This window comes from Streptomyces europaeiscabiei, from assembly GCF_036346855.1.
In the GTDB taxonomy this organism is placed as follows: Bacteria; Actinomycetota; Actinomycetes; order Streptomycetales; family Streptomycetaceae; genus Streptomyces; species Streptomyces europaeiscabiei.
On the sequence record NZ_CP107841.1, the window covers coordinates 9,706,242 to 9,821,584 of the forward strand.

The window sequence follows — 115,343 nt, forward strand, 5'->3', positions numbered from 1 at the left end:
TGGTAGACGGGGTCGAAACGCACCAGCGTGGTGAAGAGCCGGATGTCCGCCTCCGTGATCGTCTCCCCGACGAGGTAGCGCTGCCGCGCCAGCCGCTGCGACAGCGCCTCCAGCCGCCGGAACACACCGGCGCAGGCCTTCTCGTACTCCTCCTGGCCCGTGGCGAATCCAGCCCGGTACACCCCGTTGTTCACGTCCTTGTAGACCTCGGCCATCACCGTGTCGATCTCGTCGCGCAGGGCCGCCGGGTACAGGTCGGGCGCGCCCTTGCGGTGCAGGTCGGTCCACTCGGTGGCGAGGTCGAGGGTGAGTCGCTGGTAGTCGTTGGTGACCAGCTCGCCGCTCGGCACGTCGACGATCGCAGGGACGCTGACACCGCCGGGATAGTCGCTCTCCCGCGCGTCGTACGCCTCCTTCAGGAACCGGATGCCGAGGACCGGGTCGCGGCCGTCGGGGTCGAGTGTGAACCGCCAGCTACGGTCGTCCTGGATCGGGTCGGCGACGGCCATCGACAGGGCGTCCTCCAGGCCCAGCAGCCGCCGGGAGATCACCGCCCGGCTCGCCCAGGGGCAGGCCCGGCTGACCACCAGCCGGTAGCGGCCCGCCGCCACGGGCCAGCCGTCCCGGCCGTCGGCCGTGATCCGGTCCGCGAAGTGGCTCCTGGACCGCTCGAACGCCTTCCTCCCGTACGCCTCGTTCCCCTCGCCGACACTCATGCCGTCCGTCCTTCCGGTCCGTCCGGATACGTATGCCCTGATGGAGTTCCCCGATTTCCGCGACACCCACGGTGTGAGCGCGACGGGCCGGGGCAGTCGGCGGAAGTGACGCGGACATCAGCAGGCACGGAGACGACGGACGACCGGGGCGGGGCGGTTCTCGAAGGACCGGGAAGCCATGAGGAGAGCAAGGCGCGGGAGGACCACAGGACCCGGATCACCGTCCTCGTCGCCCTCGGCGCCAACCTCGTGATCGCCGTGGCCAAGACCGTCGGTGGACTCCTCGCCGGATCGCCCGCCCTCCTCTCGGAGGCCGCCCACTCGGTAGCCGACAGCCTGAACGAGGTCTTCCTCCTCGCCGCGCTGCGCCGCAGCCGCCGCCCCGCCGACAGCCGGCACCCCTTCGGCTATGGCAAGGAGCGCTTCTTCTGGTCCCTGCTCGCCGCCGTCGGCATCTTCGTGATGGGCGGGTGCTTCTCCTTCTATCAGGCGGTCCACGCCCTGACGGCCGATGGCGTGGAGTCCTACGACGGCTATGTCGTCGGCATCGCCGTCCTCGGGGTGGCACTCCTGTCCGAGGGCGCCTCACTGCTGCGCGCCCTGCACCAGGTGCGGGGGCAGGGCGGCGTCGACGGACTCCGGGACCCGGCGCTGCGTACGGTCGTCGCCGAGGACGGCACGGCGGTGCTCGGCGTGACCCTCGCGATCGCCGGGATGGCCCTGCACATGGTGACCGGCCAGGTGATCTGGGAGGCGTCCGCCTCGTTCGCGATCGGGGCGCTGCTCGTGTACGTCGCCTACTGGCTCGGGCGGGACGCCCGTGAACAGCTCATCGGGGTCGCCGCCGACCCCGAACCCAGCCGGAAGATCCGTTCCCTGCTGGAGGCGCAGCCCGAGATCGACAGCGTGGAGGCCCTGCTCACCATGCAACTCGGCCTGGACTCCACCCTTGTGGCGGCCCGGGTCGACCTCGTCCCCGGCCTCGACAGCGAGGAGGTGGAGGAGGTCGCCGTCCGTATCAAGGGCTCCATCGCCCACGTCGTCCCCGAGGCCGACCAGATCTTCCTCGACGTGACGGAGAAGACGGGCTGGGGGGAGCGGGCAGGGGAAAGCCCCGCCGCGACGGGGGAACGCGGCGGGGCCTGAGACTCGGGTGCCCGGTGCGCGGGGGATCATTCGCGACGTGTCGAAAGTTCTTTCTCCACGCTTTCCGGCACCCGCGACACGCTCTCCGTCACCGTCGGTGAGTTGCCCGGTGCCGCGGCCGGTGGGCCGTCACCCTTTCGCCGGCTCCAGCACGAAGACGGGGATCTCCCGGTCGGTCTGCTTCTGGTAGTCCGCGTACGGCGGGTACGCGGCGACCGCCCGGTCCCACCACTCGGCCTTCTCGTCCCCGGTGACCTCGCGCGCGGTCAGTTCCTGGAGGGCGGGCCCGTCCTGGAGCTCGACCTGGGGGTCGGACTTGAGGTTGTGGTACCAGACCGGGTGCTTGGGCGCCCCGCCCTGCGAGGCCACGACCGCGTACCGCCCGTCGTGCTCCACCCGCATCAGCGGGGTCTTGCGCAGCTTCCCGCTCTTCGCGCCGCGCGTGGTGAGCACGATGACCGGCAGGCCCGTGTCCAGCAACGTCGTCCCCTGCGTGCCGCCCGAGCTCTCGTACAACTCGACCTGCTCGCGCACCCACTGCGTCGGGCTGGGCACGTATTCGCCCTCAAGTGGCATGAGTACCGTCCCTTGTTGTCGTGTACGGACTGTCCCCGCATTCAACACCCGCCCCTTCCGGATTCATCCTCGTCCGGCCACCCGCACACGGGACTTGCCCGCCTTCACGGACCGCTTCAGGCATTGGGCGACGGCCCCAGCATGAGTACCGCCAGCACAGCGATCACGGCACTCGACAGGAGCCCCGTCACCAGCCGTCCCCGGTGTCCGGTCAGTGCCCGGCCGAGCAGCGCTCCGCCGCCCGCCAGCAGCAGTTGCCAGCTCGCGGAGGCGAGGAACGCGGCGAGGACGAACACCGCCTGTTCCAGTGGGCCGACGGCGTCGGTGGCGCGGCTGCCGAGCACGAGCGCGGCGAAGTAGACGACCGTGGTGGGGTTGAGGAGGGTGATCCCCAGGAGGGCGACGTAGGCGCGGGCCGGGCTCACCGGGTCCCGCTGCGGGCGAGTGGTGAGCCGCCGGGCGCGGTACTGGCGCAGGGTCGTGACCGTGCCGCGTATCGCCAGGGCGAGGAGTACCAGGGCGGAGGCCCAGCGCAGGGGCACCAGCACCGGTTGCAGGGCGGCCGCGAGGGCCGTACCGCCCAGGGCGGCGAGCAGGGCGTACAGTCCGTCGGCCGTGGCGACGCCGAGTGCGGCGCAGGCTCCGGTCCGCAGGGACGTACGGGCGGTGAGGGAGACGAGGTAGGTCGCGACGGCTCCGACGGGGATGGCGATGCCATAGCCGGCGAGGAGCCCCGCGAGGAGCGCGGCCGTCATGACCGGGGCGGTGTCGGTCCCCACGGTCGGCCGGTCTGCTGCTGCGCCCGCACCGGCGAGGCGGTGGCGAGGGGCAGCAGCAGGAAGGCGTCGTTGATGAGCATGGGCAGATCCTGGGGTCGCGTGCTCCGCCCCCGCAAACGAATTACCGCCGGCTCTTGACCGTGGTTCCCCGTCTGCCTACCTTGTTTGAATCCAAACGACATGAAAGGCGCAGACGTGGAAGGACTCGTGCGCCATGTGCGGCGGCCTCAGGCCTTCGGGCGCCGACCGCTGCGACGGGGCGCGGGCTCGGCGCCGTTCAGCAGGGTGAGCCGGCGCTCCTCGCCGTGCTCCTCCACCTGCAGCACGACACTGCGCAGCCCCTCCGCGAGGCTTCGGCACTCCGCGTCGCTGAGCTGCCCGGTGACGAAGGTCTCCTCCTCGTTGAACGCCGGGAACACCCGCCGCATCAGCTCCTCGCCCGCGTCGGTGAGGCTCAGCAGCACCAGCCGGCCGTCCGTCGGATGGGCCGCCCGACGCACCAGCCCACGCGACTCCAGCGTGCGGGCCACCCCCGTGAGCGTGCCCTTGGAGATGCCCGCCTCCTCCGCCACGTGCCGGGTCTCGGACTCGCCCCACACCCACACGACCCACAGCACCACGAACGCCGTCCAGGTCAGGTCCGAGCCGCGCAGCACGGAGTTCTCCAGGTGCTGCCGCACGGCCGAGGCGGCCCGGTAGATGTTCGCCACCGCCGCCATCTGGTCCCGGCGGATGGGGAAGTCCCCCAGTTTCGCCGCGGCGAGCTTCTCGGCTTCGGTGATGGATCGCTGGCCGGGCACGGGTGCTCCTTGGATCGATGGTTCGGTCATTCGGTGTCAAATTGTACGGAGAAGAGGGAATACCCCATGAGCACCGCCCCCCGCATGCTGCTGGTCCTCAGCGAGAACTGGACCCTCACCGGCGGCCGCGCCGACCTGCCCGCCGCCGTACGGTGGGCGCGCGAGGCCGAGGACGCCGGGTTCGACTCCGTCATGGTCAGCGAACACATTGTGCTCGGCCCCGACGCCGCCGCCGACGGCATCATGGGCAACCCCCGCGACTACGCCCTCCCCGGCAATCAGGACCCGTACACCCCCTGGCCCAACTCACTGCTCCTCCTCGCGTCCATCGCCTCCGTCACCGAGCGCCTGCGCCTGGCCGCCGCGGCCGTCCTCGCCCCGCTGCGCCACCCCCTGCTGATGGCCCGGGAACTCGGCACCCTGGACCTGCTCAGCGAGGGACGGCTGCTGGTGCAGCCCACGGTCAGCTGGAGCAAGGACGAGTACGACGCGCTCGGCGTGCCCTTCGCCAGGCGCGGACGGCTGCTCGACGAGCACCTGGAGGTCTGGGCGAAGGCCTGGGGGCCGTCCCCGATCTCCCACGACAGCGAGCACTACCCGTTCCGGGACGTCTACTTCGAGCCCAAGGCGTACCGCCCCGAGGGTCCGAGGCTGTGGTTCGGCGGACAGCGCCTGCACGGTCCCGTACTGCGCCGGCTGGTCCGCCACGGCCACGGCTTCCACCCGCTCGGGCGGCCCACCCCGGACGACCTGAAGGCGCTCGACGAGGCGATGGCCGCCGCCGGACGGGACGCCGCCGACCTGGAGATGATCGGCGGCACCCAGGCGGTCTTCCCCGACGACCACGCCCCGGCGGACCTCGGCGCCGCCCTCGCCTCGATACCGGAGCAGTTGGAGCAGGGCTTCACGACCTTCTGCGTCAAGCCGAACCAGTTCATCGACGACCCCGACGGGGTGGGCGCCTTCTGCAAGGAGGTCATGCGGCGGGTGACGGCGCTGACGGGCTGACAGCACAGCGGGGCCGGCGCCGCACTCGCGGCGCCGGCCCCTCGCACCGAGCGGCTCAGCGTTCGAAGACGACTCCGCCGTCGAACACCGTCATGTCCACCCGGACCCCGGTGATGTCACGCGGGTCGATGTCCAGCAGAGGCCGGTCCAGGACGCACAGGTCGGCCACCTTGCCCACCTCCACGGACCCCTTCCACTCCTCGGCGAAGTCCTGCCGCGCGGGGTTGATCGTGTACGCCCGCAGCGCCTCGGCGAGTTCCACGCGCTGTTCGGGTCCGCTGACCTTGCCGCTGGCCTTCGACTCGCGCAGCAGCATCCCGGCGACACCCTGCCGCCAGTCGGGTTCGGTGATCGGCGCGTCCGAGCTGGCGCACACGGCGACCCCCGCGTCGAAGGCCGAGCGCGCGGGCCACTGGTACGCCGACCGTTCCGCGCCCACGACCTCCGCCATCAGGTCGGAGATCGTCCACTTGATGGCCGGGTTCATGTTGACGCCGTAGCCGTGCGCGGCCAGCCGGGCGATGCTGTCCGCACCGATGAAGTCGCCGTGGATGACGTAGTGCCGGGCGTCCGGGCGCGGCACGGCCTCCTGCGCTGCCACGAACGCGTCCACGACGAGGTCGATGGCCCGGTCGCCGGTGACATGGACGCCCAGCTGGTATCCGGCCTCGTGGGCGACGCGGATCATGTCGAACAGCTCGTCGACCTGGAGCTCGGGCGTGCGCCCGTGCACACAGAGGGAGCCGTGGCCGCCGTCGAGGTAGGGCTCGTTCATCCAGGCCGTACGGTTCGGGGGCACCCCGTCGGCGAAGATCTTCACGCCGATGGCGTTGAGCAGCCGGGGGTCGGCGGACTCGGGGCGGTGGAGTTCGCCGAGGCCCTTGCGGACGTCGTCGGCGGAGCCGCCCATCGGCGCGGGCAGGAGGAGGACGCTGACGCGGGCGTGCAGACCGCCGGTGGCGGCCAGGTCGGCGTACGCGGTCCAGTTGTCGGTGCTCAGCCCGCCGAACAGGGTCTCGGAGCCGCCGGGGCCGAGGCCCGGCTCGGTGTAGCTGGTGATGCCGCGGGAGTGGAGTTCGGCGACGACCCTCCGGATGGCCTCGCGGCGCTGGGCGACGGTGGGGGAGGGCAGGGCGGCCTGCAGCAGGACGGCGGCGGCCTCGCGCAGGATGCCGGTGGGCCGGCCGTCGGCGTCCCGGTCGATGATCCCGCCGTCGGGGGCTTCGGTGTCGGCGTCGATCCCGCAGCGGCGCAGCGCCTCGCTGTTGGCCCACACCATGTGCTGCGAGAAGTCCGTCAGACAGACGGGGTGGTCGGGCGCCACCGTGTCCAGATCACCGCGGTGCGGGAGGCGGCCCGGATCGGCGAGGCACTCGGCGAGGTAGCCGGGGTCCCAGCCCAGGCCGACAATCCACTCGCCGGGCGCCGCAGCCCGCGCCGCCGCGCCCACGACCCCGGCGATGTCGGTGATCGAGCCGACCGCCGGATGGCCGACGTAGAGGGAGAACGGCGGCTTGGACAGGCCGTACGCGGCGCCGTGCAGATGCGAGTCGTTGATACCCGGCAGCACGGTCCGCCCGGCCAGCTCGACGATCCTCGTCGCCGGTCCGGCCAGGGCGCGCATCTCGGCGTCCGTGCCGACCGCGATGATCTCCCGGCCGCGCACGGCCACGCCCTCGGCGACCGAGAAGGCGGTGTCGACGGTGATGACCTGACCGCCGGTCAGGACGAGGGTGGGGGAAGTGTCGCTCACGAGGACCTCTCCGGGATGTCTGAGAAGGGGGATGGCGAGGGGGAGGGCGGGGCGTCGGTCGTCGGGTCGGTCGTCGGGTCGGTCATCGGGTCGCGCGTGGGCCGAAGTAGGCGAGCGCGGCGCCCGCCACCAGGGCCACGCCCTGGGCCATCTGCTGCCAGAACGTCGGCACGCTCAGCAGTGTCAGCCCGTTCTGCAGGCAACCCAGGAACAGCACGCCGAGCAGCACCCCGAGAACGGAACCGGAGCCGCCGCTCAGCGCGACCCCGCCCAGCAGCACGGCGGTGAGCACGGTCAGCTCGAAGCCCGTGCCCGAGGTGCCCGCGACCACACTGTCCAGCACGGACGCCTTGATCGCTCCGGCCAGCGCGGCGGCCGTACCGGTGACGACGAACAGCGTGAACGGCGTACGGCGGACGTCGATGCCGGAGAGGTAGGCGGCTTCCCGGTTGACGCCGATCGCGAACACGTGCCGTCCGGTCGGCGTGTACGCCAGGAACAGTGCCCCGGCGACGAGGACGGCGGCGGCGATGACCACGGGCGCCGCGATCCCGGCGATCCGCGCCCCGCCCAGCCATGCGAAACCGTCGCCGAAACCGCTCAGCGGCAACGGGAACAGCTGTTGTGCCAGCCCGCGCACGGCCGCCAGCATGCCCAGCGTCACGATGAACGGCGACAGCCCCAGATAGCAGCAGAGCACCCCGTTCACGGCACCGACCGCCGCGCCGACGGCCAGCGCCCCGAGGACGGCGACCACGGGCGACTGGGCCTGCTCACCCGCGAGCCAGCCCGCCGTCAGGGCGCCGAGCGCCAGCGTCGAGCCGACCGACAGATCCAGATAGCCGCTGATGACCAGCAGCGCCAGGGGGACGGCGACGATCGCGAGGGCCGCCGCGTCGGTGGCGATCCCGCGCAGGTTGCCGGGGTCGAGGAAGCTGCCGGTGGACAGCTGGAACACCAGCACCAGCAGGGTGAGGACGACGAGCAGAGGATGGCGCCGAACCGTCGTCAGCCCGTGCGCGACCAGCGCGCGCGGGCCGGGGACGACGCGCTCGGCGGCGGTCACGGTGGTCATGCTGCTCCTTCGTGGGACGGGGTGAAAGGTGCGGTCGGCCCCGCGTCGTGGACGGCGGCCAGCAGGGACTCTTCGGTGAGTTCGGCGCCGGAGAGTTCGGCGACGATCCGGCCCCGGTCGACGATCAGACAGCGGTGGGCGAGCCCGGCCGCCTCCTCCGGGTCGCTGGACGCGAACAGCACGGCCGTACCGCGCTGTTCGGCGAGCGAGGACACGACGTCGTAGATCTCCTGACGGGCGCCGACGTCGACGCCCTGGGTCGGCTCGTCGAGGAGCAGGACGTCCACGGCTCGCGCTTCGTTGATCCAGCGGCCGAGCAGCAGCTTCTGCTGGTTGCCGCCGGAGAACGCCGAGGCCGGCAGCCCCGGCCGCGCGGGCCGCAGCCCGACCGCCTCGGCGAGCGAGCCGAACACCCGCCGCTCTGCCCCGAGCGCCCGCACCCCGCGCCGGGCCAGTGCCCGCACGCTCGGCAGCAACACGTTGTCCTGCGCGCTCAGCCCCGGGAACAGCCCCTGCGCCCGCCGGTCGGCCGGCACGAGCGCGATCCCGGCGGCCAGCGCCTCGGCGGGCCGGGCGGGCGAGACGGCCCGCTCACCGACGCGCACGGCACCCTCCAGGGCCCGCCGCCTGCCGAACAGGGTCTCCAGCACCCGCGTCCGCCCGGACCCGATGAGCCCGTACAGCCCCACGATCTCGCCCTCCTCGACGGTCAGGTCGACCGGACCGAAGCCGGGGCCGCGCAGGCCGCGGACGGTGAGGCGGGCGGGGGAGTGGGTGCCGGGTGAGGCGGGGGCCGGAGCTTCACCACCGGATGCGGTGGTCCGACGCGCCGCCGTCCCGCCCGCGCTCGGCGACGCGCCGCCGGACCGGCGGTGGCGGTCGTCTGTCTCCGCCGAGGAGCAGCCCTCGCGGCCGCGGGGCCCGGCGGGCCCCGGCTCGCCGGGCGGGGCGGCGTCGCGGTCCGGGACGACCGCGACCTCGATGCCAGAGCCGTCCGCGGTACCGCTCGCCGGGCCACGGCCCGCGCTCGGCCCGTTCCCGGCGGGTACCGCCGACCCGGTTCCCCGGCTGCCCGTGATCGCCTCCACCAGGTCCCGGCGGTTGTGGCCCCCCGTCGCCGTCTGATGGGCGACCCGGCCGTCGCGGAGTACGGTCACCGCGTCCGCCAGCCGTTCGACCTCCGCCAGGAGGTGGGTGACGTAGACGATGGCGAGGCCCTGGGTGCGGAGGTCCTCCACGCGGGTGGCGAGGGCATCGCTCTCGGTGCCGGAGAGGGCAGCCGTGGGCTCGTCCAGGACCAGGACCGAGGCGCTGCGACTCAGGGCCTTGGCGATCTCGACCAACTGCTTCTGACCCATGGGCAGTTCACCCACCCGGTCGCGGGGTGAGCAGCTCGCGGCGACCCGGTCGAGGAGTTCGGCGGCCACTTTCTCCTGGGCCCGGCGGTCGATGCGGCCGTACCGGGTCCACTCCTGGCCGAGGAAGATGTTCTCCGCCACGGTCAGCGAGTCCACGACGCTCAGCGTCTGGAAGATGATCGCCACCCCGGCCGCGATCGACTCGCGCGGGCTGAGCCGGGTGTACGGGACGCCGCCCACCTCGATCGTCCCCGCGTCCGGCGGGAACGCGCCGCCGAGACACTTGATCAGCGTGGACTTGCCGGCGCCGTTGTGCCCGAGCAGGGCATGGACCTGCCCCGCGGGCACGGTGAGGTCCACCCCGTCCAGTGCCCGCACACCACCGAAGGACTTGCTCAGCGAGGTGATCCGCAGATTGGGCGGATTGGCTGTCCCGTCGATGTCGCTCGTGTCGGCCATCGCGCGGCCCTATCCGTTCTGGGCGAGCAGCGCGTCGATCTCCGCCGTGTCGCCGCGCTCTAGCAGCTTCACCGGCACCTGGACGCTCGGGTTCGCCTTCCCGGCGGCGACCGCGAGAGGCACGTCGACGATGGCGTTGGAGATGTCCAGCGGGGCGAGGGCGGCGGAGGCCCGGTAGAACGTGCCCTGCTTGATGGCGAGGAGGGAGGGGGCGGAGCCGTCCTGGCCGCCGACGAACGTCTTCTTGTCGCCGTTCTTCCGCCCGGCCTGCTGCAACGCCTTGAACCCGCCGTACGCCGCAGCGTCCGTGATGCCGAGGATGATGTTCAGGTCGCGGTGCTTGGCGAGGAGCGCGTTGGACTTCGACAGACCCGTGTCGGGGTCGATGGCCTGCTCCTGCGCCACCACGTCGACACCGGGCGCGAGTTTGGTGAACGCGTCGATCATGCCCTTCGTGCGCTCCCGGCCCAGCTCGATCGTGTTGTCGACCAGGAACGCGATCTTCCCCTTCCCGTTCAGTTCTTCGTTGGCCCACTTCGCGGCCGACTCGCCGAGCAGCGTGCCGCTCTCGCGGAAGCTGAACTGGATGTCGGCGCTCTGGTTCTCCAGTGTTCCGCCGTACGTCACCCAGATCAGGCCCGCGTCGAGCGCGGCCTTGGCGATCGACTCGGTGGCCTCGAAGACCATCGGGAACGACACGATCGCCTGCATCTTCTGCGTGACCCAGGTGTTGAGGTTGCTGGCCTGGGTGTCGGGGTTGCTCGCGTCGCTCGTCGTCAGCAGCTTGACGTCGTGCTTCTTCGCGGCGGCCGTCGAGAGCTTCACCAGGGTGCTGTAGAGCGGGATCTGGGTGAACGGGTAGTCGAGGCCGATCTGCGTGAGCTTCTTCACGGAGGGGGACGCGCCCGCCGAGTTCGCCGAACCGGAACCGCTCTCCGGGGCGCTGCAGCCCGTGGCGGCCAGTCCGGTCGTGGCGAGGGCTCCGGCGGACCACGCGAGGAACTGCCTGCGTGAGGCCGGGGCGACGGAAAGGGGGCGTCTGGTCATGGCGGGGATCTCCAAGGGGAACGGGGCCGTCAGCGGCGGGCGTCGTGCTGTGCCGAACAGGAAAGACCCCGGAGCCCCGCCCCACCATCCGTACAAATACCGAGTGCGTTCGACGGGCGGACATCGAGGGCGGGTGGAGGGAGGTGCCGAACGCGTAAGGCAGGGAGGCGCCGAACGTGTGCGGCGGGTGGGCGGGAGTGCGTACGGCGGTGAGGCATGAACGTGTGCGGCGGGTGGGCCGGGAGTGCGTACGGCGGTGAGGCACGAACGTGTGCGGCGCGTCCGGTGGGAGGACGCCGAAGGTGTCCGGCGGGCGAGCGGCGGAGGGCGTTCGGGTCACGGATCGGTGAATGCCTTGTCCACCTGTCCGCACACCCCTATCGTTAGGGTCCAAAAGACCTGACCGGTCTCGGGGCGGCCCCGGGAGGCTCGCATGCTCACCCACCACCAGATCGCCGCCGCCACCCGCATCGGCATGCTCACCCGCGAACGCGACACCGCCTCCGCCTGCGCGGAGGCCCTCCACGAACTGGGCCGCGCCCTGCCCCTCGACGCCGCCACCCTCCTGGAGATCGACCCGATCACCGGCACCTACGCCCAGGTCGCGGGCGTCGGCTACGACGCCGACGTCTCCGCCTCCCTGGCCGCCGAGTTCGTCGCGACCCCCTGGTACACCAACGTCCTGCGCAGCGAGATACCGCCCTCCATCTGCGAGGACGTCGAGGACCCGGGCGAGCGCTACCGCGACGGCTGGTTCTACGCCGAGCGCATGCACCCGGCGGGCGTGCGCGACGCGGTCACCGGAGCCCTGCGCCACCACGGCCGCCTCGTCGGCCTGATCACCCTCTCCACCGCGACCCCCGACGCCTACGACACCGGGACCCGCCGGCTGCTCGCCTCCCTCCTGCCCGCCCTGGGCGTCCTGGCCGACCCCACCGCGCACGCGGGCGACCTCCCCGACCTCCCGGCGGACGGCCGAGCCAGCCTGGTCGTCGCCGACGACATTCTCGGACTCCCCGGCCGGGACCCTGCCCTGGTCCTGCAGGACACTGAGTTCCACCGTCTCCTGCGCGCGTTCGCCGACTCGCACGGCACCCGGTTGCGCCTCCTGTGGCCCGTCGGGTCCGACTGGTACCGGGTCACCGTCCGCCGCCACACCCTCGGCTCGGCGGTCGTGCGCCGGGCGGTCCTCGTGCACGAGACGCCCGCCCCGCTGCCGTACGGGCTCAGCCCGCGCGAGCTGGAGGTCCTCACCCGGGCGGCCACCGGTCAGACGAACCAGGCCATCGCCCAGGCGCTGTTCCTGTCGCCGCGCACCGTGCACACCCACGTCGAGCATCTGCTGCGCAAGACCGGCGCCGCCTCCCGCGCCGAGGCCACGGCCCTCGCCGTACGCGACGGACTGCTCCGGCCGACCGCCGACGACGTCGAACGCTTCGTCGAGAGGTGACCCGGAGGCCGAGCCCGGTTCTATAGGGTTCGACGGTGACTGCGACTGGGAACGCGACCGGAGCCGGGCCCGGACAGGGCGGGAAACCCTTCCTCTACGTCGTCGTCTGCGCCGCCGGGATCGCCGTGGAGGTCAGCAAGCTGATCACCGCCGCACAGGAGCGCGACTGGGAGGTCGGGGTCATCGCGACGCCCGTCGCCATGGGTGGCTTCTTCGACACGGCGGAGGTCGAGGCACGGACCGGCCGTCCGATCCGTTCCGCCTGGCGGCGGCCGGGCGACCCGCGCCCCTTCCCGCCGCCGGACGCCGTCGTGGTCGCCCCCGCCACCTTCAACACCGTCAACAAGTGGGCCGCGGGCCTGGCCGACACCCTCGCGGTCGGCACCCTGTGCGAGGCGTACGGGCTCGGGGTGCCCGTCGCCGTCCTGCCCTGCGTGGCCGACGCGCTCGCCGCGCACCCGGCGTACCGCGCGAGCCTGGAGCGGCTGCGCGGCATGGGTGTCCGGTTCGGCGATCCGTACGCCGGCGGGGTCGAGGCGGACGGCGGGCGCGGGGAGTTCCACTGGGAACGGGCGCTGGACCTGCTGGAGCCGGGCGACGACGAAGGCACGGCGGTCAGACGCTGAGCTCCGTCGCCGTCCCCATCGGCAGCCAGCGGAAGGCGTCGCGCACCTCGGCCGGAGCCTCGGAGAGCGTCCGCTCGGCCGCCGCGCGGGCTTCGCGGAAGTGACTCCACCCCTCGTAGTGCACCGGCACGACGGTACGGGGACGCAGCAGCCGACAGACGCTCACGGCCTCCGCGGCGGTCATCGTGTAGCGGAGCGGGCCGGTGACCGGGAAGCCGACGCCGCCGAGATGGAGCAGCGCGGTGCCCACGGTCAGGCGGCGGCCCACCTCCCGTACGCCCGCGAAGAGGACCGTGTCGCCGGAGATCCACAGCACCCCGTGCCGCTGGCCGGGCCAACCGAGGGCGAACCCGGTGACCTCGCCGACGATGGGGCGGGACAGGGGCGGGCCGTGCCGGGCGGGAGTGGCGGTCACCTCTACGGTCGTGCCGTCGGGGGTGGAGAGCTTCCAGGTGTCCCAGGGACCGAGTCCGCGTGCGTTGCCGCCGAGCCGCCGGGCCCCGGACGGGGTGGTGAGCACGGTCTCCGTGCCGGGGAGCAGGGCGCGGCCGGCGTCGTCGAGGTTGTCACCGTGGTGGTCGTGGGTGAGCAGCACCGCGTCCACCGGGGGCAGTTCGGCGGCGGACAGCGCGGGTCCGGCGGTCTTGCGGGACGACGTGCCCCAGCCGAAGGCGTAGCGGCGGCCCGGCGGGTCGAACGTCGGGTCGGTGAGCAGGCGCAGCCCGCCGATCTCGATCAGGGTGGTCGGGCCGCCGATGTGCGTGACGCGGACGCCGGTCATACGGAGATCCCTTCCGAAAACGGGCCCGGGGCGGCCGAGAAGCCGCCCCGGGTGTGGCGAGGACTACCGCGCGTGCGAGACCGCCCAGTCGAGGGCCTGGTCCGCGATCGCCTCCCAGCCGGGCGCGGCGGGCAGCAGATGCGGCATCCCGGGGTACTCCTTGACCTCGGTGACCGTGTGCGACTTGTAGTGCTTGGCGTTGGACTGCTGCACCTTGGGCGGCATCAGATGGTCCTTCTCGCCCGAGACGAACAGCAGGGGCGCCCGGTCGTCGTTGTGGTAGTTCACATAGGTGCTCTGGTGGCCGGGGCGCAGGGTGGCCAGGGCGCTGTCCCAGAAGATGCTGCCGGACGCCGGGACGGCGTACCGCTCGTACAGCGCCTTCGACTCCTCCTCCGGGAAGGTGTTGGTGAAGGCGTAGTGCCACTGCTCGAAGGTGAGACCGACCGCGCGGTGCCGGTTGGCGGGGTTCTTCAGCACAGGGAACGCCGACTTGATCTGTGTCAGCGGCAGCACGGCGACGCCCTCGGTGGGCGCCGAGTTGATCGCCACGCCCGCCGCGCCGAGGCCCCGGTCCAGCAGGAGCTGTACGAAGACGCCGCCCGCGGAGTGGCCGATGAGGATCGGCGGCCTGTCGAGGCCCTGGACGAGGGTCACCAGGGTGTCGACGATCTGGGAGACCGTCACCTTCTCGATCGGGGTGGTGTCGGCGTTCAGCGACTCGACCTCCACCTCGAAGCCCGGGTAGGCCGGCGCGAGGACCCGGTAGCCGCGCTTCTCGTAGTGGGCGATCCAGTGCTCCCAGCTCCGGGGTGTCACCCAGAAACCGTGGATCAGGACGATCGTGTCGGGACTGCTCATCGTTTTCCTTCCAGGAACTGGAACGAGGTGAACAGGGAACGGGACGAACGAGGGGAACGGGGCGAACAGGGCCTGTGCGCTCAGGAGTTGAGGAACTCCAGGAGATCCGCGCCGAGTTGGTCCTTGTGTGTGTCCGTGATGCCGTGCGGGGCGCCCGGATAGACCTTCAGCGTCGCGTTCTTGATGCGGGCCGCCGACGCCTTGCCGCCCACCTCGAACGGCACGACCTGGTCGTCGTCGCCGTGGATGACGAGGGCGGGCACGTCGACGGCGTCGAGATCGGTGCGGAAGTCGGTGGCGGAGAAGGCGGCGACGCTTTCGTACGCGTTCCGGTGTCCGGCCTGCAGGCCCTGGAGCCAGAACGCGTCCCGCACTCCCTGCGACACATTGGCCCCGGGCCGGTTGTTGCCGAAGAACGGGCCGTCGGCGAGGTCCCGGTACAGCTGCGACCGGTCGGCGAGCGACCCGGCGCGGATCGCGTCGAACACCTCGACAGGCACGCCGCCGGGGTTGTCGTCGGTTTTGAGCATGAACGGCGGCACGGCGGAGACCAGCACCAGCTGCGCGATGCGGCCGGTGCCGTGCCGGCCGATGTAGCGGGTCACCTCGCCACCGCCGGTGGAGAACCCGACGAGCGTGACGTCCCGCAGGTCGAGGGTGTCGATCAGGGTGGCCAGGTCGTCGGCGTAGGTGTTCATCTCGTTGCCGTGCCAGGTCTGGGTGGACCTGCCGTGACCGCGCCGGTCGTGCGCGACGGCACGGAAACCGTGCGTGGCCAGGAACAGCTGCTGGGCCTCCCAGCTGTCGGAGTTCAGTGGCCAGCCGTGGCTCAGGACGACCGGGCGGCCCTGACCCCAGTCCTTGTAGTAGATCTGCGCTCCGTCGGCTGCGGTGACGTACGGCATGGGGTGCTCCCGTCTGCGGGCGTGTCCGACCCGTGCATCCTCCGGCGGGCCGGGGCCGCGCCGAATCCTGTGGAACGCGTAGTCGTGAGGCGTAGTCGTGACGCGTGGTCGTGGCGCGTGGTCGTGCCCCGGGCCGTCGGTCGACGCCAGGCCGAGGCTCGCCACTCCGCCACCGCGGCCTCAGAGCTCCGGGACCCGCGACAGCTGCCGCCGCGAGGTGACGTCGAGCTTCCGGAAGATCTTCCGCAGGTGGTAGTCGACCGTGCTCGCGCTGATGAACAGCCGGGCGGCGATCTCGGCGTTGGTCGCGCCGTCCTTGGCGAGCCGCGCGATGGTCAGCTCCTGCGGGGTGAGCGCGCTGCCCGCCCCCGCCGGCCCGCGCCGCGGATGCTCCCCGGTCGCCGCCAACTCCTGTGCGGCGCGCGCCGCGTAGCCCCTGGCCCGCATGGTGTCGAACATCGCCAGGGCCGTACGCAGCTGCTCACGGGCGTCCTTGCGGCGCTTGCGGCGGCGCAGCCACTCGCCGTACAGCAGATGGGCGACGGCGAGGTCGGCCCGCGCGCCGCTGCCGGAGAGCAGGGAGATCGCCTCGCGGTACAGCGGGTCGGCGTCGCCCGCGGGCGCGAGCAGCGCCCGGCAGCGGGCCAGCAGGCCGAGCGCCCACGGGGTGCCGGTGGCCGTCGCCCGCGCCGCGAGGGTGCGCAGGGCCGCCGTGGCGAGGACGCGGTCGCCGCAGCGGACGGCGGCCTCGACCAGGTGCGGGAGGAGCCGGGAGTGATAGGCGAAGGTGTCGTGGTCGGTCAGCTCCTGGGTGATCGCGCGGGCTCGCGCGTAGTCGCCGGAGCCGAGGGCGAGCACCGCCATGCCGATGCGGGCGATGGACTCCACCGCGCCGTTGCCCAGCCACGTACCGGCTTCCATGGAGCCGCGCAGGACCGCCTCCAGCTCCTCGGTGTCCGCGTGCCAGGCGAGCAGTTCGGGGTGCCGGTAGATGGCCCACGTGTCGTCGGTGGCACCGATCGCGGCCCGTATCTGGTGGCCCTGGGCGTGCAGGTCGTCCGCGAGGGCCAGTTCGCCGAGGTTGGTCTCGTGCATCACCGAGCAGTACAGGGCGGTGTCCAGCTGCGGCAGGGCGCCGGTGCCGCGGGCGACATCGGCGGCCCGCAGCATGACCGCGCGCTGGGCCTCCTCGTCCCACAGCATCATCGTCAGGGTGGTGGTGGGCAGATAGGCGCGGAGCACGTCCTCGTCCGAGGTCCGAGGGTCCCGCAGCATCTCGTGGGCCCGCCGCATATGGGGCACGGCCTGCTCGTAGCCGTCGGTGACGAGCACGGCGAAGGCGCGCAGCACCAGGTCGACGCCGGTCGCGGGCGCCGTGCGGGGCAGCAGGTCGTCCACGGCGCCCGCGATGTCGGCGACCGTCGCGTCCCGCATGAGGTGCTCGGAGGTGATCGCGCCCTGGACCGCCCACAGCAACGCCTCCCGGGCCAGCTCCGGAGCCCCGTCGGCGAGGGTCCGCGCGGCGCGCAGACACAGTGCCGGCGCCGCCGCGAACGAGCCCGCGTCGCCGAGCAGCGTCACCGAGTGGGAGCGCACCAGCAGGGCCCGGCCCCGGCCCACGTCGCCCAGGAGACCGACGTCGACGGCGTCCAGCAGCGACTCCGCCTGGAGCGGCGCCCCCGCCGACATCGCGGCCTCGGCCGCCGCCAGCAGCCGGCCGGCCCGAGCGACACCGCCCGGGGTCAGCTCGGCGGCCCGGCTGAGGAAGGTGGCGCGAGCCGCGTGGCCGCCCCGCGAGCCCGCCCGGTCGGCCGAACGCTCCACCTCGGCGGCCACCGTCTCGTCCGGTCCGAGGGCGGCCGCCGCCAGATGCCAGGCCCGCCGGTCGCGGTCGGCCGGCCGGTCCGTCACCTCGGCCAGCGCCCGGTGGGCCCGCCGCCGCTCCACGCTGGTGGCACCGCCGTACACCGCCGACCGCACCAGCGGATGCCGGAACTCGACGGCCGTGCGCAGCACCACCAGGCGCGCCGCCTCGGCCGGACCCGAGTCCTCGGGCCCGATCCCGAGCCGCCGCGCCGCACTCGTGACGTACCCGAGGTCGCCGCCGAGCGCGGCGGCAGCCAGCAGCAGCCAGGTCTGTGCCGCCACCGGAAGCTCGCGCACCCGCCGGAGATAGTGCGCCTCCAACCGGCCGCCCAGGGGCAGCGGTTCGGGCAGGGCGAGGGAGCCGGAGAGCTGGTCGGCGGTCAGCTCCTGCCCCAGGTCGGCCAGCGCCAGCGGGTTCCCGGCGGTCGCGGCCACGATCCGCGCGCCCACCCGGGCGTCCAGCGGCCCGGCGACCGCCTCCCGCAGCAGCTCAAGGGCGAACGGCTCCTCAAGACCGGCCACTTCGGTGACCGGCAGGCCCGCGGGCGCCTCGAACCCGGTCCGGGCCGCGAACAGCAGCCCGACCCCCTCCGCGTGCACCCGCCGCCCCACGAAGGCGAGGACGCCCAGCGACTCCTCGTCGAGCCACTGCGCGTCGTCCACGCAGGCCAGCACCGGCCGCCGTTTTGCGGCCTCCGCGAGCATCGTCAGCGTCGCGAGCCCCACCAGGAACCGGTCGGCGGGCGGCCCGTCGGCCAGCCCGCACGCCACCCGGAGCGCCTCGGCCTGCGACGGCGGCAGCACACCGGGCTCCTTCAGCCCGTCCAGGAACGGCAGCAGGAGCCGCTGCAACGCGGCGAACGGGAAGCCCGACTCCGACTCCACGCCCGCCACCCGTAACACCCGCAGATCGGCGGCCTCCCGGCCCGCGTGATCGAGCAGTACCGTCTTGCCGATCCCGGCGTCGCCCCGCAGCAGCACGACCCCGCTCAGCCCCTGCCGCACCTCCGCCACCAGCCGGTCGAGCCGCTCACGTTCCCTGACCCGCCCCTTGAGAACCACGCCGACGCCCTTCAACGGGGGCCTTCCGTGAAGGCCGTATGAGGTTTTGGTGGAGCCGTCTCATTCAAGCAGCGCGCGGACCCGCGCACCGGGGCATCGGGCGAGAGCGGTACGAGGTGATCGACCTGTGACGGATGAGGTCCGTTCAACCGAACGATTGAACGCGTCAGCGGCCTACGGGCGACGCGCGGCGGACGCCGTCGATCACAGACTTGCGGTGCCGCCGCAGCGGCACCGCCGTACGTACGAGTCAGCCCTGAAAGGACCTTCCCCCACATGGCCAGCAGTTTCAGCAGGCGACGCATTCTCACCACCGGAGCGGGCGCCGCGCTCGGCGGCTTCGTCGCGACCGGCGCAGCGCAGGCCGCCGCCGGGTCGGCGTCGGGCTCCCGTACGGCGGCCCCGGGGTCCGAGGAGACCCGCACTCTCGACGAGCTGTACCGCGACGCGGTCTCCGAGGGTGGCAGGCTCGTCATCTACGCGGGCGGCGACACCGCCACCCAGCAGGACTTCACGGCCCAGGCGTTCCGCACCCGCTTCCCGGACATCGACCTGAAGATGGTCGTGGACTACAGCAAGTACCACGACGTCCGCGTCGACAACCAGCTCGCGACCGACACCCTGGTCCCCGACGTCGTCCAGCTCCAGACGCTGCAGGACTTCACCCGCTGGAAGAGCCAGGGCAAGCTGCTGCCGTACAGGCCCGCCGGTTTCTCCAAGCTGTACAAGGACTTCCGCGACCCGCAGGGCGCCTGGACGGCCGTCGCGGTCATCGCCTTCAGCTACATGTACGGCGTCGACGCCGTCGCCGGCAACGCCCCCAAGTCGCCGTACGAGCTGGTCGACCCGCGCTGGAAGGACGCCATCGCCTCCTCCTACCCGCACGACGACGACGCGGTGCTGTACCTCTACTCCCTCTACCAGGAGGCGTACGGCTGGGACTGGATCGCGAAGTTCGCCGCGCAGAAGCCGCAGTTCAACCGTGGTTCCCACACCCCGGGTGTCGCGGTCAACGGCAGGCAGAAGGCCATCGGCGTCGGCGGGGCCGGCTCGCTGACCGCGCCCCCGACCGCCGCGACCCGCTTCGCCGTGGCCGAGGGGCATCCCTTCATGGCCTGGGGCCAGCGCGCCGCGATCCTCAAGAAGGCCGCCAACCCGACCGCTGCCAAGCTGTACCTCAACTGGGCGCTGTCCACCGAACGCCAGCAGGGCTCCTTCAACGGCTGGTCCGTCCGCACGGACGTCACCCCCGCCGGCGGCCTGAAGCCCATCTGGACCTACCGCAACGCGCACCTCGACGGCTTCCCCCGGTTCATGGAGGACCGCGCCCAGGTCGAGCGCTGGAAGCAGACCTTCGCCCTCTACTTCGGCGAGGTCAAGGGCGACCCGACGCCGGGAGTCCTGGGCCTGCACCCCGGGCGGTAACCACCCCGCCGGTCACGGCGGGCACGGCGCATTCCTTTACTCCGGTCACACGGGTCACTGTCTACACTCGGCTGGCCCCGCCAGCCCCGTGCCCGTCCGGACCGTCGCAGAGGGAATCGCCGCCGTGCCCGCCTTCGCCGCCCCCGCCTTCGTCCACCGAGGTCCGCTGTCGCCACGGCGGCTGCCGGACCTGCTGTTCCTGACCGTCGTCGTCGGCGGAGTCGTCCGCCTCGTCGACCTCAACGCGTCGCTGTGCTGGGAACTGGTCCCCCTCATCACGCTGTTGGCGGTCGGGTACGTGGGCGGGCTCGCCCTCTGGGACCGGCTGGGGCGGTGGGGCCGCCCCCTCTGGCTCGGCACACTGCTGACGCTGTGGTGCTGGCTCTCCTGGGAGATGCCCGCACAGGTCGCCACCGCCTACATCTGGCTGGCGCTCCCCCTGGCGATCCTCGCCCTGCGCATGTTCGCGGGCCGCGCGGCGGTCGCCGTCGTCGGCGTGATCACCGCGCTGCTCGTCCTCCTGATCGCCCGTACCTCCGGCACCCTCCACCCCGAAATGCTCCTTCCGCCGGCCGCCGCCCTCTGGGCGACGGTCGCCCTCTACCGCACGCAACAGCGGCTCCTCGGTGAACTGCGCAGCACCCGAGCCGAGTTGGCGCGGGGCCAGCGCGAGGCCGGCCGTCTCGCCGAGCGCGCCCGGATCGCCCGCGACCTGCACGACACGCTCGCCCAGGAACTCGCCGGCAGCCGCATGCTCCTGCAGGCCGCCGACCGCGACTGGGACCGCCGCCCCGACCTCGCCAGGACCCAGGTCCGCACGGTCGTGGACGCGCTCGGCGCCAACCTCGCCGAGACCCGCACCATCATCAGCGACCTCACCCCGCCCGCCCTGGAGAACGACGACCTCGCCACCGCGCTGCGCACCCTCTGCGCCCGCACCACGGCCACGCCCTCACGGGTGGTGTTCCGCACCGAGGGCGAGCCGGGCGACCTGAGCGCCGACCGGGCCGCCGCTCTGCTCCGCGTCGCCCAGGGCCTGCTGGCCAACGCCTGTGAGCACGCCCGCGCCCGGCACGTCTGGGTCACCCTCGACCACCGTGACGACACGACCGTCACCGTCGAAGTACGGGACGACGGCGTGGGCTTCGACACGAGGGCGACGACGGCGAAGCCGCGCGACCGGGGCCTCGGCCTGACCGCCGGCCGGGAGCGCCTGGGCGCCCTCGGCGGCTCGCTCACCGTCCGCAGCGCACCCGGCCACGGCACCCTGGCCCGCGCCAGCCTCCCCGCGGGCGCCCTCGCCCTGGCGGGCCCGGCGGGCAACCGGTGAACGACCCGAACGGCACCCCGCTGCGCGTCCTGATCGTGGACGACCACGTCGTCGTACGGGCCGGGCTGCGCGCCCTCCTCACCGGCGAACCCGGCTTCGACGTCGTGGGCGAGACCGGTGACGGCGAGGAGGCCGTGCGGCTCGCCGCGCGGCTCCGCCCCGACGTCGTGCTCATGGACCTCCGGCTGACCGACGACACGGCCCCCGGCACCCGGGTCAACGGCCTCGACGCGACCCGGCGGATCACCGCCGAGGTCCCTGGCAGCCGGGTCGTCGTCCTCACCAGCTCCGGCACCCAGGGCGATGTCGTACGGGCGATGGAGGCCGGGGCCCGCGGCTACATCCTCAAGGCCGGCCCGCCCGAGGAACTGTTCCGGGCCGTGCGTGCCGCGGCGGCCGGCGGGATGGGGCTCGCCCCGGAGGCCGCCGGACACCTCGCCGGTCACCTGGCTGATCCGGGGACCGTTCTCAGCGGCCGGGAGATCGAGGTCGTACGGTTGCTGGCACTGGGTCACAGCAACCGCGCCATCGCCGCCTCCCTCCATCTCACCGAGGCCACGATCAAGACACACCTGGTCCGCGTCTACCGCAAGCTCGGCACCGAGAACCGGGCGAGCACCGTGTCCGAGGCGGTCCGGCGGGGACTGCTCGAACTGGGCTGAGCCGGCACCGGGGCCCGGGTCAATGGGCGCCCATCGGTTCGAACTCCGTGCCGCAGGGGCCCGCCCCCTCGCTCTCCGCCAGGGGCACGGGGGTGCCGCTCATCGTCAGCACGTCGTAGTAGCGGCCGATGCGTTCGGTGGAGCGGCCCACATAGTGGCCGATGAAGGAGCGTCGGAAGCGGTCGGTGGTGCGGTTGGGCTGGGAGCCGTGCACGAGGCTGCCGTTGAAGAAGAGGACATCGCCCGGGGCCATGTCGACGGGTACGGGGTCCAGGCCGGGCGGCGGCGGGACGTACTCGCGGACGAAGGACACCTCCTCGTCCGCCTCCTCCGGGCAGAAGAGGTCCATGCGATGCGTCCCCGGCACGACCTCCAGACCGCCGTTGTCGCGGTCGATCACGTCGCAGGCGATCCACGCCGCCACACAGGTGCCCGGCTCGACCCGCAGATAGAAGTTGTCCTGGTGCAGCGCCTGCCCCCGGGCGCCCGGCGGCTTGAAGTAGAACATGCTCTGCGCGGCCAGGACCTCCTCACCCAGAAGCCCTTCGAGGATGTCCCGCAGCCGTGCGTCGAGGAGCACCCGCAGCGACAGTTCGTCGATGCGGTGCGGGTGCATCACCCGGGGGTGGACGTGCAGCGGGTCGGCCGGCCCGTCCGCCGAGGGCGGGCGGGGCTGGAAGTGCCCGGGGATCGGGCCGCCCTCCCGCAGGGCCGTGAACCGGTCGCACAGCTCCTCGATCTCGGCGGGCGGGAACAGCCCCCGCACCACCAGATAGCCGTTCTCCTCGAACTCCGTCTTGCCTGTGACTGTCATCCGCGCGTCCCTTCTCACCGTCGTCCGCCGTGCCCCACGCTAGGTCCGAGCGCCTTTCGGGAGGATGCCTGTGCGTGCTGACGACCTGCCTGGAACTGCTGCGCCCGCCGATCCGTCGCCACCGCCCGGACAGGTGATCATCGGACGCTTCGACCAGCTGCCGCCCTACGCCGTGCACCGGCCGCGCGGCGCGGACAGCTGGCTGTTCACCTGGACCACGGGCGGCGGGGGACTGCTGCGGCAGGGCGCGGCCGGGACGTCGGCGGCGCCGGGCGACCTGGTGGTCCTCGGCCCCGGAGTGCCGCAGCACTACACGGTCCGGCCCGGCGCCGGGCGCTGGGCGTTCTGGTGGGTGCACTGCCAGCCACGGGCCTCCTGGACGGCCTGGCTGCGCCCTTACGAGGCCGGAGACCTGCTGTACGCCGTGCCGTCGGCCCCCGGCGGCATCCGCGAACGCGTCGACGCGGCCTTCCGGCGGATGCTCGCCGACGCCCGCTGGACCGGCGAGGGCACCCCGCCGGCCCCCGATGCCTCCTCGCCGGGCGGTGAGCACACAGGGTCGGCGTCCGGCGCCGCCACGCCGGGCGGGGGCGGTACACCGCCGACACCCAGGGCTGCCCCTCTCGGCGGTGAGGTCGCCGTGGCGCACGGCACGGCGGCCCGCGAACTCGCCCTGTGCTCCTTGGAGGAGGTCGTGCTGCTCACCGCCGCCCGGTCCGAGCCGCGCGAGTCGGGGGTGGACCCGAGGATCCGCCGGGCCGAGGACCTGATCGCCGCCGACCCCGGAGCCCCGCACACCGTCCGCTCCCTCGCCCAGCGTCTCCCTCTCCCCGTCCCGGTTCGCGCACCTCTTCACGGAGCAACTCGGCCACTCCCCGATGCGTGCCCTCCGCCACGCCCGCCTCCACCACGCCGCCCGGCTCCTGGAGGCCACCGAACTGCCCGTGGAGCGCGTGGCAGCCGCCTCCGGGTTCGGCAGCCCGTTCCACTTCAGCCGGGTGTTCCGGCAGCGCTACGGGGTGCCGCCGGGGGAGTACCGGCAGGGGTTGCGCGACGGCCGCTGACGGTCACCTCCCCCGGGAACCCCTTGGCAGGGTGGTCGGCTCAGCCCCCGAAGGCGAGCAGCGACAGCCACAGCGCCACCACCGAGGAGAGCAGCGCGGCCGGGACGGTGAGCAGGCCGAGGCGGGTGAACTCGCCCAGGTCCACGTCGTGCTCGTGCTGGTGGACGATGCGGCGCCAGAGCAGTGTGGCCAGGGAACCGGCGTAGGTGAGGTTCGGGCCGATGTTGACGCCGAGGAGCACGGCGATGACGGCGCCCGTGCCGAGCGGGGCGGCCAGCGGGACCAGGACCAGGACCGCGGGCAGGTTGTTGATGACGTTGGAGAGAAGGGCGGCCAGGGCGGCGACACCGAGGAGGGCGAGCAGGCCCGTGCCGGACGGCATCACGCGGCCCAGCGCTTCGGCGAGGCCGTTGTCGACCACCGCGCGCACCACGATGCCCAGTGCCAGCACGAACGCGAGGAACGGCAGGGAGACGGAGTGGAAGAGCGCGACCGGGCCGGTGGTGCGCCTCAGGAGCGCGCGGACCGACAGGACCAGGGCCCCGGCCAGCGCCGCCCACACGGGCTCGACACCGAGCGCGGACGTCACCACGAACCCGGCGAGCGTGCACAGGACCGTGACCAGCGCGAACATCGGCAGCTCGGGCGCCTCGACCGACTCTTCGGCGGGTGGCGTCCAGGCGTCCAGGTCGGAGGCGAAGAAGCGGCGGAACACCACGTACTCGGCGGCGACGGCCACCGCCCACGGCGCCGCCATCAGCAGCGCGAACCGCGTGAAGGTCAGCCCGCTCGCGGTGAACGCCAGCAGGTTGGTGAGGTTGGACACGGGCAGCAGCAGCGAGGCCGTGTTCGACAGATGCGCGGTGGCGTACACATGCGGCTTGGGGCGGGCGCCCAGCCGGGCCACGGTCGCGAACACCACCGGTGTGAGCAGTACGACCGTCGCGTCCAGGCTGAGCACCGCCGTGATGCCGGAGGCCAGCGCGAACGTCGAGCCCAGCAGCCGCCGGGGCCGCCCCGCCGAGGCGCGCGCCATCCACGCCCCACAGGCCTGGAAGAGCCCCTCGTCGTCGCAGAGCTTGGCCAGCACGAGCACGGCGGCCAGGAAGCCGAGTACGGGGCCCAGCAGTTCGGCCTCGGCGCGGGCGTGGTCGAGGGAGACGGCACCGGCGGCGACCGCGATCCCGGCGGCCGGGACCGCGACCACCGCCTCCGGCAGTCCGAACGGGCGGGCGACCGCGCAGCCGAGGACGACGACGAGCAGGACGACGGACAGGATTTCGGCGAGGGCGGTGTTCACGGAAGAGCTTTCGGGCAGTTCGGCGGCGCGGAGACCGGTGAACCCTACAGCTGCCCGGCAACGCCCGACGAACGCCTGTGCGGCCCTGTGGTGAGGCCTTCCTCACTCCTCCGACAACGTCAGCTCGGCCCAGATCGTCTTGCCGTCCTCGGTGTGCCGGCTGCCCCACCGCTGGGTCAGCTGGGCCACCAGCAGCAGGCCGCGCCCGCCCTCGTCGAAGGTCTTGGCCCGACGCAGGTGCGGGGCGGTGCCGCTGCCGTCGGACACCTCGCAGATCAGGGTGGTGTCGTCGTGGATCAGGCGCAGCTGGATCGGCGGGGCGCCGTGCCGGATGGCGTTGGTGACCAGCTCGCTCACCACCAGCTCCGCGGTGAACGCCGACTCACTGATGCCCCAGAGCGCCATCTGCGTCAGCACGTACTGGCGGGTGCGGGCGACGAACGCGGGGTCGGCCGGTATCGACCAGGTCGCGACCTGTGCGGCCTGCAGCCCGCGCGTACGGGCGAGCAGCAGGGCCACGTCGTCGGGGGCGCCGTTCGCGGGCAGCAGGGACTGGACGACGTCCTCGCAGATGTCGTCCAGTGAGCCCTTGCGGCCGGACAGCGCCTCGGCCAGCAGCTCCTGCCCGGCGTCGATGTCCCGGTCCCGGGTCTCGATCAGACCGTCGGTGTAGAGGGCGATGACGGTGCCCTCGGGCAGTTCGAGTTCGGCGGACTCGAAGGGCAGTCCGCCGAGGCCCAGGGGCTGTCCCGACGGCACGTGCACCTCCATGGGCTGTCCGTCCGGGTCCAGTACGACCGGTGGCGGATGCCCGGCACGGGCGAAGGTGCAGCGGCGGGTCACCGGGTCGTAGACGGCGTACAGGCAGGTGGCCCCCACCTCGCCGGTCACGCCGTCGCTGCCGGCCTCCGCGGACAGCCGTACGACGAGGTCGTCGAGGTGGGTGAGCAGCTCGTCGGGGGCGAGGTCGACGTCGGCGAGGGTGCGGACGGCGGTCCGCAGGCGGCCCATGGTGGCGGAGGCCTGGATGCCGTGGCCCACGACGTCGCCGACGACCATGGCGACCCGCATCCCGGAGAGCGGGATGACGTCGAACCAGTCGCCGCCGACCCCGGCCTGCGCCGCCGGAAGGTACCGGGAGGCGGCCTCCAGGGCGGGCATGCGGGGGAGGGTCTGGGGGAGCAGGCTGCGCTGCAGGGCGAGGGCGGTCTCGCGTTCGCGGGAGTAGCGGCGGGCGTTGTCGATGCAGACGGCGGCGCGGGCCGTGACCTCCTCGGCCAGCAGCTCGTCGTCGGCGGTGTACGGGTCGAGTCGCTTGAAGCGGGTCAGGACGGCCACCCCGAGGGTCGTGCCACGGGCCCGGATCGGCACCGACATGGTGGTGTGGACGCCCAGCTCCTTGACCCGTGCGCCGCGTATCGGGTCCCAGGCGAGCCAGTCCGACAGCGTGTTCGCCGGGTCGGTCGCCACGATCGTGTGTCCGACCGACAGGGAGGCCGCCTGCGGGGAGGTGGCCGGGTAGACGTCCGTGCGGCCCACCTCGACCACCGCCTCGGGGCAGCCGGGGGTGACCGACTGATGGGCGGTGCGGCGCAGGGTGAACGGAGGGGAGAGCGGGCCCTCGTGCGGTTCGTCGCCGTGGTCGATCGACTGCATCAGGTCGACGCTGACGAAGTCGGCGAGGACCGGGACGCACACGTCGGCCAGCTCCTGGGCGGTGCGCTGGACGTCGAGCGTGGTCCCGATGCGGATGCTCGCCTCGTTCACCAGTTGCAGCCGCTGCCGGGCGAGGTACTGCTCGGTGATGTCGTGGCCGGTGACACACACCCCGATCGGCGCCCCGGAGTCGTCGGTCAGCGGGGCGATCGCCGCCGACCAGGCGTGGGCCCGGTTCTCGTCGGCGGCCCGCAGGAAGGTCTGCACGTCCTTGCGGCGGCCATGGGCGAGCACCTCGCGCAGATGCTGCTCCAGCTTCTCGCCCTGGCGGCCGCCCACGACCTCGGACATGTGGAGCCCCCGGAGGTTCTCCTCCGGCATCCCCACGGCTTCGGCCATCACGTCGTTGATACCGCGCAGTCTCAGCCGGTCGTCGAAGACCGCCATGGCGCACGGCGACTGGACCATGACCGCCGCCGCCAGCGGATCCTCCCGCCCCAGCGGACCGGGATCGTCCAACGGACACAGAACCAGCCAGCCGCCGCTGCCGTCGCCGTCCTTCGGGTTTCGGCGGTGGGCGAGCAGCCACGCGGTCACCGTCCGGCCGTCGTGGTGACGCAGCGCGAGCGTGCCGCTCCAGTTGAGGCTGCCCTGCGGGGGCGGCAGGAGAGAGCCCCCCGGGGCCAGCAGCTCCTCGGCGGGGCGTCCCACGACCTCGGCCGCGGGCCAGCCCAGCAGGCGTCTCGCGCCTTCGTTCCACTCGACGACCGTGCCGTCGCCGTCCATGGCCGCCCGCGCCGTGGCGGCACCGTCCAGGGCATACGCAGGTGTGTCACCGTGCGTTACCTTGCGGCTCCTCATCGTCGCGAGTTCCATTTCGCCGGACCGAACGGGCTTACGGGTGAAAACCAGCCTATGCGTTCCGCCGGGAAAGCGGACCGGAAACCGCACCCCCGCGGATTTTGTCGCACCGGTGTTCGCCGAGTGATGCGAGGGGCTCTTGACGTCCCTGGGGTGCGTCGTCAGATTCTGTTTGGTCGCGCTCACTTGTGATTGCTTGTGGGGCCTTGTGCTTCGCGGGCTCCCCGGAACGTCCACCCGCACGTTCGACGAAGGGAACACCCATGACCGTCACACGCAGATCCTTACTCGTCGCGGGCACCTCCGCCCCGGTGGTGGGAGCGCTGGCGGGCACCGCGGCCGCCGCGCCCCGGGCGAGACCCTCGTCCGCCGGCCGGGCCGTCCCGCTCCGGGACGGCTGGCGCTTCGCCCTCGTCGACCCGGGCGGCATCACCGACCCGACCGGCGAGTTCGCCGACGCCGCGGAACCCGGCTTCGACGACTCCGCCTGGCGTCAGGTCGCCGTCCCCCACGACTGGAGCATCGAGCTCGCCCCGACCACCCGGTACGGCACGACCAGCGGCACCGGCTTCTTCCCCGGCGGGCTCGGCTGGTACCGCAACACCTTCACGCTGCCACCCGCCCTCGCCGACAAGCGGATCTCCGTCGAGTTCGACGGTGTCTACATGGACTCCCAGGTCCATTGCAACGGCACCGAGGTCGGCCGTCACCCCTACGGCTACACCGGCTTCGCCTTCGACCTCACCGACCTGCTCCACACCGACGGCACCACCGAGAACGTCATCGCGGTCAAGGTCCAGAACCGGCTGCCCAGCAGCCGCTGGTACTCCGGCAGCGGTATCTACCGCGAGGCCCGCCTGATCGTCACCGACCCGGTGCACGTGGCCCGCTGGGGCACCTACGTCACCACACCGGACATCACCGAGGAGCGCGCCCTCGTCCGCGTACGCACCTCTGTCGTGAACGCCTCCGGCGCGGGCACGGACGTCGAGGTCGTCTCCCGCGTCGTCGACCCGCGTGGCCGCACGGTCGCCCGTACCTCCTCCACGGTAGCCGTCACCGGCACGGCGACCACGACCCACGAACTGACCGTCCGCGAGCCGAGGCTGTGGGACCTCGCGGACCCCCACCGCTACACCCTCAGGACCGAGCTGCGCGTCGGCGGCAGAGTCACCGACACCCACCGCACACCCTTCGGCATCCGCACCTTCCGCTTCGACCCGGACGACGGCTTCCACCTCAACGGCGCCCACCACAAGATCAAGGGCGTCGACCTCCACCACGACCTCGGCGCGCTGGGCGCCGCCGTCAGCGCCGACGCGATCCGCCGACAGATGACGATCATGAAGTCGATGGGCGTGAACGCCTTCCGGACCTCGCACAACCCGCCCTCGCCGGAGATGATCGAGGTCTGCGAGGAACTCGGCATCGTCATGATGGTCGAGGCCTTCGACTGCTGGAGGAGCCCCAAGACCCGCTACGACTACGGCCGTTTCTTCGACGAGTGGGCCGACCGCGACGTCACCGAGATGGTGCTCGCGGCCCGCAATTCACCCGCCGTCCTCATGTGGTCGATCGGCAACGAGGTCTCCGAGTTCACCTCCACCTCCGGCCTCGCCATGGCGGACCGGCTGATCGCCGCCGTCAAGGCCTCCGACGACACCCGCCCGATCGTCATCGGCTCCCACCGCCACCGCAGCGTCCCCGCTCCCGGTACCCCGGGCGACCTGATCCTGGCCAAGCTCGACGGCCTGGGCCTCAACTACAACACCGCCAAGTCGGTGGACGCCCTGCACGCCCGCTACCCGAACCTGTTCCTCTTCGAGTCGGAGTCGTCCTCGGAGACCTCGACGAGAGGCGTCTACCAGGAGCCGGAGCACCTCAACACCGGCGAGAACCACACCCCCGGCAAGCGGGGCGTCTCGTCCTACGACAACAACCTCGCCTCCTGGACCATGAGCGGCGAGTACGGCCACAAGAAGGACCGCGACCGGAAGTGGTTCGCCGGGCAGTTCCTCTGGTCGGGCATCGACTACATCGGCGAGCCCACGCCGTACGACGTCTTCCCGGTGAAGGCATCCTTCTTCGGCGCGGTCGACACGGCCGGCTTCCCGAAGGACATGTACTACCTGTTCCAGAGCCAGTGGACCAGCCGGCCCATGGTCCATCTGCTGCCGATGACCTGGAACCACGCGAAGGGCGACACCGTCGAGGTGTGGGCCTACTCCAACGTGGACACCGTCGAGCTGTTCCTGAACGGAAAGTCCCTGGGGACAAGGACGTTCGACGAGAAGAGGACCGTCGACGGCCGCTCCTACCTGGAGACCACCGAGGCGACCGGTGACGACAAGACCTTCACCGGCGGCCCGTACCCCGGCAGCTACACCAGCCCCAACGGCAGCGCGGGCAAGCTCCACCTCACCTGGCAGGTGCCGTACGCGGCCGGCGAGCTGAAGGCCGTGGCGCGCCGGAACGGCAGGACCGTCGCCACGGACGTCCTGCGCACGGCCGGTGCCCCGCACGGCGTGCGCCTGACCGCCGACCGCAAGTCCCTCGCGGCGGACGGGCGTTCACTGGCCTTCGTGACCGCCGAGATCGTCGACGCCCGGGGCGTGGTGGTCCCCGACGCCGAGCACCTGATCTCCTTCGACGTACGGGGAGGCTCCCTCGCCGGGCTCGACAACGGCCGCGAGGAGAGCGCCGAGCGCTACCAGGCCTCCACCCGGACCGCGTTCGGCGGCAAGGCGCTCGCGATCGTCCGGGCCGGGGTCGAGCCGGGCCCGGTCAGGGTGACGGCGCGGGCGGAGGGGCTGCGGACCGGGAAAGTGAGCGTCCGGGCCACCTGGGCGCGCGGCAGGGCGACGACCCCGGCAGCCGAGTTCGAGCCGGACCACCCGGACGTCCCGGACCACCCCCGTGCCGACGCCAGTTACTCCGGCCGCCCCGACACCCTGCCCGCCGCCATGCTCGACGGCGACCCCGCCACCGGCTGGTCCAACGAGTTCCTCAAGGCGGCCACCGCCCTGTTGCCCGCGTTCTCCGGGGCGCGGCCCGTGGACTGGGTGTCGGTGGACTGGGGGCGGCCCGGGACGGTCGACCGGGTCGAGGTCTCGTTCACCGTCGACGCGGGGCACACGTTGCCCGAGGCCGTCGCAGTCGAGGTGTGGGACGGCAGCCGGTACGTTCCCGCCGAGGGCGCGAAGGCCGACTGGGCCACCACCTCCGACGCCCCCACGGCGATCACGTTCGCCCCGCTGCGCGGCACCCGTGTCCGGCTCACGCTGACGAGCCGCCATCCGGGTGAGGCGCGCGGCGCGGTGCGGATCAGCCGGCTGGACGTTCTCGCGGTCTGACCGCGTCGGGAGAGCCGCTTCGGTCCGGACGGGAACGCAGGAGGGAAACGAGTCCCGTCCGGACCGTTGACGGGCTGTCATGTCTCTAACAGCATGGCCAACGACCACATTTGGGAGCGCTCCCACATCCGTCCCTCCGTCGCGCGTGCCGTTCCGTACATGCGCCATCCGCCACCATCCGTCACCGCTGTGCGCCCCCACCTCCCCCGAGGAGCACCAGACGTGAAACGACGCAGAACCACCCTGCTCGCCCTGACGGCCCTCCTTGCGGCGGCGCTCACCGCGCTGCCCACCGGCCCGGCCCAGGCCGAGGAGGTCGAACAGGTCAAGAACGGAGCCTTCGACTCCACCACCGCCCCCTGGTGGACGACCGGCAATGTCACCGCCGGCCTCACCGACGGCCGCCTCTGCGCCGACATCCCCGGCGGCACCGCCAACCGCTGGGACGCCGCCGTCGGCCAGAACGACATCACCCTCGTCAAGGGCGAGTCGTACCGGTTCGGTTTCTCCGCGTCCGGCACGCCCCAGGGCAACGTCCTGCGGGCGATCGTCGGCCTGTCGGTGGCACCGTACGACACGTACTTCGAGGTGAGCCCGCAGCTGAACGTCTCGGGCGACTCCTACTCGTACACCTTCACCTCGCCCGTCGACACCGCGCAGGGCCAGGTCGGCTTCCAAGTGGGCGGCAACGCCGCCCCGTTCACCTTCTGCATGGACGACGTGTCGTTGCTCGGCGGGGTGCCGCCGGAGGTGTACGAGCCCGACACCGGGCCCCGCGTGCGCGTCAACCAGGTCGCCTATCTGCCCGCCGGGCCCAAGAACGCCACCCTGGTCACCGACGCCACGGCCAAGCTGCCCTGGAAGCTGAAGAACGCGTCGGGTGCCGTGGTCGCCCACGGGCGGAGCGTCCCGCGCGGGCTCGACGCCTCCTCGGGGCAGCACGTCCACTCGATCGACTTCGGCGCCTACCGCAAGCGCGGCACCGGCTTCACGCTGGTCGTCGACGGCGAGACCAGCCGGCCCTTCGACATCGACCCGAGCGCCTACGAACGCCTCCGGCTCGACTCGCTGAAGTACTACTACACCCAGCGCAGCGGCACCCCGATCAGCGACGAACTGCGCCCCGGCTACGGCCGCGCCGCCGGTCACCTGGACGTGGCGCCCAACCGGGGCGACCGTGACGTGCCCTGCCAGCCCGGAGTGTGCGACTACACGCTCGACGTCACCGGCGGCTGGTACGACGCCGGCGACCACGGCAAGTACGTCGTCAACGGCGGCATCTCCACCTGGGAGGTGCTGAGCACGTACGAGCGCTCCCTGTACGCCCGCACCGGGGAGTCCGAGGAGCTCGGCGACGGGTCGCTGAACATCCCGGAGAGCGGCAACAAGGTCCCGGACCTGCTGGACGAAGCCCGCTGGCAGCTGGACTTCATGCTCAAGATGCAGGTGCCGAAGGGGCAGCCGCTCGCCGGCATGGCCCACCACAAGATCCACGACGAGCAGTGGACCGGCCTGCCCCTGATGCCCGCCGCCGACCCGCAGAAGCGCGAACTGCACCCGCCGAGCACCGCGGCCACCCTGAACCTGGCCGCCACCGCCGCACAGGCTGCCCGCCTCTACCGCCCCTACGACCGCGCCTTCGCCGCGAAGGCGCTCGCCGCGGCCCGCACGGCCTGGGCCGCTGCCCGGGAACACCCGACGGTCTATGCCTCCGAGAGCGACGGCATCGGCGGTGGCACCTATTCCGACAACAACGTCACCGACGAGTTCTACTGGGCGGCCGCCCAGCTGTACCTGACCACCGGTGAGAAGGCGTTCAAGGAGTACGTCCTTGCCTCGCCCGTGCACACCGCCGACATCTTCGGTCCCATCGGCTTCGACTGGGCCCGCACGGCCGCCGCGGGCCGCCTCGACCTGGCGACCGTGCCTAACAAGCTGCCCGGCCGTGACAAGGTCCGCCGCTCCGTGATCAAGGGCGCCGACCGGTACCTGGCCACGCTCAAGGCGCACCCGTACGGCATGCCGTACGCGCCCGACGGCAACCTCTACGACTGGGGGTCCAACCACCAGATCCTCAACAACGCGGTCGTCGTCGCCACGGCGTACGACATCAGCGGCGCGGCCGAGTACCGCGAGGGCGCGCTGCAGAGCATGGACTACCTCTTCGGCCGCAACGCCCTCAACATCTCCTACGTCACCGGCTACGGCGAGGTCGACGCCCGCAACCAGCACAGCCGCTGGTACGCCCACCAACTCGACCCGGACCAGCCCAACCCACCGGCCGGCACCCTCGCGGGCGGCCCGAACTCGGGTATCCAGGACCCCTACGCGCAGAGCAAACTGCAGGGCTGCGTCGGTCAGTTCTGCTACATCGACGACATCCAGTCCTGGTCGACCAACGAACACACGATCAACTGGAACGCGGCACTGGCCCGCATGGCGTCGTTCGTCGCGGACCAGATCTGAATCCTCCGCGTGACTGCGTGACTGCGTGACTGCGTGAGCGCGTGAGCGCGTGAGCGCGTGCGGCCGACGCCTCGACGGGCGTCGGCCGCACGGCTTCGGTACCGCAGGTCGTACGGTGTGACCTGCGACTATTTACGGGTAAGTACCCGCGAGGTACCGTTGGCGCATGCCAGCTCTGAATGTGGAGTTCAGCGACCGCGAGCTAGAGGACCTGCGGCAGATCGCCAAGGAGCGCGGTACGTCGATGAAGGCGCTCGTGCGCGAGGCGGCCGCGGCCGACATAGTGCGACACCGGGCGCTCAAGGAGGGCGCGGAGGCATTCCGTCAGTTCTTCACCGCGCACGCCGACGAGTTCGCCGCCGCCTTCCCGGACGACGAACCCGCCGACAGGATGAAGGGGCGGGCCGTCTGACCGATGACTTCCGTCATCCACATCGACGTGCCCTGGCTGCTCCAGCGGCACGAAGAGGTCATGCCCGAGCAGCCCAGCATCAACGACTTCTCCGCGCTCGTCGCGGCTGTGGCCCGGCACCGCGTCGACCCGCCGCGCCTCGGTGTCGACTCCGACCCGGCCTGGCGGGCCGCCGCGCTGCTGCACACCCTCGCGGTACTCAAGCCCCTGCCGGCCGGCAACGCCCGCTTCGCCTGCGCGACAGCCGTGGCGTACATGTTCGTCAGCGGTGTCGGCATCGCCCCGCCGTACGGGGCCCTCGTGGATCTCGCGCGCGATCTGATCTCCGGGACGACGGACATCTACGGGGCGGCGGACCGGCTGCGGTCCTGGCAGATCTGAGCGGAGCGGAACCGACACTTCCCCCGGGGCCGCCGACCGAGGGCGGGAGGATCAAGGTCGGCGGCCGTTTCGCGCGGGAGAGCCGCCGTTCCGCGCGGGGCCTTCCGAGTGGCCGTCCCGATTGAACAACGAACCATCAGTGTGCCGGGAGCGTGCGAGGGCCGCCGGGGTGTGCGTACCGTTCACACGGGGTGCTTGAAGCCTTGAGTATTTAGGAACCGGAAGGCTTCGTTCTGCGAAGCGGAAGCTTAGGTACCGGTCATCTGACCTGCTTTTAGTGATGCGGATGTTGCTCAGGTGCCTTGTTAGCCATGAGTAACTTGTGCAAGGGTGAACTTCCTGCGCAAGGGCAATGGCCCGGCCGGAAAGGCCATTTGGCTTTTCTGGTCACCGAAGGGCCCAAAAGGCTCAAGGGAGACGGTCATCGTGCGGCTCCGTCCCCGGCCGCTTCCCGGCGCCCGCCAAAAAGGTACGCACCAATCCAGGGCCCTTTTCGGCGGCCACAACTCCGTGTGCCATCTTGTGCCTTGGAAGGAACCGTCTCTGTGCACACCCCCCACCCTCCGCGCCCCACTTATCCGCCCGCTCCCGGCCCGGTTCCCGGAGAGTCCGACGAGACTCTCGCAGCCCGGCTGAGGGGCTGGCCGGAAGGTGGCACCGGCGACCCCGTCGCCCTGCTGATGGCACGGCACTGGCAGCCCACGTACGACTATGCGGTGATCTGTCTCGCCACTCAGTCCGGCGTCGCCTCGATGGTGACCGCGACCGCCTTCCACCGGGTGCTCGACGGGCTGATGCGGGGCGAGTCGGGCGTCGCCCTGCGGCCCCGGCTGCTGGTGGCCGCGCGCGACACCGTCAAGGAGTGGTCCGCGGAAGGCGGTGTCTCCCATGTCCTGTCGGACCTGAGGAAGCCCGCGGGCGGGCGCGGCATGCGGGCGGCGAAGTCCATGACGCCCGAGAATCGCAAGCTCATCGAGCGCTCTTTCCGAGCTCTACCGGCGGTCGCCCAGTGCCTGTTGTGGCACACCGAGGTAGAAGCAGAAATGATAACCATACCCACTGGTCTGCTGGGTCTGGACGCCGACAGCGCGGTGGCCACGCTGGAACAGGCGCGCGACAAATTCCGCGAGGGCTGCGTCCGCGCCCACCGGGAACTCGCGCCGTCCAAGGATTGCCGCTTCTACAACCGGCTGCTGGACGTGCCGATTCGCCGCGGCGGAGCCCTGCTGCCGGATGTCCAGCAGCATCTGCTGGAGTGCCGCTACTGCCGTTACGCCGCCGAGCAACTCAGCCATTTCGAGGGCGGGCTGGGCGGGGTCATCGCCGAGGCCGTGCTGGGCTGGGGCGCCCGGCGCTATCTCGACTCCCGGCCCGGCCGCATGCCGGACAAGGGGAACTCAAGACGTCCGGGGAGCGGCGGTCGGCATCGCCTGCTCTCCCAGATCCCCGCACAGCGCCGCCGGATCATCTCCGGGGCGCGCAACCCGAGGGCTCTGATCACCGTCGGTGTCTCCTCGGGCGCGCTGATCGCGGCCATCCTGGGCGCCGCGTTCCTCTCGGACGACGGCAGCGGGGCAGATCCCGCCGCATCCACCAGTGCCACCGGGGGCGTCGCCACGGCGCCGGACACCGGCAACGACACCACCACCGACACCGGCTCGGCGACCCCGCCCGCCATGTCCGGACGGTCCGCGGCACCCCAGCAGACCCGGCTGCGCAACCAGGCCGCCGACCTGTGCCTCGACATCCACGGCGGCAAGGCCGAGCAGGGCGCCTCGACGGAACTCGCGGTGTGCGACTCCGGCTGGACCCAGAAGTGGTCCTACGAGGCGGACGGCCTGCTGCGCAGTGTCGCCAACCCCGAGCTGTGCCTGGACTCCCAGGTCGACGCCGGAGTGGTCGTCCTCGGCAGGTGCGCCGACGAGGACTCCAAGCGCGGTGACGACGTGCGCTACGACTTCACCGTGCAGGGCGAGTTGCTGCCCCGCTGGGGCGAAGGTCTCGCCGTCGCCCCCGTAGCCAGGGACGCCGATGCCGACGTCGTCGTCAAGGTCCGGGACAACTCCGGCCAGCAGCGCTGGCTCACCGACGGTGTGACCGCCAGCCCGGAGTCCCTCTCCGTCTCCGGCTCCGAGGCGTCCACACCCGAGACCGAGCCGGTCTCCCGGAAGCCGGAGGCGGACGACGCCTCCCCGGCCCCGGGGCCGGAGAAGTCCGGCTCCCCGGAGCCGAGCGTCTCCCCGGAGGCCGAACAGGGCGGTTCGATCCTGTCCGTGGGCGACGACACGACGACGGACGCGGACGCCGGCTCCGGGACGGGCTCCGGCTCCGCTCCGGTGCTGCCCCTGACGTCCGTCGACCTCCCGAACCTCCTCACGGGCCTCGGCCTGTGAGGGGGTTCGGTCGTCGGGCGAGAGGGCTGCGAGGGGCGTGTGGTTGCTCGTGCGGTTCCCCACGCCCTTAGGAGACGAAGGGCACGGGGCGCGGCCAACCTGCTTTTCAGGAGTGCGAGCAGTCCCACTCGCCCGGCACACGGAGAACCCGGCCCCCGAGCCGGGTCGAAAGGGCGCAGCCCCTGGGAACGGGGCGTTCAGGGGCGGCGGGAGCGCTGACCGGATCTCACCCCTCCCCGCCGACGAGACTGTCACCGTCGACCGTGGCCGGTGTGCGATGCCCGGACAACGCGAGCGTGAGGTCGAACTCGGCGAGCAGACACCGGATCACGTGTTCCACACCGGGCTGCCCGTCGAGGGCGAGGCCGTAGACGTAGGGGCGCCCGAGAAGCACGGCTCGCGCCCCGAGCGCCAGCGCTTTGAAGACGTCGTCACCGGTGCGCACGCCGCTGTCGAAGAGCACGGTCGTCCGGTCGCCGACCGCCCGGGCCACACGCGGTAGCGCGTCGGCCGCCGCGACCCCGCCGGCCACCTGCCGGCCGCCGTGGTTGGACACGATCACCCCGTCCATTCCGGCGTCCGTGGCGAGCCGGGCGTCGTCCGGGTGCAGGACGCCCTTCAGTACGATCGGCCCCTGCCAGTGCTCGCGCAGGAACGCCAGGTCGGGCCACGTCTTGCCGGGATCTCCGAACATGCCCGCGAAGTGCAGCACGGCCGCGTTCGGGTCCTCGTGGACCGGCTTGGCCAAGCCCGCCCGGAACGCCGGGTCGGAGAAGTAGTTGGCGGTCCCGACGCCATGAAGGAACGGCAGGTACGCCCGCTCCAGATCGCGCGGTCGCCAGCCGAGCAACGGTGTGTCCAGGGTGACGACGAGCACGGAGTACCCCGAGGCCTTCGCCCGTTCCAGGAAGCTCCGGGTGACCTCACGGTCCTTCGCCCAGTACAGCTGGAACCAGCGCTCCGCGTCGCCCATCACCTCCGCGACCTGCTCCATGGGTGTGCTGGACGCCGAGGACAGGATGTACGGCACCCCCTGTGCGGCGGCGGCCCGTGCGGCCGCCGACTCCGCCTCAGGGTGCACGATCGACAGCACGCCCACCGGGGCGAGGGCCAACGGCGCGGGCAGCGCACGGCCCAGCACCTCGACGGAGAGATCGCGTTCGCTCACGTCCCGCAGCAGCCGCGGCACGATCCGGTGCCGCTGCAGCGCCGCCCGGTTGGCGCGCGCCGTGCTGCCGTCCCCCGCGCTGCCCGCGACATACCCGACCGGACCCGCACCGAGGCGGTGCTCGGCCAGCTCCTCCAGCCGGGTCGGATCGGTGGGCAGCCGTGGCACGGCCCCGCCCATCCCGCCCAGGTAGATCTCGTACTGGAAGTCCGCCCAGTGCTTGGCCATCCGTCTGTCCCGCCCCTCGCCGTCGAGAACGCCCCGCGTCGCCGACGATCCTGACGAGCCCGGAGGGCGCCGTCCAGAGCCGCGTACACGGACACGCACACGGTCGGCCGGAACAACCGGCGGGCGCGGGGGCCGTCGGCGGTGTGTCCGTCGGCGCCTTCGGCCCGGTGTGCGGCGGTACCGGGACGTCGTCCGTACGGGCCGGTCGGGCACCCTCGGGGCCGTACGCGGCGTGTGGTTCGGGGTAGCAGGTGAGGAACAGGACCGCCGACACGGCCGGACCGAGGAACGCTGCCGGCGACGCCGTCCGTGAGGCATCGAGCCGGCCCGGGATGGGTGTGACAGCACGCAGAGCACCGCCGCGACCCACCGTGCGGTCCCGCGGAGGCGGTTCGGGCCGTGCGAGAACCCGTGCCGCCCGCCGCGCTGACGAGGGCAGAGGTCCGAAATGCCGCGGGGGCGTACCGGCCGCGCCGGGGTGTGACGTCAAGGATGCGCGTCAAGCAGAGACAGAGGGTGCTTCATCCATTCTGCGGAATCGAAATGGATGAATCATCCACCATTCCGGGTCGCGTGGGGGCCGTTCGGGCGGTTGTCGCGAGCGGAAGCGGAATGTTTCAGGCCGATTGCTCAGCCGTGGAGATCCGGCCATTCATGATCATGGGGCGATCGGAAACCGCTCAGAATCGGGGTTCGCATGGTCGGACTCCGTGACTTCGAGCCACTGATTCAATACTCAAAGTTACTGAAACCGGTGGGGTCGATGTGTGTTCCGGGCCCGGACCCGGCAGACTCGCGCTCGCCGATCCGGCACCGTCCGGGCAGGCTTCGTACACGCGACAGATGTGGCGGGGTCGTCCGGGCACTCCTGCAGAGCGGAAGGATGCACACCATGCCGAAGACCGCGCGTTGGGCAGCGACTCTCACCCTGACGGCCACCGCCGTCTGCGGTCCCCTCACGGGCTCCGCGCTCGCTGCCCCCGAGCCCGCCGCGTCGGGGCTCTACGCCCCCTCGGCCCTGGTCCTGACCATGGGCCACGGCGAGACCGCGGCCGCCGTCACCCCCGAGCGCGCGGTCACCCTGACCTGTGCGCCGAACGCCTCCGGCACGCACCCGGCCCCCGCAGACGCCTGCGCCGAACTGCGCCGCAGCGGCGGCGACTTCGGCGCCCTGACCGGCCGGGCCGGGGTGAAGTGCAACAAGCAGTACGACCCGGTCGTCGTCACCGTGCACGGTGTCTGGCAGGGCAAGCGCGTCGCGCACGAGCGCGTCTTCGCCAACCAGTGCCTGAAGGACTCCGCCACGAGCGTCCTGTACGCCTTCTGAGCGCTTCCGCGGACGAGGCCGCTTCGGGCGGCCGACAGACCGGGGTTGCGTGACCCCGTGAGTGATGAGCGAGGGCCCGTGGCTGGGGAGCGCGAGCCCTGTCGCGGTGTGTCACGCGATCCCGTCCGGGGGCCGGCCGAAGCGGAGTGGGGCCGCGGCCGGCCCCCGGCATCATCTGCCGGGAACTCTCACCCGGTCACTCGGGGGTGACGGTCCACCGGCCGACCTCCTGGTGACCGGAGTCGTACAGAGGCTGGCCGTCCCCGGGTTCGATCTCGCAGTGCCGGAGGTTGCCGCCCCAGTAGCGCAGGATGCGCTCCAGTTCCTGGACGGTGGTGCCCTCGTCCCAGTCCGTGCTGTCCAGGTCGACTTCGAGAAGGAACTTCACTTCACGCGTCTCCACTTCTGTGTCGCTCGGATTCCGTGCCGGCGTCGGCCGGAACGGAGTGTGCCTGCCGCAGGTCCTTCAATCGTTTCATTGAACTGCTACTTGAGACTTGGCCGTTGCGGTGGCGGGGGCGACGGAGGGGGAACGGGAGGAAGGTCCGGGAGCGGAGGGAAGCGGCCCAGCAGTCGGGCCGCGCGCAGGAGCCGGTGCATCCGGGGCTGGTCGGAGACGAGACGGAGCCGGCCGCCGCTTGCCGCGGCCGCGGCCTCCGCCCGGCACAGCACCCGCAGGCCCGAGCAGTCGAAGAAGGAGACGTGGCGCAGGTCGACGAGCACGTCCGGCTCGGCGGACCCGGTGGTGGCGGCCGTCAGGTGCTCGGCCACGAGGCCCGCCGACGCCACGTCGATCTCGCCCGAGACCTCGATCACGACGAACGGCCCGATGCGGCGGGTGCGGGCGTACGGGTTCGCTGCTGCTGCTGCCGCCGCCTCCGGCCCGGGGCCGGGCCCGGTGGCCACGTCCTCGGGCCGCGGTGCGGCACGGTCATGGGCATCCGGAGTCATGGCGGCTCCACCTTGTCAGGGGTAGGGCGCATTCGATCCCGTTAGCTACCCCGGCGCGGAGCCGGCCATCCCTTTCGTGCCTGACGCAAGATCTATAGCACTCGAAAAGGTGAATTCCCCTTTCATGTCTTGACATTGCTTGAGGGTGTTGCCAGGGGGTGCTGTCCCGTCGGTGTCGGGCCCGTCAGTCGTGCCGGGACTCCTCCTCCGCCTCGTGCAGGACCTCGTCGAGGGCGGTGCCGGGCCTGCCGTGCGGGATTTCCCTGTCGTGGTGGGTCATGGGGCGCTCCATCCGTGGGGTGGGTCAGCGGGCGGGCGCGGCGATGCGCAGGGGCACGGCGCCCGCCGCGCTCGAAACGGCCGGCCCGTTGCCTTCGATGTCCCGCGTCACCTCCGACCACCACGCCGGGCCGTCCTCGATGCTCCGCAGCAGTACGCCTTCGCGGATCGCCCAGGGGCAGAGCGTCACGGACTTGAGGCCGGTGAGCTTCATCACGGTGTGCCCGACCAGTGCCCCGGCCAGGCTCTGCGTCGCCCGAGGCGCGGAGATGCCTGGGAGGGCGGACCGCTCGGCCGCGGGGAGGGCGGCGAGGCGGGAGACGGCGGTCCCCAGGTCCGCGCACCGCAACTCCCTTTCTACGAAGGGCCCGTGGCGGCCCGGCGCGGATCCGCACAGCCGGGAGAGCTGCTGGAAGGTGCGCGAGGTGGCCACGGCGGTACGCGGCCCCTCCCAGCGGATGCGTGCGGAGACGTCCCGGAGCTGATGGCGGACCCTGCGCCGCAGCGCCTTGATGCTCTCCGGCGACGGCGGGTCCTGCCCGTGGAAGAACTCATGGGTCAGCCGGTTCGCGCCCAGCGGCAGCGAGGCCACGAAGTCCGGCAGCCGGCCCCGCCCGAAGGCCACCTCCAGTGAACCGCCCCCGATGTCCAGCAGCGCGAGCGGCCCCGACCGCCAGCCCATCCACCGCCGCGCCCCGAGGAAGGTGAGCTCGGCCTCCACCTCGCCGGGCAGGGTGCAGATCGGTACCCCGGTCGCCGCGCGCACGGCCCGCAGCACGTCCCGGCAGTTCGGCGCGGAACGCACCACGGCGGTCGCGAAGGCCAGTGGTGTCGACGCCCCCCATCTCTCCGCCGTGCGTGCGGCGGAGGTGACCGCGTCGCACAACTGCCGTACGGCCTCGTCGGGTACGTCGCCCCCGGGCTCCACCTGCTCGGACAGCCGCAGGCGCCACTTGGCGGTGTGCACCGGCAGCGGCACACCGCCCTCGGCGTCCGCCACCACGAGTCTCACGGTTTTCGATCCCACATCCACCACGCTCATCCGCATGACCGACGAAGTACCCGGTAGCAGCCTCGACACGCGTGTCCCGTACGGCGGTTGGGGGCTAAGAGACGTATACAGGCCGACCGGGCGCCGTCGCTCACGCCCGGCGGAGAGCCGGCCGCTCGCACGTGGCGGGGTCGGCCGCTCGCCCCCGAGCGGAATGATCAGCCTTATTGCATATGATGTGCAGGTGCAGAACTATGACATCAGGGTGGCAGGGCCCGACGACCTCGACAGTGCCCGTGCGGTCATGCTCGACACCGTCTACCGCGACTTCGGCACGGGCTATGTGCCGCGCTGGCACGGGGACATCGTCGATCTGCGCGGCGCGTACGTCGCCCCCGACCGGCATGTGCTCATGGTGGCGGTCGACGAGCGGGACGGTGCGGTCGTCGCCACCGGCGCGCTGGACTCCCGGGGGCCCGCCCATCCGCCCAACCCCCGTCGGCTGGCCGAGCGTTACCCGTCCGGCGAGACCGCCCAGCTGCGCCGTGTGTACGTGCGCGCCGAGCATCGGCGGCGCGGGCTGGCCCGGCGGCTGGTCGCCGCGCTGCTGGACTTCGCGGCGGCCGACGGGGGTTACCGCTCCGTCTATCTGCACACCGACCCCGGGGTGCCCGGCGCCGAGGACTTCTGGCGCTCGCAGGGTGTGGCCGTGTGCGACGAGCGTGAGGTGACGGGGGAGCGGGTCGTGCACTTCGAGATCCCGGTGCCCGAGGTGGCCGCACCCTCGCCAGTTAAATGAAAATCATTCTCATGTAAGCTGCGTCGCGTTCCACCGCCACCTCCGTCCCCCGAAGAGAACCAAGGACCATGCGCTCTCCCCGCCGCCGTCGCGTCGTCGCCGGCCTGCTCCTCGCCCCCGTGCTGACCGGCTGCTTCGCCTCGGGCGGTGACACGTCCGACGACGACTCCGCCGACGGCTCCCGGCTGCGTGTGGCCCTGGCCTTCCCGCCTGCCGAGAACTTCTCCCCGTACGGCGCCGACGCCACCCTCCTCAGCCGACTGGGCGTGACCGAGGGCCTGACCAAGCTGGACGCCAACGGCGCCGCGGCCCCGGCGCTCGCCGAGTCCTGGACCCGTGAGAACGACCGGAACTGGCTTTTCACCTTGCGTGAGGCCACCTTCCAGGACGGCACCGAAGTCACCCCGGCCACCGTCGCCGCCGCCCTCACCCGCGCCACCGAGGCCGAGCCGGTCACCGCCGCGCTCTCCGGCATCGAGCTCACCGCGAAGGCGAGCGGCGACCGGCAGGTACGCGTCACCACCGGGGACCCGGACCCCGCCCTGCCGCTCCGGCTCACCAGCCCCGGCCTCGCGATCCTGTCCGCCGGGGCATACGGCGGCAAGCGGGTCGACCCGGTCGGCACGGCCACCGGCCCGTTCGAGGTCACCAAGGTCACCGGCACCACCGCGGCGACCCTGGACCGCTACGACGCGTACTGGGGTGGCCGCGCCCAGGCGAGCGGCATCGACGCCAGGTTCATAGCCGACGGCTCCGCCCGCACCAACGCCCTGCGCACCGGCCAGGTCGACATGGCCGAGGCCGTTCCCGTGTCGCAGGCGGCCACACTCGACCAGGGCACCCGCCGCGAGACGGCCACCACCCGCACCACCAGCCTCCTCCTCAACACCAGGACCGGTGCCTTCAAGGACCCGAAGCTCCGGGCCGCCGCCCGCGAGGCCGTCGACGGCTCCGTCCTCGCCAAGGACGTCTACGAGGGCTACGCCGACGCAGGCGCCGGCATCTTCGGACCCGCCGTGACCTGGGCCGCAGCCAAGCGTGTCGAACCGACCGGCCGCGCGAAGGCCGCGAGGCCGCGCGGCACCTCCGTGACCATCGCGACGTACGACAACCGGCCCGAACTGCCCGAGGTCGCCCAGGTGCTGCAACAACAGCTGCAGAAGGCCGGGTTCAAGGTGAAGCTGGAGGTCCGCGAGTACTCGCGGCTGGAGAGCGACGCCCTCGCCGGCAAGTTCGACGCCTTCGTCGGCGCCCGCAACTCCCTGCTCGACACCGGCGACCCCGTCTCCATCCTCGCCAGCGACTTCACCTGCGACGGCAGCTACAACCTCGCCCTGCTCTGCGACAAGAAGGTCGACCGGGCCGTCACCGCCGCCGAGAAGGAGTCCGACACCGCGAAGCGGCAGCAGGCGGCCATGAACGCCGAGGCGGCGATCCTCGGCACCGACGCCACCGTGCCGCTCGTCCACCAACAGATCATCACCGGCGTCGGCACCTCGGTACAGGGCGTGATCCTCGACCCGTACGAGCGCACGCTCATCGGAACGGGGACCCGGCGCTGATACGGGCACTCTGGCGGGCCCTGCTCGCCGCCGCACTGCTGTGCGGCATCGGCCTGCTGCCGTGGCTGTCGCGCACCGACCCGGCGCTCACCGTCCTCAAGGCGCGCTCGGTCGAACGTGACCCGACGCCGGAGGTGCTGGCGGCCGTACGGGACGAACTCGGCCTCGACCAGGGACCGTTGAAGCTGCTGGGGGAGTGGTTCGGCGGGCTGGCGCGCGGTGACGCGGGCCGCTCGTGGATCTCCGGCGCCGAGGTCACCCCCGCTGTCGTCCAGGCGCTCGGCGTCTCCCTGTTGCTGATGGCCGCCGCGCTCCTCGTCGCGGCGGCCACGGCCGCGGCGGTCTGCGCCCGCACCCTGTGGCTGGGCGCGCACCGCCGCCTCGACGACCGGCGCGGCGGCGGCAGCGTGGCCGCGATGCTCGCCGCGCTGCCCGAGTTCCTCACCGCCTCCATGCTCGCCGCCGTCGTCGGGGTGCACCTCGGCTGGCTGCCCGCGCTCGGCTGGTACGGGCCGCAATGGATGGTGCTGCCCGCCCTCGCCCTCGGCCTGCCCGCCGGCGCGCTGCTCGGCCGGATGCTCGACGACCTGCTGCCCGGCTCCTTCGCCGAGCCCTGGGCACTGGCCGCCGCCGCCCGCGGCATACCCGGGCGGGCCACCACCCGCCAGGCCGTACGCCGCTGCATACCCGGACTGCTGCCCAACATCGGCCTGTTCGTGGTCGGCCTCACCGGCGGCGCCGTCGCCGTCGAGCAGGTCTTCGACATACCCGGCCTCGGCCGCACCACGCTCCAGGCCGCCCTCGCCCAGGACCTGCCCGTCCTCCAGGCCGGCACCCTCGCCCTCGTCCTGCTGGCCGCCCTCGCCGGCGCCCTCGCCCGTCCGGCCGCCCGCCTCCTCGTCGGCCCGGCCCTGCGCGACGGCGCGCTCCACTCCCTGCACCGCCCGCGGCCGTCCGCGCCACGCCGGACCCCACTGCTCCACGGCACCCTGCTCCTCGTGGTCGTCGCGCTCGGCCTGACCCGTGACCCGCTCGCCCTCGACACCGGCGCCCGGCTCCAACCACCTTCCTGGGCCCACCCGTTGGGCACCGACGCGCTGGGCCGCGACCTGCTGGCCCGCATCGGGCACGGGGCGTTCACCACTCTCGCCCTGGCCGTCACGATCAGCGCGGCCGCGCTGCTGACGGGCGTCCTGCTCGGGCTGCTGCCCCGGCTCTCCGGGCCGCTCGTCGACACCGTCAACGCCGTACCGGCGGTCCTCGCGGGACTGATCGTCGCCGGAGTCGCCGGCAGCGGAGCGGCGACACCCGCGCTGGCCGTGGCCGCCGTCGCCTGGGTGCCGCTCGCCGCACACACCACGGCCCTGCTCGAACAGGAGCGGGCCACGACGCACATCACGGCCACCAAGGGGCTCGGCGCGAGTGACGGCCATCTGCTCCGCCGCGAACTGCTGCCCGCCGTCCTGCCCCCCGTCGCCCGCCACGCCCTCCTCCGGCTGCCCGGAGTGGCCCTCGCCCTGACCTCCCTCGGCTTCCTCGGCCTCGGCGCGCAGCCGCCGGACCCGGAATGGGGCCTCCTCCTCGCCGAGAACCAGCCCTACGCCGAACGTGCCCCCTGGGCCGTCCTCGCCCCCGCCACCGCCCTCGCCCTCCTGGGTGCGCTGGCGGTCACGTCGGCGGGCGGGGTGCGATGGCCACGCCGTCCGCTCGCCGGGGCCGTACGACAGCCGAAGCCCGCCGCCGCCACGACCGTCGGAGAGACCGGATGACCGAGCCGCCCGAGGAGCGACCGAGCTTGACGCCCCGGCGGCGACCCGCCGGAGAAACGGCCCAGAGGCGAGCGTCGAGAGAGGAACGGGAGAAGCAGACGGTGGGTGAAGGGTCCGAGAGGCAGGTGACGAGCAACGTGCCCGAGCAGCGGGCGACGCACGAGACGCCGGAGGCGCGGGCGACGAACGAGACGCCGCAGGTGCGCGCGGCGACTGGGGTGCCTGTGCAACGGACGGCTCGCGAGGCGTCCCGACGAGGGACGCCGGGTGGGGCGGCCGAACCGCGGGTCCTGAGCGGTGCGGCCGGGAAGAACGCGGCCGGGCCCTCCCGCCGGGGTACCTGGGCCAGGCTCAGTCCCCTCCTGCGGCTGCTGATCCTCACCCAGCTCGCCTTCAACGTCGGCTTCTTCGCCGTGCTGCCGTTCCTCGCCGAACACCTCGGCACGGCGATAGGCATGGCCGGCTGGATGGTCGGCTTCGTGCTCGGGCTGCGGACCTTCAGTCAGCAGGGGCTGTTCGTGGTGGGTGGCGCGCTGGCCGACCGGTACGGGGTGCGGCCCGTGGTGCTGGCCGGATGCGTCCTGAGGATCGCCGGGTTCGCGTGGCTCGGATACGCGGACGCGGACTGGTCGGTCATCGGCTCGGTCCTGCTCATCGGCTTCGCCGCCGCGCTGTTCTCCCCGGCCGTCGAGTCCGAGGTCGCCCGGCAGGCCGTGGTGTGGGAGGAGTCGGGCGGCGGTCCCCGGACGAGTGTGCTCGCGCTGTTCACGGTGGCGGGACAGGCCGGGGCGTTCGTCGGGCCGCTGATCGGCGCGTTGCTGCTGGCCGTGGACTACCGGACGGTGTGCCTCGCGGGCGCCGGGGTCTTCGTCCTCGTCCTCGCCGGGCACTTCTGGTTGCTTCCGCAGCGCATTCCGGGGCGGGAGCGGGTCGCGGTGAAGGGGGGTCTCGGCGGGCTGCTGCGCAACCGGCGGTTCCTCGCGTTGTGCTGCGCGTACGGGGCGTATCTGCTGGCCTACAACCAGCTGTACCTTCTGCTGCCCGGCGAGGTGGAGCGGGCCACGGGGTCGCAGTCGGCGCTGGCCTGGCTGTTCGGCCTGTCGTCGCTGCTTGTCGTGACGGCCCAGCTGCCGGTCACGCGGTGGGTGGGGGAGCGGCTGGATCTGCGGCGGTCCATGACGGGGGGGTTGGTGCTGATAGCGGCCGGGTTCGGGGTGGTGGCTGTGGCGTTGCCCGCCGGGTGGACGGGGGGTGTGGGGTTGTTGCCCGCCGCCGGGTTCGTGGTGTTGTTGACGGTGGGGCAGATGCTGGTGGCTCCGGCGGCGCGGGCGTGGGTGCCGGATCTTGCGGCGGAGGGGCGGCTCGGGCTCTATACCGGGGCGATGTCGTCCGTTTCGGGGTTGATCGTGTTGGTGGGGAGTGCGGGGGCGGGGGCCTTGACGGATGCGGGGGTGCCGGGAGCCGTGCCGTGGGTGGTGCTGACGGTGGTTCCGGTTGCGGCGGTCTTGCTGCTGCCGCGGCCGACCGTCCGGCCGTAGGGCGCTCCCAGAGTTCTCTCGCCCCCGCCGCCCCTACCCGTCCCATCCCCAGGGGCTGCGCCCCTTCGACCCCGTGGGGGTGCGTTGTCGGGTGCGGGTGGGTGGGGGCTTCTCGCGCAGTTCCCCGTGTCCCTTGAGGGCCTGCGGCCCTCGCGGGCCGAAAAAGCACGGGGAACTGCGCGAGAAGCCCCCACCGGACCCGCGGATGGGGGTCGAAGGGGCGCAGCCCCTTGGGATGGGAACGGGTAGGGGCGGCGGGGGCGATGAACACCCCTCAGGCCATCTGGCGTCGTACCAGCTCATGCAGTCGCCCCCCGCTGTCCGACAGCAACCGGGCCGGCGCTCCCACCTCCGCCACCTTGCCGTCCTCCATCACCACCACCCGGTCCGCGTCCATGACCGTGGACAGCCGGTGGGCGATCACGATGCGCGTGGCGTGCAACGCCTTCGTGCTCTCGATGACCGTGCGCTGTGTGTCGTTGTCCAGCGCGCTGGTGGCCTCGTCGAAGAAGAGGATGCGGGGGCGGCGGATCAACGCCTGGGCGATCATCAGGCGTTGGCGCTGGCCACCGGAGATCGCGCCGTTGCCCTGCACGATGGTGTGCAGGCCCATCGGCATACTCCGGATGTCCTCGGCGAGGCCCGCCATCTCGGCAGCCGCCATCGCCTCCTCGGGCGTGAACGGCTCGGTGCCGCAGATGACGTCCAGGATGGAGCCGGTGAACGGCTGCGCGTGCTGGAGGACGACACCGCACTGCCGACGTACGGCGGACTGGTCCAGCGCGCCCAGGTCCTGACCGTCGTACAGGACGCTCCCGGAGACAGGCTTGTCGAAGCCGATGAGCAGCCGCAGCAGCGTGGATTTCCCGCAGCCGCTCGGGCCGACGACCGCCACGAACTCCCCGGGTTCGACGGCGAAGGACACGTCGTCCAGTACCAGGGGGCCGTCGTCCGCGTAGCGGAAGGAGAGTCGGCGGGCCTCCAGCGCGCCGGACAGCGCACCCGGACGGGTGCTGGCCGTGCGGACCTCCGGGGTCGCCTCCAGCACCGGCCTGATCTCCTCGAACAACGGCAGCACGGCCACCGCCGACACGAACGCCCCCGTCAGCTGGGTGACCGAGGTGAGCAGCATCGTCACCGAGGTGTTGAAGGTGAGGAACTCCGCCGCCGACATCGAACCCCGGGCCGGGCCCGCCAGCAGCATGAACATCAGCAGGGTGCAGAGCGGGAGATACACCGCGCCCAGCACCGTGTTGAGGTTCTTGATCCCGCCGACCTTCTGCTGGAGCTCCCGGCTGCGCGCGAACTCGCCCGCCCAGGCCGCGTACGCGTAGTTCTCGGCGGCGGCCACCCGCAGCTTCGGCAGGCCGCGCAGGGTCTGGAACGCCTGGTTGTTCAGTTTGTTGCTCAGCACCACCAGGCGGCGCTGCCAGCGGACCTGCCACAGGCCGAGGCCGAGGAACACGGCGGCCACGACCACCAGCATGCCGATCGCCGCCAGGGCCATGGGCACGCTGTACCAGAGCAGCAGGCCGAGGTTCACGGCGCCGACGGTCACCGACTGGGCGACCACCGGGCCGACCCCGGCCAGGGTGCGGCGGATCGCGCTGATGCCCATGGCGGCGCTGGCCAGTTCGCCGGTCGAGCGCGACGCGAAGAACTTCGTGGGGAGCCTCAGCAAACGGTCCCAGACGGCTGGTTGGAGGGTCGCCTCGATACGGCCCTCCATCCGCAGGATCGTCAGGTTCTGCAGCAACAGGAACGCGGCCGACACCACACTCGCGAGCATGATCGCCAGGCAGACCCGCACGATCAGGTCCTCCTGCGCCTTCGGCACGTACTCGCCGAGGATCCTGCCCGTCGCGACGGGGACGAGAGAGCCGAGTACGACCGTCACCAGGCCGCTGAGCAGCAGGCCCGTCATGTCACCGCCGGTGCCGTGGAGGCTCCAGCGCATCAGACGCAGCGGGGTCGGTACCCGTTCGGGCAACGGCCGGTAGAACATCACGGCACGCGGCTCGAACTCCGCCGCGTTCGCCTTCTCGACCGGCGTCTCCCGGCCGGACGACGGCTGTACGGCCACGTATCCGCCGCGCCGCCACAGCAGCGCCACCGGCGCGCCGGACAGCGCCCGGTGCCCGACCAGCGGGCCGACGTTCTCCCGCCACCAGCTTCCGGCGAGGCGTACGGCGCGGACGCGGACGCGGGAGGCGAGCGCGATGCGCTCCACCGGGTCGAGCCGGTCGCTCTCGGTGCCGCTCTGCGCGGGCTCGCAGAGCGTGATGCCGGCCGTCCGGGCGACGAGCTTGCAGGCCGCGTACGTGGCGTCCGCGTCGGCCGCCGTCGTACGCCGGTTCGCGGAGGACTTGCCGATGGACGCGAGGAGCGTGCGGTCGGCCTGGGCGCGCACGGCTTCACCGGCCTTGATACCGGCGGCCGTACGGTCCTCGTGGGTGCGCTCCAGCTGCTCGATCCAGCGGTCCAGCGTGGCCAGCAGCCGGAACTGCTGGTCGACCATGCTCTGCCAGACCCCTGAGTCCATCAGCAGGTCGGCCGCCGCCTCCGCCCCGTACAGCGAGCCGTACTGGACGCTGCCGGGCGGCACCCGCATCCAGAACACGTCGTCGTCGGTGGGCGCGGCGGCCTGCTCGGTGGCCATCGGTGCCTGGAAGAGGATCGACAGGCCACGGCCGACGCCCAGGGCGAGGGCGTATTCGAGGGGGCTGGTCTGCGGGGGTACGAGCTGGGGGTTGCCCCATTCGTCGTACGACCAGGTCTCGGTGCCCGCCTGCTGATACAGCTCGCGCAGGCCGATGCGCCGGACCACGCAGTCGCGCAGCGGCCGGGCCACCAGGGTGTGCTGGGGCCCGGCGACCGGGCCGAGCAGCAGCGCGCCCGCTTCGAGGCGGCCCAGGTGGTGCCAGTGGCCCTGCTCGACGGCGTCGACCGCGAACAGGTCCAGGGCGCCGGAGGCCACCAGCCACAGGGTCTGCGGGCCTTCGAGGTCCAGGCGGGTGTGGCCGGCGCAGTCCAGGGGCGTGCCCATGGCGCCGAGCGCACCGAGGACGAGGTCGCCCTCCTCGGGTACGGACGTCATCTCATCGCTCCCTGACCAGCCGGGCGTACGCGCCACCGCGTGCCACCAGCTCCTCGTGCCGGCCGCGCTCCACGATCGCGCCGTGCTGCAGGACGACGATCTCGTCGCTGTCGCGGACCGTGCTGAGCCGGTGGGCGATCACCACACATGCGCAGCCGCGCTTGCGCAGGTTGTCCATCACGGTCAGCTCGGTCTCCGCGTCGAGCGCGCTGGTCACCTCGTCGAGGACGAGGATGCTGGGCCTGCGGACCAACGCCCGCGCGATCTCCAGGCGTTGACGCTGACCGCCGGAGAAGTTCCGGCCGTCCTGCTCGACCCTGCTGTGGATCCCGCCCGGGCGGCGGGTCACCACGTCGTACAGGGCCGCGTCCCGCAGCGCCTCCACCACGGCCTCGTCCGGGATCGACGGGTCCCACAGGGCCACGTTGTCGCGGACCGTGCCCTCGAAGAGGAAGACCTCCTGGTCGACGAAGGAGACGGAGGCGGCGAGCGCACCACGCGGGATGTCCTCCAGACGCCTGCCGTCGATACGGATCACGCCCTCCCAGGGGGCGTACAGGCCCGAGATCAGCCTCGACACCGTCGACTTGCCGCTGCCGGAGCCGCCGACCAGCGCCACCTGCCGACCCGGGCCGACGGTGAGGTCGAAGCCGGTGAGCAGGGGTTTGTCGAGGGGGCTGTAGCCGAAGGTGATGTTCTCCAGCTCCACATGGCCCTGCAGCCGACGGGTGGACTCGCCGGCGTCCGGGCGGCCGTACAGCGGGTCCGCCCGGAAGTTCTCCACGTCCTTGAGGCGGGCCACGTCGGCCGCGAAGTCCTGGATGCGGCCCGCCACACCGTTGAGCCGGGTGATCGGCGCGGTGAACCGGGTGACCAGTGCCTGGAAGGCGACCAGCAGGCCGACGGATATGTGGCCCTCGACCGCGCGCATGCCGCCGATCCAGAGGATGAGCGCGCTGTTGAGCGTGGCGAGGGTCGGGGCGACGACCCCCAGCCAGGCGCTCGGCACGCCGAGCCTTTGCTGCTCCTCCAGCGTGGTGGCGTGCTGCCCGGCCCACTTGCGGAAGTAGCCCTCCTCGCCGCCGGTCGCCTTCATCGTCTCGATCAGCTGCAGGCCGGTGTACGCCGTGTTGGTCAGCCGTGCGTTGTCGGCGCGCAGCTTCGCCGTACGGGTCGCGCGCAGCCGGATCACCACCCGCATCGCCACCACGTTCAGCAGCGCCACCCCGATACCGACGAAGGTGAGCTGCGGGTCGTACGTGTAGAGGAGCACGGCGTAGAGGACGACCACGACCGCGTCCACCCCGGCGGCAGCGAGGTCGCGGGCCAGGGTCTCGGCGACCGCGTCGTTGGACTGCAGGCGCTGGACGAGGTCGGCGGGGCTGCGCTGCGAGAAGAAGGTGACGGGCAGCCGGAGCAGGTGCCGCAGGAAGCGGGCGCTGGACAGGGTCGAGGAGATCAGGCGGCCGCGCAGCAGGTTGGCCTGTTGCAGCCAGGTCAGCAGGACCGTCAGCAGCACGCACGCACCCATCGACGCGAACAGCACGCCCAGCAGGGAGGTCTGGCCGCCGATGAGGAACATGTCGATGTAGGTGCGGCTCAGCGCGGGTACGGCCGCGCCGACCGCCACCAGGAGCAGGCTCGCGAGGACGGCGGCGGGCAGGGTTCCGGAGGTGCCGCGCATCCGGGCGGGCATGGCGCCGAGGACACCGGGCCTGCGGCCGCCCTTCTCGAAGTCGTCGCCGGGCTCCATGACGAGGACGACCCCGGTGAAGCTCGCGTCGAAGTCCTCCATCGGCACGAACCGGCGGCCCTTGCCGGGGTCGTTGATGTGGACGCCGCGCCGGCCGAGGCGGCGCCCCATGCCGTCGTAGACGACGTAGTGGTTGAACTCCCAGAAGAGGACGGCCGGCGCCTTCACCTCGGCGAGCGCGGCCACGTCCATCTGCATGCCCTTGGCGGTCAGTCCGTAACTGCGGGCCGCCTTCAGGACGTTGCTGGCGCGGGAGCCGTCCCGGGAGACACCGCAGGCGATGCGCAGTTCCTCCAGGGGGATGTGCCGTCCGTAGTGGCCGAGGACCATGGCGAGGGAGGCGGCGCCGCACTCCACGGCCTCCATCTGCAGGACGGTCGGCGTGCGGACGGTCTTCTGTCCGCTCTTGGGCACCGGGCGCTTCTGCGGGACGGCCTTGCGTCTGCCGCGCGTCGGCGGCTGCGCGGTGTCCTGGGAGGCGGTCACGGGAGCAGCCAATCGATCGGACGCTCGTCGGCCATGCGGATCGAACCCGTGGCCATGGTCATGGAGGTCAGCTCGAACGGCGGCCCGTCCTGCGAGGACCACCTGTAGCCCGACTTCGTCGACGCCCTACGGTCCAGCCGTACGGTCACGGCCACCGGCCGGCCCTTCCTGGTGAACTGTTCGCCCAGCTGGCTGTCACCGAGGAACACGCCGATCGACTGCGGGGTCTGCGCGGTGCGGTCCACCTTCTTCACATGGCCGCGCAGCACGCCGTACCGCTGGGTGGGCGCCGACTGCACGGTCAGGTCGACGGCGGCGCCCTCGGGGATCGAGGCCGCGTTCTCGGCGGGGACGTACACCGTCGCGCAGAGCGGGTCGTCGGCGTCGGCGACCTTCTCGATCGCCGCGACATCGGCGCCCGTCCGGATGATCTGGCCGATCGTGGCGGCGAGCGTGGAGACCCGGCCGGCCGCGACGGACCGTACGACGCTCTCGCCGTCGGTGGTGGCGACCTTGAGGACGGGGGCCCTGGCGGGCAGGCGCTCGCCCTGCCTCGCGAGCACGGCGGTGACCTGGCCGGCCACCGGGCTCTGCAGTACGTAACTGCCCTGCCCGTGAGTGAGGACGGCGGGGGCGCTGACCGTGGATGCCACGGAACCCGTGACGGCCCACACGGACGCGGCGGCCATGGCGACCACCGTCACGGACAGCACCAGCCAGCCCTGCGGGCGGGCGAAGCGCACCGGGAGGTCGAGTTCCTCCGGTGACTGGAGCTTGGCGAGGGCCTGCTGGCGGAACTGCACGGGACTTCCCTCACCTGTACGACTCGGGACAGCGGACTTTCGGGCACCCGAGAGTCCCGGAACCTGTCAGGTGGTTCCGGGACTCAACGGCGCGAGGGCTCGATCAGAGACCGGCGACCAGGCTCGTGACCGGGGCGGTGTTCAGACCGGTGGCACCCTCGACGGTGCCGACGGCCGTGCCGACCAGGCCGGAGACCGGGGCGATACCGTCCACCAGGCCAGTGACGGTGCCGACGGCGTTGACGGACAGGCCACCGGAGACGGCGTCGAGGGCGGCGTCCGAGATCTCGGCGGTCTCAACCTGGGGGGTGGAGTTCATGGGGGAACTTCCCTTCGTATAGCTCTTCATAGGGGGGAGCGGCCCCCTTCTGGGGACAGAACGACGGCCGCGCACGTGGGTGCCCACTTCTCGTCTCCGAGAGCTTGGCGGCCCCCGCGGTGCGATGGATCAAAGCAGATCGCTGCTGCGCACTTCCAATCAACATGGCCTCCCACCAGCGCACTTGGTGACCATGACGGTTTATCCGTGCAGACCTGCGCACGCCTTGGGGGCTGCTTCTTCACACGGATCACGGCATCGTCCTACGCGGTTCGTCGCCGGCCGGAAAGCGAATGGGACAGTCCGCCCGAAAGGGGCTTGTGCGCGAGCCGCCCCTGTGCAGAACTCCCGTGGACCGTGACCCCGCTGAGCATTCGGTGTGGAGATTCCCCGAAGCCGGTTTCCGGGCTGTCAGGGGGAACGGAACGCTACCGACCCGTCGCTGAAAGTGCCGTTCCGGGTGGGGGGTGTCGGCGCCACGGAACCTGTGCGGGAGGGTGTGGCCGGGAAGTCGTGACATGACGTGCGAACTGGGGGCGTAGCGCGCTTTGCGAAATGGAAGCTTGGAATCTTTTTGCTGAGCGTTGAACACCCCACCGGAACCATCCGTACCAACTGGCAACCAGGCGCCCCCAGTTCACCCGCCGGACGGCGGCACGGACCCCGTCCCCAGGAGGTCAAGAGTTGAGTCACAAACGAGCCACCAAGCGTAAGGCGTTCATAGCCGCAGGCGGCGTGGCGGCGCTCGGCGCGGCAGCCCTCATCCTGCCGAACGCGATGGCGTCGCAGACGGAGGCGAAGGACGCGGCCCCCAAGACGCTCGCCGCGAGTGACGCCTCGGACCTCGCCTCCCAGCTCCAGGAGTTGCTCGGTGACGCGTTCGCAGGCGCGTACTACGATTCGAGCGAGAAGCAGCTCATCATCAACGTCATCGACGGCCTTCAGATCGACGGCGACGACAACAACGTGATCATTCAGGCCCAGTCGGCCGGCGCGGAGGTCCGCGAGGTCGAGAACAGCTGGTCCGAGCTGCAGAAGGGCGCGGCGACGCTGAAGGCGAAGGCCAGCGTTCCGGGCACCGCGTGGGCCATCGACCCCCGCACGAACAAGATCCAGGTCACCGCCGACTCCACGGTCACGGGCGAGAACTGGGACACGATCGAGTCGGCCACCAAGTCGCTCGGCTCGGGCATGGCGACCATCAAGAAGTCCGCCGGCACGTTCAAGACCTTCCTGGAGGGCGGCGACGCCATCTTCGGCGGCGGCGCGCGCTGTTCGGCCGGCTTCAACGTCGTCAACGCCGAAGGTGCCCCGGCCTTCCTGACCGCCGGTCACTGCGGTGTCGCCGAGGCCGAGTGGTCCGAGGAGGAGGGCGGCGCCCCGATCGCCACGGTAGACGCCGCGACCGCCACGTTCCCCGGCGCCGGTGACTTCGCCCTGGTCAACTACAACGACCCGGCGACCCAGGCGGCCAGCACGGTCGACCTCGGCAACGGCCAGACGGTCGACATCAACGCGGCGGGCGAGGCCGCGGTCGGCCTCCAGGTCTTCCGCATGGGCAGCACCACCGGTCTCGCCGACGGCCAGGTCACCGGCCTCGAAGCCACGGTGAACTACCCCGAGGGCACGGTCACCGGTCTCATCCAGACCAACGTCTGCGCCGAGCCCGGCGACAGCGGTGGCTCGCTGTTCACCGAGGACGGCCAGGCCATCGGCCTGACCTCCGGCGGCAGCGGCGACTGCACCGTCGGCGGCGAGACCTTCTTCCAGCCCGTCACCACCGCCCTCGCGGCGGTCGGCGCGACCCTCGGGGACGCCGGTGCGGGCGCCGGTGAGGAAGCCGCCGGCGGTGCCGGTGACGCCGCGGGTGTCGGCGAGGAGGCCGCCGGCGGTGCCGCCGCCGGTGCCGGTGAGGAAGAGGGCGCCGCGGCAGCGGGCGCGGGCGAGGAAGAAGGCGCCGCCGCGGCCGGTGCGGGCGAGGAAGAAGGCGCCGTGGCCGGTGCCGGTGACGCCGGTGCGGGCGACGCGGCCGGTGCCGGTGACGCCGCGGGCCAGCAGCACGACCAGGGCGTCGAAGACCAGGGCGTCGAAGAGCAGGGTGTCGAAGAGCAGGGCGTCCAGCAGTAGGCGGACACCACCCCGCACGTGGACGACGGCCCGGGGGATCAGCGGCCACTGACCCCCCGGGCCGTCGCCCCACGACCCAGCTGTCGGCCCCGCCTCAGGGCTCCGGCCGACAGGTGGAACGGTCCGGCCCTCCGGCGGGAGGGCCGGACCTGTTCGTTCTTCCTCGCGTCAGGGTGCCCCCACGGGCGCAGCCCCCGGCGCGCCGTCACCCGCCGGCGCCCGTGGCCCGCAGCAGCAGCAAGGCCACGTCGTCCGCCCGCTCCTGAGCCGCCTCTGTCTCCCGTACGAGACTGTCGGCGAGCGATTCCAACGGCCCTTCCCCGGCCCTTGCCAGCCGCTCCCCGAGATCCGCCAGCGCGTCCTCGATGTCGACCCCCGGCGACTCGATCAGCCCGTCCGTGTACAGAGCCAGCACGGACCCCTCGGCCAGCGCCACCTCGGTCGTCGGATACGTCGCCGCCGCGTCGATGCCGAGCAGCGGACCACCCGCGAGGTCGAGCACCCGCACCTTCCCGTCCGGCCGGCGCAGCAACGGCGGCGGATGCCCCGCCCGCGCCATGACGGCCGTCCCGTGCTCCGGGTCGAGCCGCAGATACAGACAGCTGGCGAACAGCTCCGAACCCAGGTCGATCAGCAGCCGGTTGGTGCTGCTCATCACTTCCTGCGGCGCCTGTCCGACGGTCGTGTACGCGCGGACCGCCGTACGGATCTGCCCCATCAGGCCCGCAGCCGTCACGTTGTGCCCCTGCACGTCGCCGATCACGGCGGAGGCCCGCCCGTGCGAGAGGACCAGGTCGAAGAAGTCGCCGCCGATGTCCATGCCCCGGGTGGCGGGCAGGTAGCGGGAGGCCGCCTCGATCCCGGGGATCGACGGCAGCGAGTGCGGCAGCAGCGCCTGCTGCAGCCCGTGCGCGAGCTGGTGCTTGGCGTCGTACAGCAGCGCCCGTTCCAGCGCCTGCGCGATGAAACCGCTGAGGCTGGTCAGCACCGCGCGCTCGTCGGCGGGGAACGGATGCGGGTCCGCGTACCCGAGCACCCAGGTGCCCACCGGCCGTCCGGAGGCGATCAGCGGGAGGTACGCCCAGGCGCCCAGTCCGTCGGGGATGCCCTGCCGCATCGGATAGAGGTGCTCCAGCTGCTGCCGGGTCTCGAAGAAGGCGGGCACTCCGGTGGTCAGGGTCATCGCGCCGGGCGTCGGCGCGGTGAGCGGCATGCCGTCGAAGCGCTCCACGAGGTGCGGGTCCGCGTAGCCGCGGTGCCCGAGCACATGCAGGCGCCCGGCGCGTGAGCCGAGCATCACGAGGGCCTGGCTGCCGATGGCCGGGACGATCTCGTCGGCGACCAGTTCCAGCACGTCCTGCACGCCCACCGCCTCGGTGAGCGCGCTGGCCAGCGCCAGTACGTGATTGATGGTCACCAGGCGGCCGGGTCCGTCGCCCTCCACCCGCGCCGCGTGCTCGGCCTCGGCGACCGCACGGGCCCGGGAGATCCGTACACTCAGCCCGTTCGTCCCCGGATAGAGCCGGAACGACAGCCAGGCGCTCGGCGGTCTGAGCGCCACGAACGACGTCACGTGCTGGCTCATCAGCGCCGCCCGGTACCGGTCCTCGTACGCGGGATCGTTGAGCCATGGCACGGACGCCCACAGCTGGGTGCCCAGCAGACCGCTGACCGGGATGCCGAGCAGCTCGGCCGTGGCCGCGTTGGCGAAGGTGATCCGCCCGTGCAGATCGAGCGCGCACATCCCGTACGGCAGCCGCGCCACCATCCGCGCCGCCTCCACCGTGCCGAGCGTCCCGGCGACCGTGGTCGTCGACGGCGCCGACAGATCCGGCTCGGGCCGCACCGGCCGGCCCTCCTCCTCCGCGCGCCGCAGCCGCAACGCGAGCCGGTCGCAGGCCGAGGTGAGATGGTCCCGCTCGCGGTCGCTGAGCTCCGGCGGGTGCGAGCCGGGCCAGGTCAGGAAGACGGCGCCGTAGGTGGTGTCGTGGGTCGCCACCGGGAGCGCGGCCATGGCGAACGGGTAGGGCAGGACCATGGCGAGCCGGGGATAGCGGCGGGCCATCTGCTCCTCGCCGTTGACCCACACCAGCCGCCGCCCCCGTACCGCCTCGGAGACCGGGATCGGCGCGCTGAGCGCCACCCGCTCCCACGGCGCGGCGAAGGACCTCGGCAGCCCCGCGATGACCGCCATCTCCAGGACCGGCTCGTCGGGCGTCAGCAGGTACATGGCGCCCGAGTGGGCCCCGACGTCGTCCATCATCGCGGCCAGCGCCAGCGACAGCAGCGGATGACCGCCGTGGGCGGTGTCGACCGTCGACCGCTCCCGGGACGCGTGGACGTCCGACATCCCGACCACCTCCTCGCACGGCCGCGCGACGGCCCCAGGGTCAAGGCTCCTCCTTGGGGGCCGCACCCGCACGGCGAGCGCCCAGCCGCGGAAGATTGCCGGCCGCCCTTCATCGGCTCCTTCCGTCCGCAGCGCCGTGCGCCCAGCTCGCGCAGGACGAGGTGGAGCGGGTCCTCGTCGGCCGGGTAGACCGTGACGAACTTGTCATTGGTGTCGCGGGCCGCCTACTTGGCTTGCTCAGATGCAGCAGATGCAGCAGATGCAGGCCCGGGACGAACTTGAACGGGATCCGCCGGGGCACGCAGTAGTCCCACACGATCGCCGCGATCCGGTCCGCGTTCGCCCGGGTGGCGGAGGCGTGCACCTTCCATCCCCGGGTGGGCCCGGCACGGGGCCGCCCACCGTCGTCGACCGGGGTCAGCGTCAGCCAGTCCCCGATCCGGGCGGCCCGCCAGCCCTCGGGAACCGCACGCCCGGCCGTCTCGTAGCCGGGCGCCGCCGTGCCGGCACGGTCACCGGCCGAGAGCCGGTCCGGTGTCTCGTGGAAGTGCCTGTCGGCGAGCGCGTACCCCTCGTACCGCTTGTCCATACGGGTTCCCCCGGGTCCTGTGCCGTCGCCCCCTGGGCCAAGTGATGACGAGCCTTCCGGCCCGCCGGAGCGCCCGGCAGTCACGACTGTCACCAGTGACCCGTCACGCCTGTCACGCGCTCACCGTGCGGAACGCATACGTAAAGATCTGTTCGGTGCCTTTCGAACCAGGGCGGTGCGGAGCGGGCCCCGGCCTCGCGTAACGGTCCCAGGGGCTGCGCGACCGGGCCGGAAGCGCTGTAATTGCGGACGTGGTCAGTGCAGGCGCTGCGGAACGCGGAACGAGGACGCTGCGTGCCGAACTCGCGCTCAAGTCGCTCGGCGGCGACCTCGATCCCCACGGGCGGCTGCACGCCATCCTCGAACAGGTGCTCGTGTTCACAAGTGCGACCGTCGCCGCCGTGTACCTCCCGAACCGCGAGGGCGACGCCATGTCGCTGGCCGGCTCGGCCGGCGTACCGAGGAGCCTGTACGGGCTGCGCGACAGTTACCCGGCCACGGGGACCGCTCCGGTCGCCGAGGCATGCCGTTCGGGCCGGTCGCGCTGGCTCGTCTCCGGCGACCTTCAGCAGGACGCCGACGTCCGCCGCGCACACGCCGAGGACTTCTCGCTGGGTGTGCTGCCGCTGCGCGAGCGCGGCTGCCTCGTCGCCGTCGGCGACGGCACGGACGCCTTCGACGCCGAGGACCGGCACTGCCTGGACCTGCTCGCCGAGGCGGTCACCAGCGCCGCCCCCGCCCCGCCCACCGGGCCCGGTGCCTCGTTCGACCTGGCCATGGACACCGGGCGGGTCGAGGTCGACGACAAGCTGCTGGAGCTGTTCGGCATGGGCCCGGACGACTTCGACGGCCGGGTCGAGACCCTGATCGCGCTGACCGTGCCCGAGGACCTGCCCGCCCTGATGTCCGTCGTGGAGGCGGACCACATGTCCATCGGCGACCGGGAGCTGGAGTTCCGCATCCTGCAGCCCTCCGGCGAGCAGAAGTGGCTCAGGCTGCGGGGCCGGATCCTGCCCGGCGGTGAGGACCGGCCCGCCCGTCTCGTCGGCACCGTCGCCGACGCCTCCACCCTGCGCACCGGCCGCGGTGACGTGGCCCGCATCCAGCGCCTCGCCGCCGCCCTGGCCACCGCCGGTACCGTCCGTGACGTCAGCCAGGCCGTGGTGACCGCGCTGCGCAAGCCGCTGCGGGCCGACCGGATCGCCCTCGCCGAGCTGGAGGGCGACCGCCTCGTCGTCACCGTCCTCGATCCGCCGCAGCCGGAGGTCTGGCCCGAGGTGTGGCGCTCCGAGTGGCGCTCCGAGTGGCCGGACGCGCCGGTGCGCACCATGCCGACCCTCGCCACCGCGCTCCGTGAGGGACGCGCCGGGATCTGGCCCGCCGGGGCGGATCTGGAGCCGGCCCTCGCCGACGTCGGCCCCGGCGGCCTGGCCGTCCTCCCGCTGCCCGCCGGGGGCCGCATGGCCGGAGCCTGTCTGATCGGCTGGGACAACCCCCACGACTTCGGCCCCGAGGAGCGCGCCCTGCTCACCGCCGCCTCGGGCCTCGCCGGGCAGGCCCTGATGCGCGCCCACGCCTTCGACGCCGAACACGAACTCATCGGCATGCTCCAGCGCACCCTCCTCCCACGCCGCCTGCCCCAGCTGCCCGGCGCGGTCGCCGTCGCCCGCTATCTGCCCACCACCGCCGGTCTGGAGGTCGGCGGCGACTGGTACGACGTCATCCCCCTGCCGGACAACCACGTGGCCCTCGTCATCGGCGACGTCCAGGGCCACAACGCGGGCGCCGCCACCCTCATGGGCCAGATGCGCACCGCCCTGCGCGCCTACGCCGTCGAGGGGCACCCCCCGGACGTCGTCGTCTCGCACGCCAACCGGCTCCTCGTGGACATGGAGACCGACCTCTTCGCCACCTGCTGCTATGTCGACATCGACATGGAGGAGGGTTCCGCCTGGTACGTGCGCGCCGGACACATCCCCCCGGTGCTGCGTCACCCGGACGGCACCACCGAGATCAGCGAGTCCGAGGGCGGACCGCCGCTCGGCGTCGTCATGCGGGCCGACTTCCCGATGAGCCCCCTGCGCCTGGCCCCCGGCACCCTGCTGGCCCTCACCACGGACGGCCTCGTCGAGTCCGCCGACGTCGACGTGGAGGACGGCCTCGACCACCTCGCCGCCGAACTGTCCGCCGCCGACCCCGCTCACCTCGGCGTGGTCGCCGACACCCTGCTGAGCGGTGCCAACCGCGACGACGACGTGGCCCTGCTCCTCGTGCGCTACGACGGTATGGCCCTGCGCCCCCAGCGCGAGAACTGGAGCGTGTGGCGCGTCCCCCAGGCGGTCGGGCAGGCCCGCCGCTACACCCGGCGCGTCCTGCGCCGGTGGGACGTCGAGTCCACGGCCGACACCGTGCTCCTCGTCGTCTCCGAGCTCGTCACCAACGCCCTCGTCCACACCGACGGCCGGGTCCGCCTCGACCTCACCCTCCTGGGCGACCGTCTGCGCGTCGCCGTGGCGGACTCCTCACCCCGCACGCCGATGAAGCCCACCATCATCGGCTGGGAGGCCACCGGAGGCCGCGGCATCCTCCTCGTCGAGGCCATGTCCTCGGCCTGGGGAACCGTCCCGGTCAGCGGCGGCAAGCAGGTGTGGGCGGAGATCCCCATCGAGTGAGCGGACGGCCGCGCGGCCGGGAGGCCGGTGTGCTCTCGGGTACGGGTGGTGTGTGGTTGCTCGCGCGGTTCCCAGCGCCCCTGGAAGTGCGGGGGCTGCGCCCCGAACTTCCACCGGCCCGCAAGAACCTTCGCCGGATGCGACCCTTGGCCAGTGCGTCTGCTGCTCATGTCCGACACCCACCTGCCCAAGCGCGCGAAGGCGCTGCCCGAGCGGCTTCTCGCCGAGCTCGCGGAGGCCGACGTGGTCGTCCACGCCGGTGACTGGGTCGACGAGGCCACCCTCGACCTCGTCGAAGCCCGCTCCCGCCGACTGATCGCCGTGTACGGCAACAACGACGGCCCCGCCCTGCGCGCCCGCCTCCCCGAGGTGGCCCACGTCGAACTGGCAGGCCTGCGCCTCGCCGTCGTCCACGAGACCGGCCCCGCCCAGGGCCGCGAGCCCCGCTGCGCCGCCCGTTTCCCCGGCACCGACGTCCTCGTGTTCGGCCACAGCCACATCCCCTGGGACACGACCACGGCCACCGGCCTGCGTCTCCTCAACCCCGGCTCCCCGACCGACCGGCGCCGCCTGCCCCACTGCACCTACATGACGGCGACGGTGGCGGACGGTGAGCTGACGGACGTACGCCTGCACCGACTGCCGCCCCGCACCTGACCCGGACCGGTCCGCCCACGGTCCCGCCGTCGTACTGCTCGACCGTCGCTCTCGGCTCAACCGCTCGGGTCCGGCGGATGGATCACCCCGGTCGTCGCCGTCAGCGGTGCCCCGCTGCCGCCCCACCGGAGCGCGACGACCTCCGCCGCGACGGACACGGCCACCTCCTCCGGCGTACGGGCGCCGAGGTCCAGGCCGACCGGGGAGCGCAGCCGGGACAGTGCGTCGGCGTCGAGTCCGGCCTCCCGCAGCCGCCGGGTCCGGTCGTCGTGCGTACGGCGGCTGCCCATCGCCCCGATGTAGGCGGCCGGGCGGCGCAACGCCTCCTCGAGGAGCGGCACGTCGAACCTGGGATCGTGGGTGAGCACGCAGATCACCGTGCGGTCGTCGGTGAGGGTGCGGCGCAGGTAGCGGTGCGGCCAGTCGACGATCACCTCGACGGCGGCGGGAAAGCGTTTCGGGGTGGCGAAGACCGCGCGGGCGTCACACACCGTGACGCGGTACCCGAGGAAGTCCCCGATACGGGCGACCGCCGCCGCGTAGTCGATCGCACCGAAGACCAGCATGCGGGGCGGGGGCGCGAAGGAGTGCAGGAAGACGGTGACCGAGTCCTCGCGCCGCTCGCCGTGCGGCCCGTAGTGCCGCTGCCCGGTGACCCCCTGAGCCAGCTCGCCCCGCGCGTCGGCGGCGACGGCCGCGTCCAGCCCCGCCGAGCCCAGCGTGCCGAGTGCGAGGGGTGTGCCGGGCATGACGGGTGTGCCGGACGTCCCGCCCGGCCACACGGCGAGCGTGGCGCCACGCGGGGCCGGGCCGTCGAGCACGGTCGCCACGGTCACCGGGTGCCCGGCGCCCACGGATTCCACGACCCGCCCGAACGCGGGGTACTCGGGCGCCGTCACCCGCCGCACCAACAGAGTGATCTCCCCACCGCACGTCAGCCCCACCGCGAACGCGTCCTCGTCGCTGTAACCGAAGGTCTCCAGCCGAGCCTCCCCGGACGCCACGACCTCCCGGGCCAGCTCGAACACCGCGCCCTCCACACAGCCGCCGGAGACGCTGCCCACGACCTCGTCACCGGGCCCGACCGCCATGGCGGCCCCCGGCCCGCGCGGGGCGCTGCGGCTGACCGCGACGACGGTGGCGAGGCCGAAGGGGGAGCCCGCCGCGTACCACGCGCCGAGTGCCGGAAGGATCTCACGCACGGGTCCTCTCCTCTCGCCGCCACCACCCGTGCCTCCAGCGTCCAACAGTCCGCTCTCCACCGCCTGGGGACGGGACGGGGGTCGAAGGGGCGCGGCCCCTGGGGAGCGGCCCCTGGGGATGGGGCGGGTAGGGGCGGCGGGGGCGGAGAAACTCGTTGCGAGTGCGCGAACCGCTCTGCTTCACTGCGTGCGAAGCCCCCCGACCGTTCAAGGAGCCCCGATGCGCGCTGCGTCCATGTCCAACCAGGAAGGAATGCCCCCCATTTCGAAGGACATGACGCTTGTCACGCACGCTCAACCTCGGCATCCTCGCGCACGTCGACGCAGGTAAGACCAGCCTCACCGAACGCCTGCTGCACACCGTCGGAGTCATCGACGAGATCGGCAGCGTCGACGACGGCAGCACCCGTACGGACTCCCTCGCGCTGGAACGACAGCGCGGCATCACCATCAAGTCCGCCGTCGTCTCGTTCGAGATCGACGACCTGACCGTCAACCTCATCGACACTCCCGGCCACCCCGACTTCATCGCCGAGGTGGAGCGCGTCCTGAACGTGCTCGACGGCGCCGTCCTGGTCGTCTCGGCCGTCGAAGGCGTCCAGGCACAGACCCGCGTCCTGATGCGCACCCTGCGACGCCTGCGCATCCCCACACTGATCTTCGTCAACAAGCTCGACCGCCGGGGCGCGCGCCACCAGGACCTGCTGGAGACCATCGCGGCACGTCTCACCCCGGCGATCGTCCCCATGGGCGACGTGGGCGAACTCGGCACACCCGGTGCCCGCTTCACCCCGTACGCCCCCCTTCCGCCCCGTCTCCTCGAAGTCCTCGCCGAACACGACGACGGCCTGCTCGCCGCCTACGTCGACGACGAGAGGGCCGTCCCCGAATCCCGACTGCGCGCGGCCCTCGCCGCCCAGACCGGCGAAGCCCTGGTTCACCCGGTGTTCCACGGCTCGGCGATCACAGGTTCGGGGATCAGTGAACTCATCGACGGAATCCGGGAGCTGCTGCCCGCGACCGACGGAGAGGACGGAGAGGACGGAGAGGACGGAGAGCACGGAGCATCGCACGGCCCGGCCTCCGGCACCGTCTTCAGGGTCGAGCGGGGCCCGGCGGGCGAGAAGATCGCCTATGTGCGGATGTTCGCCGGGACGGTGCGCACCCGCGAACAGCTGGCCTTCCGTGACGGCGAGCTCCACGGCAAGGTCACCGCGATCAGCGTCTTCGAAGGAGGAGCGGCGGTTCGCAGGGCAGCCGTCCCGGCCGGCCGGATCGCACAGCTGTGGGGCCTCTCCGACATCCGCATCGGCGACACCGTCGGCGTACCGCGCGAGCGGGCGGTCGAGGGGCATCACTTCTCTCCGCCCACCCTCGAAACTGTCGTCCTCCCCGCCCGCGCCGAGGACGGGGGCGCCCTCCACCTCGCCCTCACCCAACTCGCCGAGCAGGACCCGCTGATCGGTCTCCGCCACGACGGTCTCCGCCAGGAGACCTCCGTGTCGCTGTACGGGGAGGTTCAGAAGGAGGTCGTGCAGGCGACGCTCGCCGACGAGTACGGCATCGACGTCACCTTCCGCGAGACGACGACCATCTGCGTCGAGCGCCTCGTCGGCGTCGGCGCGGCGGTCGAGTTCAACAAGAAGGACGGCAATCCGTTCCTCGCGACGGTCGGGCTGCGGGTGGAGCCCGCGCCGGTCGGCTCCGGGGTCGGCTTCCGCCTGGAGGTGGAGCTGGGGTCCATGCCGTACGCGTTCTTCAAGGCGGTGGAGGACACCGTGCGGGAGGCGCTGGAGCAGGGCGTGCACGGCTGGAGGGTCCCCGACTGCACGGTGACGATGACGCACTCCGGCTACTCGCCCCGGCAGAGCCACGCCCACCAGGGCTTCGACAAGAGCATGTCGAGCACGGGCGCGGACTTCCGCGGACTGACCCCGCTGGTGCTGATGGACGCGCTGCGGCGGGCCGCCACCCGCGTCCACGAGCCGATGCACCGTTTCCGGATCGATGCCCCGGCGGACACCCTGGGCGCGGTTCTGCCGGTGCTGGCCGCGCTGCGCGCCGTACCGCAGGACACCCGGATGAGCGGGACGGCCGTACGGCTGGAGGGGCTGGTGCCGGCCGCGCGGGTGCATGGACTGGAGCAGCGGCTGCCCGGACCGACCAACGGCGAGGGAGAGCTGGAGACGGCCTTCGACCACTACGCGCCCGTCGGCGGCGGCACGGTCCCCGAACGGCCGCGCACCGACCTCAATCCCCTAGACCGCAAGGAGTACCTGCTGAACCTGACCCGGCGGGTGGGTGGCTGAACGGCGCCGGAGGACCGCGCGGGGGGTGTGGGCCTCTATCGGGTCCCCACGCGGGCGCACAAGGGCTTACCGGGCCTCGCCGGGTCGTGCAGGGCAAAGAATCGGCCGTGAAAGGTGAACTGTCTTGCGAAAATGGGTACTTACTCGTGCGTCAGTTGCTATTGACGGCCCGCCTGACCATTGGGACGGTAGTGCACATGTCGAATGTGGCGGACATGTCAAGATTGCGCACTCGTCTGCTCGGTGTCCTGGTACTCGTCACCGGCTTCCTGACCACGGCGGTCCCCATCCAGCCCGCCTCCGCTCTCACTGACGAACTCTGGTTCGACTCGCAGGCCGCGGCCACCCTCACTGTCGAGGGCGGCCGCTTCAAGGACGGACTCGGCCGCGAGGTCGTCCTGCGTGGCTACAACGTCTCGGGTGAGACGAAGCTCAAGGAGAACAACGGTCTGCCCTTCGCCTCGGTCTCCGACGCGAAGAAGTCGGCGACCGCGCTCAGGGCACTCGGCGGCGGCAACTCCGTCCGCTTCCTGCTGTCCTGGGCGTACGCGGAACCCGTGCGCGGGCAGGTGAACACCACCTACCTCGCGGCGGCCACCGCACAGATGGGAGCCTTCCTGGACGCGGGGATCCGCGTCTACCCCGACTTCCACCAGGACCTCTACTCCCGCTGGCTGTTCGACCCGGACAGCTGGTACACCGGCGACGGCGCGCCCAAATGGGCCGTCGACCTGGGCAACTATCCCGACGAGTACTGCGGGATCTGCCCGTTCTGGGGCCAGAACATCACGTCCAACGCGGCCGTGACGAAGTCGACGTACGACTTCTGGCACAACACCTACGGTGTCCAGGACTCCTTCCTCGACACCGCCCAGAAGACGATGGCGTACGTGAAGTCGAACCTCACGTCCGCCCAGTTCCAGGGCGTCGTCGGCTTCGACCCGTGGAACGAGCCGCATCCCGGCACCCTCGACTCCGGACAGACCAGCAGGACGTGGGAGAAGGACGTCCTGTGGCCGTTCTACGTCAAGTTCCGTGCCCGGATGGACGCGGCGGGCTGGCAGTCCAAGCCGGCCTTCGTCGAGCCGAACCTCTTCTGGAACGCCAACATCGACTTCCAGAAGCAGGAGGGCGGACTCCTCGACGCGGGCACGATCGGACCGCGCTACGTCTTCAACACCCACTTCTACGACCAGAAGGCGATCTCCGGCGTCTTCATGTGGGGCAAGGCGGAGGACGGCCAGTACGTGAACGACTTCGGGGCCGTGCGTGACCGGGCCACCGCCGGCGGCACCACGGCGATCGTCAGCGAGTTCGGACACCCGCTGGCCGGCTCGGTCTCCGACAAGGCGCCCACGGTCTACAAGGCCATGTACCAGGCGCTCGACTCCCGCGTGAAGGGTGCGAGCTGGTGGGCGAACCCGGCCTCCTCCGGCCCGGTCCTCTCCGGCTCCCAGTGGCAGTGGGACATCTACTGGGGCCGCCACCACGAGCTGATGAACGACAACCCCGACAAGGTGCAGGTCGAGGGCGACGCCTGGAACGGTGAGGACCTCTCCGCGGTGCGCCTCGACGACTCCGGTACGGCCGTGCTCCGCCAGGACGCCCGGATGCTGGACCGGATCTACCCGAGCGCCACGGCGGGCAGCACGGTCGCCTTCACCTACGAGGACCGGTCGCGCGACGGTTCCACGACACTGACGTGGAACCCGGTGCCCAGCTCGCTGCCGAACGTCTCCTCGCTCGTCGGCTCCGGCCAGTACTCCCTGCTGGTCTGGCGCTCGGACGGCAGCACCGAACCGACCGAGCTGCACCTCCCGGCGTCCTTCCCCACCGCGTCCACCACGGTGGTGTCCGACCTCGGGGTGACGGCCGCGCCGCCGGCGTACACCACGTCGACACCCATCGCCGCCGCCAAGGAACCGGGCGGCACCGGCAGCCGCCGCCTGCTCCTCACCGCCGCCGACACGGGCAAGCTCCACTACGCCCTGGTCACCAACGGCGCGACAGCTCCGTCCGCCACGCAACTGAGCGCGGCACGGACGGAGCTGTCGAACTGGCTGACCGCTGAATTCAGTTAGCCGAAGGTCCGGTCCAGTTGGCGGGCACCCGCGCGAGACGCACTCGCTGCGGGTGGTCGCCGACTGCGACGGACACGGTCTTCTTCCCGGTGGCGAAGTCGATCGCCGTGACCTGGTCGGCGCCGCTCTCGGAGACCACACAGGACTTGCCGTCACCGCTGACGGTCGACCAGTACGGCTTGGAGACGGGGACGAGCGGCCCCTCCTGGAGAGTCGCGCGGTCCACGACGGTCGCGTAGTCGTCCATCGTGCCCGCGATGCACAGCTTGGTGCCGTCCGGCTTCATCGTGAGGCCGTGGTGGCGCGAGTCGTTGACGAAGGTCGTACGGTCGTCGCTGACCCCCGCGGACTTCGGCAGGGTCTTGGTGCGGGTGATCTTGTCGGTGGCGATGTCGTACTCGAAGAAGCCGTTGAAGAACGACACCTGGAAGTACAGCTTCGTCTCGTCGGGCGAGAACGCGGCGGGGCGGACCGCGTCCGAGTAGTCGGACAGCCCGATGGCGTTGAGCCGCTCCCGCATGTCGATCACCTTGACCTGCTGGAACGTGCTCGTGTCGACGACTGTGATCTTCCGGTCGCCCTTCGTCCAGTCCAGCCAGGGCGCGTCGGTCTGGGTGTTCACGTCGCCGATCGCCATGTTCCAGACGTACTTGCCGTCGCTGGTGAAGATGTTCTCGTGCGGCTTGTCGCCGGTCTTGAACGAGCCGAGCTGCTTGCCGGTGACGATGTCCAGCACATGCACGGTGTTCGACGTCGAGGCCGAGACCGCGACGCGCTTGCCGTCGGGGGAGACGGCCATGTGGTCGGAGCGGTAACCCGACACCGGGAAACGCCAGTTGATGGCGCCGGTCGTCAGGTTGATGGAGACCACGTCGGCGAAGCTCGGGCGGGAGACGACCATCGACGAACCGTCCGGTGTGGAGTACATGTCGTCGACGTACTGGTCGTGGCCCTCGCCCACACTGTTGCGGATCGTCATGTAGGCGATCCACCTGATCGGATCGGCGTTGATCTCGGCGATCCGGGCGTCCTTGTCGGGAATGACGTTGACGCGGCCGACCTTGGCGAAGTCGCCGGAGGACTTGATGACGTCCGCGGTGCCCTCCCAGTTGTTGCCCACGAACATCACCTCACGCAGATCGGCCGCGGCACTCGCCGGGGCGGCACTTGCCGGGGTGGCACTCGCCGCGGCGGAGGCGGTCAGCGCGAGGGCGGACACGACGGCACCGAGGTGCCGGGGCCGGAATCGACGGGGGGTGCGGGCGACGGTCATGATCGGTTCCTCCTGCTTGCTCAGGGCATGCCAAAACGGCTGGTGGGACGTGAGGTGAGAACTGAAGGCGGCAAGTCTGAATACGTCAACGTTCAAATGGACTTACTGGAAAGTAAGGAACGCCCCCGCTTCACCACAAGACCGGGGACACGACAAAATCGACCGACGGCCGAACCAGGCCGCCGCATCGGGAGACGTTCCGTGGGGAGGAACAGCGTGGCGGGCAGGCCCAGACAGCCCACCGGCCGGTACGGGGGCAGGTCCGCGGCGGAGCGCCGGGCCGAGCGCCGAGGCCGTTTCCTCGACGCGGGCCTCCAGCTCTTCGGCGACAGCCCCGGCTTTCGGGGAACCACGATCGCGGGACTGAGCGAGGCCGCCGGACTGTCGACCCGTCAGTTCTACGAGGAGTTCCGCACCCTGGAGGACGTGCTGGCCGCCCTCCACCTCCAGGTCAACGACTGGGCGGAAGAGGCCGCGCTCACCGGTCTCGCCGCGGCGGACGGGCAGTCGATCGCCGAGCGCGCCACCGCCGCGTTCCGTGCCTACGCCGCGAACGTCACGGGTGACCCGCGCCGACTGCGCATCACCTTCACCGAGATCGTCGGCGTCAGCCCCCGCATGGAGCGCCGGCGCCTCGAACGCCGCTCCCGCTGGATCGACTTCATCTGCGCCGAGGCCGCCGCGGCCGCCGAACGCGGCGAGGCCGTCCCTCGCGACTACCGCATCGCCGCCACGGCCTTCATCGGCAGCGTCAACGGCCTCCTCCACGACTGGCAGGCCGGCTGGGTCGACGCGACCCTCGACGAGGTGGTCGACGAACTGGTCGGGCTGCTCCTGGGGATACTGCGGCCGGCGGGATGGCGACCGGAGGGGAACGAAGGGGCGGTTCGGTAAGGGCGACGAGGTGCGATGCGGTCCGACACGGGGCCGTAGCCGTCGCGGGCGATGGCTTGGGTGCGCCGGTGGTCGAAGGACGCGCGCCGTGCCCCGTCGTCGAGCCACCGGATCATCTCGCGCCGTGCGCTTCCGCGCCGTGCGCTTCCGCGCCGTGCGCTTCCGCGCCGTGCGCTTCCGCGCCGTGCGCTTCCGCGCCGTGCGCTTCCGCGCCGTGCGCTTCCGCGCCGTGCGCTTCCGCGCCGTGCGCTTCCGCGCCGTGCGCTTCCGCGCCGGCTCAGACGCCCTGCCCGCGCCGGACTCCGCCGCCAGGGCCGGCCACCGGACCTGCCCCTGGCATCGGCTCCATGCCTCGGCCGTGTTCTTCTCAGCCCGCCAGCCGGTCCACCGCGGTCAGGACCGGCCGCACCCCGTCCTCCGCGCGCAGTTCCTCGGCCAGAGCCGCGGCGCGGCGGCGGTACGACGGGTCGGTGGTCGCCCGTCGCAGTGCGGACTGCAACGCCGCGGCCGTGAAGCCGCGCAGCGGTACGGTTCCGGGGGACACCCCGAGGGCGACGAGGCGGGCGGCCCAGAAGCCCTCGTCGAACTGGACGGGCACCGGCACGGCCGGGACCCCGGCGCGCAGGCCCGCCGCCGTGGTGCCCGCGCCCGCGTGGTGGACGACGGCCGCCATCCTCGGGAAGAGCAGGGAGTGCGGCACCTCGCCCACGGTGAACATGTCCTCGCCCTCGCCCCGCAGTTCGCCCCAGCCCCGCTGGATCACCCCGCGCAGCCCGGCCGCCCGCAGGGCCCGTACGATCTCGCCGCTCATCCGCCCGGGATCGGGCACGGTCGCGCTGCCCAGGCCCACGAAGACCGGGGGCGGCCCGGCGTCGAGGAAGTCCAGCAGCGGGGCGGGCAGCCGGTCCTCACGGTCGTACGGCCACCAGTAGCCGGTGACGTCCAGCCCGGTCCGCCAGTCGCCGGGGCGGGGCACCACCCGGGGGCTGAAGCCGTGGAACACCGGCCGGCCCAGCCGCTCCCGGGCGCGGCGCGCGGCCACCCGGCCGGTGTGCGGGAGCCCGTACTCGGCACGCAGCCTGCGCACCTCCTCCGCGAAGATCCACTCGACGGCCGTGTTCACCGCGTGCCCGGCCACCCGGTTGCCGACCGGGCCCCAGGAGCGGACCCCGGTCATCGGCGGGGCGAACTCCCGTGTGGGCGCGAGGGGCTGGAGGTTCACACCCATGCTCGGGATCGACAGCCCCAGGCCGATGGTGTGGCCGAGCGGCGCGAGGGTGCCGGCCAGCAGCAGGACGTCACTGGCTCGGGCGGCGGCCACCAGGTCACCGGCCATCCGCCCCACCAGACCCCGGGCCATCTCCGCAGCCCGGTACAGCTTCCCGGCGCCGGTGGAACTGCGGTGCAGTCCCTGCCCGCGCGCCGACTCCAGCTCCTCCCGCGGATCCACGGGCATGGCGTGGAAGGCGACCCCCGAGCCGGCCACCAGCGGCTCGAACCGGGCGTGCGTCACCAGCGTGACCTCGTGCCCGGCCCGCACCAGCCCGTGTCCCAGCCCGGTGTACGGGGCCACGTCACCCCGGGAACCCGCCGTCATGATCGCTACGCGCACGCCCGACAGTATGGCGTCGCCCTTCGCGTCGGTGCAGGGGGACCACACCGCGATGACGCGAAAAGGCCCCTGTCCGAAACCACCCGTGCCGAGGAATGCCTCAGCCGTGACGAGTCCTCCTGGGTGCAGCAACAGGCGGCGGCGGATCCGCGGCTCCCAGCCGCCCGGATCGACGCGCTGCTGCGGTAGTGGAACCCGGCCGGGCAGACGGCGCCCAACCCCGGCCGGGCGGACGGCGCCCAACTCCGGCCGGGCGGACGGCGCCTAACCCCGGCCGGGCGGACGGTGCCCAAACCCCGATCGGGCAGACGGCGCCCAACCCCGCGCTCACCGAGGCGGAGATGCATCGGCGATCGACGCGCTGCTGCGGCAGTGGAACCCGGCCGGGCGGACGGCGCCCAACCCCGGCCGGGCAGACGGCGCCCAACTCCGACCGGGCAGACGGCGCCCAACCCCGCGCTCACCGAGGCGGAGATGCATCGGCTCCTGGACGAACCGGGCATCCCCGCCCGACCGGTCGCTCCTCCTACTCGTCCCAGGCCTGGATCATGGTGTGATCGATGATCTTGCCGTCGCGCAGGGAGATCATCGAGCTGGCCAGGACCCGTACCCCGTCGGGGTACTCGCAGGACTCGGTGAAGGCGACCTGGTCGCCCTGGACGACGCACTGCTCGACCTTGTGGGTCATCTCCCGGCTGCAGACGTCGTCGTACATCGCGCCGATCTGGGCCCGGCCGTGCATGACCTTGGGGTGACTGGGCTGGGTGTTGCGGTCGACGACGCGCAGCTCGGCGTCGTCCGCGTAGAGCGACGTCAGTGTCGCCGCGTTCGCTTCCTCTGTGCCCCGGCGCAGCGCTTCGGTGTCGAAGGCGGGGCTCGTCGAGGTGCCCATGGGTGACCTCCTTCGAAGGCCGTGGCCCGGCATGGAGGAGCGGGCCGCTCAAGGCCTCCCCTGCAAGGCTCCTCCGCCGAGCGGGGCCCGGCAAGTGCGGCGGCGGGCGTGCGCCTCACGGGTGAGCGGCCGTGACCCACCGGGGCCGAGGACCGTTGCTGAGGGCATGATCTCAACTCGACGTATCGTCGCCGCCGTGGGTCTCGCCGTCGGCGTCACGGGCCTGGCCGCGCCGATGGCCAACGCGGACGCCACGGCGGACGCGACCAGGTTCAACCCGATGACCGCGCTGGACTCGGTCGCCGCCGGCGACCTCCCCGAGGAGCAGAAGGAGACCGTCCCGCGTCCCTCGCAGCAGCTCAAGAGCCTCAACCAGGTCCACGAGCTGAACCGGCTGAGCGAGCTGCACCAGGTCACCGACATGGCCGCGCCCGCCCTCGGCCTGCTGGGCGCCGTCCAGTAGCGAAGCCGGTCGAACGCGAACGAGAGCCCTGCGGCGCGGACAGCGCGGCGGGGCTCTTGACATTCCCGGGGGCCGGGCAGAGCATCACGGAACAGTAACGTAATTGAATTTCGCACTACGATCGCTCAAGAGCGATCATGCTCGATCACGTACCGTCGTCGATACGTACCCCGAGGAAGCCGCGCCATGGCCATGACCCGTGACCTTCTGATCGGCGGCAAGGACGTGCCCGCCACGTCCGGCCGCACCGCCGAGGATCTCGACCCGTACACGGGGGAGGTGTACGCGACGGTCGCGGCGGCCGGGCCGGAGGACGTCCGGCGGGCCGTGGACGCCGCCGACGCCGCGTTCGAGGAGTGGGCCGCGCTCACCCCCTTCGCCCGGCGCGCGATCTTCTACAAGGCCGCCGAACTGCTGGAGGGCCGGGGCGACCAGGTCGCCGACATCATGGCCCGGGAGGCGGGCGGCACCCGGCCGTGGGCGTACTTCAACGTGGCGCTCGCGGCGAACATCCTGCGCGAGGCGGCGGCCGCGATCACCGCTCCGCGCGGTGAGGTCCTCAGCAGCCAGAAGGAGGGCGTCCTGAGTCTCGCGGTGCGCGAACCGCTGGGCGTGGTGGCCGCGTTCGCGCCGTGGAACGCCCCGGTCATCCTCGGCGTACGGGCCGTGGCGGCACCGCTGGCCGCCGGCAACACCGTCGTCGTCAAGCCCAGTGAGGACGCGCCCATCGCGTGCGGGCTGCTGGTCGCGGACGTGTTCCGGGAGGCGGGGCTGCCCGACGGCGTGCTCAACGTGGTCACCAACGCGCCCGAGGACGCGGCTCAGATCGCCGAGGCGCTGATCTCGGACGAGCGGGTGCGCGCGGTGAACTTCACCGGCTCCACCGGTGTCGGCCGCATCATCGGCGAGCACGCGGCCCGTCATCTCAAGCCCGCAGTACTGGAGTTGGGCGGCAAGAACGCCGTCATCGTGCTCGCCGACGCCGACGTGGACTACGCGGTCGACGCCGTCACCTTCAGCGTCTTCATGAACGCCGGGCAGATCTGCATGTCCGGCGACCGGATCCTCGTCCATGAGTCGCTGGCCGAGGAGTTCGCGCAGAAGTTCGCCGCCAAGGTCGCCACGCTCCAGGCCGGCGACCCGAACCACCCGCACACGGTGGTCGGCCCGCTGGTCGACGCCGACGCCGCCCAGCGGATCGCGGCGCTGGTGAAGGACGCCGTCGCCAAGGGCGCCACGGTGCTCACCGGGGGCGGGCAGCCGGAGGGCGCGGTGCACCCGGCAACCGTGCTCACCGACGTCCCCAAGGACGCCGACCTCTACTACCAGGAGTCCTTCGGACCGCTCTGCGTCCTTCAGGCGTTCACCGCCGACGACGAGGCCGTGGCCCTCGCCAACGACACCGACAACGGCCTGAGCTGCGGCATCATCACCGAGAACGCCACTCACGGACTGGCCGTCGCGCGCCGGATCCGCACCGGCATCGTGCACGTCAACGACCAGTCGGTGGCCGACGAGCCGATGGTCCCCTTCGGCGGCGTGAAGGCCTCCGGCTACGGACGCTTCGGCGGTCGCTGGGGCATCGAAGCGTTCTCCAACACCCGCTGGGTGACCATCGCCACCCAGCAGGCGCACTTCCCCTTCTGATCCACCCCTTCTGATCCACTTCTGGCGACCGGGTCAGCCGGCCGTCGCGAGGAACTGAGTGGCCGCCAACTCCGCGTAGAGCGGGTCGGCGGCCACGAGTTCGCGATGGGTGCCGACCGCGCGGACGCGGCCCGCGTCCATGACCACGATGCGGTCGGCCATCGTCACCGTGGACAGCCGGTGGGCCACCACCAGCACCGTGGTCGTACGGGCCACGTCGGCGACCGTGTCGCGCAGCGCCGCCTCGTTCACCGCGTCCAGCTGGCTGGTCGCCTCGTCGAGCAGCAGCAGCCGCGGGCGGCGCAGCAGGGCACGGGCGATGGCGACCCGCTGACGCTCACCGCCGGACAGCTTGGTGCCCCGGTGGCCGACCAGCGTCTCCAGGCCCTGCGGGAGCCTGGCGACCATACCGTCCAGCCTGGTCGTCTTCAGTACCCGCGTGAGGTCGCCCTCGTCGGCATGGGGGTTGCCCAGGAGCAGGTTGTCGCGCAGGGTCCCGGACAGCACGGGCGCGTCCTGCTCGACGTAACCGATCGCGGACCGCAGCCGCGGCAGCTCCCACTCGGCGACATCGCGGCCGTCGACCGTGACGATGCCCGCCTCGGGGTCGTAGAACCGCTCGATGAGCGAGAACACCGTCGTCTTGCCCGCGCCCGACGGGCCCACGAACGCCGTCATGCCCCGGGCCGGGACATCGAAGGTCACTCCGTGGTGGACGTACGGCAGATCGTCGGCGTACCGGAAGCGGACCTCGTCGAAGGCGAGCGCGGCGGGTGCCGCGTCCGGGGACGGCAGCGGTGCCGGACCGGTGGCCGGTTCGGCGGGCAGCCGCAGGGCCTCCTGGATGCGGGAGAGCGCGGCGGCGCCGGTCTGGTACTGGGTGATCGCGCCCACGACCTGCTGTATCGGCGACATCAGATAGAAGACGTACAGCAGGAACGCCACGAGCGTGCCCACGTCGATCGCGCCGGTCGCGACCCGGGCGCCGCCCACCGCCAGCACGGTGATGAAGGCGATCTGCATGGCGAGTCCGGCCGTGTTCCCCGCAGCGGCCGTCCACTTGGCGGCCCGGACGCTCTGCCGCCACGACTCCTCGGCCGCCGCGTGGATCGCCTCCTCCTCACGGTGCTCGGCACCGGACGCCTTGACCGTGCGCAGCGCGCCGAGGATCCGTTCCAGGGAGGCGCCCATCGCGCCGACCGCGTCCTGTGCCGCGCGGCTGGCCTTGTTGATCCGCGGCACGATCACCCCGAACACCAGGCCCGCGCCCACGATCACGCCCAGCGTCACAGCCAGCAGCACCGGGTCCACCAGCCCCATCAGCACCACCGTCGCGACCAGCGTCAGCCCGCCGGTGCCGAGGCCCACCAGGGTGTCGGTGGTGACCTCGCGCAGCAGGGTGGTGTCGGAGGTGATCCGCGCCATCAGGTCGCCCGGCTCGCTGCGGTCCACCGCGGTGATCCGCAGCCGCAGCAGATACGAGGACAGGGCGCGCCGCGCGCCGAGCACCACCGACTCGGCGGTGCGCCGCAGCACGTACGAACCCACCGCGCCCACCGCCGCGTTGGTGACGACCAGCGCGGACATGAGGACCAGCGCCCAGGTGATGGTTCGGTCGTGCGAGAGGTCGTCGATCAACTCCCGGGCCACCAGCGGCAGGGCGAGACCGGTGGCGCCGGTGACGAGGGACAGCAACGCGCCCGACAGCAGTGCCCAGCGATGGGGTCGTACATAACCGAGCAGCAGCCGCCAGGTGGGCGGCTGCCGCTCGGCGGTGGTCTCAGGGGTGCTCACGAGGCTCCTCGGCAGGTCGGTCGGGGAGTGGGGACCGGGCGCGGACCTTCAGCCTACGTCGGGGGCGCGGGGCACCGGGAACGACTTTCAACCGCCCAGCAGCACCCTCCAGTCCCGGGCGACGGAGAGCACGGCCGGTGTCCGGTCCGTGCCGTCGTCGGTGGGCGGCGGATACTCGTCGATCATGTGCGCCAGGACCTTGCCCGGGCCGAGTTCGAGGTACGTCTCCACGCCGTCCCGGCGGAGGAGATCGACCGCGTCCGAGAAACGCACGGGATCGCGCAACTCCCTTACCCAGAAGTCCGGTTCGGTCGCCTCGGCCTCGACCGGCCTGGCTGTGATGTCGGAGATCAGAGGGATGCGCGGGGGGCGGAGGTCCATGGTGCGCAGTGTGTCGCGGTACTCGTTCAGGATCGGATCCAGGTGCGACGAGTGTGCGGCCAACGCCACGCGGAGCAGCCGGGCCCGACGGCCCCGGGCCACCCATCGGCCGTGCACGGTCGTCACCGTGTCCCGGTCGCCCGAGACGACCAGGGACCGGGGGCCGTTGATCGCCGCGACCACCACACCGGGCTCCGGCTCCCACTCCTCCGGCGAGATCTCGATCGCCGCCATGGCCCCCGGGGTTGACACCTCGCCTATGAGCCGCGAAAGCGTACCCACGGCCCGGCACGCCTCGGGCAGGGAGTACACCCCGGCGACATGGGCGGCGGCCATCCAGCCGACCGAGTACCCGAACAGCACGTCCGGCTTCAGGCCCCGGCTCTCCAGGAGGCGGTACTGCGCGACCTGGAGGGCGAAGATCGCCGGAGTGGCGAACACGATCCGATCCAGAAGCGCGGCCGTGGACGTACCGGCCTCGGCGAACATCACGTCCCGCAGCGGTACGTCGAGATACGGGTCAAGTGCCGCGCACACCTCGTCGAGGGCCGCCGCGAACACCGGGAAGGACCCGTGCAGCTCACGGCCCATGCCCGGCTGCTGCGATCCGGCACCCGAGAACAGCAAGGCGGTCCGGCCCAGCTTCGGTGTGGCGGGACCGGCCAGGACCTCCGCCGGCCCGGCGGTCAGCCGTTCGACCACCTCCCGTGCCGACCCGCACACCACGATCCGTTCCAGGTCCCCGGGATGCAGGAACCCCTCGTCCCGGACATGCCGGAGGAAGGCGAGCAGCGGTCGGTAGAAGCCCGTCGGGTCGAGGAGCAGACAGGGTTTGCGATGGATGCGCATCTGCGCCCACGCCAGTACCTCGAACAACTCCTCCGCCGTGCCCAGCCCGCCGGGCAACGCCACGAACGCGTCGCCCGACTGCGCCATCCGCGCCTTGCGTTCATGGATGTCGCGCACCACCTCGAGTTCGGTGAGCCCGGTATGGGCGATCTCGTACGGCAGCATCTGGCGCGGAATCACCCCGGTCACCTGACCTCCAGCCGCCAGGGCGGCGTCCGCCACCGCACCCATCAGCCCGATACGGGCGCCGCCGTAGACCAGCCGGAGTCCGGCCCCGGCGAGCGCGTCACCCAGTTCGGCGGCGGTCCGCAGATGCTCCGGGCGGTGCCCGGGTGAGGCGCCGCAGAACACGGTCACGCCGGTCACCGCCACAGCCCGCACCCCCGCGTGAGGATCCGGTACGGGTCGTACTGGCCCTTGGCCCGTGCGAGACCGTCGTAGGCGCGCCCGAAGTGCGCCCGCCAGTCCTCGGGCCCCATCGGCACGGCACTGGCCGGGTACAGCACGCCGCCGAACTCCCGTGCCCGCTCGTACACCGACCGGTTGGCGGCGACCAGCCGCCGTACGCCGTCCGGGTCCTGCGGCGGTGCCGTGCGCATCAGGGAGAACAGGCAGAGACGTTCGCCCGGTGGCCTGCGCAGCAGCGGGGCGCGCAGGGTGGCGCCGCCGAGGGGGCGGAGCTGCACCGCTCCGCAGGTGCGCAGACCGTGCTGGGCCGCGTCGGCGAGCACGGCCGGTACGAAGGACGCGGCGGTCTCCTCCGGCAGCAGCAGCGTCAGCCAGGGATGCGGACGGGTCCACTCACCCGTGACCCGCAGGATCCGTTCGTCGCGGTCCAGCCGACGCAGGTACTCCTCGTACGAGAGGTCCTCGATCTCCTCGATGTCGCGGTCGTGGTCCAGCTCCCCGATCAACCGGGCGTCGTCGGGCGGTAGTCGGCCGATGTGCGGGGCCACCGCCTCGACCACGTAGTCCCAGCTGCCGCCGACCGCCGGGCGGGCCTGCCCGCCGACATGGCTGAAGCGGTCGTCACGGGAGAGTCGGCGCTGATCGGCGAAGTACGTCGCCGGGTCCTCGTGGTAGAGACGGTAACGGCGTACGAGCGTGGGAGCGGGCATCAGGTGGAGAGTGGCCCGGACGATCAGCGCGCACTGGCCGAGGCCCGCGAGGACGGCGTGGAACAGGTCCCGGTTGCGGTCACGGGAGCAGGTGACCGCCGCACCGGTACCGGTGACGACGTCCAGTTCACGCACCTGGTCGGCCACGAGTCCGTACCGGTGGCTGGAACCGCCGAAACCGCCGGTGGTCAGCACCCCGCCGACACTGCCGCCGAGATGGTCGGGGAGCACGGGCGGGGTCAGCCCCTCGGCGAGGGCCACGCGTACGACATCGCTCCACAGCGCGCCCGCCCCGGCGACCAGGGTCCGTTCCTCCGGCAGACAGCGCACGTCGTTCAGCCCGCCCATGTCGATGACACAGCCGCCGTCGACCTGTCCCTGCCCGTACAGCGCGTAGCCGCCACCGCGCGCGGAGACCGGCAGACGGCGCGGCCCGGCGTGCGCCAGGACGTCCTGGATCTCGGCGGTCGAGCGGGGAGTGCGGACACTCAGCGGCCGGGAGGTGACGATATGGCCGAAATCGTCCGCGGCCCGCGCGAGACGCGTGGCGACGTCCGGCCGGGACACAGGGTCGGTACGTTCGGATATGCCGGTCACGCCGCACGCTCCAGCGTGCCGAAGTCGAAACTGTTCCCGGAAATGCGCGTTTCGAAAATTTCGGCGAAGACTCGATGCTGCAGAAAACCGTGCTCGGCGTGGCGCTCGGCAATCAGATCTGCCATACGCGCCAGGATGTGCTCGGGCAGGTTCCGTTTGTGGAGGGTCTTCACATTCAGTGAATACTTCGCACAGCATTCCAGGACGGCCTCGAAGCCGTTGACGGAGGCCGCGAACCACCGATGATGTGGATCTTGCCAGAGAGTGGCCAGTTCGTCGAGCAGACCCCGGTCGGGGGCCGGAGGGGCGAGCATCACCCGGGCCCGGCGGGTGAGCGCGGCGACGTACTCGGCGTGCTCGGGGACCGGCAGCAGCCGCACGGTCAGCCGCCAGTCCAGGTCGGCCCGGCGGGCGGACAGCTCCCGCAGCAGGGAGATCGAACCACCTTCGACGATCACGAAGCCGTGCCGACTGCCAAGCTCCTCCACCATGTTGACCAGCGCGTCCGTCGCCTGTGCCGCGGACAGGTCGCCGTCGGCCACCGTACGGTCGCCCAGCCAGTGCCGGTGGACGCCCGGCACCGCCGCGCCCGCGCGGGCGCTCGTGGTGGCCAGGTCCGTGAAGCACTGCAGCCGGTCCGCGACGACGACAGGGGCGCCGGTCACCCGGGCCAGATCGGTGGCCGCCGCGCTTTTCCCGACGCCGGTCGGCCCGGCGATGAGGTGGACGAAGGGTGGTGCCTCGAAGGGTGTTCCGCTGTCGGCCATGGCTGGGTGCCGCCTCCTGGTTCTGGAGCTTGCACGAGAAAGTTGATCAACATCAAGTTACGCAGGGCCGGTCCGTGCAAACACCACTGGTACGCCTCGACAAGGCAAAGAGATGGCCACATTCCTCTCGCTTGCATAAAGCTTGAATCGAAGCGGGCGGAGGGTTGGATTCAGGGGCGCCGAGCGCGATATGAGAGACCGTCGGAAGATTTATTGGCCGCCATTTCACACTTGTTTCTCATGTTTCTGTCTTGCAAAGCAATCCGTTGACGGAAGGGCCTCCCCATGCAGACCGACATGCTCCTCGCGCTCACCGAAGCCGTCCCCGAGCGGCGCGCGGAGGGCGTCCTGCTCATCGGCTACGGGGCCGTGGACGAGCTGAACCGGTACGCCGCCACGCCCGGCTGGACCGTGCACGTGCCCGGACATCCCGACGAGGTGCGCCACGCGGTCACGGCCGCCGTCGCCCACGGGGACCTCGCGTACGTCCATGTCTCCGCCCGCTCCAACGCCTCCCCGCGGGATGCCACCGGCGGCTTCCAGCTCATACGACCGGGCCTCGACGGCGTCGTCCTCGCCGTGGGCGCCGCCCTCGACCCCGTGCTGCGCGCCACCGCCGGACTCGACCTCGCCGTCCTCTACGCCGCCACCATCCGGCCCTTCGACGAGATCGGCCTGCGCACGGCCGTCCTCGCCGCCGACCGCGCCGATGTCGTCCTCGTCGAGCCCTGCCTGCCCGGCACCTCGGCCGGCCGGGTCGCCGAGACGCTCGTCCACGTACCGCACCGCCTGCTGGCCCTGGGTGACGCGGACGGCCTGGACGAGAACGGGATCGCCCGGGTGGTACGGGAGTTCATGCGCTGACGGGTGGTGCGGTGGGAGGCGCGGGTTCGTCGTGGCCCGCGCCCCCACCCGCACCCCCACCGGCGTCGGCTACCGCGCCCGGAGCGCGGCCAGGGTGGCGAGAGTGGCGTCGAGATCCGTGGCGCGCGGGCGGTTGTGCGGCAGTCTGCCCAGGATCGCCGCCATGCCGCAGGTGTCGGTGAGCGCCGAGAGGACAAGGCCGCCCGCGACCGCCGCCGACAGCAACTGCCAGGCAGGGTAAGGCAGTCCGAGGCCCAGCCCGACGAGGACGAGCGCACCGGCGGTGAACCGCACCTGACGCTCCATGGCCCAGGTGGCCGTCGCCCCGCCGGACGGGCGGTGCAGCTCGTGACCACCGGCCGCCCAGGCGTTCGTACCGCCCGCGAGGTCGGCCGCCGCGACGCCGTGCTCGGCGAGGAGCGCGCAGGCCTTCCCGGACCGGGCGCCCGACCTGCAGACCACCAGCAGCTCGGCGCCGGACTCCCTGAGGGCGGGCAGCGCGCGCTCGATCTGGTCCAGAGGGAGGTTCAGTGCGCCGGGTACATGCCCGGAGGCGTACTCGCCGGGGGTACGGACATCGATGACGGTCAGCTCGGACAGTCGCTCGCGGGACTCGTCGATGCCGAGGGAACGGGGAGCGGGGGGAGTGGACATGATGGCCTGCGATCCTTTCCTGCGGGGGAGGTAAAATACCCCCAAGGGTATATAGAGGAGTTGAGTGGTCGTGGAGCTGCAGTTCGAGGGCGATGAGCTCAAGTCGGTGCTGAACCGGCTGCGGAGAGCCCAGGGGCAGATCTCCGGGGTGATCAGGATGATCGAGGAGGGGCGTGACTGCGAGGACGTCGTCACGCAGCTCGCCGCGGCCTCCCGCGCCCTGGACCGGGCGGGTTTCGCGATCATCGCCACCGGGTTGCAGCAGTGCCTCACCGACGCCGGGAAGAACGAGGGGAACGGGGAGACGAACGAGCAGATGAGGGCGCGGCTGGAGAAGCTGTTCCTGTCGCTGGCCTGAAAGGGGCGGACTCTTGTCTCGGGGCGTGACTCGGGTGTGGGTCGGTCCTCCTGGGGCGCGGGGTGGTTCGGTCGTGGGCCGGATCGGATCGGGTCGGGACGTGGCTCGGCCGGGCTATGTGATCGCGTCGACCAGCATGCACGCGGCCACGGCCAGCAGCACCCAGGCGAAGATCCGCCGGAGGGTGTCCCCGGAGACCTTGTCGGCCAGCCGTCGGCCGTCCCACGCGCCGAGGATCGCGGCCCCGGCGAACGGTGCCACGACCGCCCAGTCGAGCCCCTCGGCGGCACCCGTACGGGCCGCGAGCGCGGCGAACGAGTTCACGGTGATGACGAGCAGGCTGGTGCCGACGGCGTCGCGCATGCGCAGACCCACCACGTTCACCAGGGCCGGCACGGCGAGGAAGCCGCCGCCCACCCCGAGGACGCCGGTGACCCCGCCGAGCCCCGCCCCGGAGAGGGCGACGCGGCTCGGCCGGACGGTCGACCCCACGCGCCGAGTGCCCGAGGGGCGCAGCATCCGGTAGGCGGCCAGGCCCGCGACCAGGGCGAAGGCCCCGGTCAGCAGAGTGGGCGGAAGATTCGCCGACAGCACCCCGCCGAGCGCCGCCGGCACCAGGCCCGCCGCCGCGAACAGGGCTCCGCCGCGCAGCCGGACCGTGCCCGCCCGGAGGTGCGCGGCCAGCGCCGTCGCCGAGGTGACCGTCACGATCACCAGACTCGCGGCGCCCGCCGCGGCCGGGCTGAACCCGAGCAGATAGACCAGCGCGGGCACCGCGAGCAGACTCCCGCCCCCGCCCAGCGCCCCCAGCGAGACCCCGATCACGCCCCCGGCGAGCAGGGCGAGAACGAGGGCGGTCATGCCGCGGGGGCACCGGTCGACGCGGAGGCGGCGCGGGGCGCGTCCGGCACCGGGTGGGCGCCGGACGGGTGGGACGCCGCCGGGGTGGTGCGGGTCGCGGGCGCCTGTGTCGCCGGGGTGGCGGGGGAGGAGGGCGCTTCGGCGGCCGGGAGGGAATCCGCCGTGGGCGGCTCCGTGGGTGGGGCGGCGGGAAGGGCGGGCGACTCGGTGGCCCGGGTGCCGTGGGCCGTGGGCGGGCCAGGGTCCCCAGCGGTGTGGGCCGCGCGTGGACCGGTCGCGGGAGTCGCCTTGATCAGAGGCAGCCCGGCCTCGGCCGCCGCGGCGAAGCCGTCGTCCACGGCCACCACCCGCCGGCCGGCCGCGTCCAGCAGTGAGGCGGCGATGGCGGCCCGCATGCCTCCGGCGCAGTGGACCCAGACCGTGCCGTCGGGTATCTCGGAGAGCCGGTCGCGCAGTTGGTGGACGGGGATGTGCACCGAGCCCACGACATGGCCGTCGGCCGCGCGCTCGGAGACGCGGCGGACGTCCAGGACGACGGCCCCGCCGCCCACGTGGGCCTCGGCCAGGCCGGCGAAGGTGCCGCGGGGGAAGGCGCGTGGCGGCTCGCCCTCGCGCAGCCAGTCGGCGGGTGACCCGGTGGCCGCGGCGGCCGGACGGTCGATGCCGACGCGCACCAACTCCCTTTGTGCATGGGCGAGTTGGGTCGGCGAGTCGGCGAGCAGTGTCACCGGCCTGCCCCAGGGCAGCAGCCAGGCGAGATAGGTGGCGAGCTGCCCCTGTGCCTCGAAGTTCACGGCCCCGGCGACATGCCCCTCGGCGAACGCGACCCGGTGGCGCAGATCCACCACCCACTCGCCCGCCGCCAGTCGCGCGGCGATCTCCTCGGGACCGGCCGGGGCGGGCGGCGTCAGATCCACCGGCGCGGGCCCCCGTGCGTTGGCGGGGCCCATGTGCGCGTAGTACGCCGGTACGTCGTCGAGGCCGGCCAGTAGCTCGGCGACGAAGGCGTCCGCGTCCTTGACCAGGGCATCGTTGCCGGCCCGCTCCCGCCCGACGGTCGTCGCGCCGCCGGCCGGCCGTCCGGCGGAACAGAAGCTGCCGAAGCCGTGCGTGGGCAGGACGGCCGTATCGTCCGGCAGCGCATCGGCCAGCCGGTGCGCCGAGGTGTGCTGCGCGCGGGCCAGCTCGGCCGTGAGCCGGGGCTCGACGAGGTCCGGGCGCCCGACCGTGCCGATGAGCAGGGAGCCGCCGGTGAACGCGGCCACCGCCACGCCGCCCTCCTCCAGGACGTACGCGGTGTGGTGCGGGGTGTGCCCGGGTGTGGCGACCGCGCGCAGCGCCAGGTCCGCGTCGATCTCCACCGTGTCGCCGTCGTGCACCGGCACCCGCTCCTGGGCGACCCGCGCCCCGGCGGGCACCAGGTAGGCGGCGCCGGTCAGTCGGGCGAGTTCCGGTCCGCCGGTTACGTAGTCGTTGTGGACGTGCGTCTCGACGACGTACGCGATCCGTACGGCCCGCCGGGCGGCGGCCGCGATCAACCGGTCGATGTCGCGCGGCGGATCGACCGCCACAGCCCCGCGCGGACCGCCCGCCAGATAGCTGCGGTTGCCCAGACCAGGCACCTCGATGGTGTCGACGAAGTACACGGCGGCGCTCCTCTCCTCGTTCGATGTCCACCCTCGCGAGAATTACCCCCGGGGGTATATGGGTCACCGTAGCAGAGATACCCAGGGGGGTATCCCTGTCGCGGCTGGACGCGCGACGGACGAGCCGCTCCGCAGGCCCTACCGGCTGGTCAGTCCGTAGGGTGACCTCGGGGCGGGAGACCGCCCGATCACGGATCGACGGAAGGGTTCACCATGGCGCAGGAAGTACGCGGCGTGATCGCACCGGGCAAGAACGAGCCGGTGCGGATCGAGACGATCGTCGTGCCCGACCCGGGGCCGGGCGAGGCCGTGGTGAAGGTGCAGGCGTGCGGGGTGTGCCACACCGACCTGCACTACAAGCAGGGCGGCATCAGCGACGACTTCCCCTTCCTGCTCGGCCATGAGGCCGCCGGTGTGGTGGAGTCGGTCGGCGCCGGCGTCACGGACGTCGCCCCCGGTGACTTCGTGATCCTCAACTGGCGTGCGGTGTGCGGCAATTGCCGGGCCTGTCGGCGTGGGCGCCCCTGGTACTGCTTCAACACCCACAACGCGAAGCAGAGGATGACCCTCGCCTCGACCGGCCAGGAGCTGTCGCCGGCTCTCGGTATCGGGGCCTTCGCGGACAAGACGCTCGTCGCCGCCGGACAGTGCACCAAGGTCGACCCGGCCGCAGCTCCGGCGGTCGCCGGTCTGCTGGGGTGCGGGGTGATGGCCGGCATCGGCGCCGCGATCAACACAGGCAACGTCGGCCGGGGCGACACGGTCGCCGTCATCGGCTGCGGCGGCGTCGGGGACGCGGCCATCGCCGGGTCCCGGCTGGCCGGCGCCGAGAAGATCATCGCCGTCGACATCGACGACCGGAAGCTGACCACCGCCAAGAGCATCGGTGCCACCCACACGGTCAACTCCAAGGACACCGACCCCATCGAGGCGATCCGCGAGCTGACCGGCGGCTTCGGCGCCGACGTCGTCATCGAGGCGGTGGGCCGCCCGGAGACGTACAAGCAGGCCTTCTACGCCCGCGACCTGGCCGGCACGGTCGTCCTGGTCGGCGTCCCCACCCCGGAGATGAAGCTCGAACTCCCCCTCCTCGACGTCTTCGGCCGCGGCGGCGCCCTGAAGTCCTCCTGGTACGGCGACTGCCTGCCCTCCCGCGACTTCCCCATGCTGATCAACCTGTATCTGCAGGGCCGCCTGGACCTGGAGGCGTTCGTCACCGAGACCATCGCGCTCGACGACGTGGAGAAGGCCTTCGAGCGGATGCACGGCGGCGACGTCCTGCGCTCGGTGGTGACGCTCTGATGGCCGCCCGCATCGAACACCTCGTCACCTCCGGGCAGTTCAGCCTCGACGGCGGCACCTGGGACGTCGACAACAACGTCTGGCTCGTCGGCGACGACCACGAGGTCGTCGTCATCGACGCCGCCCACGACGCCGACGCCATCGCCGAGGCCGTGGGCGACCGCAGGCTGGTGGCCATCGTCTGCACCCACGCCCACAACGACCACATCGACGCCGCCCCCGCCCTCGCCGAGCGCACCGGCGCGCCGATCTGGCTCCACCCGGACGACCTGCCGCTGTGGAAGCAGACCCACCCCGACCGGCTGCCCGACCACTGGCTGGCCGACGGCCAGGTCGTCGAGGCCGCCGGTGCCGACCTGACCGTCCTGCACACCCCCGGCCACGCGCCGGGAGCCGTCTGCCTGTACGACCCGGGCCTCGGCACGGTCTTCACCGGCGACACCCTCTTCGCCGGCGGCCCCGGTGCCACCGGCCGCTCGTACTCCCACTTCCCGACGATCATCGACTCGATCCGCGACCGTCTCCTCGCCCTCCCGCCCGACACGGTCGTCCGCACCGGCCACGGCGACACCACGACGATCGGAGCGGAGGCTCCGCACCTGCAGGAGTGGATCGCCCGCGGACACTGAGAACCAGGCTCCCCGCGCCTCGCCCCGAAGGGGCGCGGGGAACTGCGCGGCAAGCCACGACGAACCCGCAGCCTCCCTGTCACGCGACCGATCGAGCTCTCGGGAGCCGACCGGGAAATCCCGACAGAAGATGTCCGGCTTCCACGACACCCTCGTGTCGAGGACGCCGCAACACCCCCGGCGTCCGCCAAAGTGACATCCGTACGCACAGGAGGTCGGACATGTCGAAGCCGTTGGACGGCAAGGTCGCACTCGTCGCCGGAGCCACACGCGGGGCCGGGCGCGGGATCGCCGTGGAGCTGGGAGCGGCCGGGGCGACGGTCTACGTGACCGGGCGCTCCACACGCGAGCGACGCTCGGAGTACGACCGCCCGGAGACCCTGGAGGACACCGCCGACCTGGTCACCGAAGCGGGCGGCCACGGCATCGCCGTACCCACCGACCACCTCGAACCGGCGCAGGTCCGGACCCTGGTGGACCGGATCGCGGAAGAACAGGGTCGGCTCGACGTCCTCGTCAACGACATCTGGGGCGGCGAGAAGCTCTTCGAGTGGGACAGCCCGGTCTGGGAGCACGACCTCGACAACGGCCTACGACTGCTGCGCCTCGCCGTCGAGACCCACGCCATCACCAACCACTTCGCTCTGCCCCTGCTGCTGCGCCACCCCGGCGGCCTGGTCGTGGAGATGACGGACGGCACGGCCGAGTACAACGCGGCCAACTACCGGGCCACCTTCTTCTACGACCTCGCCAAGACCTCCGTTCTGCGCATGGCGTTCGCCCTCGGCCACGAACTGGGCCCGCGCGGCGCCACCGCCGTCGCGCTCACCCCCGGCTGGCTCCGCTCGGAGATGATGCTCGACGGGTTCGGCGTCACCGAGGACAACTGGCGCGACGCCCTCGACCGCGTCCCCCACTTCGCCATCTCGGAGACGCCCCGCTACGTCGGCCGGGCCGTCGCCGCCCTCGCCGCCGACCCCGAGGTCGCCCGCTTCAACGGCGACTCCCTCTCCAGCGGTTCCCTCGCCCGGACCTACGGCTTCACCGACCTCGACGGCAGCAGGCCGGACGCCTGGCGCTACCTCGTCGAGGTCCAGGACGCGGGCAAGCCGGCGGACACGACCGGCTACCGCTGAACCGCGCTCACACCCGATCCGGCGGCACCGAAGACGGTGCCGGCGTCGGTGCTGACGGCGGCGTGGACCTCGCGGTGGGTGTTGCCGTCAGTTGCCAGCGCGCCGAATGGCCGGGCGGCAGCGCCAGATCCTCGCGTACGGCGGTGTAGTAACCCTCCCGCCCGGCGCGCTGCCGTTCCAGCAGAGCCTGCCAGGCCTGAGGGTCCCGGGTCCCGGCGCGCAGGAACTCCTCCATCCCCATCACCGTGACGACCCAGGCCCGGGCCTTCTCCACCACCTCGGGGCTGCCGAGGAGCAGCATCGCCTCGCCGGAGGGGTCCCGGGCGACCGTGGCCTGAGCCATGAGGGGCGCGGCCTCCTCCGGCGACAGGGGATGGGGATGCGGGTCGTTGCCGAGGTGGGAGGCGACCCGGTAGGTCAGGGTGACGGACTGCTTCACGCGCCCTAGGGATACGGGGTTCTCATCACGGGCGCGGCGCGCGGGATCGGTGCGGCGACGGCTCGGCGGCCGGCCGAGGAAGGGGCCCGCGTGCTCGTCACCGACGTGGACCTGCCCGCGGCCGAGGGGACCGTGACGGAGCTGCGGGGGAAGGGGCTGGCCGCCGAGGCGTACTGGTGCGACGTCGGGTCCGGGAGTCCGTCGAGGCGGCGATCACGCATGCGGTGGCGGCCCTCGGCTCCCTCGACGTCCTGGTCAACAACGCCTTCGGCTGCACCCCGGACGTGCCGCTCTTCGAGAACACCCCGGACGACACCTGGGCCCGCGCCCTCGACCTCACCCTGACCAGCGCGTTCCGCTGCTCCCGCGCGTCCCTGCCGCACCTGGTGGCGTCCGGGCGCGGGGCCATCGTCAACATCGGCTCCGGCAACGGCCTCCAGGACTTCGGCAACCACGCCTACAGCGCCGCCAAGGCCGGCCTCATCTCCCTCACCCGCACCCTCGCCGGCGACGCCGCACCCCGAGGCGTCCGCGTCAACCTGGTGGCCCCCGGCACGGTCCGCACCCCCGGCCGGGCGGGCCGCGGGTCCTGCCTGGACGACCTCGCCGAGATCTACCCCCTGGGCCGCGTGGGCCAACCGACCGACATCGCGGCGGCCGTGGCCTTCCTGGCCTCCAGGGACGCGGCCTGGATCACCGGCACGACCCTGCGCGTGGACGGCGGACTGCTGGCCGTCAACACCGCTTTCGCCGGGGCGGCACGACGGTGGAGGGAGGAGGGAGAGGCATGGTCACGAGGTCCACCGCAGCGCCCTGAAGGGGCGCGGAGCTGTGTGGGACATGCGGCTGCCGCCGTGTGGGCGCGACCAGTCACGGACCACCCGAAGTCGACCGGCGAACGAACCTCCGACGGCGCTCGACTCACCCCATCGCCGCGACAATCCCGTCCCAGAACCGAGCCCGCGCCTCCAACGCCAGCACCGCCGTCTCCACAGCCTCCTCCCATCGCCCGTCCACCCCGCCGCACAGATCCGCCACCATGGCCATCGCCATCGGTGTGTGCTCCTCCCCGTCCACCTCGATGTGCCGAGCGAGGTAGTCGCAGAACAACGGGAACCGCTCCGTGCCCTCCTTCTTGATCACCTGGTCGAACATGTCCGGGATCAGGTCCTCCCGGGAGAACGCGAAGGCGGCGGCCCGGCAGTGCAGCGGCCGTTCCTCGATGATCTCGAACGTCGTGCGGACGAACTCGGCCGCGGGGCCGGGAACTTGGGCGACCCGCAGGGCCGCGGGCACGTCGTGGCCCTCGCCGATGAGCCCGAGGAACGTGTCGAGGCGGGAGGTGTCCGCGTCGGCCTCGGCCATGCCCGAGCGGTACAGCTCGAAGTGACTGGTGAACCCGCCGTTCAGCTCGTCGCTCTCCTCGACCAGAACGATGTCGTTGATGAGCCGCCGGCTGACCTCGGACCCGCGCGGCACCCAGGGGACGTCCACACAGGTCAGGTCCCGCTGGAGGGACTTGAGGAGGGACATGAAGTCCCACACCGCGAAGACGTGGTGCTCCATGAAAACCGCCATGTCGGAGCGGCTTTCGATGCGCTGATAGATCGGATGAGCGGTTACTTCTTTCCGTACGGGCTCGATCGCGGAGCGCGCCCGGTCGATTCCCTCGTGGTTCATATCCCAGTCGTACCTGGACATGACTCTCCTTAATTTTCGTGCAATTCCCCCCGATCCTCCTGGCGATGGTGCGCCTGTTCCACTTGCCCGGGCAACCGCTTCCGGGAATTGCCGGAAGTTACCCGTACGTAATACTCGACGAAAGGCGTCAAGGCACCTGAAAGGCCGTCATAGACGCACGATCCGGACACCTTGAAAAAGTTCGTTGAAGATTTGAACGGGGTCCCGGTTCTTCTCGTATTCGACGCCGTGAGCAGGAATCCCGTTACCGTCACCGTCGCGTACCAGGTGGTGCCGGGGCGCGAGGCCGACTTCCACTCGTGGGGGTGGGCCGTGCTGCGCAGGAGTGCGCAGCAGCCGGGCTTTCTGGGGGGTGGCGTACTCGTCGACGGAGAGGCGGAATGGCATGTGGTCTACCGCTTCGACGACGAGGATTCGGCCCGGACCTGGGAGAACTCCGTGGTCTGGGCGCAGTGGTCGGCCCGTGCCGATGGACTGGCCCGGGAGACCGGCCGCCGGAGCATCGCGGGGTCCAGGGCCTGGTTCGACTCCCAGACCTCCCGGGCCCCGACACCGGCCGGCCCCCCGGGGCCACCCCCGAAATGGAAACTGTGGTTAGTGAATCTGAGCGCAGTCTTCCCGCCTGTGCTCTTATTCAACCTGGTGATACTTCCCTATCTCAACGACCTGAATCCGCTTTTCCGTACACTTCTGCTGTGTCTGGCCGTGACAGCCACCGTCACCTGGATTCTCATGCCGAGACTCCAGCGATTCCTGAAGAAATGGCTGTACCCGCCGCTGCAGGCACTGCGTGGCCGGCACAAACGACGGACCGCCTAGGTCCGAGAACGATCAGAGGGGGGTGGGCGGGTGAAGACCCTGCTCATCGACAATTATGACTCGTACACGTACAACCTGTTCCAGCTGATCGCCGAGGTCAACGGCGAGGAGCCGGTGGTGGTGCTGAACGACGCTCCGGTCGGCGACATTCCGGAGCTGCGGGAATTCGACAACGTGGTGGTGTCGCCGGGACCCGGCCACCCCCTGGAACCGCGTGACTTCGGCATCGCCGCCAGAGTGATCGCCGAGGCCGGGATCCCCGTCCTGGGCGTCTGCCTCGGCCACCAGGGCATCGCGGTGGGGGAGAGGGCCGATGTCGAGCCCGCCCCGTGGCCCCGCCACGGGCACCTGTCCACGGTCCGGCACGACGGCCGAGACCTGTTCCGGGGCCTGCCGCAGAACTTCACGGTCGTCCGCTACCACTCGTTGTCCGTGCGCGAGCCGTTGCCACCGACCCTGGAGGCCACCGCCTGGTCCGAGGACGGCGTCCTGATGGGTCTGCGCCACCGTGAACGGCCGCTGTGGGGCGTCCAGTTCCACCCCGAGTCGATCCTCACCGACCACGGCCACCGCCTGCTGGTCAACTTCCGTGACCTCACCGAGGAACGGGCCGGCAGCCCGCGTACGCAGAACACCGCGGTCATCCCCCTCAACGGCGCGATCCCCCGCCCCCGGCGGCCCTCGGCGCCCGCCTACCGGCTGCACACGCGCCGTATCGCCGGTGCCGTCGACGCCGAGGCAGCCTTCACGCGCATGTACGCCGACTCGCGCCACGCGTTCTGGCTGGACAGCTCCCGTGTCGAACCGGGCCTGTCGCGGTTCTCGTTCTTCGGCGACGGCAGCGGTCCGCTCGCCGAGGTCGTCCGCTACGACGTCGACAGCGGCCTGTGCGAGATCGAGCGGGAGGGACGGCCCACCCGACGGGTGCAGGCGAGCGTCTTCGACTACCTGAAGCGGCAGCTGGCGAGCCGCAAGGTCGACGCGACGGGTCTGCCCTTCGACTTCACCGGCGGCTACGTCGGCTACTTCGGCTACGAACTCAAGGCCGACACGGGCTCCCCGAACCGGCACAAGGCCGAAACCCCGGATGCGACCTGGCTGTTCGCGGACCGGCTGATCGCCGTGGACCACGAGGAGGGCCACACCTACGCGGTCTGCCTGTCCGAGGACACCCCGGCGGCGTCCCGCGAGGCCGGCGACTGGCTCGACACCGCGCTGGCCCAGCTGACCTTCGTCGGCTCGGACGCCACGGTCCCCCTGAGGCCGGCCACACCGCCCTACCCGCGCGCGGCCGAACCCTGGCTCGTCCGCGACCGAGCCACCTACCTCGCAGACATCGAGGCCTGCAAGGCGGAGCTGAACGCGGGCACGAGCTACGAGGTCTGTCTCACCGACGCGGTCCGGTTACCCGCCCCCTACGACCCGTACGACTTCTACCGGGTGCTGCGCCGCATCAACCCGGCCCCGTACGCCGCCTTCCTCAGGTTCGGCGACCTCGACATCGCGGGCTCGTCCCCCGAGCGCTTCCTGCGGATCACCCGGGACGGCATCGCCGAGGCCAAGCCCATCAAGGGCACCGCGCCCCGGGGCGGGACCCCGCAGGAGGACGCCCGGCTGCGGGACGAGCTGGCGGCGGACGCCAAGACCCGTGCCGAGAACCTGATGATCGTGGACCTGCTCCGCAACGACCTGGGCCGGGTCTCCCGGACCGGCTCCGTGAAGGTCACCCGTCTCATGGCCACCGAGACGTACGCCACCGTGCACCAGCTGGTCTCCACCGTCGAGGGCAGGCTGCGCGAGGGCACCGACGCCGTCGACTGCATCCGGGCCTGCTTCCCCGGCGGATCGATGACCGGGGCGCCCAAGCTCCGCACGATGGAGATCATCGACTCGCTGGAGACCGAGGCACGGGGCGTGTACTCGGGAGCCCTCGGGTACCTCGGGTGCAGCGGCGGCGCGGACCTGGACATCGTCATCCGTACCGCCGTGTTCCAGGGAGGCCGTATGCATCTGGGGGCGGGCGGCGCGATCGTCCTCGACTCCGATCCGGCCGCCGAGTACGACGAGATGCTGCTGAAGACCGCGGCACTGATGCGGGCCCACCGGGAGCACGCCTCCGCCCCGGCCGTCACCGAGGAGCCGACGCGATGACGATCACGACGACATCCCAGCCCTTCCGGCTCCAGGCCGACGCCGGCGCCCCGGGCAATCTCGCGGCCCATCTGGCCGCCCTCGCCGAACGCCGCGGCTGGGCCGGCCGCCCCGCCTTCCACCAGGGCCACCGGGCCTACTCCCACGGCGAGGTGCACAACCTCGCGGCCCGTGCCGCCACCGTCCTCACCGACCACGGAGTCCGCCCGGGCGACCGCGTCCTCCTCGCCCTCCCGGACTCCGTCACCTGGGTCACCACGTTTCTCGCCCTGGCCCGGCTGGGCGCGGTCGCGGTCCTGGTCAACCCCGAACTCACCCCGCCCGAACTCCAGTTCATGGCAGAGGACACGGAGGCGGTCCTGTGGGTGACGGGACCGGGGCTCGAAAGCCACTCCCCGGCCCGCGCCACCGTGCCCCGCCAGGGGCGAGGGGCTGTGACACATGCGGATCCGCCGAGTGGGCGCGACCAGCCACGAACGACCCGCACCGGGCGGACGGCCAAGCCCGCGCCGCGCCTGGGCGCCGATCAGCTGAGCGCTCTGTGCGCCACGACCGTCCCCATGGAAACGGCTCACCCGGTCGACGCCCACACCCCGCTGTACATCCAGTACACCTCCGGCACCACGGGCCGCCCGAAGGGCGTCGTACACGTCCACGGCGACCCCAGGACGTACCACGACCTCATCGGCCGCCGACTCCTGCGCATCACCCCGGACGACGTCACCCTGTCCGTCTCCCGGCTGTACTTCGCCTACGGCTTCGGCAACGCCCTCGTCTTCCCGCTCTTCTCCGGCTCCTCCGCCGTCCTCGCCGACCGCCGTCCCACCCCCGCGGCGGTCGACGAGCTCGTCGCCCGGCACCGCGTGACCCTCCTCTACTCGGTGCCGTCGGCGTACGCCGCCCTGGTCGCCGACCGGGCCAATGGTCACGAGGACTGCTTCGCCTCGGTGCGCGCCGTGGTGTCGGCCGGCGAGGGCATGCCCGCGGGACTCGGCAAGCAGGTCACCGAGCTGCTCGGCGCGCCCGTCCTCGAACAGATCGGCTCCACCGAGGCCGGACACGCCTTCTGCGCCAACAGCTTCGACCACAACCACCCCGGCACGGTCGGCCGCCCCGTCCCCGGCTTCGAGGTCGAACTCCGAGACCGCGCGGGCGCGCAGGTCACGGACGGCGAGGCGGGCGAACTCTGGGTGCGCGGCCCGACGGTGACGCCCGGATACCTCAACCGGCCCGATGAGACCGAGCGCACCCTCGTCGGCGGCTGGCTCAACACCCGGGACCGGGCCGTCCGCGAGGCCGACGGCACCTACCGGCATCTGGGCCGGGCCGACGACATGGAGATGGTCGGCGGCATCACCGTCTCCCCGCTGGAGGTGGAGGCCCTGCTGCGCACCCACCCCGGGGTCCGGGACGTCGCCGTGGCGGCCGTCACCGACGAGCGCGGCGCCAGCAGACTGCGGGCCTTCGTCATCCCCGTCCCGCCCATCGGGGTGGGCCTGGAGGCCGAACTGATCTGCATGGCCCGCGCCCGGCTCGCCGCCTTCAAGGTCCCCCGCAGCGTCAGCTTCGTGCCCACGCTGCCCCGCACCGCGACCGGCAAGCTCCGCCGGCACCTCGTCCGCCAAGGGGCGTGGTGAGCATGGCCGACACTCTCACCCCCGCAGAAAGGTCCGGTCCCATGCGAGACCAGTTCCAGGCCGATCGGCAGCCCGCCCTCGTCGGCGGCCGTGGCTTCTACCTGGGCTCGATGCTCAGAGAGGCCGCCGACCGTCACGGCCATGTCTTCGTCACCCTGGACCGGCCTCTCGACGTCAACCCCGGCCTCGGGACCGACCTCGCCTACACGACCCTCGCCGACGTGGTCGACGAGCTCTCCGGCCGCCTCTGGGAAGCGGGCGTGCGCCCCTCCGAGGAGGTGGTCGTCCACAAGACGGACAACGTCGACATCGTGCTGCTGACCTGCGCGGTCTCCCGTATCGGCGCCGTGCCCGTCCTGCTCTCGCCCGGCCTCGCGGGCCCGGTGGTCGGTCAGCTCCTCGAACGCCTCCACCAGCCTTGGCTGATCACCGACCGGGCCAAGCTCGAAGGCCCCCTGAAGGACGTCGAACTCACCGGCCTCGTACGGCGCACACTCTCCGTCGACGACGCCCCGGGCGCCGACCCCCTCCAGAAGTACGAGGGCGCACCGACCCCGGCCGCCGTCCGCCTCCACCCCCGCGACCCTTCCCTCATCACCCACAGCTCCGGCACCACCGGCCTCCCCAAACTGGCCGTGCACTGCCCGAACACCATGTGGAACCGGCTCGTCCCGCAGAAGGCCATGGGCTGGCCCACGCGCGGCGAGACCGCAGCCCTGCACATGTCGTTCGTGCACTCGCGCTTCTACCACCTGCTCGGCGTCCTGCTGCACTTCGGCAGCCCCCTGCTCCTGATCGTCGACCCGGAACCGTCCAACGTGGGCCCGCTGCTCGCCCGCCACCGCCCCGGCATCGTCGAGACCCACCCCAACACCTTCGTCCTGTGGGAGGAGCTGGCCGACGCGCCCGGAGCACCGCTGTCCCGCGTCCGCTCGTACGGCTCCACCTTCGACGCGATCCACCCGCGCACCGTGCAGCGACTGCTCGGCGCGTCCAAGCGGCGCTCACCGTGGCTCATCCAGCTCTACGGGCAGAGCGAGACGGGCCCGGTCGCCTTCCAGTGGTTCACCCGCCGCAGCGCCGCCCGCGCCGACGGCCGCCGCGTCGGCATCGGCATCCCCGGCTTCACCCGCGTCCGGGTCGCCGACGACGCCGGGCGGCGGGTCGCCCCCGGAACCGCGGGCCGCATCGAGGCCCGCACCCGGGGCCGCATCCTCACCTACCTCGGCGCCCGGGAGCGCTATCTGCGCCAACTCGACGGCGGCTGGTGGCAGATGGGTGACATGGGCTACCAGGGCCGCTGGGGCGCCCTCTACCTCATCGACCGCGAGATCGACCAGATCGACTCCATGCACAGCAACCTGGAGGTCGAGGACACCCTGATGTCCCGCCTGGAGGAGCTGCGCGAGGTCGTCATCGTCCCCGGCGTCGACCGCGAACCCGTACCCGTGGTGTGCGTACGCGGCGAACGGCCCCTGGACCTGCGGCGCTGGCACGAGGCCACGGCCGACCTGCCCACCATGTCGGAGCCCCGGCAGTGGCGGTTCGAGGAACTGCCGATGACCTCCACGTGGAAGGTCAAGCGGGTCGAGATCACCCGCATGCTCACCGAGAGCATCCGCGCATGACGCCCCCCGCCCCCGTTCTCGTCGTGGGCGCCGGTCCCGTGGGCCTCTCCGCCGCCCTCGCCCTGCGCGCCCACGACCTCCCCGTCACTCTGCTCGAAGCCGACCCCGAGGGCCGCGAACGCCCCGGCAGCCGCGCCCTGTTCGTGCACCGCGAGACCCTGGAACTGCTGGAGGAGACGCACCCGGGACTCGCCGTCGAGATCGCCGCGTACGGCCGGACCTGGCACACCAAGCGCACCCTGTACCGGGGCCGCGAGGTGTACGCCCGCACCTTCCCGCCGCCCGCCGGCACCCCGCCCTTCACCAGCCTCCGCCAGGTCGACACCGAGCGCTTCCTGCTCGCCGCCTGCAGGGACGCCGGCGTGGAGTTCGTGTGGGACGCGCGGATCACTGGTGTACGGACCGACCCGGACGGGGTGACCCTCACCGGCGAGGACGGCCGCACGTGGACGGGCACCCATGCGGTGGCCGCCGACGGCGCACGCTCGGCCGTGCGGCGCGAACTGGGCATCCCCCTGGAGGGCACCCACGGCGAGGGCTTCCACGTCGTCGCGGACATCGCCGACATCCCCGGTGCCGAACTGCCCCTGGAACGGGTCTTCCACTACGAACACCCGGCGCTCGGCGGTCGCAGCGTCATGCGGGTGCCGTTCACCGGAGGCTTCCAGCTCGACCTGCAGTGCCGCGACGACGACGCGACGGAGGAGTACGGCACCGAGGAGGCCGTACGGCGCTGGCTGCCGGACGTCGTCGGCGACGGGTACGGCGAGCGCGTCCTGTGGGTGTCCACCTACCGCTTCCTGCGCAAGGTCGCGGCCGCCTTCACCGACCCGCACCGCCGGGTGCTGCTGGCCGGCGAGGCGGCGCATCTCTTCCCGCCGTTCGGGGCGCGCGGGATGAACAGCGGTATCGCGGACGCGGTCGCCGCGGCCCGCGCGATCGCCGACGGCACGCCCGAGGCGGTCGACGCCTTCGCCGAGGTCCGGCGTTCGGCGGGCCTCTTCAACAGCGCCGCCGCCGGCACGGCCCTGGACCATCTGCGGCCCCGGCGCCGTATCGTCCGCGTCAAGCAGCGGGCGGCGGCGGCCCTCGCCCCCGTGCTGCCCCGCTGCGGCGCCTGGCTGGAGCACGCCCCCTACGGACCCCGGCACGGCTCCCCGGCCGTCGCGGGCCGCAAGTACTGAACCGAAGAACGACAGGAGCACCGAGTGACACCACCCGCCATCGCGGAAGGTCTGTCGACCTGGTCACCCGAACACGGCCTCGTCCCCGTCCAGGCACAGGGCGGACGCCTCCTCGTCGCGGACTCGTGGCTGCTGCGCGACGGACGGGTACGCGGCTTCGACCGGCACCGCGAACGGTTCCTGCGGTCCTGCGGCGAGTGCGGTGCACCGCCCCTGGGACAGGTCGTCGACTTCTGGCAGGACATGACCCGTGCCCTGCCGCGCACGGGGGAGTGGTTCCCCCGGGTCGAACTCGCCTCAGGATCACTGGAGTTGCGGCTTCTGCTGCGCCCCGCGCCACCCCTCGCGGCCGACGTGCGGGTGTGGGCTGCCGGTCAGCCCGACCCGCGCACCGTGCCCCGCCGCAAGGGCCCGGACCTGGACGCCCTGGCCCGCGTACGCAGGCGGGCGTCCGGCGCCGATGCCGAGGAGGCCGTGCTCATCGCGCCCTCCGGCCTGGTCCTGGAGGCCGCCAACTCCAGCCTCTTCTGGTGGGAGGACGACACCCTCTGCCTGCCGCCGCCCCGCCTGCCGCTCCTCGCCGGCGTGACCATGGCCCTCGTCCAGGAGCGGGCCGCCCGCACCGGCGTCCGGATAGCCCACCGCGAACGCTCCCTGGCCGAGCTGGCCGGCGTCGAGGTGTGGCTCGTCAACGCCCTCCACGGCATCCGCCCGGTCGCCGCCTGGACCGGGCGCCCGATGGCCCCGGGCCCGGCCGTCCACGCCCCGGAGTGGCGCAAGTGGCTGGACGGTCTCATGGAGCCGCTGCCGGACCACTGAATCCGCAGCGATATCCGGGCGCGAAGAAGCGCCGGGCCGAAGTGAATACGGCCCGGCGCTGAAAGGCGTTCGTAAATTTCCGGAGAAGGCGTTCCCGGCCGTTCCGAGAGTTCCGGGAGTTTCGGTATTTCCGGGAGCGTCCGGATTACTTCTGGACGGGCTGGTAGGCCCCCGGAACCATCCGCGTGGCGATCGCGATCCGGTTGTACGCGTTGATCACGGTGGCCGCCCAGATCAGCGCAGCGACCTGCTCCTCGTCGAACACCTCGGCGGCCGCCGCGTAGACGTCGTCGGGCACCTGACCGTCGGCGACCAGGGTCACCGCCTCGGTCAACGCCAGGGCGGCGCGCTCGCGGGCGGTGTAGAAGGGGGTCTCGCGCCAGGCACTGAGCGCGTAGATCCGCTGCTCGGTCTCGCCCTGCGCGCGGGCGTCCTTGGTGTGCATGTCCAGGCAGAACGCGCAGCCGTTGATCTGCGAGGCGCGAATTCTGATCAGTTCGAGAATCTCGGGTTCGACCTTCGCGTCCCGGGCCGCGGAAACGGCGGCACCGTGCAGGGAGCCCATCGCTCCGGACACATCGGGGGTGATTTTCTTGAGGGCCACACGAGATATGGAATCGCTGTTGCTCATGGAGAGAACTCTATATCCGAATTCCCGGCTGTGTAACTGTTTCGTCTCGACGTGGCCCTGCCCACAACCGTAGCCCCCGGCCATCTGTCTAGGCAGGCAGAGGCAGAAAACGCGCGAAGGGGAAAGGCCCGCCATGGGGGACATAGGCAGAAGAGGCGCAGTCGCACTCACCATCACCGGACTGCTGACACCGCTCACGCTCGCGTTGGGCACCGCGCCCGCGCAGGCGGCGAGTTGTACGACGTCGACCGGGCCGTACCAGAAGCAGGTGGAGAAGTTCCTCGGCCGGACGGCCGACGGGAGGCAGTCCACCGCCGACTGCAAGGCGATCCAGGCATTCCAGACCAAGCACGGCATCACGCCGAACATCGGGTACGCGGGTTCCGTCACCTGGGGTGTGATGGACCTGATGAACAAGCAGAAGGCCGTGGGCAAGAACCCCAACGCGGCGGGCAAGTGCCCGACGAACAAAGGCCGTATCGCCTGCGTGAACCTGACCCTCCAGCTGAGCTGGATCCAGGACGGCAACAAGCTCGTCTACGGGCCCGTGCCGGTGCGCACCGGCCGCGACGGGTACGAGACCCGCACCGGCCTGAAGAAGATCTACTGGCGGAACATCGACCACGTCTCGTCGATCTACCACGTGCCCATGCCCTACGCCCAGTTCTTCGACGGCGGCCAGGCCTTCCACTCCGTCGGCGTCAGCATGTGGAACCCGCCCGGGTCCCACGGCTGCACCAACATGACCAAGACCGATGCCAAGAAGTACTGGTCGCTGCTGAAGAACGGCGACGACGTCTACGTGTACGGCCGCAAGCCGGGCACCTGACAGGCAACCAGGAGCCCGGCCCGGCGACGACGGTGAAACGTCACGCCTCGGGGGCGTCCCCGAAGTCCGGGATCTCCAGCCTGACCCCGCCCTGCCGCGCGGACTCGTGCGCGACGATGCCCGGCAGGGTGTAGCGGGCCGCCACCCAGGCGTTCACCGACGGCAGTGTCCGGGTGTTGACGGCGGTCACGAAGTCGTCCACCAGGAAGTGGTGGCTGCCCTCGTGCCCGTTGTGCAGCTCGTCGAACTCCCGCGGCAGCCGCGCCCGGTCGTGCACCGGCGCCGACCCGGAGGTGAAGGCGGCCCGCAGATCCGGCGCGATGTGCTGGAGGGAGGGGTCGTCGGAGGACAGGGTGGGCTTGGGCTCAAGCAGCTCGCTGATGTCCGTCACCCCTTTCTTGTCCTGCCAGAACGCCACCGTGGCGAGCTGTTCCATGCTGGCGTCCGTGCCGAAGAACCGGAATCGCGACTCCCGGATCTGCGAGGGGTAGCCGACCCGCCGGAACTCGTTCGTACGGAACGAACCACCGCCCGCCACCTCGAACAGCGCGGTCGCGTTGGAGAAGTCGTTGCCGAACTGGCTCACCTCCTTGTCGAACACCCCGTCCCCGCGCCCGTCCACGACGCCGATCGCCGACACGCTCACCGCGTGCGTCTGCCAGGCACCCAGCACCCCGCCCACCGAGTGCGTCGGGTACAGCAGCGGGGGATAGCTGGCGGTCCGCCTCCAGTCCTCGCCGCCGCTGTACCGGTAGGCCTCGTAGAACCCCAGGTCCATGTCGTGGACGTAGTCGCCCTCGGCGTAGAAGATCCGCCCGAAGGCGCCTTCCGCGATCTGGTTGCGGGCGTGCACGGTCGCCGGGTTGTACTGACTCGTCTCACCCATCATGTACGTCAGCCCGGTCGCCCTGACCGCGTCGATGATCGCCGCGATCTCGTCGGCGGTGACGGCCATGGGGACCGCCGAGTAGACGTGCTTGCCGGCGTTCAGTCCCTGGAGCACCAGTGGTCCGTGCGTCCAGCGCTGGGTGAAGATCGCGACGGCGTCGACCGCCTTGGACTCCAGCATGGCCTCGTACGAGGGGAAGGTGCCGGCCAGCCCCTGGGCGGCCACGAGTTCTTCGGCCCGCGCGGGCAGCAGATCCGTGACGTAGACGTCGCCGACGCCGGGGTGGGCCTGGAACAACGTGGCGAACTGACCGGAGAACTGGCCGGCGCCGACGATGCCGAGGGAGAACGTCATGTAACACATGTCCTTCACTGGTCGAGAATCAGGTTGATCTGGTCGTTGGTCTCGTCGAGGCCGCTCACCGGCGCGCCGTTGCCGTAGATGTCCTCCATCGCGGGCTGCATGAGCGCGGTGACATCGGCCGCGTAGGTGGTGATCGGGTAGGAGAAGGTCCTGAAGTCCTTCTTGTCGGCCACCGGTTCGGTGAAGGCCGACACGTCGAGGCCCTTCTTCTCGTACGCGGCGACCGCGGCCTCGGTGCCGGCCGGGGTGGCGGGGAAGACGACGCCGTACTCGCCCACGACCCTCTGGCAGGCGTCGGAGGCCAGATACGCCACCCACTTGCGGGCGCCCGCCTTGTTCGCCGAGGCCTTGGTGATGGAGTCGGCGAGACCGTTCATCATGGTGGCGCGCTTGCGGCTCGGGCCGGCCGGGGTGACGGCCGCGCCGATGTCCAGGCCCTTGAAGCCGTCGTAGGTGGAGATCATCCAGGCGCCGTCGAAGGTGACGGCGGCCCTGCCCGCGGCGATCTGGGTGTTGGCCTGGTTGGACTGGACGTTGTAGTCGGCGAAGGGAACCATGTAGCCCTTCTCCGCCAGGCCGAAGTACCACTTGATCACGGACTGGAAGGTCTCGCTGTCGTACTGGTACTCGGTGCCCCAGCGTGCCTTGTCCGTGTAGCTCCACCCCGCCGACCCGGTGAAGGGGCTCCACTGGGTCTGCCCGTCGGCATAGCCCCCGCCGTTGCTCGCCAGGCCGTACACCTTGACGTCGTCCTTGTCGAAGCCGGGCTCGTCGCCCCGCCTGCCCGCGCCGTCGACGGTGAGGTGCGCGACGGCCTTCTCGAAGGTGCCGCCGTCCTGCGGGTTCCAGGAGAGACCGTTCAGCTCGTCGGCGGTGAGGCCCGCGTCCTTCACCATCTCCTTGTTGTAGAAGAGCGCGACGGTGTCCCAGTCCTTCGGGGTCCCGTAGCGGTGGCCGTCCTGGCCGATCCAGTTGGCGGCGAGACCCGGCTGGTAGTCGGAATCCTCGATGCCCAGGTCGTCGAGCGGTTCGAGGACCTGGAGATCGGCGAACTGGCCGAACTTCTGGATGTGGTCGGTGAACACGTCCGGCTGGGTGCCCGCGATGAACCCGGCGGTGAGCTTGGTCCAGTAGTCGCTCCACCCCAACTGGGTGATCCTCACGTCCAGTCCGGGGTTCTCCTGCTCGAACCCCTTCGCGCAGGCCTGGTAGGCGGGCAACTGGTTGGCGTCCCACAGCCAGTACGTCACCGTGTCCGAGGAGGCCCCGGTGCCGTCGCCCTGCGCGCAGCCGGTCACCAGGGACAGCGTCAGCGCTCCGGCCCATGCGGTCAGCGTACGAAGTCGCATCTTCAGTTCCCTCACTTGATCCCGGTGAAGCCGATGGAGCTGACGATGCGGCGGGCGGACGCGGCGAAGAGCACCAGCATCGGCAGCGCGGCGATCAGCGTCGCCGCCATGAGCCCCGACCAGTCCACGCCGGTCGCCGGGGTCTGTGCCCGGAAGATCGCCAGCGCCACCGTCAGTACCCGGGAGCCGTCGCTGTAACTGACCATGAGCGGCCAGAAGTAGTCGTTCCAGGAGGTGATGTACGTCAGCACGGCCAGGGTGAGGATCGGGGTGGACGCCATCGGCAGGACCACCCGGAAGAAGATCCTGACCTTCCCGGCCCCGTCCAGCAGTGCCGCCTCCTCGACCTCGTGGGGGATGTTCATGAAGAACTGCCGCAGGAAGAAGACCGCGAACGGTGTCATGAAGAGGCTGGGCAGCGCGATGCCGAGCAGAGAGTCCACCAGGTGGAGCTGCTTGATGAGCACGAAGTTCGGCAGCAGGGTGAAGAGGGTCGGCACCATCAGCCCGGCCAGGAACAGCCCGAACACCTGGTCCCGCCCGCGCCAGCGCAGCCGCGCGAAGGCGTACGCGGCCATCGCGGAGAAGAAGATCTGGCAGCCGGTGATCAGCGTCGACACGATCACCGAGTTGAGCAGATACCGCCAGAAGTCGAGCCCGCCGCCCGCCCCGCCCTGCGCGATCGCCTCCTCGGCCGACTGCAGACCGAGCGCCCGCTCGAAGCCGCTGCCGGTGAGATCGACGGGCAGCGGGTTGGCGGGGTCCGCGTTGAGCCCGGCGTTGGTGGAGAGCGCGGTGCGCAGGATCCAGTAGAACGGCAGCAGGGTGACGAGCACGATCAGGCCCATCGCGGTCCAGGCGGCGGCCCGCCCGAAGGAGAACCCGCGCCTCGCCGGCCGAACAGCCGGAGCAGGGGTCGGTGTCGAAGCCGGTGGTGTCGAGGTCGTCGTCACGGCAGCCATGTCGGTGTCTCCTTCCGTCAGCCGAGGTCGCTTCGGCCGGCCCTGGTGAGCCGGTACTGCAGGACGGTGATCGCGCTGAGGACGACCAGCAGGGCGACCGACATCGCCGAGGCGTAGCCGAACTGGAAGCGGCCGAAGGCGGAGCCGTAGATGTAGAACTGGAGCACGTTCGTCGCGTTCGCGGGTCCGCCCGCCGTGGTCACCGCGACGGTGTCGAACACCTGGAACGAACCGATCACCGTCATGATCATCACCACCGCCAGCACCGGACGCAGCAGCGGCATGGTGACCCGCCAGAACATCCGCCACTCGCTCGCGCCGTCCACCCTGGCCGCCTCGTACACGTCGTTCGGGATCGCCTGGAGCCCGGCGAAGAGGAGCAGCGCGGTGTAGCCGACGTGCCGCCACACGTTGATCAGGGCGATGGTGGGGATGGCCCAGGTCTCGTCGGCGAGGAACGGGACGCGGTCCGCGCCGAGAGCGCCGATGATCTCGTTGCCGATGCCGAGCTGGGTGTCGAGGATCCACAGCCAGACCAGGCCGGCGACCACGTTCGACATCAGATACGGCGTGAGCACGATGCCGCGCAGCAGGGCCGACTGGGTCAGCCGCTGGAGGAGTACGGCGACGGCGAGCGCGGCGACCGTCTGCACACCGATGTTGAGGACCACGTACTCGACCGTGACCGCCAACGATTTCCAGAAGATGGGGTCGTTGACCATCCGGACGTAGTTGTCGAGGCCCACCCACTCTGCCGGGGTGAGCAGGTTGAAGCGGGTGAAACTCAGATAGATGCCCCGCAGCGTCGGCCAGAGCAGGAACACCAGGAAACCGAGCATCGCCGGGGTGATGAAGACGGCGGCCAGGACGCCGTCGCCTCGCCGACGGATCGGTGGACTGGTGGAGGCGATGGTCATCGGGTGCTCCCTCATCGGCGGCGCTGCCTCAGACTCGGACCACTTACTTTTGTCGCGAAAGAATTGTGACGTCAAGAGGCTGCGCGAACATCTTTTGGGAGGGGGTTCACGGGCGTAGGGTGGGCTTGTTGTTTCCATGACGGAAGAAACATGGTGTGGGAGTCTGACCCTCATGACCGCACTCGCTGCCAGCTGGCTGCCGCTCAGTCCCGGGGAACGCGCGGTGGCGATCGAGGTGCTCGTGCACGGCCCGCTCTCCCGCACGGAACTCGCCGGCCGGCTAGGCCTGTCCGCGGGCAGCCTCACCCGGCTGACCAAACCGCTGATCGAATCGGGCCTGCTGGTCGAGACGTCCGAGGGCGCCGCGCTTCCCGAGGTCCGTCAGGGGCGCCCCTCGCAGCCGCTGGACATCGTCGCCGAGTCCCGTTCCTTCGTCGGCTTCAAGGTCACCGACGACATGGTGTACGGCGTGGTCACCACGCTCCGGAGCGAGATCGTCACCCGCTACGACCGCCCGCTCACCACCCATGAGCCGGAGCGGGTCGCGGATCTGCTCGCCGGGATGACCGCCGAACTCGCCCGCGCCCACCCCTCGCTCGCCGGTATCGGCATCGGGGTCGGCGGGTACGTCCGGCGCCGGGCGGTGGTCGGGGAGTCGCCCTTCCTGTCGTGGCGCGATGTGCCGCTGGCCGAACTCGTCGAGGAGCGCACCGGGTTGCCGGTGGTCGTCGAGAACGACGTCGCCGCGCTCGTGGAGGCCGAGACCTGGTTCGGCGCGGGGCGCGGCCTCGACCGGTTCGTCGTCCTCACCATCGGCGCGGGTATCGGCTACGGGCTCGTGCTGGGCGGCAAGCGGGTGGCGTACGCCGAGGAGGACCGCGGGTTCGGCCGCCACTGGATCGTGGACCCCGCCGGCCCGCTCACCCCCGACGGGGAGCGCGGCAGCGCCGTCTCACTGCTGAGCATCCCCGGCATCCGGTACCAGGTGCAGGCGGCGACCGGGCGCGAGGTGACGTACGAGGAGGTCCTGGCCGGTGCGGCCGACGGTGAGCCGATGTGTGTGCGGGTCGTCGGGGAGGCGGGGCGGGCCCTGGGGACGCTGGTGGCCCAGATCGCCAACTTCGTCATGCCGCAGAAGGTCCTGCTCGCGGGGGAGGGGGTGGGTCTGATGGAGGTGGCGGGGGAGGCCGTGGACAAGGCCGTCCGGGCTCATCGGCATCCGCTGGCCGCGCCCGTCCCGCTGGAGACGAAGGTGTCCGACTTCCATGACTGGGCGCGGGGGGCGGCCGTGCTGGCCATTCAGGTGCTCGTGCTCGGGACCGTGGAGCCGTAAACGCAGAGTGATCAGCTTCACGGTCCGTAATGTCGGAAGTGGCACCTTTACTCACATCGGCTTCACGTTCGAGGACATATGGTTTACACCATGTCCACTCCCCCTGATGTCGTCCTGGAAAGATCGGAAGTACCGGCGCGAACGGCCGCCGAGGTCAACGAGGAGATCCGGGCGCTCTGGTTCCGGAGCGGTGGGACGTTGAACAGGGAGCAGCGGAGCGAGTACGAGCGGCTTGTCCTGGAATGGGCGGCGCGCTCCGCCAACTGAACCCGTACGGGTTTGTTCTGCTTTCGTCCGCCGGGTCGGTGGACGGCCCGCCGCGACGTCGTCGTGGCTTGTCGCGCCGTTCCCCCTCGCGCCCTTGGGGGCGCGCCCGCCGGGCGCGCCCCGTCGTGGCTTCTCAGCCCCAACTCCGTGAGTACTGGCGGCGGTATGCCTGCCTGTCCTGTTCCGTGCGGATGAAGCGGGTGGCTGCCAGGGCGACCATGCTGCCGGCGACGACCAGAAGACCCGGCCCGACGTTGCGGGGGTCGGCGAGGCGGTCGAGGAGGTCGGAGGCGGCGCCGATGGACTCGACGGGCTCCACCGAGCCCGGTTCGGCTCCTCCGGGAGCCGCGGCGCCCTGGGAGTCGTCGTCCGAGGAGCCGTCGGCCGCGGCGGTCGGCTGGGCGGCGGACTGGGGCAGGCCGGTCAGCTGGACGCCGAGGTCGTCGAGGGCGTCGGACAGCGGCTGGAAGAACGTCGTACCGCCTTCCTCGCAGTCGCCGTTGCCGCCCGAGGTCACCCCCAGGGCCACCCCCTCCGAGAACATCGGGCCGCCGCTGTCGCCCGGCTCGGCGCAGACCGTGGTCTCGATGAGACCGCTGACCGTGCCCTCGGGGTAGTTGACCGTGGCGTCCAGGCCGGTCACCTCGCCGTTGCGGAAGCCGCTGGTGCTGCCGCTGCGGAACACCCGCTGGCCGACCGCCGCCTCGCCGACCGAGGTGATGCGCACGCCGCGGCCGTCGCCGACCGAGACGACGTTGGTCTTGTTGCTCGGCGCGTCCTGGAGGTACTGCACGAGCGAGAAGTCACCGCCGGGGAAGTTCGACTCGGTCGTCCGGCCGATCTCCTGTTGCCCCTGGTTGTCCGCGAACCAGACGGAACCGGCGGGACCGCAGTGCCCGGCGGTGAGCATGAAGTCGTTCTCGCCGTCGGTCACGTTGAAGCCGATCGAACAGCGGCCCCCCGTGCCGAAGATGGGCTGGGCGCCGTTGAGTCGCATCGTGTACGTGCCCTCGGTGCGCTCCATCCGCACGGACCCGCCGATCTCCTCGGCGAGGTCGGTCAGGCTCGCCCAGTCCTTCTTGGAGACCGTGCTGTCGGCCCGCACGACGACCTCGTTGGAAGCGGGGTCGACGGCCCAGGAGGTGCCCGACACCCGGGGCGCCGTACGCAGGGCCTCCGTGGCCGACTTCAGGTCGTCGCCGCTGTACTCGACCATTTTGGGGCGCGCACCCGCCTGCTCGACCTCGGCGGCCGCCTTCTCGTCGGTGACCGCGACGACCGGCTCGCCGTCCTCGGCGATCCAGGTGCCCGCCGTACGCTCGGCACCCAGCTCGTTCACCAGACCGTTCCCGGTGCCGGACGCGGCGAACACCGCACTGCGGGTCGCGGGCGGGGAGGTGGTGGGTTCGGTCGCCATCGCCGCCTGCGTGACCATCAGGGTTCCGCAGATCAGTCCCCCGGCGGCCGTCAGCCGCGCCACCCGCTTCACGACTCGTCGTCGTGCGTGCCTCATTGCCTGGCTCCCGAACCCCGTCCGACACGGTGTCAACACCGCCAGGGCGTCCGGTCCTTGAGCGCCCTCCTTTCATACGTGCGGCGGTCGGCACATGTTCACCAGTCCGCGTCGACGTATCCCAACGTCCGGTTCATGGCGATCGCGCGCGCGTTGGCCGGATGATGCATCGTTCGGACGATGCTCACCCCGCACATTCCGGCGAACCCGATGCCGAAGGTCTTCATGGCCACCGAGATGCCCCGGCCCCGGTGTCGGACCCGAACCCCGGTCATCTCGTTGAACACGAACCCGGACCCCCGCCGGTCGGAGGTGGCCGCCATGCCGACCCACCGGTCGCCGTCGAGGGCCAGCACGACACCGCGCGGATCGTAGGCGGGCACCTCGAAGCGGAGCCGGTGGTACTCGTCGTACTCGAAGAAGGCACCGCGCCCCGGGATGTCCGCCGAGCACTCCTTGTTGAGTTCGTACAACGCCCGGCGATGCTCCGGGGTGTCGCCGAGTTCGGAGAGCGTCGTCAGCCGGATACCGGAGGTGCGGCACTTGTCGACGTACGGCTGGAAACGTGCCAGGTCGAAGTCGGTGACGTCCAGCTGGAGCCGGACCCACTCGGTCGCCGTCAACGCTTGCCTCCCACTCCGCAGTACATGGCCACTTCCGCCGGTTCCCCGGAGGCGGGATCGCCGCTGATCTCCGGCCGCCAGCGTGTGCACGAGACCACGCCCGGTTCGAGGAGGTCGAGCCCGTCGAAGAAGCCGGCGATCACCTCCGGTGTGCGCTGGGTCAGCCGTGGGATGCCGTGCTCGTTCCACCAGGCGGCCGCGATGTCCACGTCGGGCCACTCCGGGCTGGTGATGGTGTGCGACAGCACCAGATGGCTGCCGCTGGGCAGGGCGTCCATCAGATGGCGCACGATGCCGTACGGGTTCTCGTCATCGTGGATGAAAGCCAGCACGTCGAGCAGCATCAGCGCGACCGGCCGGGTCAGGTCCAGGGTTCTCGCCGCGTGTTCGAGGATCGAGTCGACGTTGCGCAGGTCCTCGTCGACGTGGTCCGTACGGCCCTCGGGTGAACTCGTCAGCAGGGCGCGGGCGTGCACCAGGACCAGCGGGTCGTTGTCGACGTAGACGATCCGGGCGTCCGGGGCGATGTGCTGGGCGACCTCGTGGGTGTTCTCCGCGGTCGGCAGTCCGGCGCCGATGTCCAGGAACTGCCGGATGCCCACGTCGGCGGCCAGATGACGCACGGCCCGCCCCAGGAACTGCCGGTCCGCGCGGGCGTAGTCCTCGATGCTCGGATGCAGCCGGCGTATCTCGTCCCCGGCCTTCCGGTCGACCTCGTAGTAGTCCCCGCCGCCGAGCCAGTAGTTCCAGATCCGTGCCGCGACCGGTCGCGTGGTGACGATGCGGCGGTTCAGCGACGAGGAGGGGAAGTCCGAGGGGGCCGGGTTGTCCGTCACGGCGTCAACTCCTGGATCTTCTGTTGAAGGTGCGTGCTTCATCCAACCGGCAATGTAGACCCGTCGGTTGGCCTTTGCCGATACTTCGGCGATCTTCACCGCGGTACCTGCTGCCGCGCCCCGGTCGGCGCCCGGCTGAACAGCGATCGTCGAGACCCCTCTACTAATCAGTAACTCTTAGGTAGTCTCCCGGCCACCAGTGGGCATGACCATGACGAGTGCGGCGAAGGTTCCATCGACCTCGCCGCTTTGACATGAGAAAAAGGGGACGAACATGACAGCAAGCGGTGTGGGACGCCGCATGACGACGGTCGCCGCGGTGGCCGTACTGGGTCTGGGTGCTTCGGTGACCGCGGCCGTTCCGGCCGCCGCGGCGCCTGTCGAGGCCGCGGTCGGCGCGGCGGCAGCCGCCGAGGTGGACTACGCGACCTGGCAGAAGGATGTGAAGGCCGTCGTCGACACGGCCACTCCCTACATACAGCAGCGCACCGCGAACTCCTCGGGGCAGAAGCTCGCGGTCGTCTTCGACATCGACAACACCACGCTGGAGACGCACTACACGCCCTGGTACCAGCTGCCGACCCCGGCGCTGAAGCCCTCCCTGGAGCTGGCCAAGTACGCCAAGTCCCGGGGGGTCGCCGTCTTCTTCGTCACCGCCCGGCCGGGCATCATCGAGAGCGTCACCAAGTGGAACCTGAAGACCGTCGGTTACCCCGTCGACGGCCTCTACGTACGTGACCTGCCCGACCTGTTCGCCGAGGTCTCCGCCTACAAGACCGCCTCGCGCGCGGACATCGAGTCCGACGGCTACAAGATCATCGCCAACGTCGGCAACAACACCACGGACCTCGTCGGCGGCCACGCCGAGCGGACGTACAAGCTGCCCGACTACGACGGGCTGCTCGACTGACGCCGCTCCACCGTTCGTTCCTGGGTGTACGGCCGCCGGTTCCCGCGGGCGGCCGTACACCTAGACTCCCGCCATGGCCGACGACATCTCGCTCGACGCGCTCGGCGCGGGCAGCTACCTCCTGATCACCACCTACCGCAAGAACGGCACGGCCGTGCCGACGCCGGTGTGGGTGGTGCGGGACGGGGACGCGCTCGGCATCTGGACGGTCGCGGACTCCTGGAAGGTCAAGCGCATCCGGAACCGCGCCGACGTCCTCGTCGGCCCCTGCGATGTGCGCGGCAACCCCACCGGCGACTCCGTCCCCGCCCGCGCCGAGATCCTCGACGCGGCCGACTCCGCCGCCTACCGCAGGCTCATCGCCCGAAAGTACGGCGTCCTCGGACGCCTCACCCTCCTCGGCAGCCGACTCCGCCGGGGCGCCGACGGCACGATCGGTATCCGTGTCACGCTGACGAAGTAGGCTTCCGCGAGGCTTCCTTGAGCCTCGCCGAGGCTCCTCGGGCGGCTCGTCACGAACGGTCGCCCGCGTGCCCCGTCCGCCACGCCCATGCCGCGATCTCCACCCGGTTCCGGGCGGCGAGCTTGAGCTGGACGCTGCCGAGGTGGGTCTTGACCGTGGAGAGCGAGACGAACATCGAGGCGGCGATCTCGGCGTTGGTGTGGCCCAGCGCGACCAGACGTACGACGTCGAGTTCCCGGTCGGTCAACGGCTCCTGAGGACGCGGGGCTTCGGATCCGGGGGCGGCCTCCTTCTGGGCCGTGAGGTGCTTGAGGAGCCGGACCGTCACCGACGGCGACACCAGCGAGTCGCCCACCGCCGCAGCCCGTACGGCCTCCGCCAGCAGGGCCGGCCCGGAGTCCTTGAGCAGGAAGCCGCAGGCGCCGCCGCGCAACGCCCCGTAGACGTACTCGTCGAGGTCGAACGTGGTCACCACGACCACCCGCAGCGGATCGGCCACACCCGGACCGGCCAGCAGCCGGGTCGCCTCCAGGCCGTCCAGCCTCGGCATACGGATGTCCAGCAGACACACATCGGGCCGCACCTCGCGGGCCAGCCGCACGGCCGTCTCGCCGTCGGCGGCCTCGGCGACCACGGTGATGTCTGGCTGCGCGTCGAGGAAGAAACGGAAGCCGGTGCGGACCATGTCCTGGTCGTCGGCGATCAGAACCCGGATCGGGCTGCGGTCGTTCATGGGCGCATCATGCCTGAGGGGGGAGGGGAGAAGGGGAACCCGGGAGGGGCGGTGGAGTGAGGCGAGGGGCGGGGAGAGCTGGGAGAGGGAGGGGGCCAACCTCTCCCGGCGGCGGGGGCGCCCGCCTCGGCCGAACGGCCGGCTTCACCGCCCGTCGGACGCGCTCCCTCAGCCGTACGGCCGATACGGGGGCCACCGGGGGTGCCTACTGTGATCCGGGTGAACCTCGTGCTCGACACCAAGGAACCCGTGGGCGGACGCACCGGCCGTCCGGTGCGCCCCGCCGGGCCGGGCTGCGTACGCGTAGGCGGCATCGTGGTCCTGTTCCTGGCCTGCGTGTCCGACTTCCTCATCCTGGGGACGGAGGAGGACACCGCCTATCTCTGGCTGCATCTGCTCGCCCTGGTGATCGGCCTCACGGCGCTGCTGTGGCCCGAGCGCCGCCGGCCCGCCCGGCTCACCCCGCAGGTACGGACCGGCGTCCCGGCCCTCGCCGCCGCCGCGAACGTGGTGACCCTGCTCGTGGCCCAGGAGAAGGGCGGCTTCGGCCCGGGCCAGGCGATCGTGCTGCTGTGCCTGCTGGTCGTCGCCGTCCGCACCTGCCCGCCCGGCTGGGCGCTGGCCTGCGGACTCCTGGACGGTCTCGTGCTGCTCGCGCTGCCGCTGCCGTACTACGTCGTCGAACCGGACGACGGCATCCTCGGTGTGACCGCGCTGCTGTTGCTGTGCGGCGGGGTCACAGCCGCCATCGCCGCCTATCTCCGCACCCTGGACCACCGCCGGATCCAGGTCGTCACCGAGACCCGCCGGGCGGAACGCCTCGCCATGGCCGCCGACCTGCACGACTTCGTCGCCCACCACGTCACCGGGATCCTGGTGCAGACACAGGTCGCACGGATGATGGCCGACACCGAACCCGAGCGTCTCGATCCCGTCCTCGCGGGCATCCAGCGGGCCGCGACCGAGGCACTGGCCTCGATGCGCCGCACGGTCGGTGTCCTGCGTGACCACGAGGACGAGAGCGGCACCGCCGACCGGCGCCCGGTCGGGGACCTGGCCGGCATCGACGAACTGGTGCGCGGCTTCGACGGCGTCGGCGGTGTCGACGGACGCGCGGCCCTGCTGGACCGCGACCCCGCCGTCCCCGACGACCTGCCGCACGAGGTGCAGGCCGCCGCCTTCCGCGTGGTGCAGGAGGCCCTGACGAACGTCCGACGGCACGCCGCCGACGCCACCGAGGTCACCGTCACCCTCCGTCACGCCCTCGGTGACCTGGAGGTCTCGGTGCGCGACGACGGACGCGGCGGCGCCCGGCTGCCGGAGGCGGCCCGGGGCGGCGGCTTCGGCCTCGTCGGTCTCACCGAACGGGTCACCGCGCTCGGCGGCCGGATCGAGGCCCGGCCGCGCGAGGACGGACCCGGCTGGGAGGTCGTCGCCGTGCTCCCGGCCGGGTCCGTGAGCGCCGGGTGAGCTGAACCTCCCGGCCCGGCTTCCCGTATCTCCTCTCGGGGATGGCGGGAGACCGCGTGCACGGAAGGAGAACAGCGTGTCGAAACCGCCCGAACCGGGCCGGACGGCGAAGCGACCCACGATCGAGCCGACCTATGTCATGCGCCGACGCAGGACCGAGGCCCTGGCCGAGCTGCTGCGTGAGTTCGAGCAGTTCAAGGGGACGACCGCCCCGGACGACGAGTACGAGACCGTCGCCGTACCACCGACACCGGTACCGCCTCCGACACCGGTACCGACACCGCCTCCGACACCGGTACCGACACCGCCTCCGGCACCGGCGCCCGCACCGGCGCCCGCACCGGAGGCGAAGCCCGCTCCCGAGCGGATCCTGCCCCGGACGGAGTACGAGACCGAGGAACTGCCCCCGGTCATGGTCGGCGAGGACTTCGGCTCGGACACGGTCACGCGCGGTGAGCGGCGGCAGCGGCGGAGGCGGCAGGCGCCCGGCGGCGGATCCGGCCTGAAGCGCGCCGCGGTGGTCGTCGGCATCGGCGCCGCGGCCCTGCTCGGCTTCGGTGCGGCGCTCCTGCTGCCCGGCGGCGACACGGAGAAGGAGGCGCGCACCGTCACGCCCACACCGACCCCGTCGGCACCCGTGACCTCTGCCCCGGCCGGGAACGCCGGCGTCGACCCCGACGGCCCCGGCACCCTCCGCGAGGGCGACAGCGGCCCCCAGGTCGCCGAACTCCAGCAGCGGCTGCTCCGTATCCCGAACGTGTACGACAACGGCTCCACCTCGGGCCAGTACGACGGCGTACTGAAGGAGGCGGTGGCGCGCTTCCAGCTCTGGTACGGCATCCGGGGCGACGAAACGGGCGTCTACGGCAACGACACCCGCCAGGACCTCGAATCCCGCACCCCGCTCTAGTCGCACGGCGGGGCCCCGTCCCGATACGTCACGGGCGTACCCGGGTTGTTGCCCCGCCTCGGACGGACCATCCTGGCCATATGGTGACGAAGGCGTCCGGCGCGCCGCGGGCTGCCACGGCCGGTGAGGCGATGGCGGTCGTCGACGCGCGCGGCCTCGTCGCGGGGTGGAGTCCGGGAGCCCGGCGGCTCACCGGGTACACCGCCGGGGACGTGACCGGGCGGCCGGCGGCGGACCTCGTCGACGGGGACGCTGCGGCGGTGTGGCGGATGCTGCTGACGCACGGCGACACGGTCGTGGACCTGCGCTACCGGGACGGGCGGCGGCAGAAGGTGGCGCTGCGGATCTGCCCGCTGCGGGGCGGGGCGGGCGAGGGGCGGCGGTTCGTCGTCCAGGCGACCCCCGACCAGAGCGAGCGGGGCCTCGGCGAGCTGGCCTTCAAGCAGGCGTCGATGTCCATGTCGATCTTCGACACCGAACAGCGCTACCTGCGGATGAACGACTGGGCGTGCCAGGTCATGGGCCAGCCCGAGGAGGAGTTCCGGCACCAGTACTTCCCCGACACCGTGGAGGACGCCGAGCACAGCCGGGGCTTCCTGCGCCATCTGGAGATCGTGGCGGAGACCGGACAGCCGGTGCACTACGAGAGCTGGACCCGCTCGCCGTCCGGTCGGCGCATGCATGCCTGGAGCTTCGAGATGTGGCCCGTGCGGGACCGCTCCGGCGAGCTGATCGGTACCGCGCTCGCCGGGTTCGACAGCAGCGAGCAGTTCTGGGCCCGCCAGCGCCTGGCCCTGCTGAACGAGGCCGCCGGGTCCATCGGCACCAGGCTCGACGTCGTCCAGACCGCCCGCGAACTCGCCGAACTGGTCGTGCCCCGGCTCGCCGACTTCGCCAGCGTCGACCTCCTGGAGTCCGTGCTGCAGGGCGAGGAACCCGAGTCGGTCCCCGTGGAGGGCGGTGTGCAGCTGCGCCGGGCCGCCCACCACTCCGGTACACCGGGTGTCCCGGAGGCGGCGATCGGCCTGGGCTCCGCCGATGTCTACCCGTCCACCTCGCCGCCCGCCCTCGCCCTGCTCACCGGCGAGCCCGTGCTCACCCGCACCGGCGACGCCTCCCTCGACTCCTGGTTCGCGCGGCACGGGGCACGCTCCGCCAAGCTCCAGGAGGCCGAGGACCACGACCTGTCCCTGATGGCCGTACCCCTGGTCGCGCGTGGCACGACCCTCGGTGTGGCCGTCCTCGTCCGCATCCTGACGCCCGAGCACCCCGACGCCTTCGACCAGGACGACATGTCCCTCGCCGAGGAACTCTCCAGCCGGGCGGCCGTCTGCGTCGACAACGCCCGCCGCTACACGAAGGAACGCACGACCGCGCTGGCGCTCCAGCGCAGCCTGCTGCCGAAGACGGTCGCCGGACAGGCGGCCGTCGAGTTCGCCTCCCGCTATCTGCCCGCGCTGTCGCAGGCCGGGGTGGGCGGCGACTGGTTCGACGTGATTCCGCTGTCCGGCACCCGGGTGGCGCTGGTCGTCGGGGACGTCGTCGGCCACGGCATCCACGCCTCCGTCACGATGGGCCGGCTGCGCACCGCCGTGTGGGCGCTCGCCGACGTCGACCTGCCGCCCGACGAACTGCTCACCCACCTGGACGACCTCGTCGAGCATCTCGCGGCCGGTGACGGCACGGGCGACGGGGAGATCGGCGCGACCTGCCTGTACGCGGTGTACGACCCGGTCGACGGCAGCTGCTCGATCGCCTCGGCCGGGCATGTGCCGCCCGTGGTGGTGTTGCCCGACGGCCGTGTGGAGGTCGTCGAGGTGGTGGCGGGACCGATGCTCGGCGTCGGCGGACTCCCGTTCGAGGCGAGGGAGCTGGTGCTGCCCGAGGGATCGGTCCTCGCCCTCTACACCGACGGTCTGGTCGAGGCCCGCGACCGTGACGTCGACACGGGCACCGCCGCCCTGTGCGCGGCGCTGCGGGGGTCGGTGGCCAGTCTGGAGAGCGCCTGCGACGCCGCGCTGAAGGCGCTGCTGCCCGAGACCCCGGCCGACGACGTGGCCCTGCTGCTCGCCCGCACCCGCGCCCTCGACGCGGAACAGGTGGCCGTCTGGAACCTCTCCGACGACCCGGCGTTGGTCGCCAACGCGCGCAAACTCGCCACCGACCAGCTCACCCGCTGGGGCCTGGAGGAGGCCGCCTTCGTCACCGAACTCGTGGTCAGCGAACTCGTCACCAACGCCATCCGCTACGGCGGCGCCCCCATCCAGCTGCGTCTGATCCGCGACCGCACCCTCATCTGCGAGGTCTCCGACGCCAGCAGCACCTCACCCCATCTGCGCCGGGCCCGCAGCTTCGACGAAGGGGGCCGCGGCCTGCTCCTCGTCGCCCAGCTCACCGACCGGTGGGGCAGCCGCCCGAGCGGCGCGGGCAAGACCATCTGGGCCGAGCAGGCCCTGCCGCCGAGCCTGTGAACGGCTGTTGGGGGCGGCTCGCGCCACCCCCAACAGCCTTACCGGCGAGGGAAGTTAATTCTTCCGCAGGCGGACCGACACACCGTGCGCCGTGAAGACCTGCTCGGCCGTCCAGCCCTCGACGGCCACGGAGACCTCGGCGAACCGGCCCTGCAGGGACCGCGCCTCGACGACCGCCACCGTGTCGCCGGAACGCGGGGTCTGCTCGGCGTCGAAGCGGACCACCAGCTTGCTGCCCCGCTCCAGGACCGCGCGCCTGTCCACCGCGAGGGCCGGGTCGGTGCCCCGGTCCAGGGTCACGTCGAGGACACCGGCCT

At 71.8% G+C, this 115,343-nt stretch carries 89 protein-coding genes and 5 pseudogenes (2 of these 94 cut by a window edge); 46 read left to right on the forward strand and 48 right to left on the reverse strand.

What is annotated here, in order from left to right; genetic code table 11:
* Positions 1-716, reverse strand: partial view of a glutathione S-transferase family protein gene (locus OG858_RS42195; protein ID WP_328543901.1) — the 5' portion only. Its footprint begins 301 nt before the window's first position; 716 of the gene's 1,017 nt are visible here — the first part of the coding sequence; the start codon lies at positions 714-716; its stop codon lies beyond the left edge, outside the window.
* Between the two features lie 105 nt (positions 717-821).
* On the opposite strand from OG858_RS42195, the gene OG858_RS42200 reads away from it, so the two are divergent.
* Positions 822-1,862, forward strand: a complete 1,041-nt coding sequence (locus OG858_RS42200) for a cation diffusion facilitator family transporter (RefSeq protein WP_086747062.1) — start codon at positions 822-824, stop codon at positions 1,860-1,862.
* A 129-nt stretch (positions 1,863-1,991) separates the two neighbouring features.
* Here OG858_RS42200 and OG858_RS42205 read toward each other — a convergent pair whose 3' ends face one another.
* From OG858_RS42205 to OG858_RS42215, 3 genes are all read right to left on the reverse strand, one after another.
* The gene (locus OG858_RS42205; protein WP_086747061.1) at positions 1,992-2,438 is read right to left on the reverse strand and encodes a nitroreductase family deazaflavin-dependent oxidoreductase; all 447 of its coding nucleotides are present in this window, start codon (positions 2,436-2,438) and stop codon (positions 1,992-1,994) included.
* 116 nt (positions 2,439-2,554) lie between these two features.
* Positions 2,555-3,193 (reverse strand): LysE family transporter, encoded by a 639-nt coding sequence (locus OG858_RS42210; protein ID WP_328543900.1) that lies wholly within the window; start codon positions 3,191-3,193, stop codon positions 2,555-2,557.
* A gap of 251 nt (positions 3,194-3,444) precedes the next feature.
* Entirely contained in the window at positions 3,445-4,017 is a 573-nt protein-coding gene (locus OG858_RS42215; protein ID WP_086752472.1) for a MarR family winged helix-turn-helix transcriptional regulator, read from the reverse strand.
* A gap of 66 nt (positions 4,018-4,083) precedes the next feature.
* On the opposite strand from OG858_RS42215, the gene OG858_RS42220 reads away from it, so the two are divergent.
* On the forward strand, positions 4,084-5,025 hold the full coding sequence (locus OG858_RS42220) for a TIGR03619 family F420-dependent LLM class oxidoreductase (protein ID WP_319319299.1): 942 nt from the start codon (positions 4,084-4,086) through the stop codon (positions 5,023-5,025).
* Between the two features lie 55 nt (positions 5,026-5,080).
* On the opposite strand, the gene OG858_RS42225 is transcribed toward OG858_RS42220, so the two are convergent.
* The 4 genes from OG858_RS42225 to OG858_RS42240 form a co-directional block, all read right to left on the reverse strand.
* Positions 5,081-6,778, reverse strand: coding sequence for an amidohydrolase (locus tag OG858_RS42225; protein WP_328543899.1), 1,698 nt, complete (start codon positions 6,776-6,778; stop codon positions 5,081-5,083).
* 82 nt (positions 6,779-6,860) lie between these two features.
* Positions 6,861-7,853 (reverse strand): ABC transporter permease, encoded by a 993-nt coding sequence (locus OG858_RS42230; protein ID WP_319065408.1) that lies wholly within the window; start codon positions 7,851-7,853, stop codon positions 6,861-6,863.
* The gene (locus OG858_RS42235) at positions 7,850-9,670 is read right to left on the reverse strand and encodes a sugar ABC transporter ATP-binding protein (protein ID WP_328543898.1); all 1,821 of its coding nucleotides are present in this window, start codon (positions 9,668-9,670) and stop codon (positions 7,850-7,852) included. Before OG858_RS42235 ends, OG858_RS42230 begins: the two co-directional genes overlap by 4 nt.
* A 9-nt stretch (positions 9,671-9,679) precedes the next feature.
* Entirely contained in the window at positions 9,680-10,717 is a 1,038-nt protein-coding gene (locus tag OG858_RS42240; protein WP_328543897.1) for a sugar ABC transporter substrate-binding protein, read from the reverse strand.
* Positions 10,718-11,150: 433 nt separating this feature from the next.
* On the opposite strand from OG858_RS42240, the gene OG858_RS42245 reads away from it, so the two are divergent.
* On the forward strand, positions 11,151-12,167 hold the full coding sequence (locus OG858_RS42245; protein ID WP_086754031.1) for a LuxR C-terminal-related transcriptional regulator: 1,017 nt from the start codon (positions 11,151-11,153) through the stop codon (positions 12,165-12,167).
* A 35-nt stretch (positions 12,168-12,202) separates the two neighbouring features.
* A complete protein-coding gene (locus OG858_RS42250; RefSeq protein ID WP_319318245.1) occupies positions 12,203-12,793 on the forward strand; it encodes a flavoprotein in 591 nt (196 codons plus the stop codon).
* Here OG858_RS42250 and OG858_RS42255 read toward each other — a convergent pair.
* From OG858_RS42255 to OG858_RS42270, 4 genes are all read right to left on the reverse strand, one after another.
* Positions 12,783-13,574, reverse strand: a complete 792-nt coding sequence (locus OG858_RS42255) for an MBL fold metallo-hydrolase (protein WP_319318243.1) — start codon at positions 13,572-13,574, stop codon at positions 12,783-12,785. The two genes, OG858_RS42250 and OG858_RS42255, sit on opposite strands and share 11 nt — an antisense overlap.
* A gap of 63 nt (positions 13,575-13,637) precedes the next feature.
* Positions 13,638-14,435: an alpha/beta hydrolase gene (locus OG858_RS42260; protein ID WP_037698570.1), complete on the reverse strand. Its 798-nt coding sequence runs from the start codon at positions 14,433-14,435 to the stop codon at positions 13,638-13,640.
* 80 nt (positions 14,436-14,515) lie between these two features.
* The gene (locus OG858_RS42265) at positions 14,516-15,340 is read right to left on the reverse strand and encodes an alpha/beta fold hydrolase (RefSeq protein ID WP_319065402.1); all 825 of its coding nucleotides are present in this window, start codon (positions 15,338-15,340) and stop codon (positions 14,516-14,518) included.
* A 180-nt stretch (positions 15,341-15,520) separates the two neighbouring features.
* Positions 15,521-18,268 (reverse strand): helix-turn-helix transcriptional regulator, encoded by a 2,748-nt coding sequence (locus OG858_RS42270; RefSeq protein WP_086747140.1) that lies wholly within the window; start codon positions 18,266-18,268, stop codon positions 15,521-15,523.
* Between the two features lie 276 nt (positions 18,269-18,544).
* Here OG858_RS42270 and OG858_RS42275 point away from each other — a divergent pair, with 276 nt between their 5' ends.
* The 3 genes from OG858_RS42275 to OG858_RS42285 all read left to right on the forward strand — a co-directional run bounded on the left by OG858_RS42275 (position 18,545) and on the right by OG858_RS42285 (position 21,685).
* On the forward strand, positions 18,545-19,693 hold the full coding sequence (locus tag OG858_RS42275; protein WP_328543896.1) for an ABC transporter substrate-binding protein: 1,149 nt from the start codon (positions 18,545-18,547) through the stop codon (positions 19,691-19,693).
* Positions 19,694-19,817: 124 nt separating this feature from the next.
* Complete coding sequence (locus OG858_RS42280) at positions 19,818-21,023, forward strand: sensor histidine kinase (protein WP_256960249.1); 1,206 nt, start codon at positions 19,818-19,820, stop codon at positions 21,021-21,023.
* Positions 21,020-21,685, forward strand: a complete 666-nt coding sequence (locus OG858_RS42285; protein WP_086747132.1) for a response regulator transcription factor — start codon at positions 21,020-21,022, stop codon at positions 21,683-21,685. Before OG858_RS42280 ends, OG858_RS42285 begins: the two co-directional genes overlap by 4 nt.
* Before the next feature lie 19 nt (positions 21,686-21,704).
* Here the strand turns inward: OG858_RS42285 and OG858_RS42290 are convergent, their stop codons facing one another.
* Positions 21,705-22,499 carry a phytanoyl-CoA dioxygenase family protein gene (locus OG858_RS42290; RefSeq protein WP_319318237.1) on the reverse strand — a complete coding sequence of 265 codons (795 nt, stop codon included), beginning with the start codon at positions 22,497-22,499 and terminating at the stop codon, positions 21,705-21,707.
* Positions 22,500-22,563: 64 nt separating this feature from the next.
* Here OG858_RS42290 and OG858_RS42295 point away from each other — a divergent pair.
* Positions 22,564-23,563, forward strand: a pseudogene (locus tag OG858_RS42295) (helix-turn-helix domain-containing protein).
* A gap of 40 nt (positions 23,564-23,603) precedes the next feature.
* Here the strand turns inward: OG858_RS42295 and OG858_RS42300 are convergent.
* Together OG858_RS42300 and OG858_RS42305 are read right to left on the reverse strand one after the other, a co-directional pair.
* Complete coding sequence (locus OG858_RS42300; protein WP_328543895.1) at positions 23,604-24,863, reverse strand: SLC13 family permease; 1,260 nt, start codon at positions 24,861-24,863, stop codon at positions 23,604-23,606.
* 102 nt (positions 24,864-24,965) lie between these two features.
* Entirely contained in the window at positions 24,966-27,380 is a 2,415-nt protein-coding gene (locus OG858_RS42305) for a SpoIIE family protein phosphatase (protein WP_107482270.1), read from the reverse strand.
* Between the two features lie 263 nt (positions 27,381-27,643).
* On the opposite strand from OG858_RS42305, the gene OG858_RS42310 reads away from it, so the two are divergent.
* From OG858_RS42310 to OG858_RS42330, 5 genes are all read left to right on the forward strand, one after another.
* Entirely contained in the window at positions 27,644-30,733 is a 3,090-nt protein-coding gene (locus tag OG858_RS42310) for a glycoside hydrolase family 2 TIM barrel-domain containing protein (protein WP_328543894.1), read from the forward strand.
* 222 nt (positions 30,734-30,955) lie between these two features.
* Positions 30,956-33,199, forward strand: coding sequence for a glycoside hydrolase family 9 protein (locus OG858_RS42315; protein ID WP_319065395.1), 2,244 nt, complete (start codon positions 30,956-30,958; stop codon positions 33,197-33,199).
* Between the two features lie 166 nt (positions 33,200-33,365).
* Positions 33,366-33,611 carry a hypothetical protein gene (locus OG858_RS42320; RefSeq protein ID WP_086747138.1) on the forward strand — a complete coding sequence of 82 codons (246 nt, stop codon included), beginning with the start codon at positions 33,366-33,368 and terminating at the stop codon, positions 33,609-33,611.
* Positions 33,612-33,614: 3 nt separating this feature from the next.
* A complete protein-coding gene (locus tag OG858_RS42325) occupies positions 33,615-33,992 on the forward strand; it encodes a toxin Doc (RefSeq protein ID WP_319065394.1) in 378 nt (125 codons plus the stop codon).
* A gap of 545 nt (positions 33,993-34,537) precedes the next feature.
* A complete protein-coding gene (locus OG858_RS42330) occupies positions 34,538-36,385 on the forward strand; it encodes an RICIN domain-containing protein (RefSeq protein ID WP_327747842.1) in 1,848 nt (615 codons plus the stop codon).
* A gap of 226 nt (positions 36,386-36,611) precedes the next feature.
* Here OG858_RS42330 and OG858_RS42335 read toward each other — a convergent pair whose 3' ends face one another.
* Entirely contained in the window at positions 36,612-37,781 is a 1,170-nt protein-coding gene (locus tag OG858_RS42335) for a lactate 2-monooxygenase (RefSeq protein ID WP_319065392.1), read from the reverse strand.
* An 892-nt stretch (positions 37,782-38,673) separates the two neighbouring features.
* Between OG858_RS42335 and OG858_RS42340 the strand changes: the two genes are divergently transcribed.
* A complete protein-coding gene (locus OG858_RS42340; RefSeq protein ID WP_179201524.1) occupies positions 38,674-39,108 on the forward strand; it encodes a protease inhibitor in 435 nt (144 codons plus the stop codon).
* Positions 39,109-39,304: 196 nt separating this feature from the next.
* On the opposite strand, the gene OG858_RS42345 is transcribed toward OG858_RS42340, so the two are convergent.
* The 3 genes from OG858_RS42345 to OG858_RS42355 all read right to left on the reverse strand — a co-directional run bounded on the left by OG858_RS42345 (position 39,305) and on the right by OG858_RS42355 (position 41,386).
* Positions 39,305-39,496, reverse strand: a complete 192-nt coding sequence (locus OG858_RS42345; RefSeq protein ID WP_037699179.1) for a hypothetical protein — start codon at positions 39,494-39,496, stop codon at positions 39,305-39,307.
* A 98-nt stretch (positions 39,497-39,594) separates the two neighbouring features.
* A complete protein-coding gene (locus tag OG858_RS42350; RefSeq protein ID WP_319065389.1) occupies positions 39,595-40,059 on the reverse strand; it encodes an anti-sigma factor antagonist in 465 nt (154 codons plus the stop codon).
* Positions 40,060-40,363: 304 nt separating this feature from the next.
* Positions 40,364-41,386: a Ppx/GppA phosphatase family protein gene (locus tag OG858_RS42355; protein ID WP_086754471.1), complete on the reverse strand. Its 1,023-nt coding sequence runs from the start codon at positions 41,384-41,386 to the stop codon at positions 40,364-40,366.
* Between the two features lie 187 nt (positions 41,387-41,573).
* Here OG858_RS42355 and OG858_RS42360 point away from each other — a divergent pair, with 187 nt between their 5' ends.
* From OG858_RS42360 to OG858_RS42375, 4 genes are all read left to right on the forward strand, one after another.
* Entirely contained in the window at positions 41,574-42,128 is a 555-nt protein-coding gene (locus OG858_RS42360) for a GNAT family N-acetyltransferase (protein ID WP_086754477.1), read from the forward strand.
* Positions 42,129-42,196: 68 nt separating this feature from the next.
* Positions 42,197-43,690, forward strand: a complete 1,494-nt coding sequence (locus OG858_RS42365) for an ABC transporter substrate-binding protein (RefSeq protein WP_319320740.1) — start codon at positions 42,197-42,199, stop codon at positions 43,688-43,690.
* A 299-nt stretch (positions 43,691-43,989) separates the two neighbouring features.
* Complete coding sequence (locus OG858_RS42370; protein WP_319320743.1) at positions 43,990-45,459, forward strand: ABC transporter permease subunit; 1,470 nt, start codon at positions 43,990-43,992, stop codon at positions 45,457-45,459.
* 290 nt (positions 45,460-45,749) lie between these two features.
* Positions 45,750-46,997, forward strand: a complete 1,248-nt coding sequence (locus tag OG858_RS42375; protein ID WP_328545263.1) for an MDR family MFS transporter — start codon at positions 45,750-45,752, stop codon at positions 46,995-46,997.
* A gap of 274 nt (positions 46,998-47,271) precedes the next feature.
* On the opposite strand, the gene OG858_RS42380 is transcribed toward OG858_RS42375, so the two are convergent.
* The 4 genes from OG858_RS42380 to OG858_RS42395 all read right to left on the reverse strand — a co-directional run bounded on the left by OG858_RS42380 (position 47,272) and on the right by OG858_RS42395 (position 53,455).
* A complete protein-coding gene (locus tag OG858_RS42380; protein ID WP_328543893.1) occupies positions 47,272-50,094 on the reverse strand; it encodes an NHLP bacteriocin export ABC transporter permease/ATPase subunit in 2,823 nt (940 codons plus the stop codon).
* A 1-nt stretch (position 50,095) separates the two neighbouring features.
* Positions 50,096-52,333, reverse strand: a complete 2,238-nt coding sequence (locus tag OG858_RS42385) for an NHLP family bacteriocin export ABC transporter peptidase/permease/ATPase subunit (protein ID WP_179200791.1) — start codon at positions 52,331-52,333, stop codon at positions 50,096-50,098.
* A complete protein-coding gene (locus OG858_RS42390; protein ID WP_319065384.1) occupies positions 52,330-53,136 on the reverse strand; it encodes an HlyD family efflux transporter periplasmic adaptor subunit in 807 nt (268 codons plus the stop codon). Before OG858_RS42390 ends, OG858_RS42385 begins: the two co-directional genes overlap by 4 nt.
* 103 nt (positions 53,137-53,239) lie before the next feature.
* The gene (locus OG858_RS42395; RefSeq protein ID WP_037698514.1) at positions 53,240-53,455 is read right to left on the reverse strand and encodes a hypothetical protein; all 216 of its coding nucleotides are present in this window, start codon (positions 53,453-53,455) and stop codon (positions 53,240-53,242) included.
* Positions 53,456-54,139: 684 nt separating this feature from the next.
* Between OG858_RS42395 and OG858_RS42400 the strand changes: the two genes are divergently transcribed.
* The gene (locus OG858_RS42400) at positions 54,140-55,582 is read left to right on the forward strand and encodes a S1 family peptidase (protein ID WP_408059459.1); all 1,443 of its coding nucleotides are present in this window, start codon (positions 54,140-54,142) and stop codon (positions 55,580-55,582) included.
* 205 nt (positions 55,583-55,787) lie between these two features.
* Here OG858_RS42400 and OG858_RS42405 read toward each other — a convergent pair whose 3' ends face one another.
* Positions 55,788-57,932 (reverse strand): SpoIIE family protein phosphatase, encoded by a 2,145-nt coding sequence (locus OG858_RS42405; protein ID WP_319259992.1) that lies wholly within the window; start codon positions 57,930-57,932, stop codon positions 55,788-55,790.
* A gap of 113 nt (positions 57,933-58,045) precedes the next feature.
* Positions 58,046-58,521 (reverse strand): annotated as a pseudogene (locus OG858_RS42410) (class III lanthionine synthetase LanKC N-terminal domain-containing protein); the annotation flags it as partial.
* Positions 58,522-58,772: 251 nt separating this feature from the next.
* Here OG858_RS42410 and OG858_RS42415 point away from each other — a divergent pair.
* Together OG858_RS42415 and OG858_RS42420 are read left to right on the forward strand one after the other, a co-directional pair.
* Complete coding sequence (locus OG858_RS42415; protein ID WP_086748542.1) at positions 58,773-61,193, forward strand: SpoIIE family protein phosphatase; 2,421 nt, start codon at positions 58,773-58,775, stop codon at positions 61,191-61,193.
* A 153-nt stretch (positions 61,194-61,346) separates the two neighbouring features.
* Complete coding sequence (locus OG858_RS42420; protein ID WP_086748543.1) at positions 61,347-61,850, forward strand: metallophosphoesterase family protein; 504 nt, start codon at positions 61,347-61,349, stop codon at positions 61,848-61,850.
* A 56-nt stretch (positions 61,851-61,906) separates the two neighbouring features.
* On the opposite strand, the gene OG858_RS42425 is transcribed toward OG858_RS42420, so the two are convergent.
* Positions 61,907-63,052 (reverse strand): XdhC family protein, encoded by a 1,146-nt coding sequence (locus tag OG858_RS42425; protein ID WP_319065380.1) that lies wholly within the window; start codon positions 63,050-63,052, stop codon positions 61,907-61,909.
* A 281-nt stretch (positions 63,053-63,333) separates the two neighbouring features.
* Here OG858_RS42425 and OG858_RS42430 point away from each other — a divergent pair, with 281 nt between their 5' ends.
* Positions 63,334-65,361 carry a translation factor GTPase family protein gene (locus OG858_RS42430; RefSeq protein WP_328543892.1) on the forward strand — a complete coding sequence of 676 codons (2,028 nt, stop codon included), beginning with the start codon at positions 63,334-63,336 and terminating at the stop codon, positions 65,359-65,361.
* A gap of 197 nt (positions 65,362-65,558) precedes the next feature.
* Positions 65,559-67,442 (forward strand): cellulase family glycosylhydrolase, encoded by a 1,884-nt coding sequence (locus OG858_RS42435; RefSeq protein WP_328543891.1) that lies wholly within the window; start codon positions 65,559-65,561, stop codon positions 67,440-67,442.
* Here OG858_RS42435 and OG858_RS42440 read toward each other — a convergent pair.
* Complete coding sequence (locus tag OG858_RS42440; protein ID WP_086750283.1) at positions 67,435-68,715, reverse strand: YncE family protein; 1,281 nt, start codon at positions 68,713-68,715, stop codon at positions 67,435-67,437. The genes OG858_RS42435 and OG858_RS42440 overlap by 8 nt on opposite strands.
* Before the next feature lie 216 nt (positions 68,716-68,931).
* Between OG858_RS42440 and OG858_RS42445 the strand changes: the two genes are divergently transcribed.
* Positions 68,932-69,609, forward strand: a complete 678-nt coding sequence (locus OG858_RS42445; protein WP_086750282.1) for a TetR/AcrR family transcriptional regulator — start codon at positions 68,932-68,934, stop codon at positions 69,607-69,609.
* A 367-nt stretch (positions 69,610-69,976) separates the two neighbouring features.
* Here OG858_RS42445 and OG858_RS42450 read toward each other — a convergent pair whose 3' ends face one another.
* Together OG858_RS42450 and OG858_RS42455 are read right to left on the reverse strand one after the other, a co-directional pair.
* The gene (locus OG858_RS42450; RefSeq protein WP_328545262.1) at positions 69,977-71,206 is read right to left on the reverse strand and encodes a glycosyltransferase; all 1,230 of its coding nucleotides are present in this window, start codon (positions 71,204-71,206) and stop codon (positions 69,977-69,979) included.
* Between the two features lie 541 nt (positions 71,207-71,747).
* Positions 71,748-72,113 carry a nuclear transport factor 2 family protein gene (locus OG858_RS42455; RefSeq protein WP_037698493.1) on the reverse strand — a complete coding sequence of 122 codons (366 nt, stop codon included), beginning with the start codon at positions 72,111-72,113 and terminating at the stop codon, positions 71,748-71,750.
* A gap of 166 nt (positions 72,114-72,279) precedes the next feature.
* Between OG858_RS42455 and OG858_RS42460 the strand changes: the two genes are divergently transcribed.
* Positions 72,280-72,576 (forward strand): hypothetical protein, encoded by a 297-nt coding sequence (locus tag OG858_RS42460; RefSeq protein ID WP_086750281.1) that lies wholly within the window; start codon positions 72,280-72,282, stop codon positions 72,574-72,576.
* A gap of 186 nt (positions 72,577-72,762) precedes the next feature.
* Positions 72,763-74,223 (forward strand): aldehyde dehydrogenase family protein, encoded by a 1,461-nt coding sequence (locus tag OG858_RS42465; protein ID WP_086750280.1) that lies wholly within the window; start codon positions 72,763-72,765, stop codon positions 74,221-74,223.
* A gap of 33 nt (positions 74,224-74,256) precedes the next feature.
* Here the strand turns inward: OG858_RS42465 and OG858_RS42470 are convergent, their stop codons facing one another.
* The 4 genes from OG858_RS42470 to OG858_RS42485 all read right to left on the reverse strand — a co-directional run bounded on the left by OG858_RS42470 (position 74,257) and on the right by OG858_RS42485 (position 79,729).
* The gene (locus OG858_RS42470; protein WP_086750279.1) at positions 74,257-76,017 is read right to left on the reverse strand and encodes an ABC transporter ATP-binding protein; all 1,761 of its coding nucleotides are present in this window, start codon (positions 76,015-76,017) and stop codon (positions 74,257-74,259) included.
* A gap of 87 nt (positions 76,018-76,104) precedes the next feature.
* The gene (locus OG858_RS42475; RefSeq protein ID WP_256960669.1) at positions 76,105-77,604 is read right to left on the reverse strand and encodes a TIGR00730 family Rossman fold protein; all 1,500 of its coding nucleotides are present in this window, start codon (positions 77,602-77,604) and stop codon (positions 76,105-76,107) included.
* A 5-nt stretch (positions 77,605-77,609) separates the two neighbouring features.
* The gene (locus OG858_RS42480) at positions 77,610-78,962 is read right to left on the reverse strand and encodes an FAD-binding protein (protein ID WP_256960668.1); all 1,353 of its coding nucleotides are present in this window, start codon (positions 78,960-78,962) and stop codon (positions 77,610-77,612) included.
* Positions 78,959-79,729: an isopentenyl transferase family protein gene (locus OG858_RS42485; RefSeq protein ID WP_086750277.1), complete on the reverse strand. Its 771-nt coding sequence runs from the start codon at positions 79,727-79,729 to the stop codon at positions 78,959-78,961. The genes OG858_RS42480 and OG858_RS42485 overlap by 4 nt, the downstream gene beginning before the upstream one ends.
* 285 nt (positions 79,730-80,014) lie before the next feature.
* Here OG858_RS42485 and OG858_RS42490 point away from each other — a divergent pair, with 285 nt between their 5' ends.
* The gene (locus tag OG858_RS42490; RefSeq protein ID WP_086750276.1) at positions 80,015-80,593 is read left to right on the forward strand and encodes a transketolase; all 579 of its coding nucleotides are present in this window, start codon (positions 80,015-80,017) and stop codon (positions 80,591-80,593) included.
* 69 nt (positions 80,594-80,662) lie between these two features.
* Here OG858_RS42490 and OG858_RS42495 read toward each other — a convergent pair whose 3' ends face one another.
* Positions 80,663-81,247 (reverse strand): rhodanese-like domain-containing protein, encoded by a 585-nt coding sequence (locus OG858_RS42495; RefSeq protein WP_086750275.1) that lies wholly within the window; start codon positions 81,245-81,247, stop codon positions 80,663-80,665.
* Positions 81,248-81,317: 70 nt separating this feature from the next.
* On the opposite strand from OG858_RS42495, the gene OG858_RS42500 reads away from it, so the two are divergent.
* Positions 81,318-81,605: a metal-sensitive transcriptional regulator gene (locus OG858_RS42500; protein WP_037699163.1), complete on the forward strand. Its 288-nt coding sequence runs from the start codon at positions 81,318-81,320 to the stop codon at positions 81,603-81,605.
* Positions 81,606-81,719: 114 nt separating this feature from the next.
* On the opposite strand, the gene OG858_RS42505 is transcribed toward OG858_RS42500, so the two are convergent.
* Both OG858_RS42505 and OG858_RS42510 read right to left on the reverse strand, forming a co-directional pair.
* Complete coding sequence (locus OG858_RS42505; protein ID WP_319065375.1) at positions 81,720-82,466, reverse strand: sulfite exporter TauE/SafE family protein; 747 nt, start codon at positions 82,464-82,466, stop codon at positions 81,720-81,722.
* Positions 82,467-82,756: 290 nt separating this feature from the next.
* A pseudogene (locus OG858_RS42510) lies at positions 82,757-84,112 on the reverse strand (rhodanese-like domain-containing protein); the annotation flags it as partial.
* Between the two features lie 213 nt (positions 84,113-84,325).
* On the opposite strand from OG858_RS42510, the gene OG858_RS42515 reads away from it, so the two are divergent.
* From OG858_RS42515 to OG858_RS42525, 3 genes are all read left to right on the forward strand, one after another.
* Positions 84,326-85,414, forward strand: a complete 1,089-nt coding sequence (locus tag OG858_RS42515; protein WP_319065373.1) for an S-(hydroxymethyl)mycothiol dehydrogenase — start codon at positions 84,326-84,328, stop codon at positions 85,412-85,414.
* Positions 85,414-86,043, forward strand: a complete 630-nt coding sequence (locus tag OG858_RS42520) for an MBL fold metallo-hydrolase (RefSeq protein ID WP_319065372.1) — start codon at positions 85,414-85,416, stop codon at positions 86,041-86,043. Before OG858_RS42515 ends, OG858_RS42520 begins: the two co-directional genes overlap by 1 nt.
* 221 nt (positions 86,044-86,264) lie before the next feature.
* Positions 86,265-87,179: an SDR family oxidoreductase gene (locus OG858_RS42525; protein WP_086750757.1), complete on the forward strand. Its 915-nt coding sequence runs from the start codon at positions 86,265-86,267 to the stop codon at positions 87,177-87,179.
* A 7-nt stretch (positions 87,180-87,186) separates the two neighbouring features.
* Here OG858_RS42525 and OG858_RS42530 read toward each other — a convergent pair.
* A pseudogene (locus OG858_RS42530) lies at positions 87,187-87,618 on the reverse strand (hypothetical protein); the annotation flags it as partial.
* Between the two features lie 24 nt (positions 87,619-87,642).
* On the opposite strand from OG858_RS42530, the pseudogene OG858_RS42535 reads away from it, so the two are divergent.
* A pseudogene (locus tag OG858_RS42535) lies at positions 87,643-88,385 on the forward strand (SDR family NAD(P)-dependent oxidoreductase); the annotation flags it as partial.
* 154 nt (positions 88,386-88,539) lie between these two features.
* On the opposite strand, the gene OG858_RS42540 reads toward OG858_RS42535, so the two are convergent.
* Complete coding sequence (locus OG858_RS42540) at positions 88,540-89,319, reverse strand: DUF3050 domain-containing protein (RefSeq protein WP_319065371.1); 780 nt, start codon at positions 89,317-89,319, stop codon at positions 88,540-88,542.
* A 171-nt stretch (positions 89,320-89,490) separates the two neighbouring features.
* Between OG858_RS42540 and OG858_RS42545 the strand changes: the two genes are divergently transcribed.
* From OG858_RS42545 to OG858_RS42570, 6 genes are read left to right on the forward strand one after another with little or no spacing between them, the layout of a single operon-like run.
* Positions 89,491-90,138, forward strand: coding sequence for an antibiotic biosynthesis monooxygenase (locus OG858_RS42545; protein WP_256960903.1), 648 nt, complete (start codon positions 89,491-89,493; stop codon positions 90,136-90,138).
* 30 nt (positions 90,139-90,168) lie between these two features.
* Positions 90,169-92,289, forward strand: coding sequence for an aminodeoxychorismate synthase component I (pabB, locus tag OG858_RS42550; protein ID WP_086752169.1), 2,121 nt, complete (start codon positions 90,169-90,171; stop codon positions 92,287-92,289).
* Positions 92,286-93,926 carry a benzoate-CoA ligase family protein gene (locus tag OG858_RS42555; protein WP_319065370.1) on the forward strand — a complete coding sequence of 547 codons (1,641 nt, stop codon included), beginning with the start codon at positions 92,286-92,288 and terminating at the stop codon, positions 93,924-93,926. The genes pabB and OG858_RS42555 overlap by 4 nt, the downstream gene beginning before the upstream one ends.
* A gap of 41 nt (positions 93,927-93,967) precedes the next feature.
* Complete coding sequence (locus tag OG858_RS42560; protein ID WP_319065369.1) at positions 93,968-95,554, forward strand: class I adenylate-forming enzyme family protein; 1,587 nt, start codon at positions 93,968-93,970, stop codon at positions 95,552-95,554.
* A complete protein-coding gene (locus OG858_RS42565) occupies positions 95,551-96,738 on the forward strand; it encodes an FAD-dependent monooxygenase (RefSeq protein ID WP_319065368.1) in 1,188 nt (395 codons plus the stop codon). The genes OG858_RS42560 and OG858_RS42565 overlap by 4 nt, the downstream gene beginning before the upstream one ends.
* Positions 96,739-96,762: 24 nt before the next feature.
* Positions 96,763-97,557 carry an aminotransferase class IV gene (locus tag OG858_RS42570; RefSeq protein ID WP_319065367.1) on the forward strand — a complete coding sequence of 265 codons (795 nt, stop codon included), beginning with the start codon at positions 96,763-96,765 and terminating at the stop codon, positions 97,555-97,557.
* 145 nt (positions 97,558-97,702) lie between these two features.
* On the opposite strand, the gene OG858_RS42575 is transcribed toward OG858_RS42570, so the two are convergent.
* The gene (locus OG858_RS42575) at positions 97,703-98,188 is read right to left on the reverse strand and encodes a carboxymuconolactone decarboxylase family protein (RefSeq protein ID WP_319065366.1); all 486 of its coding nucleotides are present in this window, start codon (positions 98,186-98,188) and stop codon (positions 97,703-97,705) included.
* 133 nt (positions 98,189-98,321) lie between these two features.
* On the opposite strand from OG858_RS42575, the gene OG858_RS42580 reads away from it, so the two are divergent.
* Entirely contained in the window at positions 98,322-99,017 is a 696-nt protein-coding gene (locus OG858_RS42580; protein WP_086748368.1) for a L,D-transpeptidase family protein, read from the forward strand.
* Between the two features lie 40 nt (positions 99,018-99,057).
* Here OG858_RS42580 and OG858_RS42585 read toward each other — a convergent pair whose 3' ends face one another.
* The 4 genes from OG858_RS42585 to OG858_RS42600 are packed head-to-tail and all read right to left on the reverse strand — an operon-like array spanning position 99,058 to position 103,497.
* Positions 99,058-100,260: a Gfo/Idh/MocA family protein gene (locus OG858_RS42585; RefSeq protein ID WP_086748374.1), complete on the reverse strand. Its 1,203-nt coding sequence runs from the start codon at positions 100,258-100,260 to the stop codon at positions 99,058-99,060.
* A gap of 14 nt (positions 100,261-100,274) precedes the next feature.
* Entirely contained in the window at positions 100,275-101,618 is a 1,344-nt protein-coding gene (locus OG858_RS42590) for an ABC transporter substrate-binding protein (protein WP_086748369.1), read from the reverse strand.
* Positions 101,619-101,629: 11 nt separating this feature from the next.
* The gene (locus tag OG858_RS42595; protein ID WP_086748370.1) at positions 101,630-102,580 is read right to left on the reverse strand and encodes a carbohydrate ABC transporter permease; all 951 of its coding nucleotides are present in this window, start codon (positions 102,578-102,580) and stop codon (positions 101,630-101,632) included.
* 17 nt (positions 102,581-102,597) lie between these two features.
* Positions 102,598-103,497, reverse strand: coding sequence for a carbohydrate ABC transporter permease (locus OG858_RS42600; RefSeq protein ID WP_319065364.1), 900 nt, complete (start codon positions 103,495-103,497; stop codon positions 102,598-102,600).
* A gap of 172 nt (positions 103,498-103,669) precedes the next feature.
* Here OG858_RS42600 and OG858_RS42605 point away from each other — a divergent pair, with 172 nt between their 5' ends.
* On the forward strand, positions 103,670-104,830 hold the full coding sequence (locus OG858_RS42605; RefSeq protein WP_328543890.1) for an ROK family transcriptional regulator: 1,161 nt from the start codon (positions 103,670-103,672) through the stop codon (positions 104,828-104,830).
* A gap of 78 nt (positions 104,831-104,908) precedes the next feature.
* Positions 104,909-105,097 (forward strand): hypothetical protein, encoded by a 189-nt coding sequence (locus OG858_RS42610; RefSeq protein WP_037698438.1) that lies wholly within the window; start codon positions 104,909-104,911, stop codon positions 105,095-105,097.
* A gap of 133 nt (positions 105,098-105,230) precedes the next feature.
* Here the strand turns inward: OG858_RS42610 and OG858_RS42615 are convergent, their stop codons facing one another.
* The 3 genes from OG858_RS42615 to OG858_RS42625 form a co-directional block, all read right to left on the reverse strand.
* Complete coding sequence (locus OG858_RS42615) at positions 105,231-106,610, reverse strand: S1 family peptidase (RefSeq protein WP_179201437.1); 1,380 nt, start codon at positions 106,608-106,610, stop codon at positions 105,231-105,233.
* Positions 106,611-106,708: 98 nt separating this feature from the next.
* Positions 106,709-107,233, reverse strand: coding sequence for a GNAT family N-acetyltransferase (locus OG858_RS42620; RefSeq protein WP_256961061.1), 525 nt, complete (start codon positions 107,231-107,233; stop codon positions 106,709-106,711).
* Positions 107,230-108,069: an SAM-dependent methyltransferase gene (locus OG858_RS42625; RefSeq protein ID WP_086753519.1), complete on the reverse strand. Its 840-nt coding sequence runs from the start codon at positions 108,067-108,069 to the stop codon at positions 107,230-107,232. Before OG858_RS42625 ends, OG858_RS42620 begins: the two co-directional genes overlap by 4 nt.
* Positions 108,070-108,343: 274 nt before the next feature.
* On the opposite strand from OG858_RS42625, the gene OG858_RS42630 reads away from it, so the two are divergent.
* The gene (locus OG858_RS42630) at positions 108,344-108,979 is read left to right on the forward strand and encodes an HAD family acid phosphatase (protein ID WP_086753517.1); all 636 of its coding nucleotides are present in this window, start codon (positions 108,344-108,346) and stop codon (positions 108,977-108,979) included.
* Between the two features lie 73 nt (positions 108,980-109,052).
* Positions 109,053-109,442 carry a PPOX class F420-dependent oxidoreductase gene (locus OG858_RS42635; RefSeq protein ID WP_328543889.1) on the forward strand — a complete coding sequence of 130 codons (390 nt, stop codon included), beginning with the start codon at positions 109,053-109,055 and terminating at the stop codon, positions 109,440-109,442.
* A gap of 49 nt (positions 109,443-109,491) precedes the next feature.
* Here OG858_RS42635 and OG858_RS42640 read toward each other — a convergent pair whose 3' ends face one another.
* Positions 109,492-110,175 (reverse strand): response regulator transcription factor, encoded by a 684-nt coding sequence (locus OG858_RS42640; protein WP_319065360.1) that lies wholly within the window; start codon positions 110,173-110,175, stop codon positions 109,492-109,494.
* Positions 110,176-110,394: 219 nt separating this feature from the next.
* Between OG858_RS42640 and OG858_RS42645 the strand changes: the two genes are divergently transcribed.
* From OG858_RS42645 to OG858_RS42655, 3 genes are all read left to right on the forward strand, one after another.
* Positions 110,395-111,645, forward strand: coding sequence for a sensor histidine kinase (locus OG858_RS42645; protein ID WP_328543888.1), 1,251 nt, complete (start codon positions 110,395-110,397; stop codon positions 111,643-111,645).
* Positions 111,646-111,721: 76 nt separating this feature from the next.
* Complete coding sequence (locus OG858_RS42650) at positions 111,722-112,555, forward strand: peptidoglycan-binding domain-containing protein (protein ID WP_328543887.1); 834 nt, start codon at positions 111,722-111,724, stop codon at positions 112,553-112,555.
* 80 nt (positions 112,556-112,635) lie between these two features.
* Positions 112,636-115,026: a SpoIIE family protein phosphatase gene (locus OG858_RS42655; RefSeq protein WP_328543886.1), complete on the forward strand. Its 2,391-nt coding sequence runs from the start codon at positions 112,636-112,638 to the stop codon at positions 115,024-115,026.
* Between the two features lie 54 nt (positions 115,027-115,080).
* Here the strand turns inward: OG858_RS42655 and OG858_RS42660 are convergent, their stop codons facing one another.
* Positions 115,081-115,343 carry the final stretch of a phosphatase PAP2 family protein gene (locus tag OG858_RS42660; protein ID WP_086750259.1) on the reverse strand. Its footprint extends 1,642 nt past the window's final position, so only the last 263 of its 1,905 coding nucleotides appear in the window; its start codon lies beyond the right edge, outside the window; the stop codon is at positions 115,081-115,083.

Excerpts from the sequence above, each read along its gene's own strand:
- OG858_RS42435 (WP_328543891.1), top strand. The coding sequence starts at position 65,559 with ATGTCGAATGTGGCGGACATGTCAAGATTGCGCACTCGTCTGCTCGGT.
- OG858_RS42380 (WP_328543893.1), bottom strand. The coding sequence starts at position 50,094 with ATGACGTCCGTACCCGAGGAGGGCGACCTCGTCCTCGGTGCGCTCGGC.
- OG858_RS42240 (WP_328543897.1), bottom strand. The coding sequence starts at position 10,717 with ATGACCAGACGCCCCCTTTCCGTCGCCCCGGCCTCACGCAGGCAGTTC.
- OG858_RS42635 (WP_328543889.1), top strand. The coding sequence starts at position 109,053 with ATGGCCGACGACATCTCGCTCGACGCGCTCGGCGCGGGCAGCTACCTC.
- OG858_RS42555 (WP_319065370.1), top strand. The coding sequence starts at position 92,286 with ATGACGATCACGACGACATCCCAGCCCTTCCGGCTCCAGGCCGACGCC.
- OG858_RS42540 (WP_319065371.1), bottom strand. The coding sequence starts at position 89,319 with ATGTCCAGGTACGACTGGGATATGAACCACGAGGGAATCGACCGGGCG.
- OG858_RS42405 (WP_319259992.1), bottom strand. The coding sequence starts at position 57,932 with ATGTCGGACGTCCACGCGTCCCGGGAGCGGTCGACGGTCGACACCGCC.
- OG858_RS42655 (WP_328543886.1), top strand. The coding sequence starts at position 112,636 with ATGGTGACGAAGGCGTCCGGCGCGCCGCGGGCTGCCACGGCCGGTGAG.
- OG858_RS42640 (WP_319065360.1), bottom strand. The coding sequence starts at position 110,175 with ATGAACGACCGCAGCCCGATCCGGGTTCTGATCGCCGACGACCAGGAC.
- OG858_RS42490 (WP_086750276.1), top strand. The coding sequence starts at position 80,015 with ATGCAGACCGACATGCTCCTCGCGCTCACCGAAGCCGTCCCCGAGCGG.
- OG858_RS42365 (WP_319320740.1), top strand. The coding sequence starts at position 42,197 with ATGCGCTCTCCCCGCCGCCGTCGCGTCGTCGCCGGCCTGCTCCTCGCC.
- OG858_RS42350 (WP_319065389.1), bottom strand. The coding sequence starts at position 40,059 with ATGACTCCGGATGCCCATGACCGTGCCGCACCGCGGCCCGAGGACGTG.
- OG858_RS42590 (WP_086748369.1), bottom strand. The coding sequence starts at position 101,618 with ATGCGACTTCGTACGCTGACCGCATGGGCCGGAGCGCTGACGCTGTCC.
- OG858_RS42440 (WP_086750283.1), bottom strand. The coding sequence starts at position 68,715 with ATGACCGTCGCCCGCACCCCCCGTCGATTCCGGCCCCGGCACCTCGGT.
- OG858_RS42355 (WP_086754471.1), bottom strand. The coding sequence starts at position 41,386 with ATGCGGATGAGCGTGGTGGATGTGGGATCGAAAACCGTGAGACTCGTG.
- OG858_RS42235 (WP_328543898.1), bottom strand. The coding sequence starts at position 9,670 with ATGGCCGACACGAGCGACATCGACGGGACAGCCAATCCGCCCAATCTG.
- OG858_RS42395 (WP_037698514.1), bottom strand. The coding sequence starts at position 53,455 with ATGAACTCCACCCCCCAGGTTGAGACCGCCGAGATCTCGGACGCCGCC.
- OG858_RS42515 (WP_319065373.1), top strand. The coding sequence starts at position 84,326 with ATGGCGCAGGAAGTACGCGGCGTGATCGCACCGGGCAAGAACGAGCCG.
- OG858_RS42210 (WP_328543900.1), bottom strand. The coding sequence starts at position 3,193 with ATGACGGCCGCGCTCCTCGCGGGGCTCCTCGCCGGCTATGGCATCGCC.
- OG858_RS42630 (WP_086753517.1), top strand. The coding sequence starts at position 108,344 with ATGACAGCAAGCGGTGTGGGACGCCGCATGACGACGGTCGCCGCGGTG.
- OG858_RS42265 (WP_319065402.1), bottom strand. The coding sequence starts at position 15,340 with ATGCCGTACGTCACCGCAGCCGACGGAGCGCAGATCTACTACAAGGAC.
- OG858_RS42325 (WP_319065394.1), top strand. The coding sequence starts at position 33,615 with ATGACTTCCGTCATCCACATCGACGTGCCCTGGCTGCTCCAGCGGCAC.
- OG858_RS42610 (WP_037698438.1), top strand. The coding sequence starts at position 104,909 with ATGGTTTACACCATGTCCACTCCCCCTGATGTCGTCCTGGAAAGATCG.
- OG858_RS42275 (WP_328543896.1), top strand. The coding sequence starts at position 18,545 with ATGGCCAGCAGTTTCAGCAGGCGACGCATTCTCACCACCGGAGCGGGC.
- OG858_RS42335 (WP_319065392.1), bottom strand. The coding sequence starts at position 37,781 with ATGGCCAAGCACTGGGCGGACTTCCAGTACGAGATCTACCTGGGCGGG.
- OG858_RS42495 (WP_086750275.1), bottom strand. The coding sequence starts at position 81,247 with ATGTCCACTCCCCCCGCTCCCCGTTCCCTCGGCATCGACGAGTCCCGC.
- OG858_RS42245 (WP_086754031.1), top strand. The coding sequence starts at position 11,151 with ATGCTCACCCACCACCAGATCGCCGCCGCCACCCGCATCGGCATGCTC.
- OG858_RS42230 (WP_319065408.1), bottom strand. The coding sequence starts at position 7,853 with ATGACCACCGTGACCGCCGCCGAGCGCGTCGTCCCCGGCCCGCGCGCG.
- OG858_RS42205 (WP_086747061.1), bottom strand. The coding sequence starts at position 2,438 with ATGCCACTTGAGGGCGAATACGTGCCCAGCCCGACGCAGTGGGTGCGC.
- OG858_RS42580 (WP_086748368.1), top strand. The coding sequence starts at position 98,322 with ATGGGGGACATAGGCAGAAGAGGCGCAGTCGCACTCACCATCACCGGA.
- OG858_RS42290 (WP_319318237.1), bottom strand. The coding sequence starts at position 22,499 with ATGACAGTCACAGGCAAGACGGAGTTCGAGGAGAACGGCTATCTGGTG.
- OG858_RS42575 (WP_319065366.1), bottom strand. The coding sequence starts at position 98,188 with ATGAGCAACAGCGATTCCATATCTCGTGTGGCCCTCAAGAAAATCACC.
- OG858_RS42260 (WP_037698570.1), bottom strand. The coding sequence starts at position 14,435 with ATGAGCAGTCCCGACACGATCGTCCTGATCCACGGTTTCTGGGTGACA.
- OG858_RS42585 (WP_086748374.1), bottom strand. The coding sequence starts at position 100,260 with ATGACGTTCTCCCTCGGCATCGTCGGCGCCGGCCAGTTCTCCGGTCAG.
- OG858_RS42565 (WP_319065368.1), top strand. The coding sequence starts at position 95,551 with ATGACGCCCCCCGCCCCCGTTCTCGTCGTGGGCGCCGGTCCCGTGGGC.
- OG858_RS42340 (WP_179201524.1), top strand. The coding sequence starts at position 38,674 with ATGCCGAAGACCGCGCGTTGGGCAGCGACTCTCACCCTGACGGCCACC.
- OG858_RS42560 (WP_319065369.1), top strand. The coding sequence starts at position 93,968 with ATGCGAGACCAGTTCCAGGCCGATCGGCAGCCCGCCCTCGTCGGCGGC.
- OG858_RS42310 (WP_328543894.1), top strand. The coding sequence starts at position 27,644 with ATGACCGTCACACGCAGATCCTTACTCGTCGCGGGCACCTCCGCCCCG.
- OG858_RS42220 (WP_319319299.1), top strand. The coding sequence starts at position 4,084 with ATGAGCACCGCCCCCCGCATGCTGCTGGTCCTCAGCGAGAACTGGACC.
- OG858_RS42525 (WP_086750757.1), top strand. The coding sequence starts at position 86,265 with ATGTCGAAGCCGTTGGACGGCAAGGTCGCACTCGTCGCCGGAGCCACA.
- OG858_RS42450 (WP_328545262.1), bottom strand. The coding sequence starts at position 71,206 with ATGACGGCGGGTTCCCGGGGTGACGTGGCCCCGTACACCGGGCTGGGA.
- OG858_RS42605 (WP_328543890.1), top strand. The coding sequence starts at position 103,670 with ATGACCGCACTCGCTGCCAGCTGGCTGCCGCTCAGTCCCGGGGAACGC.
- OG858_RS42460 (WP_086750281.1), top strand. The coding sequence starts at position 72,280 with ATGATCTCAACTCGACGTATCGTCGCCGCCGTGGGTCTCGCCGTCGGC.
- OG858_RS42465 (WP_086750280.1), top strand. The coding sequence starts at position 72,763 with ATGGCCATGACCCGTGACCTTCTGATCGGCGGCAAGGACGTGCCCGCC.
- OG858_RS42520 (WP_319065372.1), top strand. The coding sequence starts at position 85,414 with ATGGCCGCCCGCATCGAACACCTCGTCACCTCCGGGCAGTTCAGCCTC.
- OG858_RS42255 (WP_319318243.1), bottom strand. The coding sequence starts at position 13,574 with ATGACCGGCGTCCGCGTCACGCACATCGGCGGCCCGACCACCCTGATC.
- OG858_RS42305 (WP_107482270.1), bottom strand. The coding sequence starts at position 27,380 with ATGAGGAGCCGCAAGGTAACGCACGGTGACACACCTGCGTATGCCCTG.
- OG858_RS42595 (WP_086748370.1), bottom strand. The coding sequence starts at position 102,580 with ATGGCTGCCGTGACGACGACCTCGACACCACCGGCTTCGACACCGACC.
- OG858_RS42615 (WP_179201437.1), bottom strand. The coding sequence starts at position 106,610 with ATGAGGCACGCACGACGACGAGTCGTGAAGCGGGTGGCGCGGCTGACG.
- OG858_RS42370 (WP_319320743.1), top strand. The coding sequence starts at position 43,990 with ATGGCCGCCGCGCTCCTCGTCGCGGCGGCCACGGCCGCGGCGGTCTGC.
- OG858_RS42505 (WP_319065375.1), bottom strand. The coding sequence starts at position 82,466 with ATGACCGCCCTCGTTCTCGCCCTGCTCGCCGGGGGCGTGATCGGGGTC.
- OG858_RS42320 (WP_086747138.1), top strand. The coding sequence starts at position 33,366 with ATGCCAGCTCTGAATGTGGAGTTCAGCGACCGCGAGCTAGAGGACCTG.
- OG858_RS42600 (WP_319065364.1), bottom strand. The coding sequence starts at position 103,497 with ATGACCATCGCCTCCACCAGTCCACCGATCCGTCGGCGAGGCGACGGC.
- OG858_RS42455 (WP_037698493.1), bottom strand. The coding sequence starts at position 72,113 with ATGGGCACCTCGACGAGCCCCGCCTTCGACACCGAAGCGCTGCGCCGG.
- OG858_RS42485 (WP_086750277.1), bottom strand. The coding sequence starts at position 79,729 with ATGGCCGACAGCGGAACACCCTTCGAGGCACCACCCTTCGTCCACCTC.